The sequence below is a fragment of the Caloramator sp. ALD01 genome (genome assembly GCF_000472625.1).
GTDB lineage: Bacteria > Bacillota > Clostridia > Clostridiales > Caloramatoraceae > Thermobrachium > Thermobrachium proteoclasticum.
Map to the genome: position 1 here is coordinate 1 of NZ_AXAA01000001.1, position 115343 is coordinate 115343.

Below are 115343 nucleotides of genomic sequence, written 5' to 3' on the forward strand. Positions count from 1 at the left end.
TTTCAGAATTACAACGAGGACAAGTATGAGGCTTCTTTTTCATTTCTAAATAAATTTCATAGCAAACATTATCAAGTACTTTTGTTATAATAACATCTTTAAAACCAAGTAAATTTTTGATACAATTATTAGTGTGCACTTGTAGGATGCCTCCTTTCAGGTAATATTTTTGTAGTTAATTTAATTTTACCAGGCATCTAAAACAGGTGCATATTTTTTTGTAAAAAAATATGCTGGGGCTACGCCCCAACATTTATTATAGAACCATCTTTTTTTACATATTATGCAAAAATTTAAATTTTAACTTTTTTATTTGTATAAAAAAATCATAATATGTATTTATTTTTTATATAAATAGAATATGATATGACAAAATTTATAGTCAGAAGGTTGTATAATTATAGTAAAAAGTTGTCCACGTGGAGGTGGGCATTGATGCAGGTAATCTATTTAGATGTACTATTGGCAGAGAATGTTTTACTTAATTTTCTACTGTTATACACTGTCAACAGGTTTTGTAGGTTAAATAGAAAAATATATAATATTTTGTTATCTTCAGTTATTGGTGCACTTTATGTATTTATAGTTTTTTTCCCTTCACTAAGTATATTTTATTCTTCAATTATGAAAATATGTATGTCAATTTTAATGATTATTATAGCCTTTTGGCCAAGAAGTTTAAAGGCATTTATAAAACAGCTTTTGTTGTTTTATGGGGTTTCGTTTTTTATAGGTGGTGCAATATTATCTATATTTTATTTAAGCAATGGAGATTTTTCATCTGTAAACGGTGTAATGGTGTTGAATAAGATGTCTTCAAAGTATTTGTTATTAGGAGTTGCGGTTTCTATATTTATAGTGAAGATTGTATTTGATGTAGTGGATAGACATTATTATTTAAAGAGTAAAACAGTTGAGCTTAGCATAGTTAATGAAGATAAACAGATTAGGGTTACTGCACTACTTGATACTGGGAATTGCCTTAAGGATCCATTATCGGGTTGCCCAATAGTTATTGCGGATTTGAATTATATCTCTGGAATTTTACCAAATGAAATAATAGAAATATTGAAGGATGAAAAACAAATAACTCAGATAGAAGATTATGAAATAAACAAAAGATTAAGGGTAATACCTTATACAACAATAGGTGTGCAAAATGGAATACTTATAGGCTTTAGGGTAGATTATATTTATGTTTTCACAAAGGATAAGATAGGTATTATTAAAAATCCAATAATAGCCCTATCAAAGGAGCATCTTTCAAAAAAGGAAGATTACCAAGCTATTGCATATCCGGATATTATTAGTTGGGAGGTTAAATAATATGAAAATGCTGCGACTTGTCATCGATACTATTTTGAAAAAATTAAGGGAAATATACAGCAGCATATTAGGTTTAGATGAGGTATATTATGTTGGTGGAAATGATGTTCTTCCGCCTCCACTTTCAAATGAAGAAGAAAAGGAACTTGTGGATAAATTAAGAGCAGGTGACGAAAGCGTAAAAAACGTATTAATAGAAAGAAACCTTAGACTTGTTGTCTATATCGCAAGAAAATTTGAAAATACAGGAGTTGGTGTTGAGGATTTAGTGTCAATAGGAACAATTGGTTTAATTAAGGCTGTAAATACCTTTGATCCAGTTAAAAAGATTAAGCTTGCAACCTATGCATCAAGATGCATTGAAAATGAAATATTAATGTATTTAAGACGAAACAGTAGAATTAAAGCTGAAGTATCCTTTGATGAGCCTTTAAATGTTGATTGGGATGGCAATGAACTTTTATTGTCTGATATACTTGGAACCGATTCTGATATGATTTTTAACTATATAGAAGATGATGTTGAAAAACAGCTTTTAAGAAATGCTATGGGAAAACTTACAAAAAGAGAACAACAAATTGTTAGCCTAAGATTTGGACTTTCAGGTGGTGGGGAGAAAACACAGAAGGAGGTTGCCGATATTTTAGGCATATCTCAATCATATATATCAAGATTGGAAAAAAGAATTATAAAGAGACTAAGGAAAGAAATAACAAAAATGACATAAAATAATATGAATAAATAATAATCCCTTCGGAAATAATTTTAATACAAACTTCTGAAGGGGTTGGTTTTATGCAGACAAACAAAGTTGAAATATGTGGAGTAAATACATCAAAGTTGCCAATACTATCAAATGAAGAAATGCAGGAGCTTTTAATAAAGATGAAAAATGGTGATAAAGAGGCAAGGGAAAAGTTTATAAAGGGTAATTTAAGGCTTGTTCTTAGTGTGATTCAAAGATTTAATAATAGAGGGGAAAATGTTGACGATTTGTTTCAAGTTGGCTGTATTGGTCTTATAAAGGCTATAGATAATTTTGATTTGAGTCAAAATGTTAAGTTTTCTACATATGCAGTTCCTATGGTGATAGGTGAGATACGAAGGTACCTTAGAGACAATAATTCAATAAGGGTAAGTAGGTCCTTAAGGGATATAGCGTATAGAGCACTGCAGGTTAGAGATAGCCTTATATCAAAAAATAATAAAGAACCAACTGTATCAGAAATAGCAAAGGAACTTGATGTTCCAAGGGAAGAAGTTGTATTTGCACTGGATGCTATACAAGATCCAATCTCTTTATTTGAGCCTATTTATCATGATGGTGGAGATGCTATATATGTTATGGACCAAATAAGTGACAATAAAAATACAGATGATAGTTGGATTGAGAATATATCTATAAAACAAGCACTTCAAAAACTATCAAGTAGAGAAAAGCTTATTTTAACCTTAAGGTTTTTTGAAGGCAAGACACAAATGGAGGTAGCTGATGAAATAGGTATATCACAGGCACAAGTTTCAAGGCTTGAAAAATCAGCACTTTCCCATATGAGAAAATATATATAGTTTTTATACTATATAGATAAATTATTGACAAACCTAATTGTTAGCTAAAGTATGAAAAAGCCCCATGAAAGGAATGCTTAGGCCGTAGAACGAATGCCTAAGAAATCCTTCATGGGGCTAATCAATATATAACTTTTTCAACAGCCTGAGCTCTATATAGTTTTTTACTATATAGAGCTTTTATTTTGATTCCTAAAAAATTTAAAATGAATTATTAATCTATTAAAAGAATATAATTTTTTAGGGGGTTGATATTAATGAAAAATAAAGATGATAAGTTTATAACTTTATCACAATTGAGGCAAATGGAGGTTATTGATGTAGTAAGCGGCAAAAAACTTGGCTTTATTAGTGATATTATATTTGATGATGCCTTTAATAGAATAGAGAGCATTGTACTTCCGCCTGAAGGAGGTATTTTTTCAATATTTAAAAAAAGAGAAGAAATAATCATTCCTTGGAGCTCTATAAAGACATTAGGCATAGATGTTATACTAATAGAAAGACAGGATGAAATTTCAATAGATAAGTGATTATATGAAATGGAGAAAAAATAAGATATCATAAGCTACATGCATTTATATATATCTTATCTAACATAATAATTTTTTTACTAGTAGACAAAACTATATATAGTAAATATAATATTCAAGGTATACTAAATATTGATGTCTGGAGTGATTAGATGAGGTGTCCCTTCTGTAATCATATCGAAACAAAGGTTTTAGATTCAAGACATAATGAAGACCATTCCTCTATAAGAAGACGTAGAGAGTGTCTTAGTTGTCAAAAAAGATTCACTACATATGAAATAATTGAGGATATGCCAATCTATGTTGTAAAAAGAGATGGAACACGAGAACCCTTTGATAAGAGAAAAATATTAAATGGTATATTAAAATCATGTGAAAAAAGACCAGTTTCAATAACAAGTATTGAGGCCATTGCAGATGACATTGAGAGAATAGTATTTAATTCAATGGAACAGGAAATAGAAAGTAGCTTTATTGGGGAACTTGTTATGGAGAGATTGAAGAATTTAGATGATGTTGCCTATGTAAGGTTTGCGTCTGTCTATAGACAGTTTAAAGATATAAATACTTTTTTACAAGAGCTTCAAAAATTACTTCAGGAAAAATAGAAGGGGTGTTACAATGTTTAGCCAAATAAGAAAAAGAGACGGAAGAATAGTAAACTTCAGTAAAGAAAAGATTTCAAGGGCTATTTTTATGGCTGCAAGAGAGGTTGGTGGTTCAGATTTTGCAATGGCAGACAGCATTGCAGATAAAGTAATAAATTATATGGCTTCTGTTTTACCACAGGACGAAATTCCTACAGTTGAATTTGTACAGGACTGTGTTGAAAAGGTATTAATTGAAGATGGACATGCCAAGACCGCAAAGGCATATATTTTATATAGAGCAAAAAGAACAAGATATAGAGAAGCAAAGACTGAACTTATGGATATTGTTAGAGAAATATTAGTAGAAACAAGCAGAGAAAATGCAAATATAGGCAATTCGCCGTCAGCAAAAATGCTTCAAATAGCATCAGCAGCAAGTAAACAATATTATTTATCCAATGTAATTCCGGCCCACATTGCAAAGGCTCATGTTAATTGTGACATACATATACATGACTTAGATTTTTATGGAAAAACATTGAATTGCCTTCAAATAGATTTAACTAAGCTTTTATTAAATGGATTTAATACAGGTTACGGCTATATCAGACCTCCAAAGAGAATTTCATCTGCAACTGCACAGGCAGCAATAATTCTTCAAAGTAATCAAAATGATATGTATGGAGGTCAAAGCTTTCCACATTTTGATAAATCGATGGCGGAGGTTATAAGAAATCTCAAGGAAAAGCCATCCTATGAAGAAATATTTCAGGCTATGGAGGCTCTGATTTATAACCTAAATAGTATGCATTCAAGAGCAGGGGCTCAAGTTCCATTTAGCTCAATAAACCTTGGAACTGATACAACTGAAGAGGGAAGATTGGTTATTAGAGCAGTTTTAGAGGTGTTTGATAAAGGATTAGGAAAAGGAGAAAGCCCAATATTTCCTAATTTAGTGTTTAGAGTTAAAGAAGGAGTTAACCTAAATGAAGGTGATCCTAACTATGATTTATTTAAATTGGCAATAAAGGTTGCTTCCCACAGGATGAATCCAACCTTTAGCTTTATGGATTCAAGCTTTAATAAAAAATATGGTGATGAAATATCCTATATGGGATGTAGAACAAGAACTATTCAAAATAGAAATGGTCTTGAAATATCGGCGGGTAGAGGTAATATTGCACCTGTAACAATAAATCTTCCAAGATTAGCTCTAAAGGCAGGTTATGGTAATATAGATGGCTTCTTTGAAGAATTTGATAATATTCTTGAACTTTGCAAGGAACAGCTTCTTCATAGATTTAATATTTTAGCAAAGCTTAGAGTAAAGGATTTACCATTCTTAATGGGACAAAAGCTTTATATGGGTTCAGAAAACCTAAAAGATGATGATGAAATATTGGAAGCAATTAAAAATGGTACATTGGGAATTGGATTTATAGGTCTTGCTGAAACTCTAATAGCACTTATTGGAAAACATCATGGAGAAGATGAAGAGGCATTAGAGTTAGGATTAAGAATAATTAAACATCTAAGAGACTATTGTGACAGAACAAGTGAGGAAACAGGACTAAATTTTGTTGCATATGCAACACCAGCAGAGGGAACTTCAGGACGTTTTGTTCCTAAAGATAGAGAGAAGTATGGATTAATAAAGGGTGTTACAGATAAGGATTACTACACAAATTCCTACCATATACCTGTTTATTATGAAATAAGTATGTTTGAAAAGATAAGAATTGAAGGTAAGTTCCACAGTCTATGTAACGGGGGACACATATCATATGTAGAACTTCCATCCACATTTGAGCATAACTTAGATGCCTTTGAAAAGATAATTAAGTGGATGAAGGAATGTGACATAGGATATGCAGGAGTGAACTTCCCAATTGACGAGTGTAGGATTTGTGGATATAGGGGAGTAATAAATGAAGATGAATGTCCTGTATGCCAAGGAAGTGACATTAGAAGAATAAGAAGAATAACAGGTTATTTATCAACAACCGATAGATTTAACGATGCAAAGTTAAAGGAACTTGAGATGAGAGTTAAACATATTTGAAAATTATAGTTAGACATTATAATTAATTTTTATACAAATAAAATTTAACATAAATTTAGCATGCTTTTAATATAAGGGCATGCTAAATTTTTAGTATTATATTATAATGGAAGTGGTGATATTGTGAAATTAAGAATAGCAGGTATTAATAGAGAAAGTTTAGTAGATGGGCCTGGGATAAGATATGTAATATTTTCTCAGGGATGTATACATAACTGCAAAGGATGTCATAATAAAGATACTCACCCATTAGATGGAGGGTATGAGGTAGAATTAGAATATATATATAACGATATACTAAAAAATAAATTTATTGATGGTGTTACCTTTTCAGGCGGTGATCCTTTAATTCAGGCAGATAAGTTTTCAATTTTAGCAAAAATGTTAAAGGAGAAAAATATCCATATTATATGCTATACAGGGTATATATTTGAAGACATTATAAATGAAAAGGATAAATTAGAACTTTTAAAAAATATAGATATATTAATTGATGGACCATTTATACAGGAGCAGAGGACTTTAAAAAAATCCTTTGTAGGCTCAACTAATCAAAGAATAATAGATGTTAAGAAATCATTGGAAAATAATAAAATAGTAGAAATAAAGTGGTGATTTTATGGAATTTAAGTATTTTAATATAAATGGTAGTTTGTATTTAAAAAATAATAAAATAGATGCGTTAGGAATAAAACATTTTTTTTCAACAAGAATCGGAGGATATAGTGAAGGAGACTTTAGTCAACATAATTTAGGTATATATACTGAAGATAAGTGTGCCCAAAAAAATTTATTTAAGGCTCTAACTGACAATAATATGAATATTGATAAAGCTGTTTATTTAAGACAAGTTCACGGTGATGAAATCTACATTGTAAATAGTGAAAATTATGGAGAGGTAAAGGGTAAGTTTGGAGATGCGTTAATTACCAATGAAAAGGAAATACCAATAGGTATTTTTACTGCTGACTGCGTTCCAATAATTGTAGTTGATTATATTAAAGAAATTATTGCTGTTGTACACGCAGGATGGAAGGGTACAGATAAAAGAATATTAGGAAAAACAATAGAAAAAATGGTAAAGGAATTTAATTCTGATACAGGAAATATGTATGTTATACTTGGGCCTGCTATTGCTTCTTGTTGCTTTGAAGTAGGAGAGGATGTATTTAATAAATTTCATTATAGAGAAAAAAGAGATGAAAAATATTACGTAGATTTATTTATGGAAAATAAAAATCAGGCATTAGATTTAGGTATATTAAATAATAATATTTTCTTATCCAATATTTGCACAAAATGCAATAATGATTTATTCTATTCATATAGAGTAAACAACAATACAGGTAGAATTGGTACCTTTATTTCACTCTAAGGAGGTAAACCTATGGCATCAGAAAAGATACTAATAATTGATGATGAACTTCATATAGTAGAACTTATAAAGTACAACCTTGAAATGAATGGATATAAGGTTTATTATGCCTTAAATGGAACTGAAGGAATAAATATTGCCTATGAAAAGAAACCAGATTTGATATTGCTTGATATAATGCTTCCTGAAATGGATGGATTTGAGGTTTGTAAAAAAATTAAAAGGGATGATGAACTGTCCAACATTCCTATAATTATGTTGACTGCAAAGGGAGAGGAATTTGACAAGATATTAGGATTAGAACTTGGTGCAGATGATTATATAACTAAGCCCTTTTCTGTACGTGAACTTGTAGCGAGAATAAAGGTTGTTTTAAGAAGAAATTCAAAGGATGAAAAGCAGCAGAATGTAATCAACATAGGTAGCTTAACTATAGATTTAGAAAGACACGAAGTTATAAAGGATGGAAAGAAAATAGAGTTGACATTAAAGGAGTTTGAACTACTTAAACTTCTTGTCTTAAATAAGGGAAAGGTTATGACACGTGATTTCCTATTAGACAGAATATGGGGTTATGAATATTATGGTGAAACAAGAACAGTTGATGTCCATGTTAGGCACCTAAGACAAAAGATTGAGGATGATGATAAAAATCCAAGATATATTGAAACTGTAAGGGGAATCGGATATAAGTTTAAGGATTAATGGTGATTTTATGAGAAAAAAATTGATATTTTTTATAATGCCTATAATATTGTTCTGTGTGATTTTAAACTTTTATCTCTTCTATATAATTTTAAATAAGTACAATTTATATACCTATGTTTCAGATACTCTTCAATTTAGATTTGATTTTATTCAATATGCTATTGCAGGTATATTTTTTACATTTATTTTTACCTGTATTATGGTTATATTTAAGCTAAATTTTATAATTAATCCAATAAAAAAATTGACCAATACAGCAACAAAGATTGCATTAGGACAGTATGAAAAGAGAATAGAATTTTATGAGGCAGACGAAATAGGACAATTAAGTCATTCCTTTAATTTGATGGCAAGTAGATTAGAAGAAACAATTAAGGATTTAAATGATAAGAAAAATAAACTTTATTCTATTTTAAATAGTATGGATGATGGAGTTATATTTGTTGATACTGAAAAAAATATTGTATTAATTAATCCTGCAGCAAAGGAAATATTTAATGTTAAGGGTGAAACAAAAAATAGATATATTTTAGAGGTAATAAGAGATAGCAGGATAGATGAACTTATAAATAATCCTGATGAAACACCTGTTGAAATAATAATGCATGGGGAAAAGGAAAGGATACTTCAGGTTAAGTCTATTTCAGTATCGGATTATGGAACAGGAAATATAATTGGTGTTCTACTTGTTATTCACGATGTAACAAAAATAAAGGCTCTTGAAAATATGAGGTCGGAGTTTGTGGCAAACGTGTCCCACGAGTTAAAAACCCCACTTACATCAATTAAGGGCTTTGCTGAGACTTTAAAATATGTTGAGGATAAAGAGACAAGAGATAAATTCTTAGATATTATATATGTTGAGTCAGAGAGGCTATCAAGATTGATAAATGATATATTAACTCTATCAGAGCTTGAAAACAAGGATTATGCAATTAACTTTCAAAAGGTGTGTTTGAATGAATGTATAAATGAAGTTTATTATATTATGGAAAGAATATCTCTTGAGAAGAATATTAGGTTATCTATTGATAGCTGCGAAGAACAGTTATATATTTACGGAGATAGAGATAAATTTAAACAGATGATAATTAACTTGGTAGATAATGCTATAAAATATACTCCACCAAATGGTGAGGTAAATTTAAAACTTGAGAAATATGACAACAATGCAAGGATTGAAGTAAGAGACACTGGTATTGGAATTTCTAAAAAACATCTACCAAGACTTTTTGAAAGGTTCTATAGAGTTGATAAGGCAAGGTCAAGGTCAATGGGAGGTACTGGTCTTGGGCTTGCTATTGTGAAGCATATTGTTTTGATGTTTAAAGGAGACATATATGTTGATAGTGAAGTAAACAAAGGTACAACCTTTACTATTATACTTCCTTTATTCGAGAATAAATAATTTACAAATAAAGCCATGAATAAATTTAAACAATTTTATTCAGCAGATTGGTGATAAAGTTATATATTGATTAGCCCCATGAAGGATTTCTTGGGCCTCCGTTCTACGGCCTAAGCATTCCTTTCATGGGGCTTTTTCTTACTTTAGCTAACAATTAGGTTTGTTAATAATTTTTATGGATAAATTTAAATAATTTTATTCATGGCTTTATTTATCCTTAATATTGCATATTTTTATTATAAATGTTATCATTACATAATGAAATTACAAATGGAGTGAAGTGTATGGAATACCAAAGAAAGAATATAGTAGTTACAGACGTTGCAAGAAATAGCATAGCACAAAAATATGGTATAGAACCCTTTGATGAGATTATTTCAATTAATGGTGTTGATGTATTAGACACTATTGAATACAGATATATAACCACAGATAGTAACATTAATATAAAACTAAAGAAAAAAAATGGAGATATTAAAGAAGTATCAATTAAAAAAGACCCCTATGAAGATTTAGGTATTGAGTTTGATGACCCTTATATCAATAATCCAAGAAGATGTTCAAATAAGTGTATTTTTTGCTTTATAGACCAGCTACCTAAGGGTATGAGGGATACATTGTATTTTAAAGATGATGATTCAAGACTCTCCTTTTTACAGGGTAATTTTATAACCCTTACAAATATGAAGGATGAGGATATAGATAGAATAATTAGGTTTAAAATCAGTCCAATAAATGTTTCAGTTCATACAACGAACCCAGAACTTAGGGTTAAAATGTTGAATAACAAAAGGGCTGGAAGGGTATTAGAATATTTAAAGAAGCTGACGGATGCAGGTATAAAGGTAAACTGCCAGATAGTTTTATGCAAAGGTATAAATGACGGAGAGGAACTTGAACGCACAATAAGGGATTTATATACTATGTACCCTAATATATCAAATGTGGCAGTGGTACCTGTTGGTATAACAAAGTTTAGAGAGGGATTATATCCATTACAATCCTTCGATGAGGAGTCTTCAAAAAAAGTAATAGAACAGGTTGAAAAAATACAAAATGAGATTGAAGGAGAGATTGGTATACCCTTTGTTAGATTGGCAGATGAGTTCTATATTATGGCTAAGGAAGAATTGCCAAATTATGGACATTATGATGATTTTGAGCAGCTTGAGGATGGAATAGGTATGATTAGATTTTTTGAAGGATGTGTTGAGGATGATATTGATTATTTTGAATTTGACGGTAAGGGCAAAAAGTTCTCAATAGCAACAGGTGTGTCAAGCTATAATTTTATAAAAAACATTTCAAAAAAGATTAATAGCAAATTTAATGTTGATATAAAGGTTTATCCTATTATAAATAATTTCTTTGGAGAAAAAATAACAGTAACAGGTCTTTTAACAGGAAAGGATTTAATTGAACAGTTAAAGGGTAAAGTTGATGGCACAGTGCTGTTATTATCATCTAATATGTTTAAGGCCTATGAAGATGTATTATTAGATGATATAAGTATAGATGAACTAAGCAGAATACTAAATGCTAAAATAATAAAATGTAAGTTTACAGGAGAAGACTTAATAGAAAATATAGAGCGTGAGGTGATAGAATGTCAAAGCCGATAGTAGCAATTATAGGAAGACCTAATGTTGGTAAATCTACCTTATTTAACAGGTTGGCTGGTAGAAGAATTGCAATAGTTGAGGATACACCAGGAGTTACAAGGGATAGATTATATTGTGAAGTAGAGTGGTTAAATAATAAATTCACATTAATAGATACTGGTGGAATTGAGATGGATAGTGAAGATATCATATTAAAACAGATGAGGAAGCAGGCAGAAATTGCAATAGAAACAGCAGATGTTATTCTTTTTATTGTTGATGGCAAAACAGGAATAACAGCAGATGACTATGAAGTTGCAAATATGCTAAGAAGAACTAATAAACCTATAGTGCTTGCAGTTAACAAGATAGATAATATAGAAATGGAAAATAACAAATACGATTTTTATAACCTTGGATTAGGAGAACCTATTTCAATTTCTGCAGCCCTTGGATTAGGACTTGGGGATATGCTGGATGAAATAGTAAAGCACTTTAAAAAGACTGGGGATGATGAAGAGGAGTCTCCTGAAATTAAGGTTGCTATTATTGGACGTCCTAATGCAGGAAAATCAACCCTTTTAAATAAGATAGTTGGAGAAGAAAGATCAATTGTAAGTGATATACCAGGAACAACAAGAGATGCTATAGACAGCTATGTTGAAATTGGTGAGGATAAGTTTTTATTTATAGATACAGCAGGTATAAGAAGAAAGAGCAAGGTTAAGGAAGATGTTGAAAAATATAGTGTCTTAAGATCAATAACTGCAATAGAAAGAGCAGATGTCTGCCTTGTTATGATTGATGCCAATGATGGAGTAACAGAACAGGATGAGAGAATAGCAGGTTATGCCCACGAGGCTGGAAAAGGTGTAGTAATTGTTGTAAATAAATGGGATACTATTGAAAAGGATGATAAAACAATAAATGAATTTACTAAAAATATTAGAAGGGATTTAGCCTTCTTAGACTATGCACCAATAATATTTATATCTGCTAAAACAGGTCAAAGAATAAATAAACTTATAGAACTTATAAAATATGTTGCAGACCAGCATGCTATGAGAATAAAAACAGGTGCCTTAAATGAAGTAATTAGCGAGGCTGTGATGATGAAGCAGCCACCGATTGAAAAGGGTAAGGCATTAAAGATTTATTATGTTACACAGGTATCAACAAAACCTCCTACATTTGTTTTCTTTGTTAATGATCCAGAGATAGTTCATTTTTCCTATGCAAGATATCTTGAAAATCAGTTAAGACAACATTTTGGATTAGAGGGAACACCAATTAGATTTATATATAGATCAAAACAGGAGGATTAATATGAAGATAGGTATTTTAGGTGCGGGAAGCTGGGGAAGTGCAATAGCTATACATTTAGCTAAAAAAGGATATAGTGTTGAAGTTTGGGATAAAAATGAGGATTTGTTAAAGGAGATAAATAATAATCATACTAATACAAAATATTTAAAAAATGTAGAAATTCCAGATGGTGTAAAGGGAGTTTTAGAGCTTAGTGAATGCATTAAGGACAAAGAAATAATTGTATTTGCAGTTCCTTCGCATGCTCTTAGAATTGTATGTAAGCAGGCAAGTAGCTTTTTAACAGAGGGACAGATTATAGTAAGTTTAGTTAAGGGACTTGAAAATACCACATATAAAAGGATGTCTGAGATAATAAAGGAAGAATGTCCAAACAATGAAGTAGTTGTTTTATCCGGTCCAACCCACGCTGAAGAGGTTTCGGTTGGAATTCCAACAACTATTGTAGCAGCATCTGAAAATATAGAGTCCGCTTTATACATACAGGACGTTTTTATGGATTCAAATTTTAGAGTATATACAAACACTGATGTTGTTGGAGTTGAGATTGGTGCAGCTGTAAAGAATATAGTTGCACTTGCTGCAGGTATATCAGATGGTTTAGGCTATGGAGACAATACTAAGGCTGCTTTAATGACACGTGGTATTGCAGAAATAACAAGGCTTGGTGTAAAGCTTGGTGCAAATCCAATGACCTTTGCAGGTCTTGCCGGAATTGGGGATTTAATAGTAACTTGTACAAGTATGCATTCAAGAAATAGAAGATGTGGAATTCTGCTTGGTCAAGGTATGGATTTAAAGTCTGCTATGGATAGTATTGGTATGGTTGTTGAGGGTGTTCACGCAACAGAGGCAGTATATAATTTAGCAAAGAATGTAGGTGTAGAGATGCCAATTGTAAATGCCCTTTATGATGTATTATTTAATAACAGAAATCCACGAGAAGCAGTTAATGAGCTTATGACAAGGGATAAAAAGAGCGAATTAGAAATCATAATTTAAAAAACCTCAAGCTGTTGAAAAAGTTATATAATGATTAGCCCCATGAAGGATTTCTTAGGCATCGGTTCATTTCGCTAAGCAATTCTAAGCTTTTCTTTATTTGAAAAAGTCCTACCCTCGCGATGCCATCGTCCTGATTGCCGCTCGGCTCGGCACGTCCTGTGCCGAATTACGGACTTTTTCAAAGTCGAAAAGCAATAATTGCTAAAGCTCATGAAATATGCCCTTTTGAAATCCTTTCATGGGGCTTTTTCATACTTTAGCTAATAAATGGGTTTGTCAACAGCCTGAACCACTTGCCTTAATAGTTATATTAAGGCAAGTGGTTGTTTTTTCTGCAAACACTTCAGTTTTTATTATTTTTTTGTTCTAAAATTATTTTAAAAATAATATTATTACATAGAAGGTTTGTAGAAGGAGGTAACATTGTGGAAGGATTGGATATATACAAGGAGATAGCCGAAAGAACACAGGGGGATATTTATTTAGGTGTAGTTGGTCCTGTTAGAACAGGAAAATCAACATTCATAAGAAGAGTAATGGAGCTTTTAGTTTTACCAAACATTCCTAATCAATCTGTAAGGGATAGGGCAAAGGATACACTTCCACAAAGTGGTTCAGGAAAAACTATATCAACATTTGAACCAAAGTTTATACCAAGTGATGGAGCAGTTGAAATTGAGTTAAATGATAATGCTAAGATGCGTGTTAGAATGGTAGACTGTGTAGGATACATTATTGATGGGGTTTCTGGACATATTGAAAATGGTGAATCAAGAATGGTTAAGACTCCTTGGTTCGAAGAGGAAATTCCTTTTGTTGAAGCTGCAGAATTAGGAACAAGAAAAGTTATAAATGAACATTCAACAATAGGAATTGTTGTAACAACAGATGGTTCTATTGCCGATATACCAAGGGAAAATTATATATACGCCGAGGAGAAGGTTATAAATGAACTTAAAAAGATAAACAAACCCTTTGTTGTAGTTTTAAATACAACACATCCATATAATCCAGATACAATTAATTTAAGAAAGAATTTAGAGGATAAATATAAGGTGCCTGTTTATACAGTTGATGCACTTAATATGAAGATAGAAGACGTTAAGAATATATTAGAAAGAGTTTTATATGAATTCCCAATAAAGGAAATAGGCATTAGAATACCAGAGTGGGTTGAAAAGCTATCCTATGATCACTGGTTAAAGAGAAATTTTGTTAATGCTGTTAAGAATTCAATTGCAGGTTTGGATAAAATAAAGGATATAAAACCTACTGTTCTTGATTATAGACAATATGAATTTGTTGGGGATGTAAATCTTGATGATATTAGACTTGGAGAGGGAACAGCTGTAGTTTCAATGAAGGTTAAGGATGGTTTGTTCTTTAGAGTTCTTGGTGAAATAGCTGGATATGATATTAATGGAGAACATCATTTGCTTGAAATAATGAGGGATCTATCCTTTGCAAAGAAGGAATATGATAAAATTTCAGATGCTCTAAAGGATGCAAGGGATGTTGGATATGGTTTAGTTCCACCTCAGCTTGAAGAATTAAAGCTTGAAGAACCTGAAATAGTAAGACAGGGTAACAAATTTGGAGTTAAATTAAGAGCAAGTGCACCATCACTTCACATTATTAGGGCAAATGTTGAAACAGAAGTATCTCCAATTGTTGGAACAGAAAAGCAGAGTGAAGAACTTGTTAAGTCTATGATGGAAGAGTTTGAAAATGACCCTCAAAGAATATGGCAGTCTAATATGTTTGGGAAATCCTTGGAGGAACTTGTTAAGGAAGGATTACAAAATAAGGTTTATATGATGCCTGAGGATGTACAGGAAAAACTACAGAGAGTTCTACAGAAGATAATAAATGAAGGAAATAGTGGAGTTTTGTGTATAATAATATAAAAAATTAAAGGGACCTTAGGTCCCTTTAATTTTTTTATATTATATTAAAATGCAAAGTAATCGTTCATCTTTATGCAACCTGGTTTATTAGAAGTTGCCTTATCATTTTTAGTAGTAGTATTTTTTGTGTCTATTATAGTCTCTTTAACCATCTTAATGTTGCCGATGTCCATAATATACACTCCTTTCTTTAATATTTTGGATGAGCTATTATGGATGGCCTAGTTAAAGGACTCATCGTGTTTGTGGAAAACCTCTTTTGCAAAGGTTACCACCTTTACGGAAATCATTATAAAACCTCCCAACAAATTATTGAGTTTATTATTTGTTTGATTATATAATAACATAAGGGAAAAATAAATACAAATTTGAAATATAGGTATAAATATTCTTAAAATTTGTTTATCCAGTATTAAATTAGATAGCCTCCTTTTTCCTCAATACTCCTTCAATCTCCTCCTATGTTTTAGTGTGTCTGAATTTTATTATTATATGTTTTATATTAAATTATGTTCATCTATATAAAAATTAAAAAATCGTGAAGGATTTTGTTCTTTTTTGAAGAAATAATATAAAAAGAGGAGGTATTTTATTGTGGTTAAAAAACAATTTTTGATAAAATACACAGCAATAATATCTATTATTTTAGCAATTGTTCTTTGTATAGTAGCATTAAATACTGAATATAAAACAGTAAAAATACAACAGGAATGGTATGAAGATAAATCCTATTTTGAGGGAATATATGTAATGAATGAAGTAGTTTTAAAAAATGGAGAGTTAAATAATAAGGCTTTAAAGATTCAAAATGGAGATGTCGTAAAAAAGGATAAGGTTTTGTATGAAAATATAAAAAGTCCAATACAGGGAAGAGTATTTTTATATATAGATGGTGCTGAAAATAAATACACATTAAATAATATAAAAAATATTACCAAAGAAGATATACTATCTCTTAAGGATTCTAAAAAAAATGAAGGAATTAAAATGGTTGATAACACTCTTTGGTATATGTGTATTGTTACTAACAAGGATGAGCTTAAAACTTTAAAGAAGAATAAAGAAATGATATTAGAAGTTAATGGAGAACAATATAGTTGTACCATTAAAGATTATTTTATAAAAAACGAAAATATATTTATAGTATTGTCTACTCAGTTTGATTTAGTAGAATTCAATTTACAAAGGTATTTTGATGGGTATATAATAAAATCTAGGTATTATGGATATATTTTGCCACGTGAGTCTGTTGTTGATTATAATGGAGAAAAGGGCGTTTTCATTAAAAAGGGTGAATATGTATATTTTAAGCCAATTAAAATAAGTCATATGGATTATAAAGTATGTGTTACTTCTGATTCTACTCTAAAGGATAACGATGAAGTGGTTGTAAATCCTAAAAATTTAAAGGATAAGCAAAGAATAAAGAGGTGATTTTATGGGGATTGCCGATAATATTAGCTATATAAATGAAAAAATTAAGAGTGTCTGTGAATTATGTGGAAGGGATAGTAGCGACATAATATTGGTGGGGGTATCTAAAACACATTCTGTAGAGAAGTTAATTGAAGCTAAAAATGTAGGACTTTATGTTTTTGGTGAGAGCAAGGTTCAGGAATTTATAAAAAAATATGAAGAAGTAAAGGATGTAAGATGGCATTTTATAGGACATTTACAAAAAAACAAGGTTAAATATATAATAGATAAAGTTGAACTTATTCATTCATTAGATGACTATGAACTTGCATTAGAAGTTAACAAAAGGGCAGAGAAGATTAATAAAATAATGGATGTACTTATACAAGTAAACATAGGCAAAGAAGAAACAAAATATGGTGTGTATGAAGAGGAATTATTTGATTTTTGTAAAAGAATATCTGGGCTTAAAAACATAAGAATAAAGGGCCTTATGTGTATACCACCTAATGAAGATATAGATAAAACAAGGTATTATTTTAAAAGAATGAAGTTCTTATATGAAGAAGTAAAAAAATTAAAATATGATAACTTCGATATTCAATATCTTTCAATGGGAATGACAGATGATTTTGATATTGCAATAGAGGAAGGAGCAAATATAATACGTGTAGGAACTGGTATATTTGGAGAAAGATATTATAAAAAGGAGGATATTAACAATGAGTAATGTGTTAAATAAGATACTTGGTACAATTGGAATTGTTGATGAGGAAGAACAGGCTGAAAAGGTAGAAAAACAAGTTGAGGAGATGGAAGAAGAGCTTAATTTTGAGGATATTAGAGAAACAAAGGGTAAAATTGTTAGCATAAAAAGCAAAACAATAACTCCAAGGATTGTTGTTAAAAATCCCCAAACATTAGGTGAGGATATTCAAGATTTGATAGATGAACTTAAGGTTAAAAATATTGTTATTATGAACATAGCTGATGCAGAAAAAAATATAGCACGAAGACTTTTAGATGCAGTATCGGGGGCAGTTTATGCTTTAGAATGCTCATTGCAGAAGGTTGATAATGAGAGAGGTATATATCTCATTACACCTAAGGGCGTTGAAATAGAAAATGAACTTAAGAATATATTTAGCAAAAGTGATATATTTTCAATGGAGTAACAGGAGGTAAAAAATGACTGATGCATTAAGGTATGCCTTTTTTAAGTTTGTAAATCTTTTAGAGTTTCTAATATTTTTAGATGCTCTTTTGTCTTGGGTTGTTCCAAATAGGCACAACAATCAAGTTTTAAGAATAATAGGAATTATAATAGATCCTATAAAAGAACCCTTCTATAGGCTTCAATTTAAACTCTTGCCCAATACTCCTATTGATTTTTCACCAATGCTGGCAATATTATTTTTAGAATTTATTAAAACTATAATTTTATAATATGGTGATTAAATGAATATAGATGTTTTTTTAAGAAGAAATGAAGAAAAAAAGGAAGTATATGTTAAACTAATTGATATGGTAAATAGAGTAGAAAGAACTTGGCAGGAGGAATTTACAGATTTTTTAACACCTGATGAACAGTATTTTTTAAATTTATTATCAAATGGAAGGGATATCTATATTAAATATTTCGGTGGTAAAGGTAATTATGAAAGGGCGGTTGCTCTTATAAGTAGAGTTGATGTAGATACGGATTTTCCGGTAGATATAATTAAAGTGAGTGGTAATTTTAAGTTTGAGAAACTAAGTCACAGGGATTATCTTGGTGCGTTATTATCTTTAGGCATAAAAAGGGAGAAAATAGGAGACATTAATGTTTTTGATGATGGAGCAGAAATATATGTAGCACGAGAGTTAAGTGATTATATTATATTTAATCTAAATAAGATAAAACACACAGGTGTTAAGCTTGAAAGGATTCCTTATGAAATAGCAAGAGAAAAAGCTGAATCCTTAAAGGAAATTATGATAAATGTAGCATCCTTAAGAATGGATGCTGTAATTTCTGAAGTTTACAATCTTTCAAGAAGTGAAGCTTCTTCTTTAATAAAACAGGGAAATGTAAAGGTCAATTATATATCAAATGATGATCAAAGCTACAAATTAGATAGAGGAGATATTGTTTCGGTTAAGGGATTTGGAAGATTCGTTTTTAACTCTGTTGTTAGAAATACAAAAAGTCAAAGGTTTGTTGTATCAATAAAAAAATATGTATAGGGGAGGAATAAAGATGACAATAACACCAAACGAGATAATAAATAAAGAGTTTAAAAAAATTTTAGAGGATACGATATTGATGAAGTTGATGAGTTTTTAGAACAGCTAAGTGAGGATTATGAAAAGCTATATAAGGAGAATTTAAATTTAAAGGAAAAGATAGAAGCATTAAATGAAAAATTGAGCCACTATGTAAACTTAGAAAGTACACTTCAAAATACACTTTTACTTGCACAATCTGCAGCAGATCAAGCGAAGGAAAGCTCTAAAAAGGAGGCAGAACTAATTATAAAGAATGCACAGGAGGCTGCAAATGAGCTTGTGAAGAAGGCAGAAGAAAGGGTACTTGAAATCAATAAAGAATATGAAATATTAAAAAATGAGTACAATATGTTTAAGAGCAGATTTAGAGCACTTCTTCAATCTGAACTTGAGAATCTTGACAAGGAATACATAACAAATGAAAAATAATTACTTGACATAATTTTTAGTTTATTGTATATTTATGGGTAAATATAAAAAACGATGACAGGGACGAGTAGGCAAAGGATGTTTTACAGAGAGTGGGGGTTGGTGAGAGCCCATAAACTAACTTTGTTGAAAATCACCCTTGAGTTGCAGGCTGAATTAAGTAGGCTGAGCCGGTGAATGCCGTTATCTTAATGAGTTATAAATTTGGGTGGTACCGCGGACAGACCTTCGCCCCAGGGGCATAGGTCTGTTTTTTATTGGATAAAATTAGAAAGGGAGGTATTATAAATGGATTATAGTAAAACACTTAATTTGCCACAAACAGAGTTTGCAATGCGTGCAAATCTACCACAAAAAGAACCATTAATGCTTGAGGAATGGGATAGTAAAAATATTTATAAAAAGGCACTTGATAAAAACAAAAACAATAAGTCTTTTATTTTACACGATGGACCACCATATGCCAATGGCGACATCCATTTAGGTCATACTCTAAATAAGGTTTTAAAGGATATAATAGTTAGATATAAAACAATGAAGGGATTCTATTCACCTTATGTACCAGGATGGGATACACACGGACTACCAATTGAACTTCAAGCAATAAAAAAACTTGGAATAAAGGTGAGCGATGTTGATCCAGTTAAGTTTAGGGGAATGTGTAAGGATTATGCCCTAAGCCAAGTTGAAAGACAAAAGGAACAATTTAAGAGACTTGGTGTAATTGGTGATTTTGAAAATCCATATTTAACATTAACTCCAGAATTCGAAGCAAAGCAAATTGAAGTATTTGGAGAAATGGCTAAAAAGGGATATATATATAAGGGATTAAAACCTGTATATTGGTGTCCATCCTGTGAAACTGCATTGGCAGAGGCGGAAATTGAATATGCTGACGAAACATCAAATTCAATTTATGTAAAGTTTAGAGTTAAGGATGATAAAGGTCTATTTAAGAATTTAAATGTTGATTTAAATAACATATATTATGTAATTTGGACTACTACAACTTGGACTTTACCTGCAAACCTTGCAATATGTTTAGGACCAGAGTTTGAATATGTTCTTGCTAAGTTCAATGATGAAGTTTATGTTATTGCAAAGGAATTGCTTGAAGCAGTTAAGAAGGCTGCAAATCTTGAAAATGAAGAAATACTTGCTACATTTAAGGGAAGCGAATTAGAAGGACAAACTTGTTATCATCCATTTATAGATAGAGAGTCATTGGTTATTGTGGGTGACCACGTAACATTAGAATCTGGTACTGGATGTGTTCATACAGCACCAGGTCATGGTCAAGAAGACTTTGAAATAGGTATGAAATATAAATTAGATGTTTTAAATCCTGTAGATGAAAAGGGAAGGTTTACTGAGAAGGCTGGCAAGTATCAAGGATTAACTTATAAGGAAGGAAATAAAGCAATTCTACACGACCTTAAGGAAACAAATATGCTTCTTGCAGAAGAAAGAATAACTCACTCATATCCACACTGCTGGAGATGTAAAAATCCAATTATATTTAGAGCAACTGAACAATGGTTTGCATCAATAGATGGATTTAGAAAGGAAGCTGTTGAGGCAGTTAAGGAAGTGGAATGGATACCAGGATGGGGAGAAGACAGAATTGCAAGTATGGTTCAAGACAGAGGAGACTGGTGTATTTCAAGACAAAGAATATGGGGTGTACCTATTCCAATATTCTACTGCGAAGACTGTGGAAAGGAATTAATAACTGAAGAAACTATAGCTAAGGTAGTTGAAATATTTAAGGAGAAGGGCTCGGATGCTTGGTTTGAAATGGATGCAAAGGACCTTCTTCCAGAAAACACAAAGTGTGAATGTGGTGGACAAAAATTTAGAAAAGAAAAGGATATAATGGACGTTTGGTTTGATTCTGGTTCAAGCCACGCAGGTGTTCTTGAAACAAGAGATGATTTAAGCTGGCCTGCAGATATGTATCTTGAAGGAAACGATCAATATAGAGGGTGGTTCCAGTCATCACTTTTAACTGCGGTTGCAACAAGAGGAAGGGCACCATATAGAACAGTTATAACCCACGGTATGGTTGTTGATGGAGAAGGAAAGAAGATGTCAAAATCCCTTGGTAATGGTATTGACCCAATGGATGTTATAAAGGAATATGGTGCAGATGTTTTAAGATTATGGGTTTCATCTGCAGATTATAAGACTGATGTTAGAATATCAAAGGATATACTAAAGCAGCTCTCTGAAGTCTATAGAAAGATAAGAAATACAGCAAGATATATGATAGGTAACCTATATGACTTTGATCCTAATAAGGATATGGTTGATTACAGTGAAATGAACGAGCTTGATAAGTGGGCTCTACTAAAGCTTCAACATCTTACTAAGGAAGTTACTGAGGCATATGAAGGATATGAATTCCACATACTATATCACGCAATACACAACTTCTGTGTTGTTGATATGAGTAACTTCTATTTAGATATAATAAAGGATAGACTTTATACAGAAAAGCCAGATTCAAAGGAAAGAAGAGCAGCACAAACAGTAATGTATAGAATTTTAAATTCACTTGTTAAGATGATAGCCCCTGTTCTATCCTTTACAGCAGATGAGATATGGAAATATATGCCACATACATTTGATGAGAAGGTTGATAGTGTTCTTTTAGCAGATTGGCCAAGGGTACTTGAAGAATATGTGGATGAAGAGCTTGAAAAGAGATGGGATAATATATTAAATATAAGAGGCGAAGTTTCAAAGGCACTTGAAATTGCAAGAAATAATAAATTAATTGGACATTCATTAAATGCAAAGGTAGAAATATATGCAGAGGGAGACACATATAAGTTCTTAAATGAAGTTAGAGACTATCTTCAAACAGTATTTATAGTTTCAAAGGTTGAACTATACGAAGGTATTAAGGATGGAGTAGAATATACATTTAGAAGTGAAGAAAATAAGGAGCTTGCAGTTGTTGTATCTGTTGCATCAGGTGAAAAGTGTGAAAGATGCTGGGTATATAGTGAAACTGTTGGACAGGATAGTGAACATCCAACATTATGCTCAAGATGTGTAAGTGTTTTAAAATAATGAAGTTTATTGTATAATAAGGATAGCATGTAAATGCTATCCTTATTTTTGAGGTGTTATTATGAAGGAAATAAAAATTAATCTAAAAAATCCCTATAGCGTTATAGTTACATCTACCAATTCTCATTTGAATTTTTGGTTTGAACAGAAAAAGGTTGGTAAGTTATTTATAATAACTGACCAAAATGTTGATTCTATTTATGCAGATTATTTTAGAAGTTTTGAACAAAAAATAATAGGAAAGTATATCATTAAGCCTGGTGAAGATAGTAAAAGAATAGAAATAATTCTTGATATTTATAGAGCACTTTTAAAAAACAATGTTGATAGAAGGTGTACTTTGATTGCCTTTGGAGGAGGTGTAGTAGGAGATATTGCAGGGTTTGTAGCCTCAACCTACAAAAGGGGTACAAATTTAGTATATATTCCTACAACAATCATTTCTCAAACTGATAGCAGCGTTGGAGGTAAAAATGGATTTAATTTAGATGGAATTAAAAATATTATTGGGACCTTCTATCAGCCTAATTTGGTATATATAGATGTAAACCTTATAAAGACTTTAGACTATAGGAATTTTAAAAATGGTATGGCTGAGGTAATAAAATATGGATTATCTCTTGATGAAAATCTATTTAGATTTATAGAGGAAAATAAAAGGGCAATAAAGGAGAGAGAAATTGACAAATTAAAATATATTGTCTCTGAATGTGTTAAACTAAAGGCAGGAATAGTGGAAAGGGATGAATTGGATTTAGGAGAGAGACATATATTAAACTTTGGTCATACAATAGGGCATGCTGTAGAAACTATGTTTGATTTTAATATTCTACACGGAGAGGCAGTTGCAATTGGTATGGTTTATGAGAGTTATATAGCTCTTAAGAGAAAACTAATTTCTGAAGATATTTTTGATAGGTTAATTAAAATACTTGAGTATTTTGAGCTTCCAACAAATATAAATATTGATAATTATAAGAGGTTTAAGGATATTATATGTAAAGATAAAAAAAATGTGGATAATAATATAAAAATTGTTTTGCCACAGGGTATAGGTCGTGCTATAATAACAACTGATGTAAAAGCTGATACAATTGTACAAAATATACAAGAATATAATAGGAGGTTATTATGAGAATCGGTATCATAGGTGCAATGGATGAAGAGGTTATTAAGATAAAGGAATCAATGGAAGTCGAAAGAATAGAAAAGAAGGCAAGTATGGAATTTTATTTAGGAAAATTCTTAGGAAAAGAGATTGTTGTAGTTAGAAGTGGTATAGGTAAGGTTAATGCAGCTGTTTGTACCCAAATACTTATTGATGATTTTAATGTTGATGCAGTAATAAATACTGGTATTGCAGGTGGAGTATACAGTGAAATAAATGTTGGAGATGTTGTTGTATCAACGGACCTTGTACATCACGATTTTGATACAACTGCCTTTGGATACGAAGTAGGTCAAGTTCCAAGGATGGAGGTTTATTCCTTTAAAGCTGATGAGAAATTAGTTGATATAGCAGTAAGAAGTGCAGAGGCACTAAAGGATTTTAAAGTATATAGTGGAAGGATTATATCAGGTGATCAATTTATTAATTCAAGGGAAAAGATAAAATATTTTAGAGAAAAGTTTAATGCCTATGCAGTTGAAATGGAAGGTGCAGCAATAGCACAAGTATGTTATTTAAACTCTGTTCCATTTGTTGTTTTAAGATCTATTTCAGACAAGGCAGATGGAAGTGCCCACGTTGATTATCCAACGTTTATGAATAGAGCAATTGAAAATTCAATAGGAATTCTTTCTAATATGATAAGGGCAATGTAGGTGAAAATATGAAATTAAAAAGGGTTTTAAAGGATAAAAATGTAAATATAAAGCAGGAAAAACCTTTAATTATTGCTGGGCCTTGTAGTGTTGAAGATTACGATACAATGGACAAAATAGCGGCAGGTTTAAAGGAGTTAAATATTGAGTATTTAAGGGGGGGGGCATTTAAACCAAGAACCTCTCCCTATAGTTTTCAAGGTCTTAAGGATGAAGGTATTGAAATTTTAAAAAATATAAAAGAAAGATATGGATTTAAAATTGTTTCAGAGGTTTTGGACCTTCGTGATATTGAATATATGATAGAAGTTGTTGATGTGCTTCAGATAGGCACAAGAAATATGTATAATTATCCTCTTTTAAAAGAAGTTGGGCAGACTAAAAAGACAATATTATTAAAAAGGGCCTTTAGTGCAACAATTGAGGAGTGGCTAAATGCAGCAGAATATATAGCATTAGAGGGTAACAATGATATTATATTATGTGAAAGAGGAATAAGAACCTTTGAAACCTATACAAGAAATACGTTGGATTTAAATTCTATTCCTGTTATTAAGCAAAAAACAAAGCTAAAGGTTTTGGTTGATCCAAGCCATGGTACTGGGAGAAGGGAACTTGTGCGTCCTATGAGTAGAGCAGCTATTGCAGCAGGTGCAGATGGGCTTATTATAGAAGCACATATAGAGCCTGATAAGGCTTTTTCAGATTCGGAACAAACAATTGATTTAAAGGAATTGAAATTAATTATAGAGGAAACAAATAGAATATATATGTGTATTAATAAAAATTAAACTAAAGATAGTATTAGTTGGAATTACTAATACTCAGGCTGTTGAAAAGTTATATATTGATTAGCCCCTTGAAGGATTTCTTGGGCATTCGTTCATTTTGCTAAGCAATTCTAAGCTTTTATTTGTTTGAAAAAGTCCTACCCTCGCGATGCCATCGTCCTGATGGCCGCTCGGCTCGGCACGTCCTGTGCCGAATTTAGGACTTTTTCAAAGTCGAAAACCTAAGAATTGCTAAAGCTCATGAAAGAGCCTATTGAAATCCTTTCATGGGGCTTTTTTATACTTTAGCTAACAAATAGGTTTATCAACAATCTGAGTATTAGTTGTAATTACTAGTACTATCTTTTTTATAAAATATTATAAATGACAATATCAAAAATGATAAGAAATAATAATGAATAAATTTAACTAACTTTTAAAAAATATATGTATGGAGGGAAAGTATATGGGAGAAGATAATAAAAAAACCGAAGAGCTTTTAAATAAAGTCTGCATCCAACTTGAGAAATCAAGAATAGGAGATTATGTTGATTTGATGCAAAATCCCTATAGAATGATAGCCTTAAATTTCTTTTCAGGGGTCGCAAGAGGTTTTGGGATTGCCTTTGGTTTTGCTATTTTAGGTGCCTTTGTTATATATCTACTACAAAAATTGGTAGTTTTAAACCTTCCTATTATTGGAGGATTTGTAGCAGAAGTTGTGAAACTTGTTCAATTAAATATCAAATAAGGAGATGATATTATGCAGGAAAACAGATTTGATAAATATAAAAAGATTCTTTTAAAGCAGAAGGAAGATATTTTACATACAATTAATCAGATGGAGCAAAATGGTATAAAAGAAGGACAAAGGGAGGAATTAAGTGAGCTCTCAACAATAGATAATCATCCAGCTGATATGGCAACAGAGGTATATGACAAAGAGAGAGGATATGCATTATTTGAAAATGAGAAGAATATTTTAGCTAAGATTGATGCAGCATTGAAAAATATTGAGGACGGTTCCTATGGAATATGTGAAATTTGTGGAGGAGAAATAGAAAAGGAAAGATTAGAGGCTATTCCCTATGTTTCTACCTGTAAAAAATGTATGAATGATAAGCTTGGATATAGCACAATAAAACCCGATAGACCAGTTGAGGAGGAGGTATTAGGGTTCCCATTTGGAAGAAGTTGTAGGGATGTAAGTGATGAGAATGAATACGATGGAGAGGATGCTTGGCAGGAAGTAGGTAATTTTAATAGGATGAAACATTCGAAGCTAAATTATGATGACGAGCAAATGCCAGGTACTGTTGAGTGGGTTGAAAACATAAGTAATCAACAATATAAAAATCAGTTGCCATAATAATGTTATAAAAAATACCACAAGGTAAAAATCCTGTGGTATTTTTTATAAAGTAAAAATCACGGTATTACGATTTTATAATAAGCATTTGACAATAACCAAAATAAGGTGTATTATGATAGTTGCAAATGCTAATAATATTATATGGAGGGGTAAATATGATAAATGCAGATATTTTAGTAATAGGTGGTAGTGCAGGAGGTATTTTAACAGCAACTACATCAAGAAGAATGTATCCTGATAAAAAAGTTGTTATGGTAAGAAAAAACAAGAGTGTTATGGTTCCATGTGGAATACCTTACATATTTGGAACATTAAACGATACAGCTAAAAATAGAATTCCTGATGAAATGGTTAAAAATGCAGGTGTTGAACTTATAATAGATGAGGTAACAAATATAGATAAAGAAAATAAAGTAGCAAAATTAAATAGTGGGGAAGAAATAAAGTTTGATAAATTAGTTTTAGCAACTGGTTCACTTCCAATAGTACCTAAGTTTATAAATGGATATGATTTAGAGAATGTATTTCCAATAATCAAGGATGAAGAGTATCTTGGAGATATATTAAATAGATTAAAGGAAATGAAGGATGTTGTAGTTATTGGTGGAGGTTTTATAGGAGTTGAATTTGCTGAACAGCTAAAAGTTAATGGTAAAAATGTTACTTTAGTTGAGGTTGCAGACAAGATATTATGGCAGGCCTTTGATGATGAATATGCAGATATAGCACAACAAGAGATGATAAACAATGGAATTAATTTAAGGGTTGGAACAAAAGTTAAGGCTATTTTAGGAAATGCAAAAGTTGAAGAGGTTGAATTTGAAGGTGGAGAAAAAATAAAAGCAGATGCAGTAATTTTAGGAATGGGTGTTGTTCCAAATACAGAACTTGCAAAACAATTAGGTCTAAAATTAAATGAAAAAGGTGCAATTCTTGTTGATGAGTATATGAGAACAAGTGAAAGGGATATATTTGCAGTTGGTGACTGTGCTGAAAAAAGATGTTTCTTTACAAATAAAAATGTTCCTATATTGCTTGCTTCAACAGCTGCTATGGAAGCAAAGGTTGCTGCAACAAATCTTTTTGGCATTAAGTTTGTAAGGGAAAACAGAGGAACTATAAGTGCCTTCTCAACTAAGGTATTTAACAAAACATTAGCTGCAGCAGGATTAACAGAACGTAGAGCAAAAGAAGAAGGATTTGATTATGTTGTAGGAAAATTTGCAACAATGGATAAACATCCAGGTTCACTTCCTAATACAAGCAAAATTGAACTTAAGCTTATGTTCTCAAAAACTTCTGGAGTTTTAATTGGAGCACAAGTAGTAGGTGGAGAAAGCGTTGGGGAAATGATAAATATATTAAGCCTTGCAATTCAAAAGGGATTAACTGCTAATGAATTAAATACATTCCAAGTAGCAACACACCCGTTATTAACTTCTTCACCAATTGCTTATCCAATAAATGCGGCATCATTAGATGCTTTAACAAAAATTAATAATAAATAAAGAAGGTGGAAAAAATGAAGATAGTAATATCAGCAAAAGGGCAAGATATAAATGATTTAATGGATGTAAGATTTGGAAGATGTAGATATTTTCAAATTCATAATCTTGAAACAGGTGAATTTAAGGTATTAGAAAATGCAGGACAAAAATCCGGTGGCGGAGCAGGTATTGCAGCAGCTCAACAGATAATAGATGAAGGAGTAGATGTTGTAATAACTGGTAGCTTAGGACCTAATGCCTTTGATTTAATAAATAAGGCAGGTATTAAGGCTTATAAATGCGATGAAATAAGTATTAAAGAAGTTATTGAAAAATTAAAAAATGGTGAATTACAAGAAATAAATATTGCAGGTCCATCTCATCATGGGATGTAATTTAGGAGGTAGTTGCCTTGAATATTGCAGTATTAAGTGGAAAAGGTGGAACAGGTAAAACCACCGTTTCCACAAATCTATCACTTGCATTGAATGCAAACTATGTGGATTGTGATGTAGAAGAACCTAATGGATTTTTGTTTTTAAAACCAAATATAGATAATGTTTATGAAGTGGAAGAAGAATATCCAGTAATAAATAAAGAAAAATGTGTTGGCTGTGGTATGTGTGTTAAAGTGTGCAATTTTAATGCACTTGCAAAGGTTAAGGATGATATATTGGTTTTTGATAAGTTATGCCACAGTTGTGGGGCATGCCAATATGTTTGTAAATTTGGTGCAATAGAATATAAAAAGAGGGTAATTGGAAGGATAGAATCTGGTAGTGCCTTTGGAATAAATATAAAGCAGGGAATACTTAACATAGGAGAGCCAATGGCTGTTCCTGTTATTAAAAAAATGTTAAGTTCTATTAATAGGAATGAACTAAATGTAATTGATTGTCCACCAGGTACCTCCTGTAATGTTGTTAATTCATTGAAGTATTCTGATTTTGCTGTTTTAGTAACTGAACCTTCTAATTTTGGATTACATGATTTAAAACTTGCTATAGAACTTGTTAAGATGTTTAATATACCCTTTGGAGTAGTAATTAATAAAGATAATGGAGAGGAAAATATTATAAAAAAATATTGTATAAATAATAACATAAGAATATTAGGGACTATCCCATTTAACAAGAAAACTGCAGAACTATATTCAAAGGGTGAAATACTTTATTTTGATAGAGATCATAAAAACATTTTTGATGAATTGGTAAACAATATAAGGGAGGTGCTACCTTGGAGTTAGTAATTTTAAGTGGGAAAGGAGGTACAGGTAAAACTACAATTGCAACTGCTCTTTCAGAATTGGCAAAGGATGCAATGAGGGTAGATTGTGATGTAGATGCACCTAACTTTTATTTATATTATCAAGGGCAAGATGTAGAAAGAAAAGATTTTATAGGTAGTAAAAAGGCTTTTATAGATAAAAGTAAATGTGTTAAGTGTGGTATTTGTAAAGAAATATGTAGATTTGATGCAATAGATATAAAAAAGGATCAATATTTTGTAGATTCTTTTAGCTGTGAAGGTTGTGGTTTATGTACTATAGCCTGCAACTTTAAAGCAATATCAATGCAGGATGAGAAAACAGCAGATGTATATATTACAAAGATAGAGAAGGGTTTGCTATCAAGAGCTCAAATGGAAATTGGAGCTGATGGTTCAGGAAAGCTTATAACTGAGCTTAGGGAGAATGCAAAAAGATATAATAAGGAAAATAAATTAACAATAATAGATGGTTCACCAGGTATAGGATGCCCTGTAATATCCTCTATTACAGGGAGCAATGCTGCATTAATTGTTACAGAACCATCTAAATCGGGTTTAGAGGACTTAAAACGAGTATATTCTCTATGTAAACATTTTAAAATAATGACATTTGTTTGCATAAATAAATATGATATAAATATAGAAGTTGCAAATGATATTGAGGAGTTTGCTAATAACAATAATATAACAATTGTTGGCAAAATACCCTTTGATGAAAAGGTTATGGAATCTATTAATAATTTAAAACCTATAACTGAATACGAAGAGAGTAGAGCAAATAAAGCCATTAGAGAAATGTGGGAAATATTAAAATCAAAAATAAATTAAAGGAGGATTTAATATGAAGATAGCAGTAGCTTGTGAAGGTAAAAATATTAGTGCTCATTTTGGACATTGTGAAGGGTTTATGGTTTATAACGTAGAGGGCAATAACATAATAAATTCAGAGTTTAAAGAAAATCCAGGACATAGGCCAGGATTTTTACCAGTATTTTTAAAGGATTTAGGTGTGAATGTAATTATAGCAGGAGGAATGGGAGAAACTGCACAGATGCTCTTTAATGAAAATGGCATAGAAGTTATAGTTGGGGTATCTGGATTATGTGATGATGCGGTTTTAAGATATGTTAAAGGGGAATTAAAGTCAACAGGAAGCGTTTGTAGAGAACATCAGCACGAAGGACACTGTCATTAATATAAATATGATAGGATGTTGTTATGGAAGAATTAATTGAAAAGTATAAAAAAATTATTGAAGATGCAGGACAGAAATTTACAACACAAAAGAAAATTATATTAGATATTATCATAGAGGGAAATAGGCATATGTCTGCCAATGAAATTTATAATTTAGTTAAGGAAAAGAATATAGGCCTTGCAACTGTTTATAGAGCACTTAATTCATTTACGGAACTTGGTATATTGAAGGAGATAAAAATTGATAGTACAAGTTACTATGAATTGAAGATATATAGTGGCAAGGCTATGCATGTACATTTTAAATGTAGTAAATGTAAAAATATATTTGATATTGATGACAAAAATTTGATATTAGAATATATAAAATTAAATAATTTAGTAGAAAATAAATTTGGTGTAGAAATAAAGGATGCAGATATTATGCTTATTGGAGTATGTAGTAGATGTAGGAGTTGATAAATATCAACTCCTCAGGCTGTTAAAAAGTTATGTATTGATTAGCCCCATGAAGGATTTCTTAGGCATTCGTTCATTTCGCTAATTAATTCTAAGCTTTTCTTTGTTTGAAAAAGTCCTACCCTCGCGGTGCCATCGTCCTGATGGCCGCTCGGCTCGGCACGTCCTGTGCCGAATTACGGACTTTNTCAAAGTCGAAAAGCTAAGAATTGCTAAAGCTCATGAAAGAGCCTTTTGAAATCCTTTCATGGGGCTTTTTCAAAATTTAGATAACAAGTGAGTTAGTAAACATTTTGATGGGTTGATAATATCAACTCCTTTTTTAAAATTAATATTGACATATGCCCAAAATAGTTTTATAATAAAGGTGTAATGAACATATGCCCAAAAAGGAGGTTAAAGATATGCCAAGAAGAGATGGAACAGGTCCAAATGGAAAGGGACCAAGAACTGGTAGAGGATTAGGAAGATGTACAGATAATAATGGCAGCGTACAATGTAGAAGAGATAGACGTGGTAGAGGATGCGGCAGATTCTGTAGAAGAAACGAAAACTAAAAAGACCAATAAAAGTGCTGTGATGAGTGACTAAACTATAATTCTCTATGTCAACTATCACAGCACTTTTTATATTAGTATTTATAAAGGCATTATATAATTGGGGTTTTTATGTTAAAATAGAAAATGTAAGTTTAAAAGGGAGGGATTTAAGTGCCAAGGCCAAGAAAGTATAGAAGAGTATGTTGTTTACCTAAGGTAAATGAATTTGGACCTCTTAATAAGAAAGAGTCAAATAACTTTGTTTTTATGACAGTAGAGGAATACGAGACAATAAGATTAATGGATTTAGAGAATTTAAGCCAAGAGGAAACTGCAGAAAGAATGGGGGTTGCCCGTTCTACTATACAAAGAATCTATGAAGAGGCAAGAAAAAAGCTTGCTGATTTTATAGTAAATGGTAAAACACTAAAAATAGAAGGTGGAGATTATAGAGTTTGTGATTTCAATGTTGATAATAACAGGTGTTCCCTTTGCAGGCGTCACGGTAGGATGTTTGGACAGGAAAAGGATTGAAATATAATATATAGACATAAAATCTTTTTTATTTTAAAATATTTAAATGCGAATATAAAAAATGGGGTGGAAAAATGGAATTATTAATTGTTTTATTAGTTTTGCTGGATCAATTTTCTAAGTATATTGCTAAAAAGTACTTAATTTTAAAGCAACCTATTAATTTAATCAATGGCTATTTAAACCTTATATATGTTGAAAATAGAGGTGCAGCATTTGGATTTTTTAGGGATAAGAAAATCATATTAGTAGGTTTTACTTCAATTGTTGTTATAGGACTTATTTATTATCTATTAAAAAATAAAGGAAAAGATAGATTTATAGATTTTTGTTTAATATTAATTATAGCTGGTGCTATAGGAAATTTGATTGACAGAATTTATTTAAACTACGTTGTAGATTTTATACATTTTTATATTAAGGATGTTTTTGACTGGCCTGTATTCAATTTTGCGGATATATATGTTTCAATAGGTGCAGTTTTATTGTGTATTAAATTGATATTTTTTGATAAACAGAGGTGATTTTGTAGATGCAGACACAGTCTATGAATTTTATTGTAGATATAGATAATGTAGGAAAAAGAATAGATGTTTTTTTAGCAGAAATGATAGAAAATATGTCAAGATCACAAATTCAAAAGATGGTTAATGATGGTAATGTTACTGTTAATGAAAAGATTGTAAAAAATAATTATAAACTTAAGGAAGAGGATGAAATAGTATTAAACTTACCAGAACCTGTGATGCTAAAGGTTGAACCTGAGGATATACCAATTGATATTTTGTATGAGGATGATGACATAGTTGTAGTTAATAAACCTCAGGGAATGGTTGTGCATCCAGCCCCAGGTAACTATTCTGGTACCCTTGTCAATGCACTTTTATACCACTGCAAAAATCTGTCTTCAATAAATGGAGTTATACGTCCTGGTATAGTTCATAGAATTGATAAGGATACATCGGGAGTTTTAGTTGTAGCAAAGAATGATATATCCCATAGAAATTTAGCAGAACAGATTAAGGAACATACAGTAAACAGAATATATCTTGCTATAACAGAGGGTATTATAAAGGAAGATTATGGAACTATAAATAGGCCTATTGCAAGACATCCAGTAGAGAGAAAAAAAATGGCAATAGTAGAGGGTGGAAGAGAGGCCATTACGCATTTTAATGTACTTGAGAGGTTCAAAGAAAATACATATATACAATGTAAACTTGAGACTGGAAGAACACATCAAATTCGTGTTCATATGAGCTCAATAGGTCATCCATTAGTGGGAGATCCTGTATATGGATATAAAAAACAAAAATATAGACTGCAAGGTCAGGCACTTCATGCTACAACCTTAGGTTTTATTCATCCAACAAAAAAGGAATATATGGAGTTTACAGCAGCTCCTCCGGATTATTTTATAGAATTGATTGAAAAGTTACGAAATCAAAGTAAGTAGGTGGTGAAAATATGCAAATCAAAGCAAAATTATTAGATGAAAATTCAATAAGAAGAACACTTATAAGACTCTCCCACGAGATAATAGAAAAGAATAAGGGTGTATCTGATATAGCATTAGTTGGAATTAAAACAAGGGGAGTTCCAATAGCAAAGAGGATTGCTGAATTCATAAAGCAATTTGAGGGTGTTGAGGTTCCAGTTGGTATTCTTGACATAACTTTATACAGGGATGATTTAACAGAGAAATATGAAGAACCAAAAATAAATGATACTAAGATAGATTTTGATATAAAAAATAAGAAAATAATTTTAGTAGATGATGTTTTATATACGGGAAGAACTGTAAGGGCAGCTCTTGATGCAATAGTGGATATAGGAAGACCAAAGTCAATACAACTTGCTGTTTTAATAGATAGAGGTCATAGAGAACTACCTATAAGAGCAGACTACGTAGGTAAAAATGTTCCTACATCTCTATCGGAAATAGTGCATGTACATTTAAATGAAATAGATGGAGAGGATGTTGTACTTATAGCTGAAAAATAAAAATAGATGCCCCGTGGAAGAAGTTTTGTAGTCTGTTGAAAATTAGCCCCATTAAGGATTTATTGGGCCTTCGTTCATATTGCTAAAGCTTATGAAAGAGCCTATTGAAATCCTTTTATGGGGCTTTTTCAGATTTTATCTAACAATTAGGTTTGTCAACAATCTGTGGCATTTATTTTAAAGAGCCTTAGATTTTTTCACGAGACTAATTTTTTAAAAGCATAAAATATAAGTTATTTCCCAGCAATCTTTATTTTATCAATTTTTTCACTTGATGGAGTTACATATATTGTTTTATTTGTATAATATATAACCATACCAGGTTTTGCACCGTTAGGCTTTTTAACATTTTTTCTTTCTGTATAGTCAACTGGTACATTTGTTGAGTTTTTAGCTTTGCTATAGTAGGCAGCAAGTAGTGCTCCCTCTAAAAGTGCATTATCGGACACTTGCCCATTTTTTGATTTTATTATTACATGGGAGCCGGGTATATTTTTAGTATGCATCCATATATCATTTAGGGAAGCAAATTTTAATGTTAAAAAGTCGTTTTGTATGTTGCTTTTACCAACAAATATGTCGTAGCCATCGGAGGATATAAAGTGCATAGGTTGCGATTTAGGTGATTTATTTGTAATCTTCTTTTTAATAAATCCATTTAGAATCAGTTCATTTCGTATTTCTTCTATAGTTTCAGAATCAGTTGCATTTTCAAGGTTTATTAGTACTGTTTCTAAATATTCTTTTTCTTTAATTGAATCTTCTAAATTCTTACTAAGTATTTCAAATGTGTTTTTATTTTTGTTATATTTTTTATAATATTGCTGAGATACCTCTATAGGAGTCATCCCTTTTATATAGGGTACCTCAATTAAATTAAGGTTTTCGTCATAGTAGTTTTGAAGCATAACAGCATCACTATTAGTGTCAATGGAGTATTGATTTGCTAATATTAGTTCAGCATATATTTTGTATTTTTCATAATCCCTACATTCTTCTATTTTATTTACATAGGATTCAATCTTTTTGTTAGTTTTTTCAAATATCGATTCAATTAGCTTATATAAATCCTTATATTTTTGCTTCATTGTAATTTCTGAACTTCTATTGAAATAGAATGCATCTATCATTTGGCTTGCTGTGTTATATAGGTTTTCATCGGGTGTATTTGCTAATTTAAAAACATAAAAGTCTTTAGAACCCTTTGTATTTATAAATATATTGCATTCTATTAAATTAGACTTTAGTTTTGCTATGTAGTAGAAGAAATTATTTGCAATGATATCAAGTTCATCGGAGGATAGGGTATGTATTTCTCTATCGGCTTTATCTTTACAAACAATTTGGCAAAATGTATTACTTATACCATAGAAATTATCAATTAAAGTCTTAGATAATTTTTTATATTTGTTTTCTTCAAGTATTTTTAATAAGCTATCCTTTGTTGATTCAAGTGGATTAATTTTTTCCTTTGTTGGTGGAAGTTCATATTTAAGCTTAGGTAAAATTTGTCTTGCAGAACTTATAGTAAAATCTATATGCTTTAAAGAATCAACTATTATATACTCTGAATTTGTTAGTATTATATTGCTGTGTTTTCCCATTATTTCAGATATTAGATAATATGTATTTGCGTATCCAAGTTCGTCCTTTACTTCTATAGTTATTTTTAAAATTCTGTCTAAGGATATCTGCTCAATGTTTAAAATTCTTCCATTTTGTATATACTTTCTTAATACCATACAAAATGAAGGTGGCTTCATTGGGTTTTCTATATTTTGTTCTGTAAAATTAAATCTTGATGATGTTGGGTTTGTAGAAATTAAAAGCTTTTTTGTATTTTTTTCTCTTCTTAAAATCAATACTATATCTTCAGTATTGGGTTGATATATTTTATCTATTTTACCATTTATAAATTCTTTAAGTTCGTTTATTATGCTATAGGTTACTAATCCGTCAAATGGCATATTTAAAACCTCCAGTAGACTTTTTTAAATAAGTATAACATAATATATTATAAAATGTAATAGTTATAATGGGGGAGATAAAATGAATTTTGTAAAAATGCATGGACTTGGAAATGATTTTATTGTATTTGAAAAAAAGGAATTAGGCAACAAAGATTGGAGTGATATTGCAAAAAAAGTGTGTGATAGGCACATAGGTATAGGGGCAGATGGCATACTAATAGTTGAAGAATCAAGCTGTGCTGATATAAAAATGACTATAATTAATTCCGATGGAAGTTTAGCTGAAATGTGTGGAAATGGATTGAGATGTTTCAGTAAATACGTATATGAAAAGGGAATAGTTAAAAAGCAAAATTTCAAAGTTGAGACAGGGGCAGGTGTTCTTGAGGTAATTTTTACTCTTGAAAATGATAATGTAAAGACTGTAAAGGTTAATATGGGACTACCAATAATAGAAGAGGACAAAAAATATTATAGGATTAACGTTTTAGGTAGGGAGTTTGAAGCAACTACAATGACTATGGGAGTTCCTCATACAATAATATACGTTGAAGATACTGTTGATGAAGATGTAATAAAGTATGGACCTATAATTGAAAAGATGGATATTTTCAAAAAAGGAACAAATGTAAACTTTGTTAGTGTGATTGATAAAGATAATATTAAGATTAGAACTTGGGAAAGAGGAGCAGGTTATACCCTTGCCTGTGGTACAGGAACCTGTGCCAGTGTTGTTGCAACCTTTATAAATGGCCATACAAACAATGAAGTAAATGCCCATTTAAAATTAGGTACACTAAAAATAACATATAATTATTATGTGTTTATGGAGGGACCTGCAGAATTTATATGTGAAGGGAAACTACTTTTGTGACATAAAATATTATTTTGAATATTATATTATTAAAGTAATTTTAGGAGAGAGACGGTTTGAAATTGTCTAACAGATTAAATAGGGTTCCAAAGTATATTTTTTCAAGACTCGATGAATTAAAAACAAGCTATAATGCAAAGGGAATAAAAGTGATAGATTTAAGCATAGGTGATCCTGATATAGAAACCCCAGAATTTATAGTAGATTATTTAACTGAAGCATTAAAATATCCTAACTATCACAAATACCCACCATATGATGGTATAGAGGAACTTAAAATGTCTATAGCTAATTATTACAAAAGAAGGTTTAATGTGGATTTAGATTATAAGGATGAAGTTGCTGTGCTTATAGGCTCTAAAGAAGGAATAGCACATATGTTTCTTGCACTTACAGATATAGATGATTATGTTATTATACCTGATCCTGCATATCCTGTTTATAGAGCAAGTGCATATATTGCAGGATGTAATGTATATACAATGCCTTTAACGTATGAAGATAAATATTTGCCAAGATTAGAAAATATATATGAAGAAGTAAAAAGGAAGGCAAAGCTTCTTGTTACCAATTATCCTAACAATCCAACAGGTGCAGTTTCAAACATTGATTTTTTTACAAAATTAATTAAATTTGGAAAAGAAAATGATATATTAATAGCAAATGATGCTGCCTATGTTGAAATTCTATCAAATGCACAAAAGCCTCTAAGTATATTACAGGTTGCTGGAGCAAAGGACATAGCTATAGAATTTGGTAGTCTTTCTAAGTTGTTTAGTATGACTGGTTGGAGAATTGGATATGTTGTTGGTAATAAAGAGGCAATAAGCAAAATTGTTTCAGTTAAATCCAATTTTGATTCTGGTCAGTTTATTCCAATACAGAGGGCAGCTGCCTTTGCACTTGATTTTTCTGATGTATATGTAGATTTTATTAACGATATATATAGAGAAAGAAGAAAAATAGTAGTAGATACTCTAAGATCTAAGAATTTAACAGTGTTTGATTCGGAGGGAACCTTCTATGTTTGGTTTAAAATACCAGACAATTATAAATCAGAAGAATTTTGTACAATGCTATTGGAAAAGGCCCACGTTTTAATTACACCTGGAAATGCATTTGGTGATAGAGGAGAAGGATTTGTTAGAATATCATTAACCTGTAATAGTTTAGACTTAAGGGAAGCTATGGACAATATAAAAGCGATAGATTTTTAATAAATCTCCTCCATAATTTATGGAGGAGATTTATAAAATAATCTTGAAAAATTATGTATACATTAGATATAATAAGAAAGAATGAAAAAAATAAAGATTAAAGGTTAGAAGGTGAAATTGTGGTAAAGAGTATGACAGGATACGGGAGAGGGTATTCTGAAATAAACAACAGAGCGTTTACTGTAGAATTAAAATCTGTAAATAACAGATATTTAGATATTAATATTAGATATCCTAAACATTTGATGTCTCTTGAAGATAAAATTAGAAAATTTATATCCTCATATATATCAAGAGGTAAAATTGATGTTTACATATCACAGGATAGATTCAGCAAGGATGACATAGAGGTAAAGCTTGATGAAAATATAGCAAAGGCCTATTGTGATGCCTTCCATATTATGAGCGAAAAATTAAATTTAGAGAATGATATAACAGTTTCAAGGCTGTCAAAATTTCAAGATGTGTTGAGTATTGAAAAGAAGGAAGAGGTTACTGAAGAAATTTGGCAGGTTCTAAGCAATGCTTTAGAAAATGCATTAAATATGTTTATTGACATGAGACAAAAAGAAGGTATAAAATTAAGCGAGGATTTAATAACAAGATGTGATAAAATAGCTGAATTAGTAAATAAAATTGATGAAAGATCAGACTTGGTGGTTGAAGAATATAGGGAAAAAATATATCAAAGAATTTCTGATTTTTTAAAGGATATTGAGGTTGATGAGGCAAGGCTTTTGAATGAAGTTGCATTTTTTGCAGACAAGTGTAATATAACAGAGGAAATAGTTAGATTAAGAAGTCACATAAAGCAATTTAAGGAAAGCTTAAATTCCGATGAACCTATAGGTAAAAAGCTTGATTTCTTAGTTCAGGAGATGAATAGAGAGACAAATACAATAGGTTCAAAATCAAATGATCTTACTATTACAAACATTGTAGTTGAAATTAAAAGTGAAATAGAAAAAATTAGAGAACAAATACAAAATATTGAATAGGAGGAACAATAATGGCAATAAAATTAATAAACATTGGTTTTGGTAATATTGTATCAGCAAATAGAATCATTGCAATTGTAAGTCCAGAGTCAGCACCTATTAAAAGAATAATTCAAGAGGCAAGAGATAGAGGAATGCTAATTGATGCTACATATGGAAGAAGAACCAGAGCAGTTATCATCACAGATAGTGACCACGTTATATTATCAGCAGTACAGCCAGAAACTGTTGCACATAGATTATCAACAAAAGAAGAAGTAGATGTAATAGAAGAATCAGAAGAATAAAGGAAGGGTAATGCTATGAAAAATAAAGGACTTTTAATTGTTATTTCTGGGCCATCAGGTGCAGGTAAGGGAACAATCTGCAGAGCACTTTTGGAAAAGCATCCAGAAATAAAATTATCAGTGTCTTGTACTACAAGAAGTCCAAGACAAAATGAAGTAGAGGGAATAAATTATTACTTTATCTCAAAGGATAAATTTAAACAGATGATTGATAAGGATGAGTTCTTAGAATATGCAGAAGTTTATGATAATTATTATGGAACTCCAAGAGAAAATGTTGAACGTATATTAAATGAAGGAAATGATATAATATTAGAAATAGATATACAAGGTGCACTTAAGGTTAAAGAAAAATATCCAGAAGGTGTATTTGTGTTTATCATGCCACCTTCAATGGAGGAATTAAAAAATAGAATAAAAAAGAGGGGTTCAGAAACAGAAGAATCTCTTTTAAAGCGTTTTAAATCAGCTTTTCAAGAGATTAATTATGTTGCAAATTATAATTATGTAATTGTAAATGATGTAGTAGAAGATGCAGTTGAAAGACTTGAAGCGATAATTATAGCAGAAAAGTGTAGAGTTGATAGGTTAAAGGGAAACTATATATTTTTGCAGGAGGGATTCTTAAATGACTAATAATACTAATATGATTAATCCATCAATTGTTTCACTATTACAAAAGGTTAGCGATAGATATTCACTTGTAGTAGTTACAGCAAGACGTGCAAGACAGCTAATTGATAAAGCGGAACCTCTTGTTAAAGTAAATTCAAACAAGCCTGTTACCATTGCAATAAATGAAATTAATGAAGGAAAAATTAAGTATGAGAGCTTAAAATCAGGTATAAAATAATTGAGGTGTTTATATGTCAAAAAATGTTGTAATAGGGGTATCTGGTGGAATAGCCTGCTATAAGGCTTTAGATATTGTAAGCAGGCTGAAAAAAAAGGGTATAAACGTATATGTAATTATGACAGAATCAGCAACCGAATTTGTTGCACCCCTTAGTTTTCAATCGTTAAGTCAAAATTATGTTGTGGTTGATATGTTCGAAGATCCGAAAACTTGGGAGGTAGAACATATTTCACTTGCTGAAAAGGCAGATGTTTTTGTAATAGCACCAGCAACAGCAAATGTTATAGGTAAGATAGCAAATGGAATTGCAGATGATATGCTGACAACAACTGTTATGGCAACAAAAGCTCCAGTTTTAATAGCACCAGCAATGAATACCAATATGTATGAAAATAAAATAGTTCAAAGAAACATAGAATGCTTAAAGTCAATGGGCTATTATTTTATAGAACCTGAGTCAGGTAGACTTGCTTGTGGAGCAGTTGGAAAGGGCAAGCTTGCAGAACCAGAAAAAATAGTAGAATATATTGAAATGCTCCTTTATAAAGAGAAAGATTTAGTAGGTAAAAATATTTTGATAACAGCAGGGCCTACAAGGGAGGATATTGATCCTGTTAGGTTTATTACAAATAGGTCCACAGGGAAGATGGGCTATGCTATAGCAAAGGCGGCAAGGGATAGAGGAGCAAATGTAACACTTATTACAGGTCCAACAGATTTAACCCCACCATCCTTTATAGATGTTGTAAACGTATATAGTGCTGAGGATATGTATAGAGCTGTTAGTGATAGATTTGATAAATGTGATGTTTTGATTATGTCGGCAGCTGTTGCAGATTATAGACCTAAAGAAAAAAGTAATATAAAAATAAAAAAATCAGATGATGATCTAAAAATAGAACTTACCAGAAATAAGGATATATTATATGAAATTAAAGAAAAAAAATCAAGACAAGTTGTAATAGGCTTTGCAGCTGAAACAAATGATGTTTTAGAAAATGCAACAAAGAAAATTAAAAAGAAAAATTTAGATTATATTATAGCAAATGATGTAAGTCAAAAGGATAGTGGTTTTGGAACAGATACAAATACTATAAAAATTATAGACAAGTTTGGGAATGTAAAGGACTACCCAAATATGTCAAAATTAGATGTAGCACACACCATTCTTAATTTATTAGTTAAATAAGCAGAAAAAAAAGAGCACTTCTGCTCTTTTTTTGTACTTATAACTAATGATGAAGATATAAATTATTTATAGCTATATAATCTTCTTTTATAAAAGAGGAGCTTTTTATGATGTGGAGGATAATATATGATAATAGCATCTGTATGTATTGATAATCCTTCTAAAGAAATTGATAGGCTTTTTGACTATTCTGTGCCAGATAGTTTGAAGGAGAGTATAAAAATAGGTATGAGGGTAATCGTACCCTTTGGAGCATCAAATAAGCTTATCCAGGGTGTTGTCCTAGAGATAAATGAAAAAAGTGAAGAAGAAATTAAATATAAAGAGATTTATGATATTATCGATGAGGAATTTATTTTACCTCAGGATTTGATTAAACTTGCGTATTTTATGAAGAAAAAATATGTGTGTACATTAAGTGAAGCAATCTATTCTATTCTTCCACCTAAAATGGGAATTTCAGAGTGTTTTGAAGCAAAAATAGTTATAGAAGATTGTAGTATATGTTCTAAAAAAGAAAAGCAGTTTTTATCAATGTTAAATAAAGACAATTATGTTAAGATTGATTTAAAATCAATTAACATAAAAAGAGCAGATTTAATAAGTATGAGAAACAGAGGAATTATAGATTTAAAAATAGAAACAAAACAGAATTTAAGTAAAAAAACAGTCCAACTAGTAAGACTTAAAGACAACAAAATGGCATTAGAATTATTAAATAATAAAAGATTAAAGCAACAAAAAAAAATTATAGAGTATTTTTTAAATAATAATATAAATGAAATTCTGTTATCTCAACTTATCGATATATTAGGTTGCTCAAGAGTTACAATTAAATCATTAGAAGAAAAAGGTGTAATTGAAATATTTGAAAGGGAAGTATATAGAGAGGTTGCAACAGAATATGCCAATTATCCTAAACACATCTTATCTCATATTCAAAGGAAGGCATTTGAGTCCATATTAAATGAATATAGAGAAGGTAGAAGGGTTTCTTTAATAAGAGGTGTTACAGGTTGTGGTAAGACAGAAATCTATCTAAACTTAGTTGAACACTTCATTAATTTAAATTATGGGGCAATAGTTTTAGTACCTGAAATATCATTAACACCTCAAACCGTTGAGCGATTTAAAGGTAGATTTAAGGATAAGGTGGCAATTCTTCATAGTAGGCTATCAGATGGAGAAAGATATGATGAATGGAGAAGAATAAGCCGAGGAGAGGCAAAAATTGTAGTTGGTGCAAGATCTGCTGTGTTTGCACCAGTTGAAAATTTAAAGCTGATAATAATTGATGAAGAGCATGAGTATTCCTATAAGTCAGAACAAAACCCAAAATATTTAACACGCGAGGTTGCAGAACAAAGAGTCAATTTAATTGATGGTCTTTTAGTTTTAGGTTCTGCTACTCCTTCAATTGAGAGCTATTATAATGTTAGTAGGGGAATTTATAATCTGATAGAAATAGATGAAAGAGTAAGCGGTTCAACTTTACCTGATGTACATATAGTAGATATGCGTCAGGAATTAATTACGGGAAATAGGTCAATATTTAGCAGAGAATTATATAGCTCTATTGAAGAAAATTTAAAAAATAATAAACAGACCATTTTATTTTTAAACAGAAGAGGTTATTCAACCTTTGTTTCCTGTAGAGAGTGTGGCTATGTGTGTAAGTGTTCAAATTGTGATGTGGCAATGACATACCATATCTCTACAAATACACTTGAGTGTCATTATTGTGGCCAGACGATGCATATACCAAAACTTTGTCCTAAATGTAAAAGTAAGTACATTAAGCATTTTGGTGCAGGTACAGAAAAAATTGAACAGGAAGTTAAGAGATTATTTCCTTCAGCACGTGTAATTAGAATGGATATGGATACAACAAGAAAAAAGGGAGAACACGAAAGGTTATATAGACTTTTTAAGGAACATAAGGCAGATATATTGATAGGAACTCAGATGATAAGCAAGGGTATGGATTTTAAAAATGTAACTTTAGTTGGAGTTGTTGCAGCAGATACAATGCTTAATCTTCCTGATTTTAGAGCAGCAGAAAAAACATTTCAACTTCTTGTTCAAGTAGCAGGAAGGGCAGGTAGAGGATATGATAAGGGAAAAGTTGTTATTCAAACCTATGAGCCTGAACATTACAGTATACAACTTGCAGCAACACAAAATTATAATGAATTCTATAAAAAGGAGATTGAAATTAGAAGATTTCTAAATAATCCTCCCTTTACAGATTTAACATACTTTCTTTTTACTTCTATTAATGAAGAAGAGCTAATAAGAATATGCAAAGGAATAGAACAAGAGGTAAAAAGGGTTATACCAAGTGATTTTACAATACTTGGTCCAACTCCTAATTTTATTTCAAAAATTAAAAATACGTTCAGATGGAATATGATGATTAAGGGATGTATAGTTGATTATATAGATATTATTGATAAAATAATATATGATAAAACAAGAGCAACATCCGTTAAATATTCGATTGATTTAAATCCATATAGCTTAATTTAAAGGAGTGATATTAAATGGCATTAAGACAAATTAGAAAAGTAGGAGATGACGTTTTAAGAAAGATAAGCAAACCTGTAGTTAAGTTTGATGAAAGGTTAAAGATTTTAGTAGAGGATATGATAGATACTATGTATGAAGCAGATGGTGTTGGATTGGCAGCACCACAGGTTGGTATATTAAAAAGGGTTATAGTAATTGATGTAGGTGATGGACCAAAGGCTTATATTAATCCAGAGATAATCTATGAAGAGGGAGAACAAATAGATGATGAGGGGTGTTTAAGTGTGCCAAATAGAAGAGGTCCAGTAAAAAGACCTTATAAAGTTAAAGTTAGAGCTCAGGATATAAATGGAAATGAGTTTATAGAAGAAGGTGAAGAACTTTTAGCACGTGCATTTTGCCACGAGATTGACCATTTAAATGGAGTATTGTTTATTGACAAAATAATTGAGCAGGGAGAGTGATTAAATGAAGGTTGTATTTATGGGAACTCCAGATTTTGCAGTTCCTACTTTAAAAAAGTTAATAGAAAAACACGAAGTTATAGCTGTATTTACTCAACCAGATAAACCAAAGGGAAGAGGACAAAAGGTTCAATATTCACCTGTAAAGGAGGTTGCATTAGAACATAATATACCTGTTTATCAACCAAGTAAAATAAGAAAAGAAGTAGAATATATTGAAGAACTTAAAAACTTGAATCCAGATGTTTGTGTGGTTGTAGCTTATGGTCAAATACTTCCAAAAGAAGTTCTTGATATACCAAAGTATGGATGTATAAATGTACATGCATCACTTTTACCGGAACTTAGGGGTGCAGCACCTATAAATTGGTCTATAATCAATGGAAATAGAATTACAGGTGTTACAACGATGATGATGGATGTTGGACTTGATACAGGGGATATGCTTCTTAAAAGAGAGGTTGAAATTTTAGATACAGATACTGCAGGTTCTCTACATGATAAGCTTATGATTGTAGGTGCTGAACTTTTAATCGAAACTTTGGAAAAAATAGAAAAGGGTGAAGTAACACCAGAAAAACAGGATGATTCTAAGGCTACATATGCTCCAATGATGGATAAGGAGCTTGGGCACATTAATTGGGATAAAAATGCAAGAGATGTATTTAACTTAATTAGAGGGGTTACTCCTTGGCCAAGTGCATATTTTTATTATGATGATATAATGATTAAGGTTTGGAGATGCGAATTAATAGAAGGTGGAAAAAATGATGTGGCTGGTAAAATAGTAGATGTAAGTAAAGATGGGGTTAAAATAACCTGCAGAGAGGGTATAATAGTATTGAAGGAAATACAGAAGCAGGGAAGTAAGAGAATGGATATTGCAACATTTTTAAATGGTAATAGTCTTGAGGTTGGAAAGTTATTAAAATAGGGGTGATTTTATGTTTTATTATGATAGTACTTTTGTCATTTTAATACCTGCCATATTGCTTTCGCTTTATGCACAAGCAAAAATACAGTCTACTTATTCGAGGTATTCAAGAGAGTATTCTTTATCAGGTTTAACAGGTGCAGAGGCAGCAAGAAGGATACTTGATTACAATGGGTTATATGATGTTGCAATAGAGATGATACCTGGAAATTTAACGGATCACTATAATCCCAGGGATAGAGTGCTAAGATTATCCCAAGGCGTATTTCATAGTTCTTCAATTGCAGCAATAGGAGTTGCAGCCCACGAAGCAGGCCACGCACTACAGCATAATAGAGGTTATGCACCACTTATATTTAGGAATGCTTTAGTTCCAGTTGCAAATATTGGTTCCAACCTATCTTGGGTTTTAATTCTTTTAGGAATTTTTTTAAGTAGTGCAGGTCTAATAAACCTTGGAATTTTGCTCTTTACAGCCGTTGTTTTGTTTCAAGTTATAACATTGCCAGTAGAATTTAATGCAAGTTCAAGAGCTTTAAATCAGCTTGATAATTATAATATTTTATATAAAGAAGAGCTTTATAAAGCAAAAAAGGTACTTAGTGCAGCAGCACTAACTTATGTTGCAGCAACTCTTATGGCTATTTCTCAACTTTTAAGACTAATTGTATTGACTCGTGATTCCCGTGACTAATTATGAAGGAGGTTAAACTTCCTTCATAATTTTATATTACAGATTTGGAGGTTAATTATGAAGGATTTGGCACGATACGTTGCAGTAAAAACACTGTGTGATATTGAAGAGGGAGCATTTTCTAATATAAAGCTAAATTATTATTTTAAAAAATATGATATGAAACCTATAGATAGAGCATTTACTTCTGAAATTGTGTATGGTACTTTAAGAAACTTAATAAAAATAGACTATTTTATAAATAAATTTTCTAATATAAAAACAAGTAAAATGACAAAATGGGTACTCAATTCTATAAGGATTGCTGTATATCAGATATTTTTTATGGATAAGGTTCCAGAATATGCAGCAATAAATGAATCTGTTGAGATAGTAAAACAAAAAGAAAAGAAGGCTTCAGGCTTTGTTAATGGTGTTTTAAGAAGTATATTAAGAAACAGGGAGCAATTTAATCAAATTAATGTTAAGGACAAGATAAAAAAATTATCAATACAATACTCACATCCTGAGTGGATGGTAAAAATGTTTATTGATGAATTTAAAGAACAATTTACGGAAGAGCTTCTAAAGGCTAACAATACTACGCCAAACTTAACAATTAGAGTTAATACTTTAAAAATTTCAAAGGAAGATTTAAAGAATATATTAGAGCAAAAGGGAATAAAGGTATATGATGGTGTGGTTGAAGAGGCATTGATATTAGAAGATTTTTCTAATATAGAAAAATCAGAGGAGTTTAATAAGGGGCTTTTTATAATACAAGATGAAAGTTCTATGTTACCAAGTAGGGTGTTAGATGTAAAAGAAGGTATGAAGGTTTTAGATTTATGCAGTGCACCAGGTGGCAAAACAACGCATATTGCACAGCTAATGAATAATAGGGGAGAGATAACAGCCTTTGATATTCATGAACATAAATTGAAATTGATTAAAGATAATTCAAGAAGATTAGGTATAGATATTATAGATGCTAAATTAAAGGATGCACAGATTTTTATGGAGGAGTATACTGACTATGCAGATAGAGTTTTGGTTGATGCACCTTGCTCTGGACTTGGACTTTTAAGAAAAAAACCAGAAATAAAGTATAATGTAAAAAGGGAGGATATAAATAAGTTAACCCTAATACAAAAAAGTATTTTAAACAATGCAGCAAAATATGTGAAAAAGGATGGATTTATTGTATATAGTACTTGTACAATAACATTACAGGAGAATGAGTGGGTAATTGAGGAGTTTTTAAAGGAGAATGATAATTTTGTTTTAGAGGATATAAATGAATTTTTACCACAAGAGCTAAAAACACAAAAGAAATATGTAAAGATATTTCCAAACGTACATAAGATGGATGGATTTTTTATAGCAAAACTAAAAAGAATAAGGTGATATTATGATAGAGTTAAGGAGTTTGAGTCTAAAGGAGATGCAGAATTTCATAGAAGAGATAGGCGAACCTAAGTTTAGAGCTAAACAGGTATTTAAATGGATACATAAGGGTGTTGAAGATTTTGAAAGTATGACAGATTTATCTAAGAATTTAAGGATAAAGCTGTCAGAAAAAGCATACATAAAAAATATGGAAATAGTTAAAAAACAAGTATCTAAAGTAGATGGAACTGTAAAATATTTATTAAAATTATTGGATGGTAATTTGATTGAATGTGTTTTAATGAGGTATAATTATGGTAATTCAATATGTATTTCAACTCAGGTTGGATGTAGTATGGGGTGTAAATTCTGTGCTTCAACAATTGGAGGTAAGATTAGGAATTTAACATCAGGGGAGATGATAGGTCAAATTATAATGGTTCAAAATGATATAAATGAAAGGATATCAAATATTGTATTAATGGGAGTTGGTGAACCCCTTGATAATTTTGATAATACTATAAAATTTTTAGAGCTTCTAAAGGAACCAGAGGGGCTACATATAGGTATGAGGCATATAACTATATCAACTTGTGGGTTGGTTCCAGAAATTAAAAGATTAGCAGATTTAAATTATCAAATAACACTTGCGATATCACTTCACGCACCCAATGATGAAATAAGAAAAAAAACTATGCCTATTGCAAATAGATACTCTATAGAGCAAATATTAGATGCTTGCAGATATTATATTGAAAAGACAGATAGGAGAATTACCTTTGAATATACGATGATAGATGGGGTAAATGATGAAAGGGAACATGCTGAAGAGTTAGCGGGAAAATTAAAGGGGCTTTTGTGTCATGTAAATTTGATACCTATAAATGCCGTAACTGAAAGAGATTTAAAGAGGTCTAATCAAGATAAAATAGTTAAATTTAAGAATATTTTAGAGAGTAGAGGAATAGAAACTACAATAAGGAGAGAATTGGGGGCTGATATTGATGCGGCTTGTGGCCAGCTGAGAAGAAGGTATCAAGAAATTTAAAGAGGTGGTTTTGTGTATATATTTTGCAAGACAGATATTGGTAAAAAAAGAGAGTTAAATGAGGATTATGTACTTGTTTTTAAATCCCCCAATTATAGTCTTATGATTGTAGCAGATGGAATGGGGGGACACAATGGAGGAGAAGTTGCGAGTGAAATTGCTTCAACTACAATAAAAGAATATATTTTTAATAATTTTAGTAAAACAGAAGATAAATTAGAACTTGTTAGAGATGCAATTGTATATGCTAACAGTGTTGTATATAAGATTTCAAAGGAAAATGATAATTTAAGGGGTATGGGAACAACGATTACTTGTTGTTTACTTCTTGATAAAAGGGCCATAATAGGTCATGTTGGTGATTCAAGAGCCTATAGAATAACAGATGACTATATTATAAAGGTTACAGAGGACCATTCCTTTGTACAGCAGTTAATAAATAAAGGCACTATTACAAAGGAGGAGGCTGTAAATCATCCTCAGAAGAATTTAATTACAAGAGCAATAGGCGTTGATGAGTACGTTATGGTTGATATAGTTGATTTTGAATTAAAGGATAATGAAATAATACTTCTATGTACTGATGGATTAACAAATTACATAAGTGAAGAGGAGATAAAGGAGATTGTTTTGAAGGAAAAGGATCCTATAAAAACATTAATAGATACTGCAAATGAACGTGGTGGAGCAGATAACATTTCAGTTATTGTTGCACAAAAGGAGGTGGGGAAATGAATTTAATAGGTACAACCTTAGGTGGACGTTATATAATTGTGGAACAGATTGGTGAAGGTGGAATGGCAATTGTTTATAAAGCTAAAGATCAGCTCCTAAATAGATATGTTGCAGTTAAGATTTTAAAGCAGGAATTTACACAGGATGAAGATTTTGTAAAGAAGTTTAAGAGGGAATCTATAGCAGCAGCAAGCTTAACTCATCCTAATATTGTATCAATTTTTGATGTAGGTGAACAGGATAACATTTATTATATTGTAATGGAGTATATAAAAGGTCAGACTCTTAAGGAATATATAAAAAGCAATGGGAAAATAGGTTATAAAAGAGTTTTAGATATAACACTACAGATAGCTATGGCGTTAGATAATGCCCATAAAAATGGGGTTGTTCATAGGGATATAAAACCACACAATATAGTAGTTACAGAAGAGGGAACAATTAAAGTGACGGATTTTGGAATAGCAAGGGCTTCAACTGTAGCAACAGTTACTAATACTAATAAGGTTTTAGGTTCTGTGCATTATCTGTCACCAGAACAGGCAAAGGGTGGTTTTAGCGATCATAGAACAGATATATATTCACTTGGTGTTGTTATGTATGAGATGTTAACTGGAAGACTGCCATTTGATGCAGAAAGTCCCATATCAGTTGCTATAAAACACATTCAGGAGGATATTACAGAACCTATCGCAATTGATACTTCTATTCCAAAGACTGTAAATGATATAGTTAAAAAAGCTCTACAGAAGGATATGTTTAAAAGATATCAAAGTGCAAAAGAGTTAGTGGACGATATTATTAAAGTTAAAGAAAATCCTAATGCAGTAATAAATAATTTTGATGAAACACAGTCCACCCGAATTATTGATGTAAAAGAGGTGGATAAGGTATTAAAGAATAAAAAGAAAAAGAGCATAATTAAACCTCTATTTATTACATTATCAGTTTTAGTTGTGTTATTTACAGCAGGATATATAATACTAAGTAAAAATTTTGTTGTAAAGGATGTTGAAGTTCCAAACATAATTGGATTGAATGAGGAAGAAGCAAAATTAAAACTTGAACCTTTAAAATTAAAGCTTGAAGTGGAAGGTAAGGAATACAGTGATAAACCTGAAGGCACTATTATAAAGATGTATCCTGAAGATGGAATAAAGGTAAAGGAAGGTTCGACAATAAGAGTTAAACTAAGTGCTGGACAGAAAAAAGTAATTGTACCAGATTTAAAGGGACTTGATCTTCTTGAGGCAGAAATATTGTTAAAAAATAATGGTTTAAAAAGAGGAAGCATAGAAAGAAAATATAGCGATGAAGTTGAAAAGAATAGAATAATGGATCAGGACCCAAAGCCTAATACTGAAATAATAGAGGGTGCAGAAGTAAATATAGTAATAAGCGATGGTAAGGAAGAAAAGTTTACAAAGGTTCCAATCTTATTGGGCAGAAGTATTGAAGAGGCAAAGGCACAGCTTCAAGCAGCAAACTTAGTTTTAGGGAATATAACCTATGGATATGATTCAAAATATATTGAGGATGTTATAATCTCTCAAGATGTGGCAGCAGGCGTTACTGTCAAAGAAGGAACTATGATAAATGTTGTTATTAATAAAAAAGAACTTGAACAAACTCAAGAAGGACAAAATAACACAGGAAACAATCAATAGGGAGGTTGTACGATGCAGCAAGGCCGTATAGTAAGGGGCATTGCAGGATTCTATTATGTAAAATTAGATGATGGCAGTATAGTTGAGTGCAAAGCAAGAGGAAAATTTAGAAGGGATAAGTTGTCTCCAATAGTTGGAGACAACGTTATTGTTGAGAAAATAGATGATGAAAAAGGCGTAATTGATAGCATTCTGCCAAGAAAGAATGAATTAATTAGGCCACAAGTAAGTAATATAGACCAAGCAATTTTAGTTTTTGCACTAAAGGATCCAGATATCAGCCTTGAGGTTCTTGATAGAGTTTTAGTGCTTACAGAGTATAACAATATAGATGCTATAATTTGTTTTAATAAATGCGATCTAGATGTAGATAATAAATTTGATTATTTAAGTAAAATATACAGCAGTATAGGGTATAAAGTTATTAAAACAAATGGTAAAACAGGAGAAGGAATTGAAGAAATAAAAAAGATTTTAAAAAATAAAACAACAGTGTTTGCAGGTCCTTCAGGTGTTGGTAAATCTACAATATTTAATAAAGTTCAAAACAAGGTAGTTATGCAGACAGGAGAAATAAGTAAAAAGGTAAGTAGAGGCAAACATACTACAAGGCATGCAGAATTAATTGACATAGATGACAACACATATTTAGTAGACACTCCAGGTTTTTCATTAATAGATTTATCCTTTATTGAAATTGAAGAGCTTCAAAACTATTTTAGAGAATTTAATGAATATAGTTCAGAATGTAGATTTACATCTTGCCTTCATTTTAAAGAACGAGATTGTATGATTAAAAATAAGGTTGAAGAAGGTGTAATATCAAAGGATAGATACGATAACTATATAAAGTTCTTAACTGAGTTACAACAAAATAGGAGGTACTAATGATGATAAAGATTGCACCATCAATTCTGTCAGCAGATTTTAGTAGGCTTTATGAAGAGATAAAAAAGGTAGAGGAGGCAGGAGCAGATTACCTTCATATTGATGTAATGGATGGTCATTTTGTTCCTAATATTACAATAGGTGCACCGGTTGTTAAGGCAATTAGAAAGAATAGTAATTTAGTATTTGATGTTCATTTGATGATAGAAAACCCTGATTATTATATTGAAGATTTTGCAAAGGCTGGTGCAGATATAATAACTGTTCACGCTGAGGCTTGTAGACATCTAAATAGAACAATACAAAATATAAAAAGCTTTGGCAAAAAAGTTGGGGTAGCTTTAAATCCCGCAACTCCCCTTAATGTTTTAGATTATTCATTAGAGTATATTGATATGGTATTGATTATGACTGTTAATCCAGGATTTGGAGGACAAAAATTTATTCCTAATATGGTGGAAAAGATTAAAAAGCTAAAAACCACTATACACTCAAGAGGACTTAATATAGATATTGAGGTAGATGGAGGAATTAAACTTGATAATTTTAGAGAGGTTGTTGAGGCTGGAGCTAATGTATTAGTAGCTGGATCTGCAATATTTGAATCAGATGACATTAAAAAAACAACAAGTGAATTTAAAAAGTGGTGAAAAAATGAAGGCTCTTGTTATAGCACACGGTTACAATTCTAAAGAGGTATTAAAAAGAGAATTTAAGGATGCAGATTTAATTATATGCTCAGATGGTGGGGCAATTTATGCTATGGAGATAGGTATTAAGCCAGATATAATAATTGGTGATTTAGACTCTATTGATAAGAATGTATATGAATATTTTTTAGAAAATGGAATTAAAATAGTTTCCTATCCAAGGGAAAAGGATTTTAGTGATACTGAGCTTTGTGTTGATTATGCAATAGACTCTGGTGCAGACAGTATATGCATAATTAGCGGGATTGGTTCAAGAATAGACCATAGTCTAATAAACATAAGCTTATTATACAAAATAAAAAGTAAAGGTGTAGATGCGTATATAGCAACAGATTCAGCATATATTTATATTTGTAATGATTATTTACAGATAGAAGGAGAAATAGGTGATACATTATCGTTAATACCTTTAACTTTAGAGGTTAAGGGTATAACCACAAAGGGTTTAAAATATAAATTGGTTGATGGCAATATTCGACTGGGACAATCAATAGGAGTTTCAAATGAATTTATTGAAAAAAGTTGCTCCATCAAGGTAAAGGAAGGCATACTTATAGTTGTAAAACAAAAGTTAATATAATTATTTTATAAAAATAGTCTCAATTTAAATATAAAAATCCCATAGTAGATGCATATAATAATATAAAGCAGCTATTATGGGGTTTTTTATATGAATTATAAATTTAAAAGATTGATTTCATATTTTTTAATTGGAATAGGTATAGTATTAATATTGATTTTTCTGCCACTTTGGATTTGGATGACGGCAATAGGTTTTATATTCATTTATTTTGGAATAAAATATTACAATAATAATTTTTAGGAGGATCTGAATGAGTACAATTAAAAAAATAAAAAAGTTGTGGTGTGATAGATATTATATTGGCCTGTTACTTATATTTTTTGGTTTAGGGTTAATTTTAGCAATAATTGCACCCTGGTGGGTTTGGGTTTTAGTAGTAGGTGTTTGTATTATAATATATGGTATAAATAAAATTTGTTAAAATAAAAAATGTGCTTAAATAAGCACATTTTTTATAGAGCACGTTGTACTTTTCCTGAACGTAGGCATCTTGTACAAACATATATACGCTTAGTTTGACCATCTACAACAGCTTTAACTCTCTTTATGTTTGGAGCCCAAGTTCTGTTTGATTTACGGTGTGAGTGGCTGTATTGTACACCAAATACTAGTCCTTTATTGCATATTTCGCATCTTCTTGACATTGTATTACACCTCCTTTATGAAGTCGCTTGCTTTGACTGTAAATATTTTATCAGATATAAAAAATAATTGCAACCGGAGTAATCATCCTATTACATTATATATTTATTTTTTTGATTTGTAAAGTGTTTTTACTTTACAGTTGATTATTTTTTATATTATATATCTTGAATAAAAAATGTATTTAATATACAATTAATAAATAGAATAAGAAGTTTTGGGAGGTTTAAAAATGGCTGTTAAAGTAAATAATGAATTTGGTTTTATAGAATACTCTGATGAAGTTTTAGCAAACATAGCTGGCGCAGCTACAATGGAGTGTTATGGAGTTGTTGGAATGGCATCAAAGAGAGCAAGTGATGGATTTTGGGAATTACTAAAAAGAGAAAATCTAAGTAAAGGTGTTAAAATAATATCTGAAGACGATGGAATTATAGTTAATCTTTACATCATAGTTGAATATGGAACAAAGATATCAGTAATTGCTGATAACATAATGCAAAAGGTTAAGTATACAATTGAAGCTTTAACAGGAATAGATGTAAAAAAGATCACTGTAAATATTCAAGGAATAAGAGTGTAATGTTAGGAGGTACTGACTTTGAAGATTAATGTTATTGATGGACATAGCTTAAAAAATATGATTATAAATGGTGCATATGAGCTTGAAAGAAACAAAGAAATGGTTAATGCACTTAACGTTTTCCCTGTTCCAGATGGTGATACTGGAACTAATATGTCAGCTACTATGATGTCAGCAGTAACAGAACTTAATAAGGTTACAAATGAGAATATAAAGGCAGTTGTTGATGCAGCTTCTATGGGAACATTAATGGGGGCAAGAGGTAACTCCGGTGTTATTTTGTCACAGCTTATAAGGGGATTTGCTAAATTTTTAAAGGATAAAGAAAAAGTATCTACTAAGGATTTTGCACTTGCTTTAAAGGAGGGAGTAGCAACTGCCTATAAGGCAGTTATGAAACCAACTGAAGGTACCATATTAACAGTATCAAGAGAATCAGCAGATAAAGCAATTGAAATTGCAAAGCATACGTCAGACTTTGAAGAATTTTTAACTCAAGTTTGTAAGGCAGCAGAGCAATCTTTAAATAAAACTCCAGAAATACTACCTGTATTAAAACAGGCAAATGTTGTTGATGCAGGTGGTATGGGACTTTTAGTAATTTATAAAGGAATGTTAAAATACATAATAGAGGGTAAAGTTGAAGAGATTAAAAAGGACTTTGAAACAAAGAAAGAAGAAAAAGTTATTGTTCAAGATGTATTTAATACAGAGGATATTAAGTTTGCCTATTGTACAGAATTCTTTATAAAAACTAAAGGAGCAGACCCTGATAAATTTAAGAATAAGATAGAGCATCTTGGAGATTCAATGGTTGTAGTTGGTACAGAAGAATTAATAAAGGTACACATCCATACTAATAATCCTGGAATTGTTCTTGAAGAGGCATTAAAAGTTGGAGAACTTATGAAGATAAAAATAGATAATATGAAGGAACAACATAGACATATTGTGGATGAAGAAGAAAAGATAGAAGTAAAAAGTGAAGCTAAGCAGGAAGAGAAGGAATATGGAATTGTAACTGTTGCAATGGGGGATGGGATAACAAACATATTTAAGGATTTAGGAGCTGATTTTGTAATTGAAGGCGGCCAAACAATGAATCCAAGTACACAGGATATTTTATCAGCAATTAATAGTATTAATGCTAAAAACATTTTTGTTTTACCTAACAATAGTAATATAATATTAGCTGCTGAGCAGGCAAGAGATCTATCAAACAAAAATGTTTATGTTGTACCAACTAAGAGCATACCTCAAGGAGTTACTGCACTTGTATCCTTTGACTATGATGCAAGTCCAGATGAAAACTTTGAAGCATTGTGTGAAGTTATAAAAACTGTAAAAACAGGTCAAGTAACATTTGCTGTTAGAGATACCGTATTTAATGATGTAGAAGTTAAAGAGGGTAATAAGATTGCAATTGCCAATGGCAAATTAATAGAAGCTTCTGAAGACCTTGAAGAAATTACATTAAAGTTAATAGATACATTGGTAGATGAGAATAGCCAATTGATAACAGTGTTCTACGGTAATGGAATAACTGAAGAAGAGGCAGAGGTTTTACAAGGTAAATTAGAAGAAAAGTATAAGAATTTAGATGTTACTATATATTATGGTGGACAACCACTTTATTATTATTTAATATCTGTAGAATAGTTATTATAAACGCCATGGATTAAAAGTTCATGGCGTTTAAAAATAAAAAGGACGTGACAATATGGATATAAGATACTTAAAGGGTGTTGGAGAAAAAAATGCACATTATTTAAATTTGCTTGGAATTAAAACAGTTGAAGAGGCTATTTATTATTTTCCAAGAGATTATGAGGACAGACAAAGTATAAAAAAAATTAAGGATTTAAAGGATGGGGAAATAGCAACATTGATTGTTGAAGTTGCTTTAATTAATGGTACTAAAAAAACACAGTCTGGGAAAAGACTTACTTCTGTTGTTTTTAAAGATGATACAGGATATATTACAGGTATATGGTTTAATCAACCTTATATGAAGAAAACATTTAAAGTTGGCGAAAAAGTATTACTTTATGGAAAAATAAATAGAAGATATGCAGAACTACAGATAGTTGACCCTAAGTATGAAAAAAACTATCAGGAAAGTTTAGAAGTTGGTGAAAATATTTTACCTCTATATCCATTAAATAAATATATGACTCAAAAGAATTTAAGAAAAATTATAAAAAATGCTTTAGATAAAAAAGAAGATGTAGTTCAGGAGATATTGCCTGAAAAGCTTTTAAGAGACTATAAACTTTTAGATATATATACTGCTATAGAAAATATACATTTTCCAAAGAATAAAAGTATGTTAGATAAAAGTATTTATAGGCTAAAGTTTGAAGAACTTTTTATATTACAACTTGGATTACAATATTTTAAAAAAAGTATAAGCTCAGACTTAACTGCATATCCTATACAATTATCGGATAAATTAAAAGATTTAAAACAGGCTCTGCCCTTTGAACTTACTAATGCACAATCAAGAACAGTTAGAGAAATTTTACTTGATATGAAGAAGAACAAACCTATGAATAGATTAGTTCAGGGTGACGTAGGTTCAGGTAAAACTGTTATTGCAGCAATTGCAATGTTTAATTGTGCAATGGCAGGATATCAAGCGGCTATGCTGGCACCTACTGAAATTTTAGCAGAACAGCACTATCATTCTGTTAAATCTCTTTTAGATAGATTTGGATTAAATATAGAACTGATAACAGGAAGTACCTCTAAAAAACAAAAGGAAAAAATATTAGGAGCCCTTTTAAATGGGGAAATTGATATAATTATAGGCACACATGCACTACTACAGGAAAATGTTGAATTTAAAAACTTGGCATTGGTTGTTACAGATGAACAGCATAGATTTGGTGTTAGACAAAGGTCAGCTCTTATTTCAAAGGGACATAATCCCCACGTTTTGGTTATGACTGCAACACCTATACCAAGAACTCTTGCTCTCTTTTTATATGGTGATATGGATATATCTATAATAAATGAACTTCCAAAGGGAAGGCAGAAGATAGATACTTACTTTGTTAGAAGCACAATGAGGGAGAGAGTATATAATTTTATAAAAAAAGAGGTAGAGGAAGGTAAGCAAGCATATATTGTGTGTCCATTGGTTGAGGAATCTGAAAAAATAGAAGCAATTTCTGCAGAGGAGGCATACGAATATCTTGTAAATAATATATTTAATGGAAACACAAATATGGCGGCAATATTGCACGGAAAAATGTCAAATGAAGAAAAAGATTTCATAATGCAAAATTATAAAGAAGGTAAAGTAAAGGTTTTGGTATCTACTACTGTTGTAGAAGTAGGAGTTAATGTTCCTAATGCAACTGTTATGGTAGTAGAAAATGCCGAGAGATTTGGACTTGCTCAGTTACACCAATTAAGAGGAAGAGTTGGAAGAGGCAATTTAAAGTCCTATTGCATATTAATATCCGATGCGACTAATAAAGAATCGATTGAGAGATTGAACATTATGACTAAAACAAATGATGGATTTGTTATATCAGAAAAGGATTTAGAATTAAGAGGAACAGGGGAGCTTTTTGGTTTAAGACAACATGGTTTGCCGGATTTAAAGATAGCAGATATTTTAAAAGATATTGAGATTTTAAAAACTACAAAGGATTTAGCTAAAAAAATAATCGAAGAAAATATAATTGATAATGAAGAATTTATACCTTTAAAAAATAAAATAAATTTGTTATTTAAAGAAAAAATTGATACAGCTACGTTTAATTAACAAAAATAGCACCTCCATTAATAGTCATCTCTAATTACCAGAGTAAAAAACTCAAAATGGGTTAAATTAATAATAGAAAAACAAACAGGAGGTGCATTAAAATGAAAAACAGAACAATAGTACCTGAAGCTAAGGCAGCATTACAACAGTTTAAGTATGAGGTTGCAAATGAAATAGGAGTTCAAGTTCCAACATCAGGATATTGGGGAAATATGACATCAAGAGATTGTGGTTCAGTAGGTGGCTACATGGTTAAGAAGATGGTAGAAGCTTACGAAAGAAACTTAGCAGGTAAATAACAATACAAAAGAAAAGGGGCCTTTTAATAAGGTCCCTTTTCTTTTGTATGTAACAACGAAATTATTAACAAAAATTAAAATAATTCAAAAAATAAAGAAAAACGTAATTAAAAGAATATGAATTTAAAAAATAATGAAAAATTCATTTTTTTTGACTTGATAAAATGAAGGAAATAATGCATAATATTATTAGAAGATTGCGAAAGCAAGAGGGGGTATTTAAATGGTTAAAGTAAAAATGTCACCTGCTGACTATGTAGCACATGTAATTGAAAATGTAAAGAAGAGAAATCCTCATGAGCCTGAATTTTTACAAGCAGTTGAAGAAGTTCTTCCTTCACTAATACCTGTTTTGGAAAAACACCCAGAATATATTGAAGAAAACCTATTAGAAAGATTTTGTGAACCAGAAAGACAAATAATGTTTAAAGTGCCATGGGTGGATGACCAAGGAAATCTACATGTAAATAGAGGATTTAGAGTTCAATTTAATGGTGCAATTGGACCATACAAGGGAGGATTAAGATTCCATCCATCAGTAACATTAAGTGTAATTAAATTCTTAGGATTTGAGCAAATATTAAAGAATTCATTAACAGGTCTACCAATAGGCGGTGGAAAAGGTGGTTCAGATTTTGACCCAAGAGGAAAATCTGATGCTGAAATAATGAGATTCTGTCAAAGCTTTATGACAGAGCTATACAGACATATAGGACCAGATGTTGACGTTCCTGCAGGAGATATTGGAGTTGGTGCAAGAGAAATAGGTTATTTATATGGCCATTATAGAAGAATTAGAGGTGCCTTTGAAAATGGTGTATTAACAGGAAAAGGACTATCATATGGCGGTAGCTTAATAAGACCAGAAGCAACAGGATATGGAGTTACATATTTCTGTCAAGAAATGTTAAAACACGATGGAGAAACATTTGAAGGTAAGACAGTTGCTGTTTCAGGATTTGGTAATGTTGCATGGGGTGCTTGTAAGAAGGTTGCTGATTTAGGTGGTAAGGTTGTTACTCTATCAGGACCAGACGGATACATCTACGATCCAGACGGAGTTGTAGGAGAAAAGATTGATTATCTATTAGAAATGAGAAATTCAGGAAGAGATAGAGTGCAAGATTATGCTGATAAGTTTGGAGTTCAATTCTTCCCAGGAGAAAAACCATGGGGTGTAAAGGTTGATATAGTAATGCCTTGTGCAACTCAAAACGATATACATTTAGAACATGCTAAGCAAATTGTTGCTAATGGTGTTAAGTATGTTTGTGAAGGTGCTAATATGCCTTGTACAAATGAAGCTATACAATATTTCTTAGAAAATGGAGTAGTTGTAGGGCCAGCAAAGGCTGCTAATGCAGGTGGTGTTGCAACATCAGCACTTGAAATGTCACAAAACAGCATGAGAATGTCTTGGACAGCTGAAGAAGTAGACCAAAAATTACATCAAATTATGGTAAATATATATAACAATGTTGTTAAGGCATCAGAAGACTATGGATTTGGATATAATCTTGTAGCAGGTGCAAATATTGCTGGATTTATAAAGGTTGCAGATGCAATGCATTCACAAGGAAACTATTAATAAAAAAGAACCCTTCGGGGTTCTTTTTTATTGCCTCAATGGTTCTTATTTTACTTTTTTGCAATATGTGTTAAAATATTTAAAGGCTTATATAAGGAGGGCATTATATGAGGATAATAACAGGCACTGCAAGAGGAAGGATTATTAAAGCACCAGAGGGATTAAATACAAGGCCTACATCAGATAGAGTAAAGGAATCAATGTTTAATATATTAGATTATCATTATAGCTATGAAAATGTACTTGATTTGTTTGCAGGTAGTGGAAATTTAGGCTTAGAGGCAATAAGTAGAGGGGCTAAAAAGTGCATTTTTATTGAACAAAACAAAGAAGCCTATAATTACTTAGTTGATAATATAAAAAATCTTAAGTTTGAGGACTATTGTGAATATTATAAACAGGATGCTTTTTCGGCAGTAGAGATATTAGCAAAACGTGGGGAGAAATTTGATTTGATATTCTTAGATCCCCCATATGGTAAGGGATTAGTAGAAAAGTCTATTAAGTCCATTTACGAAAAGGGTTTATTAGATGATAATGGTGTTATTGTATCTGAACAGGATGTAAATGATGTCCTACCAGATATAATTGGCAATATTAAAAAAGTAAGGGTAGAAAAATACGGACGAACTGCGATAGCCTTTTGGAGTAAGGAGGAATAAAATGTCAAAGGTAGTTGTATATCCAGGCAGCTTTGATCCTATCACAAATGGTCATCTTGATATAATACAAAGGGCATCTAAAATTTTTGATAGGGTAATAGTTGCGGTATTAGAAAATCCAGAGAAAAAAAACCCTCTGTTTAATGTAAATGAGAGGGTTGAATTAATAAAGAGAGTTACAAAAGATTTAGAAAATGTGGAAGTCGAAAGTTTCAAAGGTCTACTAATAGATTTTATGAGAAAAAAGGAATCAAAAATAATAATAAAAGGTCTTCGTGCTGTTTCTGATTTTGAATACGAGTTTCAAATGGCTCTTATGAATAATAAATTAGATGAAAACATTGAAACATTGTTTATGATGACAAGCAGCCAATATTCCTATTTAAGCTCATCCTCAGTTAAACAGGTAGCAATGTATGGTGGATGCTTAAAGGGATTAGTTCCAGATGAAATTATAGATGATATAAAGGAAAAATTTACAGTCAGTCGGTAGTTTTTTTATTACATAAATAGTAAAAAGTATTTAAAATTAAAATGAGAATTAATAATGAAATAGCTGAATATACAAACAAATGATTTATATTAATTTGGTAATTAAATTTAATTGTATTAATATTTGTTATTTTACATATAAAATAGCAAACTATTGAAGATAATATGCCGTGATTAATTTTTGACAGTATATATTTTTTAAAACTAACATTACAACCATAAAGAACGCCCTTTACTTGATAAAGTATTGAAATTCCACTAAAGGATAAAATAAAGCTGATTACCAACAGTTTATTAGAAATACTTGATGAAACTATAAGTTTACAGCCGTTAGATATTTCAAAAAGTGATTTAATGAAAATCGAAAGGCTAAAACTATTAACATTAAATAATTTTGATAATATAACAGATATTATATTAAAAAAACTAATTGTATCCAACAGGTTAATTATTACTGAAAAAAATATAATATATCCAGATATAAATCCCATAGTTATTAGGGAGTTTTTGATTGAATTGTTTAAATTTAAAATAGTATTTTTATGTTCATATATATAATCCTTTTTTTCTCTTTTAGAGAACAGATTACATATAATGCCGTTCAATACAGAAGCTATTATATGAGATGCATATAAAATATATCCTAATAGATTACTCTTTAACATACCAGCACCTACGGCACCTATTATAAACAAAGGGCCTGATGTGCTGCTAAAGGTAAGTATTCTTTCCCTTTCTTTAGGGGATATTTTTTTTGCCTCAATAAGCTCTTTAACTACCTTTGCGCCTGCAGGATAGCCTGAAAAAATGCTAATTATAAAGGCATATGCACCATATCCTGATGTTTTAAATATTCTATTTATAGGCTTATTGAAAATAATAGCAATATTTTCTGCAATTCCAACTGACATAAGTAAATCATTAATAATGAAAAATGGAAAAAGAGAAGGGAAGACTGTATACAAAAATAAATTTAATCCATCCTTTGCAGAATTTAAAGATACATTTGGGTTTAAGATTATTAAAATTAAAATTACAAAAATCATTAATTTTAATCCTGCATTATTATATTTTTTTATAAATAATAATATAAATGATAGTGCAATTAGTATAAAAAATATTTTTTCCATAGCCACCTCAGAACTCTTTTTTATTTAATATTTATGATTGGCGGGGATGGTATATGTATAAAAATCTAAAAATAGGATTAGCATTAGGTTCTGGAGCATCAAGGGGACTTGCACATATTGGAGTAATAGAAGTATTAGAAAAATACGGAATAATAGCAGACGCGGTATCAGGAAGCAGTATAGGTTCAGTGATTGGTGCATTATATTGTAGTGGTTTTGATTTTAAATATGCAGCATCTCTTTGTAAAAACCTTAATAAAAAGACCTATATTGATGTATCAGTACCAAGATTAGGTTTTATAAAAGGTGAAAGAATATGCGAAATAATGAAATTATTAACTAAGGATAAGGAATTTAAGGACTTAAATAAAAAATTTTTTGTTGTTGCTACTGATTTAAAAAGTAAAAGACTTGTTGTATTCGAAGAGGGGAAAATTTATGAAGCAATTAGAGCAAGTATATCTATACCCGGTGTTTTTATTCCGGTTTATAAGGATAATATGGTTTTGGTGGATGGAGGTGTATTAGAAAGAGTCCCGGCTAAAATATTGAAAAATTATGGTGTTGACTATGTAATAGGTGTAGATGTTGGATTTAATCTAAAGACATCAAATTGCAAAAGTATATTTCACGTTCTTTATGAATCCATAGATTTAATGGAGAAGGAATTATTTGAACTTAAAAAGCAGGAGGCAGATAAGCTTATAAGGGTTGATATTGACGATGTAGATCCTATTGGTTTTGAACATGCAGAGGAGACTATAGAAAAGGGAAGACAGGCAGCTATAAAGGAAATAGATGGGTTAATAAAGGAATTAGATTTTATAGCTGCCAGTAGATAGGGCTTGTTTTTAAATCACCTTTAGATAGTTTTTTATTGCCCTTTAGTGCAAGTGCATAGATGTCAGATGCGTCTATATCTAACTTTAATTTTTCATAATCATCCCTTTTGGGATTTGTTATTATTGGAATAGAAGATTGCTTTTTCATCATTTTGATAAGTTCACGACCTTTATTATTAAAACCTAAAATTCTTATGTATTCAGGTTTTCTATTTACTTTATAAAGTATATCATTCGTATGATTTAATAGTATATTTATGAGTATACGTTGAATTCTTGTTTGTGTATATCTCTTAGATTTCACATATTCTATAAGTTTAAATATATCATAGGTATCTTCAGCAGCCTGTTTTAATTTAAATTCTAATCCCTCTGATACATCTATTATATTTTTAAGTTCATTTGGCGATTTTGTTCTTATTAAATAATAAATTATGTCCTCGAAGCTTTTTAAGCTTATGGGGGCATTATTATTTTGTATTTCTTCTTTAATTATTTTATAGCAGAATTCAGGCATAGAATTTAAAACTTCTTGATTGTTTATATTTTTTCTTATGGAGGTTGCACTGGATATATTTCCTGTTAAGTTCTCTTGATTATATTTATTTACGATTCTTTTTATTGTAAAGGGCTTTAAATTTGAGTTTAATTTCAAGATTGACTTTATATATTCGATTCCTAGTATGTTATTTGAGTTTTTTAGTATATTTTCTACATTAATATCATTTACATTTAACAAATTGTGATATATTATATAATTGTTGAGACTTTTTAACCTGGCAGAAGGAAATGATATCCCTAATTTAAGGTAATCTTTTAAATATTGTTTATATTCATAGGGTTCATAGACTAAAACTTCTGCAATTTTATAGAGTAGAGATATATCTCCACATTCACTACCAAAACATATGTTATTAACAATTTTAGTTGAGTCTAAGGTTGCTATAGCACCAAAGGCAAAGCCTTCTGCACTTGATTTTGAGTATATTACAGGAAGTTCTATTACTAAATCTACACCAGCATATAGGGCCATCTTTGTTCTTGACCATTTATCAACAAAGGCAGGCTCGCCTCGCTGTACAAAAGAACCACTCATAACAGCAATTAGTGCATCGCACTTTGTTATTTTCTTTGTTTTATTTATATGATAAATATGACCATTATGTAGTGGATTGTATTCTACAATTATTCCTGTAACATTCATTAATAATACCTCCTAATAATATGATAACTATATTATATTTATAAAAAGATTATTTGTCACGCATTGATAAATAGTTTTACAATGCGTAATAATATAAAAAGAAAGGGGTATGATTATGTCAATAATGCAAACTATATGGGAAAAAGCAAGACAAGACAAGAAAAGAATAGTTTTACCAGAAGGAAATGAAAAAAGAACTGTAAAGGCTGCTGAAATAATTAAAAGAGAAGGTCTAGCTGAGGTAGTTTTAATAGGTAAAAGAGAAGAAATTGAAGCAACAGCAAAGGAAGTTGGAGCAAACATAGAGGGTGTAGAAATAATTGACCCAGTTCTATCAGAAAAATTCGATACATACGCTGAACAATTTTATGAATTAAGAAAGAGTAAGGGAGTAACAATAGAACAAGCAAGAGAGATAATTAAGGATGAAATATACTTTGGTACAATGATGGTAAAGATGAAGGATGCAGATGGTCTTGTTTCAGGTGCTATTCACTCAACAGGGGACCTTTTAAGACCAGCTCTTCAAATAATAAAGACAGCACCAGGTATGTCAATAGTTTCAAGCTGCTTTGTTATGGAAATACCAAACAAGCAATATGGTGAAGATGGATTAATGTTATTTGCAGACTGTGCTGTTAATCCAAATCCAACAGCAGAGGAACTTGCTTCAATTGCAATAGCTACAGCAAATACAGGAAAGGTTCTATGTGGAATTGAACCAAGAATTGCTATGTTATCCTTCTCAACTAAGGGAAGTGCAAAGCATGAACTTGTAGATAAGGTTGTTAAGGCTACTGAAATAGCAAAGGAAAAGGCACCACACTTAATGATAGATGGAGAATTACAATTAGATGCTGCAATAGTACCAAAGGTTGCTGAATTAAAGGCTCCAAATAGTACAGTTGCAGGTAAAGCTAATGTTTTAGTATTCCCTGATTTACAAGCTGGTAATATAGGATATAAGCTTGTTCAAAGATTAGCTAATGCTGAAGCAATAGGACCAATATGCCAAGGATTTGCTGCACCTGTAAATGACTTATCAAGAGGATGCAGCATTGAAGATATAATAAATGTTGTTGCTATAACAGCAGTTCAAGCACAAGGAATCAATCTATAAAATAAGGAAAGGGGATAAACTAATGAAGGTATTAGTAATCAACTGTGGAAGTTCATCTTTAAAGTATCAATTAATTAATATGGAAAATGAAAAGGTAATGGCAAAGGGCCTTGTTGAAAGAATAGGTATAGAAGGCTCACAACTTAAGCATCAACCAGAAGGAATGGATAAAATTGTTGTTGAAAAGCCAATGAAGGATCATAAGGATGCTATTAAGGTAGTTCTTGATGCTCTTTTAGATGAAAACTATGGTGTAATTAAAGATATGAATGAAATTTCAGCTGTAGGTCATAGAGTAGTTCATGGTGGTGAAAAATATTCAGGATCAGTTCTAATTACAGAGGATGTTATGAAGGTTCTTGAAGAATGTACACACCTTGCACCATTACATAACCCACCAAACATTATAGGAATTAATGCATGTAAGGATTTAATGCCACAAACTCCAATGGTTGCTGTTTTTGATACTGCATTCCATCAAACAATGCCAAAGCATGCATATATGTATGCACTACCATATGAATTATATGAAAAGCATGGAATAAGAAGATATGGATTCCATGGAACATCCCACAAGTATGTATCAAAGGTTGCAGCAGAACAAGTAGGTAAGGATATTAAGGACTTAAAGATAATTACTTGTCACTTAGGAAATGGTGCAAGCGTTGCGGCAATAGATGGTGGAAAATCAGTTGATACAAGTATGGGATTCACTCCACTTGAAGGTCTTGCTATGGGAACAAGATGTGGAGATATTGACCCAGCTATAGTAACTTTCCTACAAAAGGAAGAAAATTTAAGCTATGAAGAAGTAAATAATATAATGAATAAAAAATCAGGTGTACTTGGAATTTCAGGTGTAAGCAGTGACTTTAGAGATATTGAAAACGCAGCTTTTGATGGAAATGAAAGAGCTCAATTAGCACTTGATGTATTCCACTATAAAGTAAAAAAATATATAGGTGCTTATACTGCTGCTATGGGTGGACTTGATGTATTAGTATTTACAGCTGGACTTGGTGAAAATTCACCAGAAACAAGATTTGAAGTATGCAAGAATATGGAATATCTTGGAATTAAAGTTGATGCAGAAAAGAATAAGGTAAGAGGAAAGATACAAGAAATTTCAACAGAAGATTCAAGGGTTAAGGTGTTTGTAATACCAACTAACGAAGAATTAATGATAGCTCGTGATACTGTTGAAATAGTAAGAGGATTATAATAAAATTATGGGAAGAAAAATAAACATATTTTTCTTCCCATATCATAATTTAAGCCTTGACTTTTCAAAATACAGCTTATATAATTAATTGTGGCACTTTGATTGAGGTGAGTTTATGAAGATTGATGTACAGGATTTACTTACAGGTAAATCTGAAAGTAAAATAGTTAGTGAAGATTTCAATCTAAAAACATTGGATTTTAATAACAATGAGTATTCATTTGAAGGGCCTATACATATAGAAGGTACTTTAAATAAAAATGAGGATGGTATTGTTTTTAAAGGTAACATTTTTGCTAAGGTTAAAACTGTTTGCTCAAGGTGCCTTGATGAAGTGGTTAAGGATTTAAATATTGATTTTGAAGAAGAGTTTAACAAGTCACAGGATGAATTAGGTTATACAATCAATGACAACAAAATTGATATAACAAAATTAATAGAGGATAATATATTTCTAAATGTACCTTTAAAAACTCTTTGTAGTGAATCCTGTAAAGGATTGTGCCCAGTTTGTGGCACAAATTTAAATAAATCAACTTGTAGTTGTGATACACAAATTATTGATCCACGACTAGAAAAATTAAAAAATTTTTTTAACCGAGATTAAGGAGGTGTAACTATGGGTAATCCAGCCAGAAGACATTCAAAGTCAAGAAGAGATATGAGAAGAGCACAAACTTGGAAATTAGCTATGCCAGGAATGGTTGAGTGCCCACAATGCCATGAAATGAAACTTGCACATAGAGTGTGTGGAAATTGTGGTTACTACAAAAATAGAGTAGTTGTTGAGAAATAAGAAAGTCTCTTGTAGACTTTCTTTTTTTATATAAAAAATTTGTTCCAAATAAAATTATTTCATTGCTTTATTATTAGACTATGTTAAAATAAAAATTTTAGTAATTTTTACAACTATCTTGAATTAATTTGAAAAAATAGTATACTAAAAATTAACAAAGTAAGGAGGGATACAATGAGAGTTGTAATAGATGCAATGGGTGGAGATAATGCTCCACAGGAGATAGTAAAGGGTGCAGTTGAAGCTGCAAAGGAATTTAATTTAGATATTATTTTAGTAGGTAGAGAAGAGGAAGTAAAAAATGAAATAAAAAAGTATGATACTACTGGATTAAATATTGAAATTGTTAATGCTACAGATATTATTGAGAATAACGAATCACCAACTATGGCTATAAGAAGGAAAAAAGATTCATCATTAGTTATTGCCTTTAAATTATTAAAGGAAGGAAAAGCTGACGCACTTATATCTGCTGGAAGTACAGGTGCTATTTTAGCAGGAGGTATATTCCTATTAGGAAGGATAAAAGGAATCGATAGAGCTGCTTTGACTCCGGTATTGCCAGGTAAAAATGGCCCATTTGTAATTGTTGATGCTGGAGCAAACGCAGATTGTAAACCTAACAATTTACTACAATTTGCTATGATGGGAGAAGTGTATGTAAATAAGGTTTTGGGAATTAATACTCCAAAGATAGCACTTGCAAATATAGGTTCAGAGGAAGAAAAGGGTAATGAATTGACAAAACAAAGCTTTGAACTTATAAAAAATAGAATAAATGGATTTGTAGGTAATATAGAAGGAAGAGATATACCAAATGGCGATGTTCAAGTTGTTGTGTGCGATGGATTTACAGGAAATATGATTTTAAAGGTATATGAAGGAGTAGCAGGTACCATATTTGAAATTTTGAAAAAGGAAATAATGTCAACTTTAAGAAGTAAGATAGGAGGACTTCTTTTAAAACCTGTATTTAAAAATTTTAAAAGGAAATTTGACTATACAGAATATGGAGGGGCGATACTGCTTGGTGTTGATGGTCTGGTTATAAAGGCCCATGGAAGCTCAAATGCAAAGGCCTTTAAAAACGCAATAAGACAGGCAAAAGCAGCCTATGATGGCGGAATACTTGATGATATAAAGGAAGAGTTACTTAAGATAAATATTGAATAAGAAATATAATCTATTCATAATATAAATAAGAAATAATAATTTATGTTGACTCTTTACATTATATGTAATATTATATAGTTGAGTTTGAAGGGAGGTGAACTTATGATATTTGAAAGAGTTAAGGAAAGAATTTCAGAAGTTTTAGGAATAGATCCTGACGATATAACAATGGAATCATCATTTATGGATGATTTAGGTGCTGATTCATTAGATGTTGTTGAATTAATAATGGCTCTTGAAGATGAGTTTGACTTAGAAATTCCAGATGAAGAGGCAGAAAAAATTCAAACTGTTGGAGATGTTGTTGAGTACATAAAGGAAAATACAGATTTTTAACATAGTCCCGATTTATTCGGGGCTTTTAACATATTTCATAAGTTAATTTTATTAATATAAAGTTAACTTATGAAATGTGACAAAAAACCATTAGGGGGCTTTATATGGATAAAATAAGAAAGAAACAGTTAAAGCATTTGGAAGAAATAATTGATGTGGATTTTGAAAATATAGGTTTATTAGATATTGCACTAACGCATAGTTCATATGCAAATCAGTTTAATTTAGGATATAATTCCCATAACGAGAGATTGGAATTTTTAGGTGATTCAGTTTTAAGTTTAATAGTAAGTGAATATCTATTTAAAAAGTTTAAAAATAAGCACGAAGGTAAATTAACAAGGATTAGAGCAGCAGTTGTTTGTGAGTCCTCTTTGGCAGAGATAGCAAGAAGATTAAAGTTTAATGAATATTTAAGGATAGGAAAAGGTGAAGAACTTACTGGAGGGAGAGAAAAGGATTCTCTCCTTGCGGATTGCTGTGAAGCAGTAATAGCTGCAATATATCTTGATAGGGGATATGAAAAGGCTAAGAAGTTTGTTATTAAGAATTTAGAGGAAAAAATTGAACTATTCAGCAATGATATAAACTACAATGATTATAAATCTAAACTACAGGAGTATGTTCAAAGAGATATAAATAAAAAAATTGTGTATAGGGTAGCAAATGAATATGGACCTGATCATAATAAAACATTTGAAATTAATGTTTATCTTGATGATACTTTATATGGCAAGGGAATAGGAAAGAGTAAAAAAGAGGCAGAACAAAATGCAGCAAGGGAAGCATTGAGAACATTAGGAGTTGATTAGTAATATGAAGCATTTTATAATACCAATTTTTGTTCCACATAAGGGGTGTCCTCACGATTGTATTTTCTGTAACCAAAAAAGAATTACAGGTCAATACAATGATGTAGAGGCTGAAGATGTTTATAAGATAATTGAAGAACATCTAAAAACTATAGATAGAAATAATTCACATATTGAGATTTCTTTTTTTGGAGGAAGTTTTACAGGGATAGAAATAGAAAAACAGAAGGAATTTTTAAGTATAGCCAAGGAGTATGTAGATAAAGGATTAGTTGATGAGATTAGATTATCTACAAGACCAGATTATATAGATAGGGAAATACTTGACTATCTTAAAAAATATGGTGTGAAGAATATAGAGCTTGGTGCACAATCAATGGATGATGATGTATTAATGAAACAGTGTAGAGGGCATAGTAGTGAAGATGTTGTTAATGCCTCAAAATTAATAAAAGAATATGGCTTTAAATTAGGTCTCCAAATGATGGTGGGGCTTTATGGAGATTCCTTTGAAAAGGATATATATACTGCAAAAAAATTTATTGAATTAAAACCTGATTTTGTTAGAATTTATCCAACGCTTGTAGTTAAGGATACCTATTTAGAGGTATTATATAAAAAAGGTATATACAAACCTTTAGAATTAATGGATGCCGTATATATATGTAAGGAACTTTACAAACTATTTTATAAAAACAATATTTATATAATGAAAATAGGTCTACAGGTTTCAGAGGATTTTACTCTTGGTAAAAATGTAGTGGCTGGTCCTTTTCATCCAGCCTTTAGAGAGCTTGTTGAATCAAGTTTATTAAATGATATGATTTTATATTATATTAATATGTATTTCAAAGAATCAAAATCAATAGACTTGATTGTTAATCAGAAAACGCTATCAAAAATATATTCAGATAAGAAAAGATTTTTTAACGACATTCTACAACAAATTTCCGACAAAAAGGTCAAGGTACACCAATCTACTGATTTAGATCTATTTGAAATATGCTTAAGAAACGAAGAAAAATGTTATAAAATGTCGTTATTTGATTATATTAACTCGATTATATAAAGAAGGAAAAAACTCCTTTATATAGAATATATAATAGGAGAGTGATAATTATAGTCTATATGAAGGAGGAGTTATATATGGAAGTATTAAAGGTATCAGCTCAATCACAACCAAAAGCTGTAGCAGGAGCTTTAGCTGCAACTTTAAGAGAAAGAGCATCAGCAGAAATACAAGCTATAGGTGCAGGTGCAGTAAATCAAGCAATAAAGGCTATTGCAATAACAAGAGGTTTTGTAGCACCAAATGGCATTGACTTGGTTGTTATCCCAGCATTTTCAGAAGTTGAAATAGATGGGGAAGAAAGAACAGCAATCAAATTTATTGTGGAACCAAGATAATTAAAATTAATATAATGATTATAAGCAAGTGCCATAAATAGTAGAAGTGTTTAATTCTTTTACTTATTTATGGCACTTTGTTTTCAACTTAGCTTGACACCTGTTTAATTATATAATTAAAATAAATATGTTAGATTTTTTATGGGACACCAGAACATAAATGCATTTTTATTTTTTTACAATTAGAGAGGGTGTTTAGATTGTATTTAAAACGAATTGAAGTTAAGGGTTTTAAGTCATTTGCAGATAAAATTGAACTTGATTTTAATGGAGGAATTACTGCAATAGTAGGTCCAAATGGTAGTGGTAAAAGTAATATATCTGATGCTATAAGATGGGTTTTAGGGGAACAGAGTGCTAAAACTTTAAGAGGAGCAAAGATGGAGGATGTTATTTTTGCAGGAACAGAGACAAGAAAACCATTGGGCTGTGCAGAGGTTTCTTTAACAATCGATAATTCTGATGGAATTGTTCCAATTGAATATACAGAAATAACTGTTACAAGAAGACTTTACCGTTCTGGGGAAAGTGAATATTTAATTAATAATACACCCTGTAGATTAAGGGATATTCAAGAGATTTTTATGGATACAGGGATAGGTAAGGATGGATATTCTTTAATCGGACAAGGAAGAGTAGATGAAATTTTAAGTACGCGTTCAGAAGATAGAAGAAATTTATTTGAAGAAGCTGCAGGTATAGTAAAATACAAGACAAGAAAGTTAGAGGCAGAAAGAAAGCTTGAAAATACAAGACAAAATCTATTAAGAATTGATGATATCATTTCGGAATTAGAATCACAGATTGAACCATTAAGGGAACAATCCGAGGTTGCTAAAAAATATTTATCATTTAAAGAAGAATTGAAGGAATTAGAAATAAACTTAATATTAAACAATTATAATGAGGCAAGAGAAAAATATAAAAAACTTACAGTAGATTCGGATGAAATAAACCAAACCAAGGAACAGGAAGAAAAAAGAAAGCAAATTTTAAAGGAAGAAGTAGTTTCTTTAAAGCAAAACCTTATTGAAATAGAAAAGGAATTAGAAAGAGTTTCAACAGAAAGATTGGAGCTTGAAAAGAATCAAGAAAATAAGCAGGGTGAAATTAAGGTATTAAATGAGAGATATGCAAACTTTATAAATGAAATAGATAGATTAAAGAATGAAATTGAGAATAACAAAGAATATATTTTAGAGGTAGAATCAAGTATACAAAACTTAGGATTAGATAATAATGAGGTATTAGATGAGATACAATTAATTAAGAATGAGATAGATAAAATTGAAAAGGAATATAATAGTTTAAACCAAAAATATATCACAATAGAGTCTGATATAGATGAGAAGAAATCAAATTTGCTTCAGCTTCTTAATGATATATCTCAAGAAAAAAATAAAATTAGTTCCTATGAAATAACATTACAAAATTTTGATAGACGTAAAGAACAAATAAATTATATAAGAAGTCAAAAGGAAGAAGAGTTAGAAAAAGTTAAAAAGGAAAAAGAAGAAAATGATAATAATTATAATAATTTAAGTGAAAAAAGGAAAAATAAAACCGACTTATTTAATTCAGTTCTTCAACAGATTAGCTTTTTAGAACAGGAAGGAAAGAGATTACAATCAGAAAAAAATAATCTTATTTCAGATATAAGGTCAAAAGAGGCAAGATGTAATGCTTTAGTTTCTATGGAAAATGAATTAGAGGGATTTAATAAAGCTACAAAATACATTTTGACTAATTATAAAGAAAATTTTGGTGTTTTAGGGGCAGTATCAGATATTATAAAAGTTCCAAAAGGGTATGAAGTTGCAGTTGAAATTGCACTTGGTGCTGCTATTCAAAATATTGTTGTTAAAAATGAGAGTGTAGCAATACAGCTTATAGATGTTCTTAAAAAAAATAATATAGGAAGGGTTACCTTCTATCCATTAAATACTGTTAAATATAAACCATATATCATAGACCAAAAGATAAAACAAATGTCTGGATATTTAGGACTTGCTAATGAGATTGTAAGTTTTGATGAAGTGTATAAAAATGTAGTTGGAAATATTTTAGGCAGGGTACTTATTTGTGATAATTTAGAAAATGCTAAAAATATAGCAAAGGAAATAGATTATGCTCTAAGGATAGTTACATTAGAGGGAGATGTTATAAATGCTGGTGGAAGCTTTACTGGTGGTAGTGTAGCTAAAAGCCACGGTATTTTTTCAAGAAAAAATGAGATTGAAGAATTAAATGCAGATATAAAGATACTAAAGGAAACAGCTCTAAAATATGATAAAAATATCGCTTTAAATAGTGAAAAGATCAACGATTATTTTATTAAAAAGAATGAGATAGAGCAGGAAATAAAATCAATTGAAAAGGAAATACAGATATTAGTTGGAAAACAGCTATTTTATGAAAAACAAATTGAAGATATAAATAAAAATATAAAGGATATTGAAGTAGAATTAGAACATATTGAAATAGAAACACAAAATGTCAAGAAAAAGCTTGAGGAAAGAGAACAGCAATTGAAGGTTTTAGAGGAAAAACAAGCTTCAATTCAAGAATATGTTGAGAATACTCAAAGAGATATAAAGGATTTACAGGTTAAAAAGGATGTTCTTTATAAGGAACTAACAGATAAAAGAATATTATATGCAGAAAAAAATAAAATTTTAGAGGGAATAAGTGAAAGAAGAAAGCAGTTAGAAAAGGAAAAAAATAATTATGAAAATAGGATTAAAAATTATGAATTAGAAATAGAAAATTTAAATATAAAGATAGAACAGACTAAAGAAAATATAAGAAAAAATTTAATAGAATTACAAAAGTATGCAGAAGATATTATAAAAGTTAAGGAAGAATATTATTTATTTGAGGGAAAGAAGAGAGAATTTACAGATATAATACAGAGCAAAGAAAAGGATATTGTAGAAATAGAAGAGAGTATTGCATCAATTATAAATTCTATTCATAAACTTGATATTATGAAAAATAAGCTTGAAAATGAGATTGAGGTTTTAACAAATAAACTTTGGGAAGAGTATGAATTATCAATTCCTCAGGCAGTAAAGTATAAAAAGGAAATTAAAAATGTAGGGGAAATATCAAAAAGAGTAAATGAGCTTAAAGCGAATATAAGATCTCTTGGAGATGTAAATGTAAATTCAATTGAAGAATATAAAAGAGTTGTTGAAAGATATTCTTTCTTAAAACAACAAAGGGAAGATTTGATTAATGCTGAAAAATCCTTGGTTGGAGTAATAAATGAAATGGTTCAAAAGATGACAGAACAATTTAAATATAATTTTAGAATTATAAGGGAAAACTTTAACTTAACCTTCAAGGAATTGTTTGGTGGAGGTTATGCAGATTTAAGGCTTGATGGAGAGGACGTGCTAAATTCAGGAATAGAAATTATAGTTCAACCTCCAGGTAAAAAACTTCAAACATTATCACTACTATCTGGTGGAGAAAGGGGTCTTGCTGCGATAGCACTTATTTTTGCAATATTAAAGATGAAGCCGACGCCATTTTGTGTTCTTGACGAAATAGAAGCGGCATTAGATGATGCCAATGTAAATAGATTTGCTGATTTCTTAAAGGACTATTCAACAAGGACACAATTTATTATAATAACTCATAGAAAGGGTTCAATGGCAGCGGCAGATACTCTTTATGGTGTTACAATGGAGGAAAAGGGAGTATCAAAGGTTGTCTCATTAAAGTTAGAGGGAGGAAAATAATATGTCTTGGTTTGAAAAACTAAAACAAGGACTTACAAAAACGAGAAATGTAATAAACGATAAGGTAGATGCACTATTGTCCTTTACAAAGACAATAGATGAGGAATTATATGAAGAATTAGAGGAGATATTAATAACATCAGATGTTGGTGTTAGCACTACAACAAAGATAATAGAGATGATGAGAAAAAAGGTTAAGGAAAATCGTATAGATGATCCTTCGAAGGTAAAAGAACTTTTAAAGGAAATAATTGCAGATATTTTAGACAATGAAAAACATTCAGTTATTCCAAAATCAACTCCTGCTGTGTATATAGTTGTTGGTGTAAATGGAGTTGGAAAAACAACTTCAATTGGTAAAATGTCACACTACTTAAAACAAAAAGGGTATAAAGTTATGCTTGCAGCAGCAGATACATTTAGAGCAGCTGCTATAGATCAACTTGAAGTGTGGGCTAAAAGAAGTGGAGTTGATATTATAAAGCATCAAGAGGGTGCTGATCCAGCAGCAGTTGTCTTTGATGCCATTCAAGCAGCAAAGGCGAGAGGAGTAGATATATTAATTTGTGATACTGCTGGTAGACTTCATAATAAGAAGAATTTAATGGAGGAGCTTAGAAAAATAAATAGGATAGTAGAAAGAGAATACGAAAATGCCTACAAAAAAACCTTCCTTGTGCTTGATGCTACAACAGGCCAAAATGCATTAAATCAAGCAAAGGAGTTTATGAATGTGGCAAATGTTAATGGACTAATTTTAACCAAATTAGATGGAACAGCAAAGGGTGGAGTTGTAATATCAATTGCCAATGAGCTAAATATTCCTGTTTCAATGATAGGTGTAGGAGAGGGAATTGAGGATCTACAGGAGTTTGATCCAAAAGAATTTGCAGATGCTTTGTTTTGATGTTAAGTAAAAATACTTGACACATTCAATATATTTTGTTATTATCATTTAGGGATGTGCTGATATGGATAGATTAAGTTATATTATTCTTTTGTTAGATTTTTATAGAAATCTGTTAACTGAAAAACAACGAGATATAATGTCAAGGCATTTTGAAGAGGATATGTCCCTTGCTGAGATTGCTGAGGAATATGGCATTTCAAGGCAGGCAGTACATGATATAATAAAAAGAAGTGAAAAGGCACTGTTAGATTACGAAGAAGAATTAGGTTTGGTTGACAGGTTTTTGAAACAAAAACAGGAGCTTATTAAAATAAAAAATCTTTTGAGTAAATATCAAGAATATGATGACATAAAAAAATCACTGGATATATTAAACAAGCTTTTAGATATTTGATTAGGAGGTCATCTTATGGCTTTTGAAGGGCTTACGTCTAAGCTTCAAGAAACATTTAAAAAATTAAGGGGTAAGGGTAAATTAACTGAAAAGGACGTAAAGGATGCAATGCGTGAAGTTAAATTAGCCCTTCTTGAAGCTGATGTTAACTATAAAGTTGTTAAGGATTTTATTAATAGTGTTTCTGAAAGGGCTGTTGGAGAAGAGGTAATGGAGAGTTTAACTCCAGCACAGCAGGTTATAAAAATAGTTAATGAAGAATTAATTAAATTAATGGGAAGCACAGAAAGCAAATTAAAACCAGCTAATAATCCACCTACAGTAATTATGTTGGTTGGTCTTCAAGGGGCTGGTAAGACTACAATGGCCGCAAAACTTGCACTACATTTAAAAAAGCACAATAAGAAGCCACTTCTTGTGGCAGCAGACGTATATAGACCAGCTGCTATAAAACAGCTACAAATATTAGGTAACCAAATTGATATTCCAGTCTTCAGTTTGGGTGATAAGGTAAATCCGGTGGATATAGCTAAAGCTGGTATAGAAAATGCAAAAAAGTTAGAAAGAGACTATGTTATCATAGATACTGCAGGACGTCTTCATATAGATGAAGAGCTTATGCAGGAACTTAAGAATATAAAATCTGAAGTAAAACCAAATGAAATTTTGTTGGTAGTCGATGCTATGACAGGACAGGATGCTGTAAATGTAGCAGAACACTTTAATAGTAATCTTGATCTAACTGGTGTTATACTAACAAAGTTAGATGGGGATACAAGAGGTGGAGCTGCTATATCAGTAAAGGCAGTTACAAATACACCAATAAAGTTTGTAGGAACTGGAGAAAAACTAAATGATTTTGAAGTATTTCATCCAGACAGAATGGCCTCAAGAATCCTTGGAATGGGAGATATATTGAGCCTAATTGAAAAAGCTCAAGAGGCTATTGATGAAAAGAAGGCTGCAGAACTTGAAAAGAAGATATTAAGTCAAGAATTTACACTTGAAGATTTCCTTGATCAAATGCAGCAAATGAAAAAGATGGGTCCATTGAAGGATTTAGTTAAAATGATTCCTGGTGTAGATGTATCAAAGTTAGGTGATATGGAAGTAAATGAAAAGGAATTATTACATGCAGAAGCAATTATTAAATCAATGACCAAGGAAGAGAGAAGGAATCCTTCAATTATAAATGCAAGTAGAAAGAAGAGAATAGCAAAGGGATCAGGAACAACAATTCAAGAAGTAAATAAGTTACTAAATGGATTTGAACAGGCAAGAAAGATGATGAAACAATTTGGAGATATGCAAAAAAATATGAAAAAAGGGAAATTTAAATTTCCTTTCTTTAAATAAATTATGACAACGTGCTTTGTAAGGAGGTGAAAATAATGGCAGTAAAGATAAGATTAAGAAGAATGGGTGCTAAGAAGGCTCCTTTCTACAGAATAGTTGTTGCTGATTCAAGATCACCAAGAGATGGTAGATTCATTGAAGAAATAGGATACTACAATCCAATTGCTGAGCCAGCTGATATAAAGATTGATGTAGAAAATGCAAAGAAGTGGTTAGCAAATGGAGCTCAACCATCAGATACTGTTAAGCGTCTATTTAAAAAAGCTGGTGTTATAGAATAATGGAGGTGGATTACCATGAAGGAATTGGTTGAGGTAATCGCCAAGTCACTTGTTGACAATCCTGATGAAGTTCAGGTAAAAGAAATATCTGGTGAGCAATCAGTTATTATAGAATTAAAGGTTGCTCCAGAGGATATGGGTAAAGTTATAGGTAAGCAAGGAAGAATTGCAAAGGCTATAAGAACTGTAGTTAAGGCCGCTGCAATTAAGGAAAATAAAAGAGTTATAGTTGAAATAATATAATAAAAAGAGTTAGGATTACCTAACTCTTTTTAACATAAAAGGGTGGTAATATTATGAAAAATTATTTAAAGGTTGGTCAGATAATAAATACGCACGGAGTGAAGGGAGAAGTTAAGGTTTATCCTTTAACAGATGATGTTAAAAGGTTTAATAAGTTAAAGTTCGTGTTTATAAAGGATAAGGATGCATATACAAAGGTTAATGTTGAGGGAGTAAAATATTTTAAAAATCTTGTGATTTTGAAATTAGAAGGTATAAATAATATGACAGAGGCTGAAAAATATAAGAAGGTATATTTATATGTAGATAGGGAAAATGCAGTTAAGCTTGAAGAGGATGCTTATTTTATTGCAGACTTAATAGGTCTTGATGTTTATACTTTAGAAGGAGAGTATTTAGGAAAAATAACAGATGTTTTTAGTACAGGTAGCAATGATGTGTATGAAATAAAAAACGATGATAATAGCCTACTTATACCAGCAATTAAGGATGTTATTAAGCAAGTTGATTTAAATAATTCTATTATGAAAATTAATTTATTAGAGGGATTAAGATGAAATTTGATGTATTAACTTTATTTCCTGAGATGTTTGAAGCATTAAACCACAGTATATTAAAAAAAGCACAGGAAAATGGTATTATTGAAATTAACCCTATAAATATAAGGGATTTTTCTAATAACAAGCACAAAAAAGTTGATGATTACCCATATGGTGGCGGTGCAGGTATGGTTATGCAGGCAGAGCCTATATTTAATGCAGTTGACTATATAATAAATAGGTATGGAAAAAAACCATATACAATAATGATGTCACCAAGGGGTAAAAGGTTTGAACAAAGTGATGCTAAAAGATTTTTACAAAAGGAACATATTGTAATTTTATGTGGTCATTATGAGGGAATTGATGAAAGAGTTTTAAGTATTGTAGACGAAGAAATTTCAATAGGAGATTTTGTGTTAACTGGTGGAGAAATAGCAAGTATGGCAATAATCGATTGTATAAGTAGGTTAGTTCCAGGAGTTTTACCTAAGGAAGAAAGTTATCAGGATGAGTCCTTTTATGATGGTCTATTAGAATATCCTCAGTATACAAGACCGGAAGTTTTTAGAGGTATGAAGGTACCAGATGTACTGTTGTCTGGTCATCACGAAAAAATTAGAAGGTGGAGAAAATATCAATCATTAAAAATAACATATGAGAGAAGACCCGATTTGTTAAATAAAAAGAAATTAACCAAAGAAGAACAGGATATGTTAGATGAAATAATAAAGTCAAAAGAAGAGTAAAGAGTCAAAAATATGAAAAATGTTGTTGATATATTTTGATTTGTATGCTATAATTATCGTTGTGTAAAAAACGGGCGTTCCTCTGCAACGTCATGAACGTCTAGGATAAAAGGGAGGTAAAGGACATGGATATCATTAGAGCTATTGAAGCAGAACAATTAAGAAGTGATATTCCAAACTTTGGACCTGGAGATACTGTAAAGGTTCACGTAAAGGTAAAGGAAGGAAACAGAGAAAGAATCCAAGTTTTCGAAGGAATCGTTTTAAAGAGACAAAATGGTGGTCTTAGAGAAACATTCACAGTAAGAAAGATTGCTTACGGCGTAGGTGTTGAAAGAACATTCCCAGTTCACTCACCAATGATTGACAAGATTGAAGTTGTAAGAAGAGGTAAGGTAAGAAGAGCTAAGCTTTACTACCTAAGAAAGAGAGTAGGTAAGGCTGCTACAAAGGTTAAGGAAATTATGGACTAATGGGGCTGAATATCAGTCCCATTTTACTTTTATAGAATGTTTTTATATAATTACAAAAGGAGGGGATAAAATGAATATTCAATGGTACCCAGGGCATATGGTGAAAACTAAGAGACAAATAGAAGAGAGTTTAAAAATAATTGATGTTGTTATAGAACTTTTAGATGCAAGGATACCTGTAAGTAGTAAAAACCCTGATATAGATGAATTAATTAAAAATAAACCTAAGGTAGTATTGTTGAATAAGTGTACTTTAGCTGATGAAAAGATAACAAGAGAATGGATAAAATATTTTAAAGATAAGGGAATATACGCTTTAGACATTGACTCGGTTTCTGGTAAAAATATATCAAGGGTATATCCCGTTTTGAAGGAGGCAGTAAAGGATAAATTTGAAAGGAAGGCTGCTAAAGGAATTGTAGGAAGACCTATACGTGCACTTGTTGTTGGTATACCAAATGTAGGTAAATCCTCCTTTATAAATAAAATTTCAAATAAGTCAAGTGCCAAAACAGGTGATTTACCAGGGGTTACAAGATCAAAACAATGGATTAAGGTAAATAAGGAGTTTGAACTATTAGATACTCCAGGGATATTATGGCCTAAGTTTGAGGATGAGAAGGTTGCACTACATTTAGCCTATACCAAATCTATTAAGGAAGAAATCATCGATATAGAAGAATTGTCATTGAAATTTATTGATGAGATGAAGGATAAGTTTCCAAAGTGTATACAAGAGAGATACAAAGTTGATATGGATAAAACAGCTATAGAGATATTAAAGGAAATAGGTAAAAAGAGGGGTTGTATTGTATCGGGTGGTGAAATAGATACATTACGTGCTGCAACTATTCTTTTTGAGGATTATAGGTCTGGTAAATTAGGAAAAATTACATTGGAATCTCCAACATATGAAGAAGAGGTGCAAAATGAAGATTAAGGAGTTAGAGGATTTAATAAAAAATTCATCCTATGAAGAGTTTTTAAATTTAAAGGCATCCTACTTTGATGAAGAGAAAAAGTCTATAGTTAATCTTTTTAAAAAATATGAGAATAAATTTAAAAAACATCAAAAATTAATAGATGAGTATCAGAAAAGATTGACCTATGAAAAGGATTTATTGAATAGAGGTTATAGGTTTATTGCGGGTGTTGATGAAGTAGGTAGAGGTCCTCTTGCTGGTCCTGTATATGCAGCAGCTGTTATTTTAGATTTGAATAGTCCAATATATGAGATAAGGGATTCGAAAAAATTATCAGATATAAAAAGAAAAGAAATATCTGAAAAAATAAAGGAGAGTTCTATATCATATTCGATAGCCTTTGCAACAGAAAAGGAGATAGATGAACTAAATATATTGAATGCCACTAAGCTTGCAATGAAAAGAGCAATAGAGGGACTTAGTGTTAAGCCAGACTTTATATTAATAGATGCTGTAAAGATTGATTTGGGAATTGATTCAGATTCTTTAATAAAGGGAGATGATTTATCAGTATCTATAGGTGCTGCATCTATTATTGCAAAGGTGGAAAGAGATGAATTTATGGATGAAATTGCTTTAAAATATCCCGTTTATTCCTTTGAAAAAAACAAAGGATATGGTACAAAGGAACATATTGAGGCAATTAAGAAGTATGGGCCATGTGAAATACACAGAAGAAGTTTTATAAAGAATATGGTTTAGGGTGATTATATGAACAATAGGGTATTGGGTAATTTAGGGGAAGAGGCTGCTAAGTATTTTTTAATTAAAAATGGCTATAGGGTAGTTGAAACAAACTATAAAAATAAGTTTGGAGAAATAGATATAGTTGCTATTGAAAAGGATTGCATTTCTTTTATAGAGGTTAAAACTCGAAGCTCTGTAAAATATGGACTACCTTGTGAAGCAGTTAATTATAAAAAAATTGACAAGATAAAAAAGGTTGCATTGGGATATCTAAATGAAAATAGACATAGGGGTTATAATATAAGATTTGATGTTGTTGAGGTTTATTTAGATAAGGATAGGAGAACAATAAAACAAATTAATATAATAAAAGATGCTTTTTAGTAACCGTGAATTATATTATTCACGGTTTTTTTGTTGTCGTTAATATGATTAAACTATTTAAAAGGAGGATATAATTTACAATAAATTGTATTGTATAAGGGGAGGATTTTAATGATAAGTAGAGTTAATTCTATTTTTTTAATGGGTTTAGATGGATATATCTTAGATATAGAGGTTGATATTCAAAATGGACTTCCAGCCTTCAATATGGTGGGGCTACCAGATGCAGTCATAAAAGAGTCCAAAGAAAGAGTTAGGAGTGCAATTAAAAATTCAAATCTTGAATTTCCAAAGGGTAAAGTTTTGGTTAATTTTGCACCAGCTTCAATAAAAAAGGAAGGTAATCATCTCGATTTACCTATTGCAATTTCAATTTTAAAGGCCTGTGGATATATACGCGGTAATATAGAAAAGGATATTTTTGTAGGTGAACTTGCATTAAATGGGGATATTCGTAGAGTAAGGGGACTTCTTCCTATGATAATAGAAGCAAGGTCAAAGGGATTTAAAAGGGTATTTATTCCAATAGATAATATAAATGAAGTTAAAATGATAGATGGAATAGACATATATCCTGTAAATAGTCTACGTGAAGTTATTGATTATTTAAATGGAGAAATACAATTAGATAAGGTATTGACAATAAAGTATGATATTACAAATGTAAAGTATGGAATTGATTTTAATGAAGTAAAGGGACACAGTTTTGCTAAAAGAGCTGTTGAAATAGCAGCATCAGGTTTTCACAATATATTAATGTACGGTCCGCCTGGATCAGGAAAAACAATGATAGCTCAAAGGATACCAACTGTTTTACCATATCTTACATATGAAGAAAGTTTAGAAGTATCAAAGGTATATAGTATTGTTGGAGCTTTAAAGGATGAAAGTATGATATTTTATCCACCTTTTAGAAATCCTCATGTAAATGTGTCTACCAATTCTTTAATAGGAGGAGGTACAGTTCCTATTCCAGGTGAAGTTTCTTTAGCCCACAATGGAGTTCTATTTTTAGATGAATTTACTGAGTTTAAGAGAGATGCTCTCGAGGCTTTAAGACAACCTCTTGAGGATGGAATTGTTACAGTTTCAAGAGTAAAAGCAAAATATACTTTTCCAGCAAAATTTATGCTTGTTGCAGCTATGAATCCTTGCCCTTGTGGTTATTATGGTTCGGAAATTAAAGAGTGTAAATGTACTGAATTACAGATAAAAAATTATTTATCAAAGATATCTGGCCCTATTTTAGATAGAATAGATATACATATTGAGCTTTCACCTGTAAAATTTGAAGAATTGCAGGATAGTAAGGATGAGATAAGTTCACTTGAGATATTAAAAAAGGTTATAAAGGCAAGAGAAATACAGGCAAAAAGATTTAAAAATGATGGGATTTTATACAATTCAAATATGAAATCAAAGCATATTAAGAAATATTGTAGGTTAGATAGTGATGCAGAAAAATTATTAGAAAATGCATATAAAAGATTTAATATGACAACAAGATCCTATGCAAAAATATTAAAGATATCACGAACAATAGCAGATTTAGATGAGAGTGAAAACATAAAATCAAATCATATTGCAGAGGCATTACAATATAGAAAATTAGATGGTACTTTGTTGAAGTAGGTGAAATTTATGAGTTTAGAATATAATTTATGGTTTTATTTGTTAAAAATAAATAGAAGGATAAAGAGAGAGATAATGAATTTAAATATTACGCCAAAAGAAATATTTAATAAAAATTTAGATGAATTAGTTTATATGGGTATAGATATTATCACTGCTGAATATATAGTTAAAAATAAAGACTTAAAACCTGTTGAAGAGATAATTAAACAGATGAATAAGAAAAATTTTAAATTTGTATTTATGACAGATGAAGTATATCCTTATCTTTTGAAATCAATTGAAGATGCCCCAATAGGTCTATTTTACATAGGAAATATTATGTTACCAAAACAGCTTTTAGCTATTGTAGGTTCAAGAAGGGCAACTAACTATGGAAAAACAGTTGCATATAAAATTAGTTTAGAACTATCAAAATATAATATAGGCATAGTAAGTGGAATGGCAAGGGGAATTGATACAGAAGCACATAATGGTGCAATAGACTCTAATGGATTTACAATTGCTGTTTTAGGTTCCGGGTTTAATAATATTTATCCAAAGGAAAATATAAAATTAATGAATAAAATAATTGATAATGGTTGTGTATTTACAGAATATTTGCCTGATGTTAAACCATTTAGTTTTAATTTTCCAGAAAGAAATAGGATTATAAGTGGTTTATCTAATGCTGTTTTAGTAGTTGAAGCTGGAATAAGCAGCGGTTCAATGATAACAGTAAATTATGCATTAGAACAAGGTAGAGACGTTTTTGCAGTTCCAGGTGATATATATAAAGAACAGAGTAAGGGGTGCAATAAGCTTATAAAGGAAGGTGCAAAATTAGTTGATACGACTGATGATATACTCGAAGAATTTGGTATAAGAAATAACGCCAAGAAATATAATATAGAATTAGATGAGTATGAAAAAAATATCATAAATTATATTAATGAAGGAAATTTAACCTTTGAACAAATAAAATTAAAATGTAAATATGAGACAAGTTTTTTGTTGTCAAAATTAACTATTCTTGAATGTAAAGGAATAATTAAAAGGGTTTATGGTGGAAATTATGTTATCATAAAATCTTGATTTTATAAAATTTTCTGTTATAATACAGTTATTGCTAAATAGTTACTGGAGGTGTTAGAATGGCTCAATCTCTTGTAATAGTTGAGTCACCTGCTAAGGCAAAAACAATAGGAAAATTTTTGGGAAAAGGATATAAGATTGCTGCTTCAATGGGACATGTAAGAGATTTACCTAAGAGTCAATTAGGTGTTGATATAGATAATAACTATGAACCTAAGTATATAACAATTAGAGGTAAGGGCAAACTTATTGACGAGTTAAAAAAGGAAGCAAAAAAATGTCAAAAGGTTTATCTTGCAACAGACCCAGATAGGGAAGGAGAGGCTATATCCTGGCACCTTGCTACCATTCTGGGCCTTAATTTTAACGATGAGTGTAGAATAGAATTTCATGAAATAACTAAGAAGGCATTAAATGAGGCTATTAAAAATCCCCGCAAAATAAATATGAATTTAGTTAATGCACAACAGGCAAGAAGAGTTTTAGATAGATTAGTAGGTTACGAAATAAGCCCTATTTTGTGGAAAAAGGTCAAGTGGGGTCTTTCTGCAGGTAGAGTACAATCAGTAGCGGTAAAGTTAATCTGTGAACGTGAACAGGAAATCAATAATTTTATACCTGAAGAATACTGGTCTATTACTGCAAAATTAAAGAATAAAAACAAGCAGTTTGAAGCTAAATTTTATGGAAAAGCAAATGAAAAGATAGAACTTAAAAATAAAGAGCAGGTTGATGAAATTTTAAATAATTTAAAAGATACAGAATTTAAAGTTGTGAATGTTAAGAAACAAGAAAAGAAAAAGAGTCCAATGCCACCTTTTACAACAAGTTCATTGCAACAGGAGGCCTTTAAAAAATTGAATTTTACAACTAAAAAGACTATGTCTATAGCTCAACAGCTATATGAAGGTATAGATATAAAAGGTGAAGGAACTGTAGGTTTAATAACTTATATGAGAACAGATTCAGTAAGAGTATCAGAAGAAGCACAAAGGGAGGCAAAGGAGTATATACTTAATAATTTCGGTAAGGAATATACATCAAATACAACTAAAAATTATAAAACAAAAGGAAATGTTCAAGATGCCCATGAAGCAATAAGACCTACTTCAGTTAATAGACATCCTGATAACATAAAGGATTCTTTAACAAATGATCAATACAAATTATATAATCTAATTTGGAATAGATTTATAGCAAGCCAAATGTCTGAAGCTGTTTATGATACTACATCTGTTGATATTACAGCAGGTGATTATCAATTTAAAGCTACAGGAAGTATTTTAAAATTTAATGGATACCTGTCCGTATACCAACAGGATGAAGATGAAAAAGAAGCAAAGTTACCAGAAATAAATATTAATGACGTATTATCGTTAATTAATTTAGATAGCAAACAACACTTTACTCAACCACCAGCAAGATATACTGAAGCTACATTAGTAAAGGTTCTTGAGGAAAAAGGAATTGGAAGACCAAGTACATATGCACCTATTATTAGTACTATATTAGAGCGTGGATATGTTGAAAAGGAAAAGAAATATTTTATACCTACAGAATTAGGTGTAATAGTAACAGAACTTTTAAACGAAAATTTTAAGGATATAGTTGATGTTGAATTTACTGCGGAAATGGAGAAGAAACTTGATGAGATAGAGGAAGGACAGGAGAATTGGGTTGAAGTTGTGGATTCCTTCTTTAAACCATTAAAAAAACAAATTGAGTTAGCTGAGAATACAATTGAAAAGGTTTCAATAGAAGAAAAGGTTGAAGTTACAGATATTAAATGTGATAAATGTGGAAGAAATATGGTAATAAAAAAGAGTAAGTATGGTAAATTTCTTGCCTGTCCAGGTTATCCTGAATGTAAAAATACTAAACCTATTTTAGATGAGCTTGATGTTAATTGTCCATTATGTGGAGCTAAGGTTGTTGTAAGAAGGAGCAAAAAAGGAAAGACATTTTATGGATGTAGCAATTATCCAAAATGTAACTTCGTAAGTTGGGATAAACCTACAAACGAAAAATGTCCAAAATGCGGAGAAACACTTTATGAAAAGAATGTTAAGGGAGAAAAAAAGCTTGTATGTATAAATAAAAACTGCAAATAATAAAATCAGAAAAATTGCACAAATCTTATTGTAAAAATTAAAAAATTTGTCGAAAATAATAAAAAATATGTTGCATAATCGTTTGCATTATGTTATAGTTATATTGCTGATGGGAAATAAACAATTCTAAAAATTTTAAAAAATGATTTTATAAATGGTACTGGGGGTTATTAGTATGTTTAAGGCAACGACAATAGTTGCTGTAAAGAATAATAATATGGTAGCAATTGCAGGTGATGGACAAGTAACTTTTGGAGAAAATACTATTATAAAATCATCTGCAAATAAAATACGTAAAATATATAATAACAAAGTTTTGATTGGTTTTGCAGGCTCAGTGGCGGATGCCTTTACACTTGCTGAAAAATTTGAAGATAAACTAACAGAATATAATGGAAATTTAAGAAAGGCCGCTGTAGAACTAGCAGGTTTTTGGAGAAGTGATAAGGCACTTAGAAAGCTTGAAGCACTTATGATTGCAGCAGATAGGGAAACTCTACTAATTATATCTGGTGGTGGAGAGGTTATAGAACCTGATGATGGTATTGCTGCAATAGGTTCAGGAGGTATGTATGCATTAGCAGCAGCAAGAGCCTTAAAGCAAAATACAACACTCACCCCAAAGGAAATAGCATTTAAATCATTAGAAATTGCATCTGAGATATGCGTTTATACAAACAGAAACATTAATGTATTGGAGCTTTAAATTGGGGGGATATAAATGGAACAACTAACTCCGAAAAAGATAGTTCAAGAACTTGATAAATATATAATAGGTCAAAATGAAGCAAAAAAGATGGTGGCAGTTGCTTTAAGAAATAGATATAGGAGAAGATTGGCATCCGATGATATAAAAGAAGATATAATTCCAAAAAATATTTTGATGATTGGGCCAACTGGAGTAGGTAAAACAGAAATAGCAAGAAGGTTAGCAAAATTAGTTAATGCACCATTTGTAAAGGTAGAAGCAACTAAATTTACTGAAGTTGGCTATGTTGGAAGAGATGTTGATTCCATAATTAGAGATTTGGTAGAAAATTCTATTAGACTTGTAAAGGAAGAAAAAATTAAAGAGGTAGAAGAAAAGGCACTTGAAATGGCAAAAATGAGGGTAGTTGATGTAATAGCACCTCTACCAAATAAGAAAATAAATAAAAATCCCTTCGATTATATTTTTGGATTTCAAAATGAAAATAAAAATGTAAGCCTTAATGAAAGTGAAGAAGATATTAATTTAAAACGTCAGCAGATATTACACCAGCTTGAACAGGGGTTGCTTGACAATGTGGAAATAGAAATAGAAATAGAGGATAGTTCAACACTTCCATTTGAGGTTATAGCTGGTGGCAATATAAGTGATTTAAACATAAATTTTGAAGATTTATTAGGTGGGATTCTTCCAAAAAAGAAAAAATCTAAAAAAGTAAAGGTAAAGGATGCACTTAATATTTTTAAAAATGAAGAAGCAAATAAATTACTGGATTTAGATGAAATAAATAAAATAGCAGTAAAAAGAGCAGAAGAAGATGGAATTGTGTTTATTGATGAAATAGATAAAATAGCTGGCAAAAATAATAAGAGTGGTCCTGATGTTTCGAGGGAAGGTGTTCAAAGAGATATATTACCTATTGTAGAGGGAAGTACTGTTAATACAAAGTATGGTCCAGTAAAAACCGATCATATATTATTTATTGCTGCAGGAGCCTTCCATGTTTCAAAGGTGTCAGATTTAATACCTGAACTACAAGGGCGTTTTCCAGTTAGAGTTAAGTTAAATGATTTAACTAAAGAGGATTTTGTTAAGATATTGATGGAACCAAAAAATGCTTTAATTAAACAGTATAAAGAGTTACTTAAGGTTGAAGGAATAGAGTTGATATTTACTGAAGATGGTATAGAGGAAATTGCTGAAGTTTCATATAAAATGAATATGACAAGTGAAAATATAGGTGCAAGAAGACTTCATACTATTATAGAAAAAGTTCTTTTAGATGTTTCTTTCGAAGCACCAGATTTAGAAGAAAAAGTTATAACTGTTAATAGAGAATATGTAAAGCAGAGAACCACAGAATTGGTTAAAGATACTTCAGAAAAAAATTATATAATTTAGAAAGGAGAATGATTATGTACAGCTTACTAGAGAAGACAAGAATGTTAAATAAAATTTTACAAAAATCAGCAACTGAGCCAGTAGTATTTGGGGATATTTGCAAAACTTTAAGTGAGGTTATGAACTGCAATGTTTATGTTGTAAGTAGAAAGGGAAAAATACTTGGATATCAATTAAGGGATGAATTTGAATGCGATATAGTTAAAAACACAGTTATTAGAGAACAAAAATTCCCAGAAGATTACAACAATAGTATAATGCAAATATCAGAAACAAAGCCTAATGTAAAATCAAAGGGTGTTTGTGTTTTTGAAAATGATGTTAATTGCCTTTTTGCAGATAAAATAACAACTATAGTTCCTATTATAGGAAATAGAGAAAGATTAGGAACACTTTTAATAGCAAGATTTGGAGAAGAATTTACAGATGAAGACTTAGTTCTTGCTGAATACAGTGCAGCTATTGTTGGTATGGAAATAATAAGATCAAAGCAGGATGAAATAGAAGAAGAAGCAAGAAAGAAGGCAGTTGTTCAACTTGCAATTGGAACACTTTCATATTCTGAATTAGAAGCAGTTGAACATATCTTCAATGAACTTGATGGAAATGAAGGATTACTTGTAGCAAGTAAAATTGCAGATAAAGTAGGTATAACAAGATCAGTAATAGTAAATGCACTTAGAAAATTTGAAAGTGCTGGTGTAATTGAATCAAGATCACTTGGTATGAAGGGTACTCATATAAAGATACTTAACGATAAGTTACTTGATGAATTAAAGAAGCTAAGAAGCTAATTTTTAGCTTCTTTCTTTTGTAAAAAATATGAATAAATTTTTCTTTATTTGTTAAAATAATTATTGATTATATGACAAATCTATGTTATACTATCAATCGTGAAAAAAACACACACTCTACAATTTTTAAAAGGGTGCCTGTAATAAGGCCTTTTAAAAAAATGAGTAGAGTGGAGGAATAAAACCAGGAGGTGCCTATATGTCAGTTATTCAAATGAAGCAATTATTAGAAGCTGGTGTTCATTTTGGACATCAAACAAGAAGATGGAATCCTAAAATGTCACAGTACATCTTCACTGAAAGAAATGGTATTTACATCATTGACCTTCAAAAGACTGCAAAGAAATTAGAAGAAGCATATGAATTCGTTAAGAATGCAGCAGCAGAAGGAAAAGAAATTCTATTTGTAGGAACAAAAAAGCAAGCTCAAGATTCAGTTAAGGAAGAAGCCATCAGATGTAATATGCATTATGTAAATGAAAGATGGCTTGGTGGAATGCTTACAAACTTCAGAACTATCAAGACAAGAATAGCAAGACTAAATGAACTTCAAAAGATGGCTGAAGATGGTACATTCGATCTTCTTCCAAAGAAGGAAGTTATAAAGTTAAAGAATGAAATGGAAAAGCTTGAAAAGAACCTTGGAGGAATCAAGGAATTAGCTAAGCTTAATAAAATCGATAAGGACAACATAGTTCTTTTCGTTGTTGACCCAAGAAAGGAAAAGAATGCTGTTGCAGAAGCAAGAATACTTGGTATACCAGTAGTTGGTATAGTAGATACTAACTGCGATCCAGATGATGTTGATTATGTAATACCAGGTAATGATGATGCAATAAGAGCAGTTAAGCTAATTGCATCAAAGATAGCTGATGCTGTACTTGAAGGAAGACAAGGTGAACAATTAGCAGAATAATATTAAAAGGTAAGGGTAAAGGGTATCTTAACCCTTACCTTTAATAACATTAAGGAGGAATCGGTTATGCAAATTACAGCTAAGATGGTAAGTGAACTAAGAGAAAGAACTGGTGCTGGAATGATGGATTGTAAAAAGGCACTTGTTCAAGCAGAGGGAGATATGGAAAAGGCTATTGAAATCCTTAGAGAAAAGGGATTAGCAGCTGCTGCTAAGAAGGCAGGAAGAGTTGCTGCTGAAGGTGTTGTAGAAACATACATAACAGAAGATGGTAAGACAGGTGCAGTTGTTGAAGTTAACTGTGAAACAGACTTCGTTGGTAAGAATGATGACTTTGTAAATCTTGCTAAGAATCTTGCTAAGCAAGCAGCTTATTCAAAGGCTAATACAGTTGAAGAAATATTAGAAGAAAAGTACATAGCAGATGAAAATATGACTGTTAAAGAAGCTATAACAGCTTTAATAGCAAAGCTTGGAGAAAATATGACTTTTAGAAGATTTGAAAGATTCAATGTTGAAAATGGTGTTATAATGGACTACATCCACGGTGGTGGAAGAATAGCTGTTATGGTTCAAGTTGAAGGAGCAACAAATGAAGTTGCAAAGGAAGTTGCAAAGGAACTTGCATTACAAATAGCTGCAGCAAATCCTTTATACCTTGTTAAGGAAGAAGTACCACAAGAAGTAATTGAAAAGGAAAGAGAAATATATAGACAACAAGCTCTAAACGAAGGAAAACCAGAAAAAGTTGTTGAAAAGATGGTTGAAGGTAGATTACAAAAGTACTTTAAGGAAGTATGCCTAATAGAACAATTATGGATAAGAGATCAAGACAAGACTATAAGAAAGTTTGTTGAAGAAAAGTCAAAAGAAGCAAATGCAGAACTTACAGTTAAGAAGTTCGTAAGATTTGAAAAGGGTGAAGGTATAGAAAAGAAAGAAGAAAACTTTGCTGAAGAAGTTATGAAGCAAACTAGGGCGTAATTTAAAAAGAGAACACACCTGTGTTCTCTTTTTTTAAGAAGGATATTTTAATTTTTGGTAGAATATATTAAGTTGGAGGTAATAAGATGACAGCTCCAAAATATAAAAGAGTTATGATAAAATTAAGTGGTGAAGCTCTTGCAGGTGAAAAGGGCTATGGCTTTGATTTTGATGTTATTAAAAGAATATCTGAAGAAATTAAAGATATTGTAGATATGGGTGTTGAAGTTGGTTGTGTTGTCGGCGGAGGGAATATATGGAGAGGTAGAAACGGAATAGATATGGATAGAACAACAGCCGACTATATGGGGATGCTTGCAACTTGTATAAATGCTATGGCTCTGCAAGATTCATTGGAATCAATAGGTGTCAAAACGCGAGTTCAAACAGCAATAGAAATGAGGGAAATTGCAGAACCATTTGTAAGAAGAAGGGCTGTAAGACATCTTGAAAAGGGTAGAGTTGTTATTTTTGCAGCTGGGACTGGAAATCCATATTTTTCAACAGATACTGCAGCAGCACTTAGAGCTGCAGAGATAGAGGCAGAAGCTATACTGCTTGCTAAAAAAGTAGATGGTGTATATGACTCAGATCCAAATAAAAATAAAGATGCCAAGAAGTTTGATAAATTGACTTTTATGCAGGTATTAGAAAGAGATCTAAAGGTAATGGATTCTACTGCAACATCATTATGCAAAGATAACAATATTCCAATCATAGTTTTTGCACTTGATGAACCTGGAAATATTAAAAGAGCAGTACTTGGAGAAAACATAGGTACTGTTGTTGAAAATTAATAAAGGAGGTTTTTTTAATGATTAAAGAAGTAATTGTTGCTTCTGAAGAAAAAATGAAAAAATCAATTGAGCTTCTTAAGAAGGAATTACAAGGACTAAAGGCCGGAAGAGCAAATGCTGCAATGCTTGACAAAATAACTGTTGATTATTATGGAACACCAACTCATATTGCACAGCTTGCTTCAATTTCAATTCCTGAACCAAGAGTTTTAGTAATACAACCTTGGGATAAAAATGCAATCAAGGATATTGAAAAGGCTATTCAAAAGTCAGATTTAGGTATTAATCCAACTAATGATGGTCAAGTAATAAGATTAGTTATTCCAGAACTTACAGAGGAAACAAGAAAAAATCTTGTTAAAGTTGTTAAAAAGCACGGAGAAGACACTAAAGTTGCAGTTAGGTCAGTAAGAAGAGATGCTAATGATAGATTAAAGGCACTTAAAAAGGAAGGTAATTTCTCAGAGGACGAAATAAAGAGAACTGAGGAAGAAGTACAAAAGATAACTGATAATTTTATAAAAGAGATTGATAAATTAGTAGAAGCAAAGGAAAAGGAGATATTAACTGTATAATATGGAAGTGAAGAGTTTTTTAGCTCATAAATTAGAGGATGTAGAAGAATATTTAAAGAAAAGTGGAATAAATTATGAGTTAATAGAAGTAGATAATCCTAAGGGAGTTAAAATTGGTGATGAAAAAAGGGTTATCAAGATAGTAGAAGAGGCCTCCATAAAAATATACTATTCATATTTTTAATCAAATATAAAAAATAAATAAAGTCTATAATGCCAAAGCTTTAAGCTTTGGCATAAAAAATTTATTTTTATGAGGGAGGTAACGATGTTATTTTTTAATAAGAAAAAAAAGAATGAATCCAAAAATTTTTTAGAAATGATTGATAAAAATAAAATTCCAAAGCACATTGCTATAATTATGGATGGTAATGGTAGATGGGCAAAACAAAGAAATTTACCAAGAACTTTTGGGCACAAAGCAGGTGTAGAAACTATAAGAGAAATTGTTAAGGCATGTTCAGAACTTGGTGTAAAATATTTGACTCTATATGCCTTTTCAACAGAAAATTGGAAAAGACCAAGTGAAGAAGTAAATGCTCTTATGAATTTATTAGTTGAATATTTAAGATCTGAAGTTCAAGAACTACATAAAAATAATGTTGTGGTTAATTCGATTGGTGATATAAGTAAATTACCATTGATATGTCAGGAAGAGTTGAAAAATGCTTATGAAAAAACCAAAGATAATACGGGTTTAGTATTAAATCTTGCATTAAATTATGGTGGACGCGATGAAATAAAAAATGCAGTAATTAAAATTGCACAGCTTATAAAGGAAAATAAAATAGATATTGAAGATATTAATGAAGAATTGATAAGTAGTAATTTATATACTGCAAATATGCCAGATCCAGATTTATTAATTAGACCAAGTGGTGAATATAGATTGAGTAATTTTCTATTATGGCAAGTAGCATATACAGAATTCTGGTATTCAAATATATATTGGCCAGAATTTAATAGAGAACATCTATATAGAGCTATATATGATTACCAAAATAGAGATAGAAGATTTGGTGGTATAAAATAGAGAAGGTGAAAATATGAAAACAAGAATTATAAGTGCATTAGTAGCTATTCCAATATTACTTTTTTTTGTAATATCAGGGGGATTGATTTTAAAGATAGGTGTATCAATAATAACTGCTATAGCAGTATATGAGTATATAAATGCTTTTAGTAATAAATACAAAATTATTGCACCTTTATTAATTATTTTTTACTTGGTAAATCAATTTATATTTTATACATCAGATTTATCAAAGTATAATATTATTTTGATCTATGCGTTACTTTTGCTATCAATGGCTTATCCAATCTTTAACAAGAAATATTCTATTATATCTTCAGCATTTACTGTTGTTGGATATATATATATAATTAGCTTTTTTAATCTTCTTGTTAAAATAAATGAGCTTGAAAATGGTAATAAATTGATATGGATGGTTTTTTTAATTGCTTGGTGCTGTGATACTTTTGCCTATTTTACTGGTATGCTTTTGGGAAAAAGAAAGTTGTGTCCGGAAGTTAGTCCTAAAAAAACAGTAGAAGGTTCGATTGGAGGAATATTGGGAAGTATTATAGGTCTTGTTATTTGGAAGATTTTTAATGGTAATATTGAGATTACATATATACAATTAATTATTTTAGGAATAATCGGTGCAGTTGTATCTCAAATAGGGGACCTTTCAGCTTCATTAATAAAAAGGCATGTAGGTATAAAGGATTATGGGAATATAATGCCTGGACACGGAGGAATTTTAGATAGGTTTGATAGCATACTATTTGTTATTCCTGTCGTATATTATTATATAGCAATTGTTTTAGGATGATATATATGAATATTAATGTAAAGGCATTACTTAAGATAATAGTGGTAGATTTAATAGTTATCATTATTCTTAAGTTATGCCTTGTTTTTTTGTGGCCATTTCTTATTGCTATTTTAATTGCACTACTTATGGAACCTTTTATAAAAAAGATAGTAAGTTTAAAAATAAATAGAAATATAGCCGTTAGTTTATCTTATATTTTTATATTTGCTGTATTAGCCTTTTTGACATATATTTTTATAAAATATATAATTAACGAAGTGAATAAAATATACCTAATGATATCAAATAAAGTATATAGTGATCAAATAAATTATATAATTGAAAAAATAATGTCATTAAGAAATAGTGACCTTAATTTTTTAGATAAAACAGTAGGGACAATAAATGAATTACTAAAAATATTTATAGTTTTTATAATTAGTATAATTTTAAGTTTAGATTTTAATAAAATATCTGAACATATTATTCTAAGTATTGACAATAAATATATAGCTGCCTTTATAAATTCATTTATAAAATTAACATCTATTGCATTAATTGAATTTAAATTAGTATTTATTTCCACATTACTTACAATAGCTGGATTTTATGTGTTAGGTGTTGAAAATGCATTAACTATAGGAATAATTTGTGGTATACTAGATTTGTTACCTGTTTTAGGTCCTGCACTAATTTTTGTGCCTTGGAGTGTATTGGCATTTATAGACAAAAAATACTTTTTGTCTATAGGTCTTATATCATTATATGCATTATTGCAGATAATAAGGGAAATATTGCAGGTTAAGATGGTAGGAAATTCTTTAAAGATTCATCCTGTTATTTCACTTTTTGCGTTGTATGTAGGGGTTATAATATTTAAGTTATGGGGAGTTATATTTGGACCATTTATGATTATTTTTACGAAAGAACTTATTGACATAGAAAGGAGAATTATATGAAACAATTAGTTATATTAGGTTCTACAGGTTCCATTGGAACTCAAGCACTTGATGTTGTACGTCATAAAAGGGATGAATTTAAGATTGTTGCTTTGTCTGCAAATTCTAATATAAATAAATTAGTTGAGCAGGTTAATGAATTCAAACCTGAATATGTTGTAATAATGAATGAAAATTTAGTAAGTGAATTAAAGGATAGAGTTTATAATATTGGAACAAAGGTACTTTCAGGTATTGAAGGTTTAGAATTTATAAGTACATTACATAATGTAGATATAGTTTTAACTTCTGTTGTTGGTATGATTGGTTTAAGACCAACAATTGCGGCAATTAGGGAAGGGAAAGATATCGCACTTGCTAATAAAGAAACTTTAGTAGTTGGTGGAAGCATAATAAAGGATGAACTTTCAAAATCTAAATCAAGAATTATTCCAGTGGATAGTGAGCATAGTGCTCTTTTTCAGTGTTTAAATGGAGAAAGCAGGAGTGCAGTTAATAATTTAATTTTAACAGCTTCAGGAGGACCTTTTAGAGGTAAGAAGAAGGAAGATTTAACTGAAGTTACTCCAGAGATGGCTCTAAAACATCCAAGATGGAATATGGGTAAAAAAATATCTATAGATTCTGCAACATTGATGAATAAAGGATTAGAAGTCATAGAAGCGCACTATTTGTTCGATGTTGATTATGATAATATAAAGGTTGTCATACATCCTCAAAGTATTATACATTCTATGGTAGAGTATAAAGATGGTTCAATAATTGCACAGCTATCTAATACCGATATGAGACACCCAATTCAATATGCCCTTGAATATCCAAATAGAACAGAGTCATTAATTGGGTATCTTGATTTAATAAAATACAATACTTTAACATTTGAGGAGCCAGATATTGAAACATTTGAGTGTTTAAAATTAGCCTATGATGCTGGAAAAGTTGGAGGAACTATGCCAGCAGTATGTAATATTGCCAATGAAGAAGCAGTAGATTTATTTCTTAACAATAAGATAAAATTTTTAGATATTCCAATTATAATAAAAGAGGCTATGAATAACTTTAAGGTGAACTATGAATTTGATTTAGATTTTATTATTAATTTAGAGAAGGAAGTAAGAGAATATGTTAGAAATATAATAAAATAGGGTGGTGTTTTTATATGCAAACGTTATTGGCAACGATTTTTGTTTTTGGGTTATTGATAACAAGTCACGAACTTGGTCATTTTGTTACTGCAAAGTTATCTGGAATAAAAGTTCTTGAATTTGCAATAGGAATGGGACCAAAGATACTTGGCTTTAAAAAGGGGGAAACAAGTTATTCTTTAAGGCTTTTCCCTATCGGGGGATATGTAAAAATGTTAGGTGAAGAGGGAGATTCTAATGATCCGAGAGCATTTTGTAATCAGAGCCCTTGGAAAAGGCTTATAGTTATTATAGCAGGTGCTTTTATGAATTTCGTTATAGCTATAATATTATTTGCTATTATTGCTTATAATGCAGGGGTTGTAAGACCAATTATAAGTGAAGTAGAAGTTGGTCTTCCTGCATATAATGCTGGTGTTAAGGTAAATGATAAAATAATTGAAGTTAATAATAAAAAGGTTAAAACTTGGGAGGATTTCATTATAGAAATATCAGAAAATAAGGGAAAACCTATAGACTTAACAATAAAAAGAGATGATGTTATAAAAAAAATTACAGTTACGCCTGTTTATAGTAAAGAAAGGGGTAAATATATTATAGGAATTGTCCCAACTGTACAAAAGTCCGGTGTAATAACATCAATAGCTGAGGGATTTAACAAAACAGTTTTTACAGTAAAACAAATGGGTATATTTTTAGGAAGAGCTCTAAGAGGAAATATTTCATCTGAGGATGTTGGAGGACCAGTTGCGATTGTAAAAATGTCTGGAGAAGCTGCAAAATATGGTATATTGAGTCTTTTATCCTTTGCAGCTTTACTTAGTATTAATTTGGGAGTTTTAAATTTAATTCCTTTCCCTGCATTAGATGGCGGATGGGTTATAATATTATTGTTTGAAGGAATAACAAGAAAAAAAATAGATGAAAATAAGATTGGTATTGTTAATTTAATTGGGTTTACCATTCTAATATTGTTTGCAATATTTATAACCTATAAAGATATACTAAGGTTTAAATTATTATAGGTATAGGGTGATAATTTATGAATAGAAGAAGAACGAAAAAAATAAAAGTTGGAAACATATTTGTTGGAGGGGATAGTCCTATATCTGTCCAATCTATGACTAATACAGATACAAGAGATGTTAATAAAACTGTTGAACAGATAAAAAGACTTGAAAGTGAAGGGTGTGAAATAATTAGGGTTGCGGTACCAGATTTTGAAGCAGCTGATGCAATAAAGGAAATTGTAAAGCAGATTAATATACCGTTAGTTGCAGACATACATTTTGACTATAGGTTAGCAATAAAGTCAGTGGAAAATGGAGCGAATGCCTTAAGAATAAATCCGGGGAATATAGGAAATGAGATAAGAATAAAGGAAGTTGTAGATGCAGCAAAATTTTATTCTGTACCTATAAGAGTTGGAGTTAATTCTGGTTCGCTTGAAAAGGAAATATTAGAAAAATATAAGAGACCTTGCCCAGAGGCACTTGTGGAAAGTGCTTTAAGAAATGTTGAGATATTAGAAAAATATAATTTTAATGATATAGTAATTTCTGTGAAATCCTCAAATGTTAAGGAAATGGTAGATAGCTATAGATTATTATCAAAAAATACTGAGTATCCTCTCCACTTAGGTGTAACTGAGGCAGGAACTATCTACAGTGGTACAGTAAAGTCTGCAATAGGAATAGGAGCTCTTTTGTTAGACGGTATTGGGGATACAATAAGAGTGTCATTAACAGATGATCCTATTGAAGAAATAAAATTAGGTAAAGAGATATTACAGGCTTGTGGGGTTAGAAGATTTGGAGTGGAAATTATTTCTTGCCCAACGTGTGGCAGAACATCAATTGATTTAATAGGACTTGCAAAAAAAGTAGAAGAAGAGCTTAAGAACATTAATAAACCTTTAAAAGTTGCTGTAATGGGTTGTGTTGTTAATGGACCGGGAGAGGCAAAAGAGGCAGATATAGGTATAGCAGGAGGAATAAAAGAGGCCTTGATATTTAAAAAAGGTAAAATAATTAAGAAGGTAAGTGAAGAAAATATTATTAGTGAATTAATAGAAGAAATAAATAAATTATAAAAGCTACTAAGGGGGAATTTGTGTGTTTATTGACTGTATTATTCCTGCTTATAATGAGGAAAAAACCGTTGGGGATGTAATTGATGTTGTTAAGAAGGTGGATTGTATTAGAGATATTATAGTAGTAAATGATGGTTCTAATGATAATACTTCACTAATTGCAAAGAGCAAAGGAGTAAAGGTTGTCGATAATAAAAAAAATATGGGAAAGGGAGCAGCTATTAAGATTGGGCTTGAAAATTCAGATGCTGATGTAATTTTATTATTAGATGCTGATTTAATTGGTCTTAAACCAAATCATATACTTGATTTGTTAAATCCTGTTTTAAGTAATGAAGCTGATATGTCTGTTGGTATATTTTCAAGTGGAAGGCTTGCAACTGATTTAGCACAATTTGTTGCTCCAAATCTTTCAGGTCAAAGGGCCTTAAAGAGATTTGTTTTAGATACAATGGATAATATGGATATTACTAAATATGGAGTTGAAGTTGCATTAACTAAGCATGTACAAAGAATGCAATTTAAAGTTAAAAATGTTGAAATGAAGGATATGACACATATAATGAAGGAAGAAAAATTAGGATTCGTTAGAGGATTTAAAGCAAGATTAAAGATGTACTATGATATACTAAAGTGTCTAAGGACATAAATAGGAGGTTTAATAATGTCCAAAGCATTAAGTGAAGTGCTAATTGATGTTGCAGAATTGAATAATAATGAAATACTGGAGAAATTGTTTGTAGAGAAGGTAATAGTAGATAAAAAAACAAAAAAATATGAGGTGTTTATAAAGTCTTATGTTGAGACTAATCAGGAATTAAAAACAAAACTTATTGAAGCCTTTAAAAGTAAACTAAAACTAGATAATAATTTAGAACTATATATAGATTATATTAATAAAAATATGGACTATAAGAACATAAATGAGGAAAGTTTTAGAATAATATTGAGGGATATTTTAAAACAATATCCCTCAATATGTTCTGTTTTAACATCAAGTAAGTTTAAAATTAATAATGAAAATATTGAATTTAACATAGATAATGAGTTTACTGTAAATATGTTAAAAAGTAGACAAATTAATAAAATATTAAAGAAGGAATTATATAATATTTTTAATAAAAATATCAATATAAACTTCCAATATGATGAATTGATAATTGATGATTATAATAAATTAAAATATGATGAAGATAGTAGACTCATAAACCAATATATACAAGAAGTTAGAGAAAAAAGTGTACCAATTAAGATTGAATCTGGTGATAAAAATATAAATAGCAATATTAGTAATAATGATAATCCTTATATTTATGGAAAACCTATAAAGGCTGATTCTGCTAAAATAGTTTCTATAACTGAAACTTCTGGAATAGTAGAAATTGAGGGAGAGGTATTTAAAGTAGATATAAAAGAAACTAAAAACGGAAAATATATTATGTCATTTTATATTACAGATTATACAAGCTCAATTACAGTTAAATTATTTCCAAAGCCAGAAAAAATAGATGAAATTAAATCACAAATCTCAGAAGGAAGTTATTTAAAGGTAATTGGTGAAGCATCATATGATAAGTTTGTAAATGAAATAGTAATAATGGCTAAGTTTATAGATAAAAAAGAAAAAACAAAGAGAATTGATACTTGTGAAGAAAAAAGAGTTGAGTTACATCTTCATACACAAATGAGTGGAATGGATGGAGTAAGTTCAGCCACAAAACTAATCCAAAGAGCTAAAGAATGGGGGCATAAGGCAATAGCAATAACAGACCATGGAGTTGTGCAGGCATTCCCAGAGGCTATGGATGCAGCAAAAAAATATGGTGTAAAGGTTATATATGGTGTTGAAGGATATTTGGTAGATGATGGTGAACCAATAGTCTACAATCCAAGGGATTGTTCTTTAGATGGGGAATTTATTGTATTTGATATAGAGACTACAGGTTTTAATCCACAGACAGATGAAATAATAGAAATTGGTGCTGTAAAAATTAAAAATTATCAGATTGTAGATAGATTTTCTGTATTGATTAATCCGGAAAGACATATATCTGAAGAAATACAAAAATTAACAGGTATAACGAATGAAATGGTAATGGATAAAGAAACTATTATAGATATACTTCCAAAATTTATAGAATTTATTGGAGACGGTGTTTTAGTAGCACATAATGCAAAATTCGATACAGGATTTTTAAGAGAAAAGTTTAAAAAGTTTAATTTACAGTTTAACTATTCTATTTTAGATACACTTCCTTTAGCAAGATGGCTATTACCTGATTTAAAGAGACATAAACTTAATGTAATAGCTGAACATTTAGGCATAAGTTTAGAAAATCATCATAGAGCTGTTGATGATGCTGAAGCAACAGCACATATATTTTTAAAATTTGTTGATATGCTTAAGGAAAAGGAAATTTCTAAGCTTTCTGATATAAACCTACAATATAGCGGTAATTTTGATATTAAAAAGGCAGATACCTATCATATTGTTATATTAGTTAAAAACTATCAAGGTTTGTATAATCTATACAAATTGATTTCTATGGCCCATTGTAATTATTTTTTTAAGAGACCAAGAATCCCTAAAAGCTTACTTGAGCAGATGAGGGATGGACTAATAATAGGTACTGCCTGTGAAGCAGGACAGCTATATAGGGCCATTTTAAATAATTTATCTGAAGGGGAATTAGAAGAAATAATAAAATTTTATGATTATTTAGAGATACAACCTATAGGAAATAATATGTTTTTATATGAAAATGGAAAGGTTGATAGTGTAGATAAGTTATATGAATATAATAAAAGGATAGTGGAATTAGGTGAGAAGTATAAAAAACCTGTTATTGCAACAGGGGATGTTCATTTCCTTGATCCACATGATGAGTATTTTAGAAGAATTCTAATGGCAGGACAAGGATTTGATGATGCAGATAATCAAGCACCATTATATTTTAAAACAACAGATGAAATGTTAGAGGAATTCAAATATTTAGGTGAAGAAAAGGCTTATGAAGTTGTTGTTAAAAATCCAAATATGATTGCTGACTTAGTTGAAGAGATTAAGCCGATTCCAGAAGAAACATTCCCACCTAAGATTGATGGAGCAGATGAAGAAATTAGAAAAATGACAATGGATAATGCACATAGCATTTATGGAGAAAAGCTTCCTGAAGTTGTTGAAAAACGCCTTGATAAGGAGTTAAATTCAATTATTAATAATGGTTATGCTGTCTTGTATTTAATTGCACATAAGCTGGTTGCAAAATCATTAAATGATGGTTACCTGGTAGGATCCAGAGGGTCTGTAGGTTCTTCCTTTGTTGCTACAATGTGTGGAATTACAGAAGTTAATCCTTTGCCACCACATTATGTTTGTCCAAATTGCAAAAATTCCGAGTTTTTCCTTGATGGAAGTGTTGGAGCAGGGGTTGACTTACCAGATAAAAATTGTCCTGTATGTAATACAAAATATAAGAAGGATGGTTTTGATATACCCTTTGAAGTCTTTTTAGGCTTTGAAGGTGATAAGGAGCCAGATATAGACTTAAATTTCTCTGGAGAATATCAGCCGGTTGCACATAAATATACAGAAGAGTTATTTGGTGAAGGTCATGTATTTAGAGCAGGTACTATTGGTACTATAGCAGAAAAAACAGCCTATGGTTTTGTTAAAAACTATTTAGAGGAGAGAGGAATTAAAGCAACATCTGCTGAAATGGAAAGGTTAGTAAAGGGGTGTACAGGTGTAAAAAGAACTACAGGACAACACCCTGGTGGTATAATGGTAGTTCCGAGAGATAAGGAAATATATGAATTTACACCGATACAAAAACCTGCAGATGATGTTAATTCTGAGGTTACTACAACACATTTTGATTACCATTCTATAAGTGGTAGATTATTAAAGCTTGATATTCTTGGTCACGACGATCCTACTGTTTTAAGAATGCTTCAGGATTTAACAGGAATAGATCCTAAGGATATTCCTTTAGATGATAAAAATGTTATAAAATTATTTACATCAACAGAACCTTTAGGAATAACCAAGGAAGATATAAACTGTGAAGTTGGAACATTGGGATTGCCGGAATTTGGAACAAAATTTGTTAGACAAATGCTTATTGATACACAACCACAAAATTTTTCAGATTTAGTTAGAATATCTGGATTATCCCACGGTACAGATGTTTGGTTAAATAATGCACAGGATATAATAAGACAGGGGCTTGCTACATTAAAAGAAGTTATATGTACCAGAGACGATATTATGTTATATTTAATTTATAGTGGGGTACCACCAAAAACAGCCTTCAATATTATGGAGAGGGTTAGAAAAGGAAAAGGTTTAAGGGATGAAGATATTGAAGTAATGAAACAAAACAATGTACCAGATTGGTATATACAATCTTGTAATAAAATAAAATATATGTTCCCAAAGGGACACGCAGTTGCGTATGTTATGATGGCTGTTAGAATAGCATATTTTAAGGTTTACTATCCTGAAGCATACTATGCTACTTACTTTACTGTAAGAGCAGATGATTTTGATGCAGACTTGATAGTAAAGGGTGAAAAAGCAATAATCAGCAAAATTAAAGAAATAGAATCTTTAGGAAATTCGGCTTCACAAAAGGAAAAAGGTCTTATGACTATATTAGAAATAGCACTTGAAATGTATAAGAGAGGTTTAAAATTTATACCTGTAGATCTTTATAAATCAGATTCAGTAAAGTTTTTAATAACTGAAGAAGGAATATTACCTCCATTTAGAGCTCTTCAAGGTGTTGGAGAAAATGCAGCAAGAAATATTGTTGCAGCAAGAGAACAAGGTCCTTTTGTATCAAAGGAGGATTTAAGAATTAGAGCGAAGGCAACAAAAACAGTCATTGAGATATTAGATTCCCATGGATGTTTAAAGGGATTACCAGAAACTAACCAACTTTCTCTGTTTTAACTTGAAATAAATTTATTATGGTGTTATAATAATATTGTGCTAAATATATTTGACACAGAGTGGGCAAAACCCACTCTATATTTATGTTTTTTGTATATAATGAATTATTTTTTGATGTATACAAAAAATAGAAATAATAAAGGAGGGATAAGATGTTCAATAAAATTGAGAATGAAGTGGAAAAAATAGCAAGACCTATAGTTGAAGAGTTTGGTTGTGATTTTGTTGATGTAGAGTTTTTAAAGGAATCAGGTGAATGGTATTTAAGAGTTTACATAGACAAAGAAGAAGGTGTTACATTAGACGACTGTACTAAAATTAGTAGAAGAGTAAGTGATGAGTTAGATAAAATTGATCCAATTGAGTTTAGCTATTATTTTGAGGTGTCATCACCAGGCGAATTAAAACTTATTGAAGAAGAAAAGGCTTTAAAGCGAGCCCTTAACAAAAATGTTAAGGTAAGGCTTAACGATGAAAATTATACAGCCTTATTTGGAAAATTAGTAAATTATAGTGAAAATAATATAGTTTTAAATGTTGATGGTGAAGACAAAAATATAAAATTTGATGATATTTATTTCATTAGGTTGAGTGGAAAGGGGAGATAATAATGAATTCAGTTGAGTTAATTGAAGCTATAAAATTACTTGTTCAGGAAAAGGGGATTGATGAGGAGACTATATTTAATGCACTTGAATCTGCGTTAGTGGCTGCCTATAGAAAAAATTATGGAACATCACAAAATGTAAAGGTAACCATAAATAGAGAAACTGGTGAAATACATGTTTATGCACAAAAGAAAGTTGTAGAGGATGTTTATGATAACTTATTGGAAATAAGTTTGGAAGATGCAAGAAATATAGATGTTAGGTATAATTTAGATGATGTAGTTGATATTGAAATTACTCCAAAGGATTTCTTAAGGGCAGCAGCTCAAGTAGCAAAACAACGTGTAATTCAAGAAATAAGAGAACAAGAGAGAAGGATAATATATGAAGAATTTGTTGAAAAGGAAAATGATATAATAACAGGTATAGTACAAAAGAAAGAGAAGGATAAGGTTCTTGTTGATATTGGCAAGGTAGAAACATTATTAAATCCAAGTGAACAAATGCCAAATGATACATACAATCATGGAGATATGTTAAAGTTTTATGTTGTTGAAGTCAAAAAGACTACTAAGGGACCAAATATAATAATTTCAAGAACTCATCCAGGGCTTGTTAAAAGATTGTTTGAATTAGAAGTTCCAGAAATATATGAAGGAATAGTGGAAATAAAGAGCATTGCAAGAGAAGCAGGTTCAAGAACTAAAATTGCTGTTTACTCAAGGGATGAAAATGTTGATCCAACGGGAGCATGTGTTGGACCAAAGGGAGTTAGAGTACAGAATGTTGTAAATGAACTAAAGGGAGAAAAAATAGACATAGTAAAATGGAGTAAAGATCCTGCAGAATTTATTGAAAATGCTTTAAGCCCAGCAAAGGTATTAAGTGTAGAAATATTAGATGAAAAAGAGAGAATAGCAAGAGTTGTAGTACCAGATTATCAGTTATCATTAGCGATAGGTAAAGAAGGACAAAACGCAAGACTTGCTGCAAAACTTACAGGATGGAAAATAGATATCAAAAGTGAATCTCAAGTCAACATTTAGTAAGGAGGAATAAAAAATGAAGGTTAAAAAGATTCCTCAAAGAATGTGTCTTGGGTGCATGCAAATGAAACCTAAAAAGGAATTAATAAGGGTTGTTAGAAATAAAGAAGGTGAAGTAAACCTTGATTTAACAGGAAAGGCACCAGGTAGAGGGGCTTATATTTGTAGAAATGTTGAATGTTTTGAGAAGGCATATAAGGCAAAAAAGTTTGAAAGAGCATTAGAAGTAACAATATCTCCTGAGGTTTATGAAAAGCTAAAGGAGGAATTAGAGAGTGGACAATAAATTATATAATTTTCTTGGTCTTATTCAAAGGTCAGGCAATCTAACTTCTGGCGATGATGGTGTTGAAATAGATATAAAAAAAGGTAAGTGCAAGCTTTTAATTATATCTGAGGATGCAAGTGAAAATACAAAAAAGAAATTTATTAGTATGGCAAAAAATTTTGGCGTGCCTTATCTAATTTTTGGAGAAAAAGAGAACATTGGTTACTATATAGGTAAGTCAATGAGATCGGTTCTATCGATTAAAGATAATAATTTTGCAGAAGCTTTTATAAAAAAGATAAAAGAAAATAACAGTGGGGGTGACAGTATTGTCAAAGATTAGAGTTTATGAATTAGCAAAGCAAATAAATAAATCAAGTAAGGAAGTAATAGAACTACTATATAATGAGTTCGGCATAGAGGTTAAAAATCATATGAGCGTGATTGAAGGAGAAGATGCTAATATAATAAAAGAGTATATTGAAGAGTTAAATGGTAAAAAACAAAAAGAATCAAGTGAAGAAAAGAATGAAACAATAAAAACAGAAGAACACAATGAAGTAAATGAATTTGATGATTTAGGATTAATGGATGATAATTATACAAAGAACGAAAAAATAAGAAAAAAACCAAGAAGTGAAAAAATTAAACAAACTCAAGTTAAGGAAAAAAATAAAAATGATGAAGAGGAAGTGGGAATTGTTGTTATTCCTCCAACAATAAAAGTTGGTGATTTTGCTCAAAAGATTAAGAAGCCAGCTGCGGAAATAATAAAGAAATTAATTTTAAAGGGTGTTATGGCTTCAATTAATCACGAAATAGACTTTGAAGTGGCTGAGAAAATAGCAGAAGAATACAATATATTACTTGAGATGGAGCAGGTTAAAGAAAAGGAAGAGGTATTAATAAATGATTTTGAGGACAGTGCTGAAGATATGCTTCCAAGACCTCCTGTTGTAACAGTAATGGGACACGTTGACCATGGAAAAACTTCATTACTTGATGCGATAAGGAATTCAAGGGTTGCTGCTCATGAAGCAGGAGGAATAACACAACACATAGGTGCCTACAGTGTTGATGTAAACGGACAAAAGATAGTATTTTTAGATACACCAGGTCACGAAGCTTTTACTGCAATGAGAGCAAGAGGTGCAAAGGTTACCGATATTGCTATATTAGTTGTAGCAGCTGATGATGGTGTTATGCCACAAACTATTGAGGCAATAAACCACGCAAAGGCAGCAAACGTTCCAATAATTGTTGCTATTAATAAAATTGATAAATCAGGTGCTAACCCAGATAGAGTAAAACAGGAATTAACAGAATACGGATTGATTGCTGAGGACTGGGGTGGAGATACTATATGTGTACCTGTCTCAGCTCATACACATCAAGGAATTGATACATTACTTGAAATGATTTTACTTGTTGCCGAAATGCAAGAGTTAAAGGCAAATCCAAACAGAGCAGCAAAGGGTACAATTATTGAATCAAAGCTTGATAAAGGAAGAGGACCAGTTGCAACTGCTCTTATACAAGCAGGAACATTGAAGGTTGGAGATGCAGTTGTTGCAGGAACAGCATACGGTAAAGTTAGAGCGATGATTGATGATAAGGGTAGAAAGGTTACTAAAGTGGGCCCATCAATGCCTGTTGAAATTTTAGGACTTTCTGAAGTACCAAATGCTGGTGAAAAATTCTATGTTGTTGCCGATGAAAAAACTGCACGTGAGATTGCAGAAATAAGAAAAGAAAAACAACGTGAAGAGATGTTTGCTGCAAATGCAAAAGTTTCACTACAGGATCTTTTCTCACAAATTAAAGAAGGAAAAGTTAAAGTTCTTAACATTATTGTAAAGGCAGATGTACAGGGTTCAGTAGAAGCTATTAGACAATCATTAGAGAAGTTATCAAATGATGAAGTTAAGGTTAAAGTTATACATGGAGCTGTAGGTGCTATTACTGAAACTGACGTATCACTTGCTTCAGCATCTAATGCAATAATAATTGGGTTTAATGTAAGACCAGATGGAATGGCAAGACAACTGGCAGAAAAGGAAAGTGTTGAAATAAAAACATATAGAATAATTTATGAAGCAATCGATGATATAACAGCAGCAATGAAGGGTATGTTAGATCCTGAGTTTACAGAAGTTGTTACTGCAAGATTACAGGTTAGACAAACATTTAAGGTTTCATCAGTTGGAACAATTGCAGGATGTTATGTTGAAGATGGTAAAGTTAATAGAAATGATAACATAAGAGTTATAAGAAATGGAATAGTGATTTATGAAGGAAAGATATCATCATTAAAGAGATTTAAAGATGACGTTAGGGAAGTTGCTGCTGGATATGAATGTGGATTAACTATAGAAAGATTTAATGATATTAAAGAGGGAGACGTTTTTGAAACTTATACAATGAAAGAAGTTGAAAGAAAGTAAAGAGGTGCATTTATATGGCATTTGAAAGGAATACAAGACTTTCAGAGGAAGTAAGAAAGGTTTTGAGTAATATAGTTCAAAATGAGTTAAAGGATCCAAGAATTCCACCTTTAACATCAATTACACACGTAGATGTAACTAAGGACTTAAGATATGCAAAGGTTTATGTTAGCGTATTTGCTGATAATGAATCTAAAAAAAGCTGCATTGAAGGCTTAAAAAGTGCATCAGGTTTTTTAAGAAAGGAACTTGGCAATAGGATTAAAATTAGATATACTCCAGAATTGATTTTTGAGCTTGATGAGTCAATTGAATACAGTATGAAAATAAATGACATATTAAGGGAGATAAACAAAAATGAATAAGCTTGAAGAACTAAAAAAAATTATTGACTCCCTAAATAACTTTGCAATAGTATCCCATACTTCACCAGATGGTGATAGTATGGGGTCTATTCTTAGTCTTTATAATTTATTAATAGATTTGAATAAAAATGTTGATGTTTTTGTTGAAGGCCAAGCTCCTTATAAATTTTCATATTTAAGCGGCTTTTATAATATAAAAAATATTAGTCAGTCAAACAGCAGGTATGATTGTTTGTTTGTTTTAGATTGTGGTGATGAGGATAGATTAGGTGAATGCAAAGATTTGTTAAATAGAACGGATATAATAATTAATATTGACCATCATATAACAAATAATAGCTTTGGTAATATAAATATAATTGATGCAAAGGCATCGAGTGTTGGAGAAATTTTATTTGAATTGTATAAAAATCTTAATTATAAAATTACAAAAGAAATTGCTGAATGCCTTTACACATCTATTGTTTCTGATACAGGAGGCTTTAAATTTTCTAATACATCATCAAAGACAATGAGGATAGTAGCCGATCTTATAGATACAGGAATAAATTTTACAAATATCTATTACAGGATAATGGATTTAAAAACTTTAAACGGTATAAAATTAATTTCTAAGGTTACATCTACATTAAAGATTTATTTAGATGGTAAGGTAGCAACAATGAAGCTTACAAAACAAATGTTAGAAGAATGTCAAACAAAGGAAGATGAAGCTGGTGAACTTGTTAATATAGTTAGGGATATAGAAAGTGTTGAGGTAGGAATTTTAATAAAAGAAGTTGATATAGATACCTATAAAATTAGTTTTAGATCTAAGGATTATTTCGATGTAAAAGATATTGCATTAAAATATGGAGGAGGAGGACATATAAAGGCAGCAGGCTGTACAATCAAAAATAAATCAATAGATGAAATTGAAAAGGAATTAATTGATGAAATAAAAAAGGCTTGGGTGAAATATAATGAATGGAATAATTAATATTCTAAAGCCACCAGGAATGACTTCACACGATGTAGTATCCTTCTTAAGAAAAAGATTAAATATAAAAAAAATAGGACATACTGGAACATTAGATCCAGGTGCTGCAGGGGTGCTGCCTATATGTATTGGAAAGGCTACAAAAATTGTTGAGTATATAACTTCACAAGATAAAACCTATATATGTGAAGTAACGTTTGGGAAAGTTACTGATACATTTGATAAATATGGAAAAATTATAGAAGAGTACAATAATGATTTTGTATTAGAGTATAATGAATTAAAAAAGGTTACAGATGAGTTTGTAGGTGAAATAGAACAAACTCCTCCAACATATTCAGCAATAAAAATAAATGGACAAAGGGCCTATGAATTGGCAAGGAGAGGGGAATCCTTTGCAATTCCCAGTAGAAAAGTATATATATATAGTATAGATATATTAAAAGTATACCAAAAAAGTGCTTTATTAAAGATACACTGTTCAAAGGGAACATATATTAGAAGCCTATGCAACGATTTGGGTAAAAAAGTTGGATATGGTGCATATATGAGTTTCCTTTTAAGAACACAATCTGGAAAATTTACAATTGATAATTCAGTCTTATTAGATGATATAACAATAGAAAACATAAAAAATATTATGTTAACTATCGACGATGTTCTTGAATATCCCATAATTAAATTAAATGAAAATCAAACTAAAAAGTTTTTAAATGGGGCCTTTTTAGAAATGAATTTAGAGGATAAATACTATAGGATATATAGTAATAATGAAACTTTTTTAGGTATAGGTATAATTCAAAAAAATAGACTTAAACCTGATAAAATATTAATATAAGGTGTTTTGTATGAAGATAATTAATGAAGATTTTAGAAATATTTTATTAGATTATAATACTACAGTTGCATTGGGGATGTTTGATGGGGTGCATATTGCACATAGGGAAATAATAAAAAGAGCAGTATTGGATGCAAAAATTAATAAAACTAAAAGTGTAGTATTGACTTTTGAACAAGATCCTGATGAATTTTTATATCCAGATAAAAAGCATAAAATAATAACTGAAAACAAGACAAAAATAAAATTAATTGAAGAACTTTCACCAGATTATCTTATTTTATTAAAAACGAATAAGGAATTGCTTAATCTTAATCCTGAGGATTTTATAAATTTTTTAATAAATAATATTGGTATAAAAAAGGTTGTATGTGGTTTTGATTATAAATTTGGTAAAAAGGCAAAAGGTAATATTGATTTATTAAGAATGTATGCAAATAATTATGGGTATTCTTTAGAAGTTGTTGATGAAATAAAAATAAATGGATTTAAAGTCTCCAGCTCAGCAATTAGAGAAAAGTTAGAAAAAGGGTTAATAATAGAAGCTAATGAACTTTTAGGATATGAATTTAGTATTTATGGAGCTGTTGAAAAAGGAAACCAAATAGCAAGAGAAATGGGGTATCCAACAGCCAATATCTATGTTGATGACAGAATTGCACTTAGAAATGGTGTTTATGCAACTAAAACAGTAATAAATGGTAAGGAGTATTCTTCTATATCAAATATAGGTATTAAACCAACATTTAATGGAAAACAAAAAGTATTAGAGACTCACCTATTTAATACAAACATAAATTTATATGGTAAGGAAATAATGGTTAAATTTTTAAAATTTATTAGAGATGAACAGAAGTTTGATAGCATAATTAATCTCAAGAAGAGGATACAAGAAGATATTATTATAGCAAGGAACATATAAAAATATGTATTTACAATTAACAATCCTTTTGATATAATTTGTCTGTAACCTGTGCAAAGTTATCGTAGCACCGGCGTTAACCTTGCACAAGGGGTTAATAATTTAGGAGGTGTAACAATGGATAAGACAATTAAGCAAGAAATCATTAACAAGTACAAGAGACATGAAGGAGATACTGGTTCTCCAGAAGTACAAATTGCACTTTTAACAGAAAGAATTAATCATTTAACTGAACACTTAAAGGTTCATAAGCAAGACCACCATTCAAGAAGAGGTCTTTTAAAGATGGTTGGTAAGAGAAGAGGTCTATTAAACTATCTAATGAAGACTGACCTTGAAAAGTATCGTCAACTAATTCAAGATTTAGGAATTAGAAAATAATAACTTAAAAAATAGAGCGGAAAATCCGCTCTATTTTTTAAACCTGTTTCTAAATGTGCAATATATGGTATAATATTATTGTAAGAAATGTTTAAATTATAATTTTTATGAAATAATAATAAAAGAGGAATAAGAAGGGAGGCTATTAGATGCATAATATTTTTACAACAAACATCGCTGGTAGAGAAGTAAAAGCAGATATCGGAAAATATGCATTACTATCAAATGGAGCAGTTTTATTTAGCTATGGTGAAACTGTTGTTTTAGTTACAGCAAATGCATCAGAAGAACCAAAGGAAGGGGTAGACTTTTTCCCATTAAGTGTTGATTATGAAGAAAGATTATATGCAGTGGGTAAGATACCTGGAGGTTTTATAAAGAGAGAGGGAAAGCCAACAGAAAAGGCAATATTGTCAGCAAGAGCTATAGATAGACCAATAAGACCACTATTTCCAAAGGGTTATAGAAATGATGTTCAAGTTATTTGTACTGTTCTATCAGTAGACCCTGACAATCCACCAGAAATTGTTGCAATGAATGGGGCATCTCTTGCTTTATGTATTTCAGACATACCTTTTGAAGGTCCTTGTGCAGCAGTTTTAGTAGGAAGGATTAATGGAAATTTTGTCGTTAATCCAACAGCAAAGGAAAGAGAAGAAAGTGATCTTCATTTAATAGTATCAGCAACAAAGGAAAGAGTAATGATGATAGAAGCTGGTGGGCAAGAAATACCAGAAGAAGATATGTTTAATGCTATAATGTTTGGTTTTAATGCTTGTCAGGAAATGATAAAATTCCAAGAAGAAGTTACACAAAAATGTGGTAAGGAAAAAAGAATACCTCAACTTTATAAAGTTCCAGATGAAATTGAAACTGCTGTTAGGGAATATGCTACTGATAAATTATGGGAAGCAATGCAATATACAGATAGGCAAGAGAGACAAGAAAAGGTTGATTTAGTTAAAGAAGAAGTATTTGCTCATTTTGCTGAAGTTTTTGAAGATGCTGAAAAAGATATAGACGATGTTATGTATAGAATAATGAAGGAACACGTAAGAAAGATGATTTTAGAAGAGAAGAGAAGACCAGATGGAAGGATGTTTAATGAAATAAGGCCTTTATACTGTGAAGTAGGTATATTACCAAGAACACACGGTTCAGGATTATTCCAACGTGGACAAACACAAGTATTGACAGCAGCAACTTTAGGAGCACTTGGTGATGTACAAATACTTGATGGACTTGGTGATGAGGAATTTAAGCGTTATATGCACCATTATAATTTTCCACCATATTCAACAGGTGAAGTTAAATTCTTGAGAGGTCCTGGAAGAAGAGAGATTGGTCATGGTGCTTTAGCAGAAAGAGCATTAGAACCAGTAATACCACCAGAAGAGGAGTTCCCATATACTATAAGATTAGTATCTGAAGTTTTAAGCTCAAATGGTTCAACATCGCAAGCCAGTGTTTGTGCAAGTACACTTGCTCTAATGGATGCGGGAGTTCCAATTAAAAGGCCTGTTGCTGGAATAGCTATGGGACTTGTTACAGACGAAGAATTAACAAAAGCAGAGATATTAACTGATATACAAGGAATTGAAGATTTCTTTGGTGATATGGACTTTAAAGTAGCAGGTACAGAAAAAGGAATTACAGCTATCCAAGTTGATACAAAAATAAAGGGATTACCAGAGGATGTTATTAAAAGGGCTATTATGCAAGCAAGAGAAGCAAGATTAAAAATATTAGATACAATGCTATCAACTATAGCTGAACCAAGAAAAGAGCTTTCAAAATATGCACCAAGAATAATACATATGCTAATAGATCCAGATAAAATAAGAGATGTTATAGGACCAGGTGGAAAGACAATTAAAAAGATAATAGCAGATACAGGTGTAAAAATAGATACAGAAGATGATGGTAGATTATATATTTGTGCACCAAACATTGAATCAGGTGAAAGGGCTAAGAAAATAATTGAAGGAATAACAAAGGATGTACAGGTTGGAGAGATTTACTTAGGTAGAGTTAATAGAATAACTCAATTTGGTGCATTTGTTGAAATTCTTCCAGGTAAAGAGGGATTAGTACATATTTCAAAGTTAGCTCACGAGAGAGTAAATAAGGTAGAAGATGTTGTAAATGTTGGAGATGAAATATTAGTTAAGGTAACAGAAATTGATAATCAAGGAAGAATAAACCTATCAAGAAAAGATGCAATTAAAAAAGAAGAAACCAAAGATAAGGACAAAGAATAAGGCTTATTATAAGCCTTTTTTTATAACGTATAGTTAATTAATCCTTTTAAAGTTTGGAAAGTTAGATATTTATTAAAATTAAGCCGCATAATATATGTAGAAGAGCTAAAACCTAATTTTTAGTTATATACAGGAGGTTAATATGTATCAAGTTTTAAATTTAAATAATGGAATACGCGTAGTTTTAGAACATATACCTTATGTTAATTCTGTTAGCGTTGGTGTGTGGGTAAAAAGTGGTTCAAGATATGAAAGTGAAGAAATTAATGGCATATCTCATTTTATAGAACATATGATGTTTAAGGGAACTCAAAATAGAACAGCTAAACAAATTGCAGAGGATATAGAGGGGCTTGGAGGACAAATAAACGCTTTTACAAGTAAAGAAGCAACCTGCTATTATGTAAAGATGATAGACCAACATATAGACATAGCAATCGATGTTTTAATGGATATGTTGTTAAATGCAAATATGAATAAAGATGATATAGAGAAGGAAAAAGGTGTAATTAAAGAAGAAATAAATATGTATGAAGACTCTCCAGAGGATTTAGTTGGTGATTTATTATCTAAGGCTACTTGGGATGGAGATAGCTTATCATATACAATTTTAGGAACACATTATACAATTGATAATATGTCTAAAGAAAAAATAGTAAGTTATATGAGAAGAACCTACAATTATAAAAACATTGTCATTGCAATTGCAGGTAACTTTGAAAAAGATAAAGTTATAGAAAAATTAGAAAGTTATTTTAACAAAAATGATTTAGATGAACTACAAGACTTAAGTATTTCTTCTCCAAAGGTTAATAATAGTATATTGGTAAAACAAAAGGATATTGAACAGGTACATATTGGATTGTCTTTAGATGGAATTGAGCTTGGAAATGAAGAGATATATACATTGTCGGCAATAAATAATTATTTTGGAGGAGGAACAAGTTCGCGTTTATTCCAAAGATTAAGGGAGGAAAATGGTTTAGTATACACTATATATTCTTTCCCTTCATCATATATAAATTGTGGTTCCTTCAACATATATTTTGCATTAAATGAGAATCATGTAGAAAGAGCAATTTCATATATTAAAGAGGAAATAAACAATTTATGTAAATTAGGTATAGATAAAGAACAAATACTTAAAGCAAAAGAACAACTCAAGGGCAATTATATTTTAGGTTTAGAAAGTGTTGCAAATAGAATGTTTAGTATGGGTAAGTCACTTTTATTACAAAATAAGGTATACGAACCTTCTGAAGTTCTAAGCAAAATAGATAAAATAACAGAAGAAGATATTAGAAGAATAATTGATAAAATATTCTCTAATGGAATTAAGTCAGCTGCAATAGTTGGCAAAAATGTTGAAGAAG

Annotated in this window: 121 protein-coding genes and 1 other annotated feature (1 of these 122 running past the window's edge); of the genes, 116 read left to right on the forward strand and 5 right to left on the reverse strand. The window is 30.7% G+C overall.

The window, feature by feature from the left end:
• Window positions 1-435 precede the first annotated feature (435 nt).
• The 14 genes from spoIIGA to spoIVA all read left to right on the forward strand — a co-directional run bounded on the left by spoIIGA (window position 436) and on the right by spoIVA (window position 15410).
• Window positions 436-1326, forward strand: coding sequence for a sigma-E processing peptidase SpoIIGA (spoIIGA, locus tag A3M9_RS0100010; protein ID WP_027307372.1), 891 nt, complete (start codon window positions 436-438; stop codon window positions 1324-1326).
• 7 nt (window positions 1327-1333) lie between these two features.
• Entirely contained in the window at window positions 1334-2053 is a 720-nt protein-coding gene (gene sigE, locus A3M9_RS0100015) for an RNA polymerase sporulation sigma factor SigE (RefSeq protein ID WP_370882839.1), read from the forward strand.
• Between the two features lie 68 nt (window positions 2054-2121).
• Window positions 2122-2895: an RNA polymerase sporulation sigma factor SigG gene (gene sigG / locus A3M9_RS0100020; RefSeq protein ID WP_027307374.1), complete on the forward strand. Its 774-nt coding sequence runs from the start codon at window positions 2122-2124 to the stop codon at window positions 2893-2895.
• Between the two features lie 257 nt (window positions 2896-3152).
• A complete protein-coding gene (locus tag A3M9_RS0100025) occupies window positions 3153-3428 on the forward strand; it encodes a YlmC/YmxH family sporulation protein (RefSeq protein ID WP_027307375.1) in 276 nt (91 codons plus the stop codon).
• Between the two features lie 152 nt (window positions 3429-3580).
• Window positions 3581-4036: a transcriptional regulator NrdR gene (nrdR, locus tag A3M9_RS0100030; RefSeq protein WP_027307376.1), complete on the forward strand. Its 456-nt coding sequence runs from the start codon at window positions 3581-3583 to the stop codon at window positions 4034-4036.
• A 13-nt stretch (window positions 4037-4049) separates the two neighbouring features.
• The gene (gene nrdD, locus A3M9_RS0100035; protein WP_027307377.1) at window positions 4050-6080 is read left to right on the forward strand and encodes an anaerobic ribonucleoside-triphosphate reductase; all 2031 of its coding nucleotides are present in this window, start codon (window positions 4050-4052) and stop codon (window positions 6078-6080) included.
• Window positions 6081-6203: 123 nt separating this feature from the next.
• Complete coding sequence (gene nrdG, locus A3M9_RS0100040) at window positions 6204-6695, forward strand: anaerobic ribonucleoside-triphosphate reductase activating protein (RefSeq protein WP_370882838.1); 492 nt, start codon at window positions 6204-6206, stop codon at window positions 6693-6695.
• A gap of 4 nt (window positions 6696-6699) precedes the next feature.
• Window positions 6700-7455, forward strand: a complete 756-nt coding sequence (gene pgeF / locus A3M9_RS12845; RefSeq protein ID WP_051350524.1) for a peptidoglycan editing factor PgeF — start codon at window positions 6700-6702, stop codon at window positions 7453-7455.
• Between the two features lie 12 nt (window positions 7456-7467).
• Entirely contained in the window at window positions 7468-8160 is a 693-nt protein-coding gene (locus A3M9_RS0100050) for a response regulator (RefSeq protein ID WP_027307379.1), read from the forward strand.
• Between the two features lie 10 nt (window positions 8161-8170).
• A complete protein-coding gene (gene pnpS, locus A3M9_RS0100055) occupies window positions 8171-9571 on the forward strand; it encodes a two-component system histidine kinase PnpS (RefSeq protein ID WP_035165583.1) in 1401 nt (466 codons plus the stop codon).
• 284 nt (window positions 9572-9855) lie between these two features.
• Entirely contained in the window at window positions 9856-11193 is a 1338-nt protein-coding gene (locus A3M9_RS0100060) for a radical SAM protein (RefSeq protein ID WP_027307381.1), read from the forward strand.
• Window positions 11178-12497 carry a ribosome biogenesis GTPase Der gene (gene der / locus A3M9_RS0100065; protein ID WP_027307382.1) on the forward strand — a complete coding sequence of 440 codons (1320 nt, stop codon included), beginning with the start codon at window positions 11178-11180 and terminating at the stop codon, window positions 12495-12497. The genes A3M9_RS0100060 and der overlap by 16 nt, the downstream gene beginning before the upstream one ends.
• A 1-nt stretch (window position 12498) precedes the next feature.
• The gene (locus A3M9_RS0100070) at window positions 12499-13500 is read left to right on the forward strand and encodes an NAD(P)H-dependent glycerol-3-phosphate dehydrogenase (protein WP_084424537.1); all 1002 of its coding nucleotides are present in this window, start codon (window positions 12499-12501) and stop codon (window positions 13498-13500) included.
• A 428-nt stretch (window positions 13501-13928) separates the two neighbouring features.
• A complete protein-coding gene (gene spoIVA, locus A3M9_RS0100075; RefSeq protein WP_027307384.1) occupies window positions 13929-15410 on the forward strand; it encodes a stage IV sporulation protein A in 1482 nt (493 codons plus the stop codon).
• Window positions 15411-15454: 44 nt separating this feature from the next.
• Here the strand turns inward: spoIVA and A3M9_RS14955 are convergent, their stop codons facing one another.
• Window positions 15455-15583, reverse strand: a complete 129-nt coding sequence (locus tag A3M9_RS14955) for a hypothetical protein (RefSeq protein WP_256379670.1) — start codon at window positions 15581-15583, stop codon at window positions 15455-15457.
• A 421-nt stretch (window positions 15584-16004) separates the two neighbouring features.
• Between A3M9_RS14955 and A3M9_RS0100085 the strand changes: the two genes are divergently transcribed.
• The 23 genes from A3M9_RS0100085 to pyrR all read left to right on the forward strand — a co-directional run bounded on the left by A3M9_RS0100085 (window position 16005) and on the right by pyrR (window position 34056).
• Window positions 16005-16844, forward strand: a complete 840-nt coding sequence (locus A3M9_RS0100085; protein ID WP_027307385.1) for an HlyD family efflux transporter periplasmic adaptor subunit — start codon at window positions 16005-16007, stop codon at window positions 16842-16844.
• A 4-nt stretch (window positions 16845-16848) separates the two neighbouring features.
• Window positions 16849-17556 carry a YggS family pyridoxal phosphate-dependent enzyme gene (locus A3M9_RS0100090; protein WP_027307386.1) on the forward strand — a complete coding sequence of 236 codons (708 nt, stop codon included), beginning with the start codon at window positions 16849-16851 and terminating at the stop codon, window positions 17554-17556.
• Complete coding sequence (locus tag A3M9_RS0100095; RefSeq protein WP_027307387.1) at window positions 17549-18001, forward strand: cell division protein SepF; 453 nt, start codon at window positions 17549-17551, stop codon at window positions 17999-18001. The genes A3M9_RS0100090 and A3M9_RS0100095 overlap by 8 nt, the downstream gene beginning before the upstream one ends.
• A gap of 13 nt (window positions 18002-18014) precedes the next feature.
• Entirely contained in the window at window positions 18015-18272 is a 258-nt protein-coding gene (locus A3M9_RS0100100; protein ID WP_027307388.1) for a YggT family protein, read from the forward strand.
• Between the two features lie 12 nt (window positions 18273-18284).
• A complete protein-coding gene (locus A3M9_RS0100105; RefSeq protein ID WP_027307389.1) occupies window positions 18285-19052 on the forward strand; it encodes an RNA-binding protein in 768 nt (255 codons plus the stop codon).
• Between the two features lie 75 nt (window positions 19053-19127).
• Window positions 19128-19523, forward strand: a complete 396-nt coding sequence (locus tag A3M9_RS14035) for a DivIVA domain-containing protein (protein ID WP_084424539.1) — start codon at window positions 19128-19130, stop codon at window positions 19521-19523.
• 45 nt (window positions 19524-19568) lie between these two features.
• Window positions 19569-19762: a binding site (T-box leader), on the forward strand.
• Between the two features lie 49 nt (window positions 19763-19811).
• Window positions 19812-22601 (forward strand): isoleucine--tRNA ligase, encoded by a 2790-nt coding sequence (ileS, locus tag A3M9_RS0100115; protein WP_027307390.1) that lies wholly within the window; start codon window positions 19812-19814, stop codon window positions 22599-22601.
• Between the two features lie 61 nt (window positions 22602-22662).
• Window positions 22663-23736, forward strand: coding sequence for a 3-dehydroquinate synthase (gene aroB, locus A3M9_RS0100120; protein ID WP_027307391.1), 1074 nt, complete (start codon window positions 22663-22665; stop codon window positions 23734-23736).
• Complete coding sequence (locus A3M9_RS0100125; RefSeq protein WP_027307392.1) at window positions 23733-24425, forward strand: 5'-methylthioadenosine/adenosylhomocysteine nucleosidase; 693 nt, start codon at window positions 23733-23735, stop codon at window positions 24423-24425. Before aroB ends, A3M9_RS0100125 begins: the two co-directional genes overlap by 4 nt.
• An 8-nt stretch (window positions 24426-24433) precedes the next feature.
• Window positions 24434-25216 (forward strand): 3-deoxy-7-phosphoheptulonate synthase, encoded by a 783-nt coding sequence (gene aroF, locus A3M9_RS12855; RefSeq protein ID WP_051350526.1) that lies wholly within the window; start codon window positions 24434-24436, stop codon window positions 25214-25216.
• A gap of 445 nt (window positions 25217-25661) precedes the next feature.
• Window positions 25662-25946: a DUF5665 domain-containing protein gene (locus tag A3M9_RS0100135; protein WP_027307393.1), complete on the forward strand. Its 285-nt coding sequence runs from the start codon at window positions 25662-25664 to the stop codon at window positions 25944-25946.
• A 12-nt stretch (window positions 25947-25958) separates the two neighbouring features.
• Window positions 25959-26564 carry a TraR/DksA C4-type zinc finger protein gene (locus A3M9_RS0100140; RefSeq protein WP_027307394.1) on the forward strand — a complete coding sequence of 202 codons (606 nt, stop codon included), beginning with the start codon at window positions 25959-25961 and terminating at the stop codon, window positions 26562-26564.
• A 158-nt stretch (window positions 26565-26722) separates the two neighbouring features.
• Window positions 26723-28075: an FAD-dependent oxidoreductase gene (locus A3M9_RS0100145; protein WP_027307395.1), complete on the forward strand. Its 1353-nt coding sequence runs from the start codon at window positions 26723-26725 to the stop codon at window positions 28073-28075.
• Between the two features lie 14 nt (window positions 28076-28089).
• Entirely contained in the window at window positions 28090-28449 is a 360-nt protein-coding gene (locus tag A3M9_RS0100150; protein ID WP_027307396.1) for a NifB/NifX family molybdenum-iron cluster-binding protein, read from the forward strand.
• A 17-nt stretch (window positions 28450-28466) separates the two neighbouring features.
• A complete protein-coding gene (locus tag A3M9_RS0100155) occupies window positions 28467-29300 on the forward strand; it encodes an ATP-binding protein (protein ID WP_027307397.1) in 834 nt (277 codons plus the stop codon).
• Complete coding sequence (locus tag A3M9_RS0100160) at window positions 29291-30151, forward strand: ATP-binding protein (RefSeq protein WP_027307398.1); 861 nt, start codon at window positions 29291-29293, stop codon at window positions 30149-30151. The genes A3M9_RS0100155 and A3M9_RS0100160 overlap by 10 nt, the downstream gene beginning before the upstream one ends.
• A 13-nt stretch (window positions 30152-30164) precedes the next feature.
• A complete protein-coding gene (locus tag A3M9_RS0100165) occupies window positions 30165-30518 on the forward strand; it encodes a NifB/NifX family molybdenum-iron cluster-binding protein (protein ID WP_027307399.1) in 354 nt (117 codons plus the stop codon).
• Between the two features lie 23 nt (window positions 30519-30541).
• A complete protein-coding gene (locus A3M9_RS0100170) occupies window positions 30542-30979 on the forward strand; it encodes a Fur family transcriptional regulator (protein WP_027307400.1) in 438 nt (145 codons plus the stop codon).
• Window positions 30980-31383: 404 nt separating this feature from the next.
• The gene (locus A3M9_RS14540) at window positions 31384-31536 is read left to right on the forward strand and encodes a DUF5320 domain-containing protein (protein WP_156897849.1); all 153 of its coding nucleotides are present in this window, start codon (window positions 31384-31386) and stop codon (window positions 31534-31536) included.
• Window positions 31537-31689: 153 nt separating this feature from the next.
• On the forward strand, window positions 31690-32052 hold the full coding sequence (locus A3M9_RS0100180; protein ID WP_027307401.1) for a DUF134 domain-containing protein: 363 nt from the start codon (window positions 31690-31692) through the stop codon (window positions 32050-32052).
• A gap of 74 nt (window positions 32053-32126) precedes the next feature.
• Entirely contained in the window at window positions 32127-32576 is a 450-nt protein-coding gene (gene lspA, locus A3M9_RS0100185) for a signal peptidase II (RefSeq protein ID WP_027307402.1), read from the forward strand.
• Window positions 32577-32584: 8 nt separating this feature from the next.
• Window positions 32585-33508, forward strand: coding sequence for an RluA family pseudouridine synthase (locus A3M9_RS0100190; protein WP_027307403.1), 924 nt, complete (start codon window positions 32585-32587; stop codon window positions 33506-33508).
• Between the two features lie 11 nt (window positions 33509-33519).
• Window positions 33520-34056: a bifunctional pyr operon transcriptional regulator/uracil phosphoribosyltransferase PyrR gene (gene pyrR / locus A3M9_RS0100195; RefSeq protein ID WP_027307404.1), complete on the forward strand. Its 537-nt coding sequence runs from the start codon at window positions 33520-33522 to the stop codon at window positions 34054-34056.
• A 233-nt stretch (window positions 34057-34289) separates the two neighbouring features.
• Here pyrR and A3M9_RS0100200 read toward each other — a convergent pair whose 3' ends face one another.
• Window positions 34290-36023 carry an NFACT family protein gene (locus A3M9_RS0100200; RefSeq protein ID WP_027307405.1) on the reverse strand — a complete coding sequence of 578 codons (1734 nt, stop codon included), beginning with the start codon at window positions 36021-36023 and terminating at the stop codon, window positions 34290-34292.
• An 82-nt stretch (window positions 36024-36105) separates the two neighbouring features.
• Here A3M9_RS0100200 and dapF point away from each other — a divergent pair, with 82 nt between their 5' ends.
• From dapF to A3M9_RS14745, 19 genes are all read left to right on the forward strand, one after another.
• Window positions 36106-36900, forward strand: a complete 795-nt coding sequence (gene dapF / locus A3M9_RS0100205; protein WP_027307406.1) for a diaminopimelate epimerase — start codon at window positions 36106-36108, stop codon at window positions 36898-36900.
• 56 nt (window positions 36901-36956) lie between these two features.
• Window positions 36957-38117 (forward strand): aminotransferase class I/II-fold pyridoxal phosphate-dependent enzyme, encoded by a 1161-nt coding sequence (locus A3M9_RS0100210; RefSeq protein ID WP_027307407.1) that lies wholly within the window; start codon window positions 36957-36959, stop codon window positions 38115-38117.
• Between the two features lie 119 nt (window positions 38118-38236).
• On the forward strand, window positions 38237-39115 hold the full coding sequence (locus tag A3M9_RS0100215; protein ID WP_027307408.1) for a YicC/YloC family endoribonuclease: 879 nt from the start codon (window positions 38237-38239) through the stop codon (window positions 39113-39115).
• Window positions 39116-39126: 11 nt separating this feature from the next.
• Entirely contained in the window at window positions 39127-39402 is a 276-nt protein-coding gene (gene remA / locus A3M9_RS0100220) for an extracellular matrix/biofilm regulator RemA (RefSeq protein ID WP_027307409.1), read from the forward strand.
• Between the two features lie 15 nt (window positions 39403-39417).
• The gene (gene gmk / locus A3M9_RS0100225) at window positions 39418-40038 is read left to right on the forward strand and encodes a guanylate kinase (protein WP_027307410.1); all 621 of its coding nucleotides are present in this window, start codon (window positions 39418-39420) and stop codon (window positions 40036-40038) included.
• On the forward strand, window positions 40031-40255 hold the full coding sequence (gene rpoZ / locus A3M9_RS0100230; RefSeq protein WP_027307411.1) for a DNA-directed RNA polymerase subunit omega: 225 nt from the start codon (window positions 40031-40033) through the stop codon (window positions 40253-40255). Before gmk ends, rpoZ begins: the two co-directional genes overlap by 8 nt.
• 13 nt (window positions 40256-40268) lie before the next feature.
• Window positions 40269-41447 carry a bifunctional phosphopantothenoylcysteine decarboxylase/phosphopantothenate--cysteine ligase CoaBC gene (gene coaBC, locus A3M9_RS0100235; RefSeq protein WP_027307412.1) on the forward strand — a complete coding sequence of 393 codons (1179 nt, stop codon included), beginning with the start codon at window positions 40269-40271 and terminating at the stop codon, window positions 41445-41447.
• 126 nt (window positions 41448-41573) lie between these two features.
• Complete coding sequence (priA, locus tag A3M9_RS0100240) at window positions 41574-43976, forward strand: primosomal protein N' (protein ID WP_027307413.1); 2403 nt, start codon at window positions 41574-41576, stop codon at window positions 43974-43976.
• A 14-nt stretch (window positions 43977-43990) separates the two neighbouring features.
• A complete protein-coding gene (gene def / locus A3M9_RS0100245) occupies window positions 43991-44440 on the forward strand; it encodes a peptide deformylase (protein WP_027307414.1) in 450 nt (149 codons plus the stop codon).
• 4 nt (window positions 44441-44444) lie between these two features.
• On the forward strand, window positions 44445-45374 hold the full coding sequence (gene fmt / locus A3M9_RS0100250; protein ID WP_027307415.1) for a methionyl-tRNA formyltransferase: 930 nt from the start codon (window positions 44445-44447) through the stop codon (window positions 45372-45374).
• Window positions 45375-45384: 10 nt separating this feature from the next.
• Entirely contained in the window at window positions 45385-46068 is a 684-nt protein-coding gene (locus A3M9_RS0100255) for a zinc metallopeptidase (protein ID WP_027307416.1), read from the forward strand.
• 57 nt (window positions 46069-46125) lie between these two features.
• Window positions 46126-47454 carry a 16S rRNA (cytosine(967)-C(5))-methyltransferase RsmB gene (rsmB, locus tag A3M9_RS0100260; RefSeq protein ID WP_027307417.1) on the forward strand — a complete coding sequence of 443 codons (1329 nt, stop codon included), beginning with the start codon at window positions 46126-46128 and terminating at the stop codon, window positions 47452-47454.
• 4 nt (window positions 47455-47458) lie between these two features.
• Entirely contained in the window at window positions 47459-48484 is a 1026-nt protein-coding gene (gene rlmN / locus A3M9_RS0100265) for a 23S rRNA (adenine(2503)-C(2))-methyltransferase RlmN (protein WP_027307418.1), read from the forward strand.
• Window positions 48485-48496: 12 nt separating this feature from the next.
• Complete coding sequence (locus tag A3M9_RS0100270) at window positions 48497-49219, forward strand: Stp1/IreP family PP2C-type Ser/Thr phosphatase (RefSeq protein ID WP_027307419.1); 723 nt, start codon at window positions 48497-48499, stop codon at window positions 49217-49219.
• Window positions 49216-50886, forward strand: a complete 1671-nt coding sequence (locus A3M9_RS12860) for a PASTA domain-containing protein (RefSeq protein ID WP_051350528.1) — start codon at window positions 49216-49218, stop codon at window positions 50884-50886. The genes A3M9_RS0100270 and A3M9_RS12860 overlap by 4 nt, the downstream gene beginning before the upstream one ends.
• Window positions 50887-50898: 12 nt before the next feature.
• Entirely contained in the window at window positions 50899-51774 is an 876-nt protein-coding gene (gene rsgA / locus A3M9_RS0100280; protein ID WP_027307420.1) for a ribosome small subunit-dependent GTPase A, read from the forward strand.
• A 2-nt stretch (window positions 51775-51776) separates the two neighbouring features.
• Entirely contained in the window at window positions 51777-52424 is a 648-nt protein-coding gene (rpe, locus tag A3M9_RS0100285; RefSeq protein ID WP_027307421.1) for a ribulose-phosphate 3-epimerase, read from the forward strand.
• Between the two features lie 4 nt (window positions 52425-52428).
• Complete coding sequence (locus tag A3M9_RS0100290; protein WP_027307422.1) at window positions 52429-53064, forward strand: thiamine diphosphokinase; 636 nt, start codon at window positions 52429-52431, stop codon at window positions 53062-53064.
• A gap of 90 nt (window positions 53065-53154) precedes the next feature.
• Window positions 53155-53307, forward strand: coding sequence for a hypothetical protein (locus A3M9_RS14745; RefSeq protein WP_198011920.1), 153 nt, complete (start codon window positions 53155-53157; stop codon window positions 53305-53307).
• Between the two features lie 212 nt (window positions 53308-53519).
• Here A3M9_RS14745 and rpmB read toward each other — a convergent pair whose 3' ends face one another.
• On the reverse strand, window positions 53520-53711 hold the full coding sequence (rpmB, locus tag A3M9_RS0100305; RefSeq protein ID WP_027307423.1) for a 50S ribosomal protein L28: 192 nt from the start codon (window positions 53709-53711) through the stop codon (window positions 53520-53522).
• Window positions 53712-53941: 230 nt separating this feature from the next.
• On the opposite strand from rpmB, the gene A3M9_RS0100310 reads away from it, so the two are divergent.
• The 7 genes from A3M9_RS0100310 to coaD all read left to right on the forward strand — a co-directional run bounded on the left by A3M9_RS0100310 (window position 53942) and on the right by coaD (window position 61109).
• Complete coding sequence (locus A3M9_RS0100310; RefSeq protein WP_027307424.1) at window positions 53942-54292, forward strand: Asp23/Gls24 family envelope stress response protein; 351 nt, start codon at window positions 53942-53944, stop codon at window positions 54290-54292.
• Window positions 54293-54349: 57 nt separating this feature from the next.
• Window positions 54350-55951: a DAK2 domain-containing protein gene (locus A3M9_RS0100315; protein WP_156897852.1), complete on the forward strand. Its 1602-nt coding sequence runs from the start codon at window positions 54350-54352 to the stop codon at window positions 55949-55951.
• Window positions 55952-56012: 61 nt separating this feature from the next.
• A complete protein-coding gene (gene recG, locus A3M9_RS0100320) occupies window positions 56013-58067 on the forward strand; it encodes an ATP-dependent DNA helicase RecG (RefSeq protein ID WP_027307426.1) in 2055 nt (684 codons plus the stop codon).
• 101 nt (window positions 58068-58168) lie between these two features.
• Window positions 58169-58366 (forward strand): alpha/beta-type small acid-soluble spore protein, encoded by a 198-nt coding sequence (locus A3M9_RS0100325; RefSeq protein ID WP_035165585.1) that lies wholly within the window; start codon window positions 58169-58171, stop codon window positions 58364-58366.
• Window positions 58367-58589: 223 nt separating this feature from the next.
• A complete protein-coding gene (gene gdhA / locus A3M9_RS0100330; RefSeq protein ID WP_035165586.1) occupies window positions 58590-59954 on the forward strand; it encodes an NADP-specific glutamate dehydrogenase in 1365 nt (454 codons plus the stop codon).
• Between the two features lie 107 nt (window positions 59955-60061).
• The gene (gene rsmD / locus A3M9_RS0100335) at window positions 60062-60616 is read left to right on the forward strand and encodes a 16S rRNA (guanine(966)-N(2))-methyltransferase RsmD (RefSeq protein WP_027307429.1); all 555 of its coding nucleotides are present in this window, start codon (window positions 60062-60064) and stop codon (window positions 60614-60616) included.
• A 1-nt stretch (window position 60617) separates the two neighbouring features.
• Window positions 60618-61109: a pantetheine-phosphate adenylyltransferase gene (gene coaD, locus A3M9_RS0100340; protein WP_027307430.1), complete on the forward strand. Its 492-nt coding sequence runs from the start codon at window positions 60618-60620 to the stop codon at window positions 61107-61109.
• Here the strand turns inward: coaD and A3M9_RS0100345 are convergent.
• Window positions 61099-62238 carry a hypothetical protein gene (locus A3M9_RS0100345; protein WP_027307431.1) on the reverse strand — a complete coding sequence of 380 codons (1140 nt, stop codon included), beginning with the start codon at window positions 62236-62238 and terminating at the stop codon, window positions 61099-61101. The genes coaD and A3M9_RS0100345 overlap by 11 nt on opposite strands.
• 53 nt (window positions 62239-62291) lie before the next feature.
• Here A3M9_RS0100345 and A3M9_RS0100350 point away from each other — a divergent pair, with 53 nt between their 5' ends.
• Window positions 62292-63080, forward strand: coding sequence for a patatin-like phospholipase family protein (locus A3M9_RS0100350; protein ID WP_027307432.1), 789 nt, complete (start codon window positions 62292-62294; stop codon window positions 63078-63080).
• Here the strand turns inward: A3M9_RS0100350 and A3M9_RS0100355 are convergent.
• Complete coding sequence (locus tag A3M9_RS0100355; protein ID WP_027307433.1) at window positions 63061-64284, reverse strand: nucleotidyltransferase; 1224 nt, start codon at window positions 64282-64284, stop codon at window positions 63061-63063. The genes A3M9_RS0100350 and A3M9_RS0100355 overlap by 20 nt on opposite strands.
• A 115-nt stretch (window positions 64285-64399) precedes the next feature.
• On the opposite strand from A3M9_RS0100355, the gene pta reads away from it, so the two are divergent.
• The 52 genes from pta to A3M9_RS0100615 all read left to right on the forward strand — a co-directional run.
• On the forward strand, window positions 64400-65404 hold the full coding sequence (gene pta / locus A3M9_RS0100360; protein WP_027307434.1) for a phosphate acetyltransferase: 1005 nt from the start codon (window positions 64400-64402) through the stop codon (window positions 65402-65404).
• Window positions 65405-65426: 22 nt separating this feature from the next.
• Window positions 65427-66626, forward strand: a complete 1200-nt coding sequence (locus A3M9_RS0100365; RefSeq protein ID WP_027307435.1) for an acetate/propionate family kinase — start codon at window positions 65427-65429, stop codon at window positions 66624-66626.
• A 115-nt stretch (window positions 66627-66741) separates the two neighbouring features.
• The gene (locus tag A3M9_RS0100370) at window positions 66742-67233 is read left to right on the forward strand and encodes a DUF177 domain-containing protein (protein ID WP_027307436.1); all 492 of its coding nucleotides are present in this window, start codon (window positions 66742-66744) and stop codon (window positions 67231-67233) included.
• A 12-nt stretch (window positions 67234-67245) separates the two neighbouring features.
• Window positions 67246-67422 (forward strand): 50S ribosomal protein L32, encoded by a 177-nt coding sequence (gene rpmF, locus A3M9_RS0100375; protein ID WP_027307437.1) that lies wholly within the window; start codon window positions 67246-67248, stop codon window positions 67420-67422.
• A gap of 174 nt (window positions 67423-67596) precedes the next feature.
• Complete coding sequence (gene plsX, locus A3M9_RS0100380) at window positions 67597-68595, forward strand: phosphate acyltransferase PlsX (RefSeq protein ID WP_027307438.1); 999 nt, start codon at window positions 67597-67599, stop codon at window positions 68593-68595.
• Between the two features lie 102 nt (window positions 68596-68697).
• Window positions 68698-68931, forward strand: a complete 234-nt coding sequence (gene acpP / locus A3M9_RS0100385) for an acyl carrier protein (RefSeq protein ID WP_027307439.1) — start codon at window positions 68698-68700, stop codon at window positions 68929-68931.
• A gap of 104 nt (window positions 68932-69035) precedes the next feature.
• Window positions 69036-69743 (forward strand): ribonuclease III, encoded by a 708-nt coding sequence (gene rnc / locus A3M9_RS0100390; protein WP_035165588.1) that lies wholly within the window; start codon window positions 69036-69038, stop codon window positions 69741-69743.
• A 4-nt stretch (window positions 69744-69747) separates the two neighbouring features.
• Window positions 69748-70812: an elongator complex protein 3 gene (locus tag A3M9_RS0100395; protein ID WP_035165589.1), complete on the forward strand. Its 1065-nt coding sequence runs from the start codon at window positions 69748-69750 to the stop codon at window positions 70810-70812.
• A gap of 77 nt (window positions 70813-70889) precedes the next feature.
• Complete coding sequence (locus A3M9_RS0100400; protein WP_027307442.1) at window positions 70890-71150, forward strand: stage V sporulation protein S; 261 nt, start codon at window positions 70890-70892, stop codon at window positions 71148-71150.
• 200 nt (window positions 71151-71350) lie between these two features.
• Window positions 71351-74896, forward strand: a complete 3546-nt coding sequence (gene smc, locus A3M9_RS0100405; protein ID WP_027307443.1) for a chromosome segregation protein SMC — start codon at window positions 71351-71353, stop codon at window positions 74894-74896.
• 1 nt (window position 74897) lies between these two features.
• Window positions 74898-75803 (forward strand): signal recognition particle-docking protein FtsY, encoded by a 906-nt coding sequence (ftsY, locus tag A3M9_RS0100410; protein ID WP_027307444.1) that lies wholly within the window; start codon window positions 74898-74900, stop codon window positions 75801-75803.
• Window positions 75804-75867: 64 nt separating this feature from the next.
• The gene (ylxM, locus tag A3M9_RS0100415; protein WP_027307445.1) at window positions 75868-76200 is read left to right on the forward strand and encodes a YlxM family DNA-binding protein; all 333 of its coding nucleotides are present in this window, start codon (window positions 75868-75870) and stop codon (window positions 76198-76200) included.
• Between the two features lie 15 nt (window positions 76201-76215).
• Entirely contained in the window at window positions 76216-77556 is a 1341-nt protein-coding gene (ffh, locus tag A3M9_RS0100420) for a signal recognition particle protein (RefSeq protein WP_027307446.1), read from the forward strand.
• A gap of 35 nt (window positions 77557-77591) precedes the next feature.
• Window positions 77592-77837 carry a 30S ribosomal protein S16 gene (gene rpsP, locus A3M9_RS0100425; protein WP_027307447.1) on the forward strand — a complete coding sequence of 82 codons (246 nt, stop codon included), beginning with the start codon at window positions 77592-77594 and terminating at the stop codon, window positions 77835-77837.
• A gap of 15 nt (window positions 77838-77852) precedes the next feature.
• Complete coding sequence (locus tag A3M9_RS0100430) at window positions 77853-78080, forward strand: KH domain-containing protein (protein ID WP_027307448.1); 228 nt, start codon at window positions 77853-77855, stop codon at window positions 78078-78080.
• 53 nt (window positions 78081-78133) lie between these two features.
• Window positions 78134-78637: a ribosome maturation factor RimM gene (gene rimM / locus A3M9_RS0100435; protein WP_027307449.1), complete on the forward strand. Its 504-nt coding sequence runs from the start codon at window positions 78134-78136 to the stop codon at window positions 78635-78637.
• Window positions 78634-79368 (forward strand): tRNA (guanosine(37)-N1)-methyltransferase TrmD, encoded by a 735-nt coding sequence (gene trmD / locus A3M9_RS0100440; RefSeq protein ID WP_027307450.1) that lies wholly within the window; start codon window positions 78634-78636, stop codon window positions 79366-79368. Before rimM ends, trmD begins: the two co-directional genes overlap by 4 nt.
• A gap of 125 nt (window positions 79369-79493) precedes the next feature.
• The gene (rplS, locus tag A3M9_RS0100445) at window positions 79494-79841 is read left to right on the forward strand and encodes a 50S ribosomal protein L19 (protein WP_027307451.1); all 348 of its coding nucleotides are present in this window, start codon (window positions 79494-79496) and stop codon (window positions 79839-79841) included.
• A gap of 70 nt (window positions 79842-79911) precedes the next feature.
• Window positions 79912-80781 carry a ribosome biogenesis GTPase YlqF gene (gene ylqF / locus A3M9_RS0100450; protein ID WP_027307452.1) on the forward strand — a complete coding sequence of 290 codons (870 nt, stop codon included), beginning with the start codon at window positions 79912-79914 and terminating at the stop codon, window positions 80779-80781.
• Window positions 80771-81526 (forward strand): ribonuclease HII, encoded by a 756-nt coding sequence (locus A3M9_RS0100455; RefSeq protein WP_084106383.1) that lies wholly within the window; start codon window positions 80771-80773, stop codon window positions 81524-81526. Before ylqF ends, A3M9_RS0100455 begins: the two co-directional genes overlap by 11 nt.
• A gap of 9 nt (window positions 81527-81535) precedes the next feature.
• Entirely contained in the window at window positions 81536-81895 is a 360-nt protein-coding gene (locus A3M9_RS0100460; RefSeq protein ID WP_027307454.1) for a YraN family protein, read from the forward strand.
• 111 nt (window positions 81896-82006) lie between these two features.
• On the forward strand, window positions 82007-83527 hold the full coding sequence (locus A3M9_RS0100465) for a YifB family Mg chelatase-like AAA ATPase (protein ID WP_027307455.1): 1521 nt from the start codon (window positions 82007-82009) through the stop codon (window positions 83525-83527).
• A 9-nt stretch (window positions 83528-83536) separates the two neighbouring features.
• Window positions 83537-84601 carry a DNA-processing protein DprA gene (gene dprA, locus A3M9_RS0100470; protein WP_027307456.1) on the forward strand — a complete coding sequence of 355 codons (1065 nt, stop codon included), beginning with the start codon at window positions 83537-83539 and terminating at the stop codon, window positions 84599-84601.
• Between the two features lie 59 nt (window positions 84602-84660).
• The gene (gene topA, locus A3M9_RS0100475) at window positions 84661-86712 is read left to right on the forward strand and encodes a type I DNA topoisomerase (RefSeq protein WP_027307457.1); all 2052 of its coding nucleotides are present in this window, start codon (window positions 84661-84663) and stop codon (window positions 86710-86712) included.
• Window positions 86713-86887: 175 nt separating this feature from the next.
• Window positions 86888-87418, forward strand: coding sequence for an ATP-dependent protease subunit HslV (gene hslV, locus A3M9_RS0100480; protein WP_027307458.1), 531 nt, complete (start codon window positions 86888-86890; stop codon window positions 87416-87418).
• Between the two features lie 15 nt (window positions 87419-87433).
• The gene (gene hslU / locus A3M9_RS0100485; RefSeq protein ID WP_027307459.1) at window positions 87434-88822 is read left to right on the forward strand and encodes an ATP-dependent protease ATPase subunit HslU; all 1389 of its coding nucleotides are present in this window, start codon (window positions 87434-87436) and stop codon (window positions 88820-88822) included.
• A gap of 14 nt (window positions 88823-88836) precedes the next feature.
• Entirely contained in the window at window positions 88837-89616 is a 780-nt protein-coding gene (gene codY / locus A3M9_RS0100490) for a GTP-sensing pleiotropic transcriptional regulator CodY (protein WP_027307460.1), read from the forward strand.
• Between the two features lie 199 nt (window positions 89617-89815).
• Window positions 89816-90532, forward strand: coding sequence for a 30S ribosomal protein S2 (gene rpsB, locus A3M9_RS0100495; protein WP_027307461.1), 717 nt, complete (start codon window positions 89816-89818; stop codon window positions 90530-90532).
• Between the two features lie 66 nt (window positions 90533-90598).
• On the forward strand, window positions 90599-91516 hold the full coding sequence (gene tsf, locus A3M9_RS0100500; protein WP_027307462.1) for a translation elongation factor Ts: 918 nt from the start codon (window positions 90599-90601) through the stop codon (window positions 91514-91516).
• A gap of 86 nt (window positions 91517-91602) precedes the next feature.
• Window positions 91603-92313 carry a UMP kinase gene (pyrH, locus tag A3M9_RS0100505; protein ID WP_027307463.1) on the forward strand — a complete coding sequence of 237 codons (711 nt, stop codon included), beginning with the start codon at window positions 91603-91605 and terminating at the stop codon, window positions 92311-92313.
• Window positions 92314-92330: 17 nt separating this feature from the next.
• On the forward strand, window positions 92331-92888 hold the full coding sequence (gene frr / locus A3M9_RS0100510) for a ribosome recycling factor (protein WP_027307464.1): 558 nt from the start codon (window positions 92331-92333) through the stop codon (window positions 92886-92888).
• A 1-nt stretch (window position 92889) separates the two neighbouring features.
• Window positions 92890-93072: a hypothetical protein gene (locus A3M9_RS0100515; protein ID WP_027307465.1), complete on the forward strand. Its 183-nt coding sequence runs from the start codon at window positions 92890-92892 to the stop codon at window positions 93070-93072.
• Window positions 93073-93156: 84 nt separating this feature from the next.
• A complete protein-coding gene (locus A3M9_RS0100520; protein WP_027307466.1) occupies window positions 93157-93921 on the forward strand; it encodes an isoprenyl transferase in 765 nt (254 codons plus the stop codon).
• Between the two features lie 13 nt (window positions 93922-93934).
• Window positions 93935-94723 carry a phosphatidate cytidylyltransferase gene (locus tag A3M9_RS0100525; protein WP_027307467.1) on the forward strand — a complete coding sequence of 263 codons (789 nt, stop codon included), beginning with the start codon at window positions 93935-93937 and terminating at the stop codon, window positions 94721-94723.
• Between the two features lie 5 nt (window positions 94724-94728).
• Window positions 94729-95664 carry an AI-2E family transporter gene (locus A3M9_RS14040; RefSeq protein WP_027307468.1) on the forward strand — a complete coding sequence of 312 codons (936 nt, stop codon included), beginning with the start codon at window positions 94729-94731 and terminating at the stop codon, window positions 95662-95664.
• Window positions 95661-96809: a 1-deoxy-D-xylulose-5-phosphate reductoisomerase gene (locus A3M9_RS0100535; protein WP_027307469.1), complete on the forward strand. Its 1149-nt coding sequence runs from the start codon at window positions 95661-95663 to the stop codon at window positions 96807-96809. The genes A3M9_RS14040 and A3M9_RS0100535 overlap by 4 nt, the downstream gene beginning before the upstream one ends.
• A gap of 14 nt (window positions 96810-96823) precedes the next feature.
• Window positions 96824-97834 carry an RIP metalloprotease RseP gene (rseP, locus tag A3M9_RS0100540; protein WP_027307470.1) on the forward strand — a complete coding sequence of 337 codons (1011 nt, stop codon included), beginning with the start codon at window positions 96824-96826 and terminating at the stop codon, window positions 97832-97834.
• Window positions 97835-97851: 17 nt separating this feature from the next.
• Window positions 97852-98901: a flavodoxin-dependent (E)-4-hydroxy-3-methylbut-2-enyl-diphosphate synthase gene (gene ispG, locus A3M9_RS0100545; protein ID WP_027307471.1), complete on the forward strand. Its 1050-nt coding sequence runs from the start codon at window positions 97852-97854 to the stop codon at window positions 98899-98901.
• A 22-nt stretch (window positions 98902-98923) separates the two neighbouring features.
• Window positions 98924-99550: a glycosyltransferase family 2 protein gene (locus A3M9_RS0100550; RefSeq protein ID WP_027307472.1), complete on the forward strand. Its 627-nt coding sequence runs from the start codon at window positions 98924-98926 to the stop codon at window positions 99548-99550.
• 15 nt (window positions 99551-99565) lie between these two features.
• Window positions 99566-103858, forward strand: coding sequence for a PolC-type DNA polymerase III (locus A3M9_RS0100555; RefSeq protein ID WP_035165590.1), 4293 nt, complete (start codon window positions 99566-99568; stop codon window positions 103856-103858).
• A gap of 152 nt (window positions 103859-104010) precedes the next feature.
• A complete protein-coding gene (gene rimP, locus A3M9_RS0100560; RefSeq protein WP_027307474.1) occupies window positions 104011-104466 on the forward strand; it encodes a ribosome maturation factor RimP in 456 nt (151 codons plus the stop codon).
• Window positions 104467-104468: 2 nt separating this feature from the next.
• The gene (gene nusA, locus A3M9_RS0100565) at window positions 104469-105512 is read left to right on the forward strand and encodes a transcription termination factor NusA (RefSeq protein ID WP_027307475.1); all 1044 of its coding nucleotides are present in this window, start codon (window positions 104469-104471) and stop codon (window positions 105510-105512) included.
• A gap of 16 nt (window positions 105513-105528) precedes the next feature.
• On the forward strand, window positions 105529-105798 hold the full coding sequence (gene rnpM / locus A3M9_RS0100570; protein WP_027307476.1) for an RNase P modulator RnpM: 270 nt from the start codon (window positions 105529-105531) through the stop codon (window positions 105796-105798).
• A complete protein-coding gene (locus tag A3M9_RS0100575; RefSeq protein WP_027307477.1) occupies window positions 105788-106123 on the forward strand; it encodes a ribosomal L7Ae/L30e/S12e/Gadd45 family protein in 336 nt (111 codons plus the stop codon). Before rnpM ends, A3M9_RS0100575 begins: the two co-directional genes overlap by 11 nt.
• Window positions 106110-108224, forward strand: coding sequence for a translation initiation factor IF-2 (infB, locus tag A3M9_RS0100580; protein WP_027307478.1), 2115 nt, complete (start codon window positions 106110-106112; stop codon window positions 108222-108224). The genes A3M9_RS0100575 and infB overlap by 14 nt, the downstream gene beginning before the upstream one ends.
• 14 nt (window positions 108225-108238) lie before the next feature.
• Window positions 108239-108589 (forward strand): 30S ribosome-binding factor RbfA, encoded by a 351-nt coding sequence (gene rbfA / locus A3M9_RS0100585; RefSeq protein ID WP_027307479.1) that lies wholly within the window; start codon window positions 108239-108241, stop codon window positions 108587-108589.
• Window positions 108582-109568 (forward strand): bifunctional oligoribonuclease/PAP phosphatase NrnA, encoded by a 987-nt coding sequence (locus A3M9_RS12870; protein ID WP_035165592.1) that lies wholly within the window; start codon window positions 108582-108584, stop codon window positions 109566-109568. Before rbfA ends, A3M9_RS12870 begins: the two co-directional genes overlap by 8 nt.
• A complete protein-coding gene (gene truB / locus A3M9_RS0100595; protein WP_027307480.1) occupies window positions 109552-110406 on the forward strand; it encodes a tRNA pseudouridine(55) synthase TruB in 855 nt (284 codons plus the stop codon). The genes A3M9_RS12870 and truB overlap by 17 nt, the downstream gene beginning before the upstream one ends.
• 10 nt (window positions 110407-110416) lie before the next feature.
• Window positions 110417-111328, forward strand: a complete 912-nt coding sequence (locus A3M9_RS0100600; RefSeq protein ID WP_027307481.1) for a bifunctional riboflavin kinase/FAD synthetase — start codon at window positions 110417-110419, stop codon at window positions 111326-111328.
• A 117-nt stretch (window positions 111329-111445) separates the two neighbouring features.
• Entirely contained in the window at window positions 111446-111709 is a 264-nt protein-coding gene (rpsO, locus tag A3M9_RS0100605; protein ID WP_027307482.1) for a 30S ribosomal protein S15, read from the forward strand.
• 149 nt (window positions 111710-111858) lie between these two features.
• Window positions 111859-113970, forward strand: a complete 2112-nt coding sequence (locus tag A3M9_RS0100610; protein ID WP_027307483.1) for a polyribonucleotide nucleotidyltransferase — start codon at window positions 111859-111861, stop codon at window positions 113968-113970.
• Between the two features lie 142 nt (window positions 113971-114112).
• On the forward strand, window positions 114113-115343 hold the 5' portion of the coding sequence (locus tag A3M9_RS0100615; RefSeq protein WP_027307484.1) for a pitrilysin family protein. Its footprint extends 29 nt past the window's final position; 1231 of the gene's 1260 nt are visible here — the first part of the coding sequence; its start codon is at window positions 114113-114115; the stop codon falls past the right edge of the window.

Excerpts from the sequence above, each read along its gene's own strand:
- A3M9_RS0100135 (WP_027307393.1), top strand. The coding sequence starts at position 25,662 with ATGGGAGAAGATAATAAAAAAACCGAAGAGCTTTTAAATAAAGTCTGC.
- A3M9_RS0100610 (WP_027307483.1), top strand. The coding sequence starts at position 111,859 with ATGCATAATATTTTTACAACAAACATCGCTGGTAGAGAAGTAAAAGCA.
- der (WP_027307382.1), top strand. The coding sequence starts at position 11,178 with ATGTCAAAGCCGATAGTAGCAATTATAGGAAGACCTAATGTTGGTAAA.
- A3M9_RS0100190 (WP_027307403.1), top strand. The coding sequence starts at position 32,585 with ATGCAGACACAGTCTATGAATTTTATTGTAGATATAGATAATGTAGGA.
- A3M9_RS0100150 (WP_027307396.1), top strand. The coding sequence starts at position 28,090 with ATGAAGATAGTAATATCAGCAAAAGGGCAAGATATAAATGATTTAATG.
- acpP (WP_027307439.1), top strand. The coding sequence starts at position 68,698 with ATGATATTTGAAAGAGTTAAGGAAAGAATTTCAGAAGTTTTAGGAATA.
- A3M9_RS0100125 (WP_027307392.1), top strand. The coding sequence starts at position 23,733 with ATGAGAATCGGTATCATAGGTGCAATGGATGAAGAGGTTATTAAGATA.
- pta (WP_027307434.1), top strand. The coding sequence starts at position 64,400 with ATGTCAATAATGCAAACTATATGGGAAAAAGCAAGACAAGACAAGAAA.
- A3M9_RS0100025 (WP_027307375.1), top strand. The coding sequence starts at position 3,153 with ATGAAAAATAAAGATGATAAGTTTATAACTTTATCACAATTGAGGCAA.
- dprA (WP_027307456.1), top strand. The coding sequence starts at position 83,537 with ATGAGTTTAGAATATAATTTATGGTTTTATTTGTTAAAAATAAATAGA.
- A3M9_RS0100515 (WP_027307465.1), top strand. The coding sequence starts at position 92,890 with ATGGAAGTGAAGAGTTTTTTAGCTCATAAATTAGAGGATGTAGAAGAA.
- rpe (WP_027307421.1), top strand. The coding sequence starts at position 51,777 with ATGATAAAGATTGCACCATCAATTCTGTCAGCAGATTTTAGTAGGCTT.
- aroF (WP_051350526.1), top strand. The coding sequence starts at position 24,434 with ATGAAATTAAAAAGGGTTTTAAAGGATAAAAATGTAAATATAAAGCAG.
- A3M9_RS0100140 (WP_027307394.1), top strand. The coding sequence starts at position 25,959 with ATGCAGGAAAACAGATTTGATAAATATAAAAAGATTCTTTTAAAGCAG.
- tsf (WP_027307462.1), top strand. The coding sequence starts at position 90,599 with ATGCAAATTACAGCTAAGATGGTAAGTGAACTAAGAGAAAGAACTGGT.
- rsmD (WP_027307429.1), top strand. The coding sequence starts at position 60,062 with ATGAGGATAATAACAGGCACTGCAAGAGGAAGGATTATTAAAGCACCA.
- rpsO (WP_027307482.1), top strand. The coding sequence starts at position 111,446 with ATGGATAAGACAATTAAGCAAGAAATCATTAACAAGTACAAGAGACAT.
- A3M9_RS0100310 (WP_027307424.1), top strand. The coding sequence starts at position 53,942 with ATGGCTGTTAAAGTAAATAATGAATTTGGTTTTATAGAATACTCTGAT.
- A3M9_RS0100465 (WP_027307455.1), top strand. The coding sequence starts at position 82,007 with ATGATAAGTAGAGTTAATTCTATTTTTTTAATGGGTTTAGATGGATAT.
- rlmN (WP_027307418.1), top strand. The coding sequence starts at position 47,459 with ATGATAGAGTTAAGGAGTTTGAGTCTAAAGGAGATGCAGAATTTCATA.
- recG (WP_027307426.1), top strand. The coding sequence starts at position 56,013 with ATGGATATAAGATACTTAAAGGGTGTTGGAGAAAAAAATGCACATTAT.
- pyrH (WP_027307463.1), top strand. The coding sequence starts at position 91,603 with ATGACAGCTCCAAAATATAAAAGAGTTATGATAAAATTAAGTGGTGAA.
- trmD (WP_027307450.1), top strand. The coding sequence starts at position 78,634 with ATGAAATTTGATGTATTAACTTTATTTCCTGAGATGTTTGAAGCATTA.
- coaD (WP_027307430.1), top strand. The coding sequence starts at position 60,618 with ATGTCAAAGGTAGTTGTATATCCAGGCAGCTTTGATCCTATCACAAAT.
- lspA (WP_027307402.1), top strand. The coding sequence starts at position 32,127 with ATGGAATTATTAATTGTTTTATTAGTTTTGCTGGATCAATTTTCTAAG.
- A3M9_RS0100170 (WP_027307400.1), top strand. The coding sequence starts at position 30,542 with ATGGAAGAATTAATTGAAAAGTATAAAAAAATTATTGAAGATGCAGGA.
- A3M9_RS0100430 (WP_027307448.1), top strand. The coding sequence starts at position 77,853 with ATGAAGGAATTGGTTGAGGTAATCGCCAAGTCACTTGTTGACAATCCT.
- spoIIGA (WP_027307372.1), top strand. The coding sequence starts at position 436 with ATGCAGGTAATCTATTTAGATGTACTATTGGCAGAGAATGTTTTACTT.
- aroB (WP_027307391.1), top strand. The coding sequence starts at position 22,663 with ATGAAGGAAATAAAAATTAATCTAAAAAATCCCTATAGCGTTATAGTT.
- rnc (WP_035165588.1), top strand. The coding sequence starts at position 69,036 with ATGGATAAAATAAGAAAGAAACAGTTAAAGCATTTGGAAGAAATAATT.
- pnpS (WP_035165583.1), top strand. The coding sequence starts at position 8,171 with ATGAGAAAAAAATTGATATTTTTTATAATGCCTATAATATTGTTCTGT.
- A3M9_RS0100325 (WP_035165585.1), top strand. The coding sequence starts at position 58,169 with ATGAAAAACAGAACAATAGTACCTGAAGCTAAGGCAGCATTACAACAG.
- pgeF (WP_051350524.1), top strand. The coding sequence starts at position 6,700 with ATGGAATTTAAGTATTTTAATATAAATGGTAGTTTGTATTTAAAAAAT.
- ffh (WP_027307446.1), top strand. The coding sequence starts at position 76,216 with ATGGCTTTTGAAGGGCTTACGTCTAAGCTTCAAGAAACATTTAAAAAA.
- rpmF (WP_027307437.1), top strand. The coding sequence starts at position 67,246 with ATGGGTAATCCAGCCAGAAGACATTCAAAGTCAAGAAGAGATATGAGA.
- A3M9_RS0100370 (WP_027307436.1), top strand. The coding sequence starts at position 66,742 with ATGAAGATTGATGTACAGGATTTACTTACAGGTAAATCTGAAAGTAAA.
- hslV (WP_027307458.1), top strand. The coding sequence starts at position 86,888 with ATGTTTAAGGCAACGACAATAGTTGCTGTAAAGAATAATAATATGGTA.
- sigE (WP_370882839.1), top strand. The coding sequence starts at position 1,334 with ATGCTGCGACTTGTCATCGATACTATTTTGAAAAAATTAAGGGAAATA.
- A3M9_RS0100600 (WP_027307481.1), top strand. The coding sequence starts at position 110,417 with ATGAAGATAATTAATGAAGATTTTAGAAATATTTTATTAGATTATAAT.
- ileS (WP_027307390.1), top strand. The coding sequence starts at position 19,812 with ATGGATTATAGTAAAACACTTAATTTGCCACAAACAGAGTTTGCAATG.
- gmk (WP_027307410.1), top strand. The coding sequence starts at position 39,418 with ATGAAAAATAAAGGACTTTTAATTGTTATTTCTGGGCCATCAGGTGCA.
- codY (WP_027307460.1), top strand. The coding sequence starts at position 88,837 with ATGTACAGCTTACTAGAGAAGACAAGAATGTTAAATAAAATTTTACAA.
- A3M9_RS14745 (WP_198011920.1), top strand. The coding sequence starts at position 53,155 with ATGAATTATAAATTTAAAAGATTGATTTCATATTTTTTAATTGGAATA.
- rplS (WP_027307451.1), top strand. The coding sequence starts at position 79,494 with ATGGATATCATTAGAGCTATTGAAGCAGAACAATTAAGAAGTGATATT.
- rimM (WP_027307449.1), top strand. The coding sequence starts at position 78,134 with ATGAAAAATTATTTAAAGGTTGGTCAGATAATAAATACGCACGGAGTG.
- A3M9_RS0100355 (WP_027307433.1), bottom strand. The coding sequence starts at position 64,284 with ATGAATGTTACAGGAATAATTGTAGAATACAATCCACTACATAATGGT.
- pyrR (WP_027307404.1), top strand. The coding sequence starts at position 33,520 with ATGCAAATCAAAGCAAAATTATTAGATGAAAATTCAATAAGAAGAACA.
- A3M9_RS0100050 (WP_027307379.1), top strand. The coding sequence starts at position 7,468 with ATGGCATCAGAAAAGATACTAATAATTGATGATGAACTTCATATAGTA.
- ylxM (WP_027307445.1), top strand. The coding sequence starts at position 75,868 with ATGGATAGATTAAGTTATATTATTCTTTTGTTAGATTTTTATAGAAAT.
- A3M9_RS0100345 (WP_027307431.1), bottom strand. The coding sequence starts at position 62,238 with ATGGAAAAAATATTTTTTATACTAATTGCACTATCATTTATATTATTA.
- A3M9_RS0100105 (WP_027307389.1), top strand. The coding sequence starts at position 18,285 with ATGAATATAGATGTTTTTTTAAGAAGAAATGAAGAAAAAAAGGAAGTA.
- hslU (WP_027307459.1), top strand. The coding sequence starts at position 87,434 with ATGGAACAACTAACTCCGAAAAAGATAGTTCAAGAACTTGATAAATAT.
- remA (WP_027307409.1), top strand. The coding sequence starts at position 39,127 with ATGGCAATAAAATTAATAAACATTGGTTTTGGTAATATTGTATCAGCA.
- rpsP (WP_027307447.1), top strand. The coding sequence starts at position 77,592 with ATGGCAGTAAAGATAAGATTAAGAAGAATGGGTGCTAAGAAGGCTCCT.
- A3M9_RS14040 (WP_027307468.1), top strand. The coding sequence starts at position 94,729 with ATGAATATTAATGTAAAGGCATTACTTAAGATAATAGTGGTAGATTTA.
- A3M9_RS0100255 (WP_027307416.1), top strand. The coding sequence starts at position 45,385 with ATGTTTTATTATGATAGTACTTTTGTCATTTTAATACCTGCCATATTG.
- rimP (WP_027307474.1), top strand. The coding sequence starts at position 104,011 with ATGTTCAATAAAATTGAGAATGAAGTGGAAAAAATAGCAAGACCTATA.
- rsmB (WP_027307417.1), top strand. The coding sequence starts at position 46,126 with ATGAAGGATTTGGCACGATACGTTGCAGTAAAAACACTGTGTGATATT.
- A3M9_RS0100525 (WP_027307467.1), top strand. The coding sequence starts at position 93,935 with ATGAAAACAAGAATTATAAGTGCATTAGTAGCTATTCCAATATTACTT.
- A3M9_RS0100200 (WP_027307405.1), bottom strand. The coding sequence starts at position 36,023 with ATGCCATTTGACGGATTAGTAACCTATAGCATAATAAACGAACTTAAA.
- rsgA (WP_027307420.1), top strand. The coding sequence starts at position 50,899 with ATGCAGCAAGGCCGTATAGTAAGGGGCATTGCAGGATTCTATTATGTA.
- A3M9_RS0100145 (WP_027307395.1), top strand. The coding sequence starts at position 26,723 with ATGATAAATGCAGATATTTTAGTAATAGGTGGTAGTGCAGGAGGTATT.
- ispG (WP_027307471.1), top strand. The coding sequence starts at position 97,852 with ATGAATAGAAGAAGAACGAAAAAAATAAAAGTTGGAAACATATTTGTT.
- A3M9_RS0100165 (WP_027307399.1), top strand. The coding sequence starts at position 30,165 with ATGAAGATAGCAGTAGCTTGTGAAGGTAAAAATATTAGTGCTCATTTT.
- A3M9_RS0100290 (WP_027307422.1), top strand. The coding sequence starts at position 52,429 with ATGAAGGCTCTTGTTATAGCACACGGTTACAATTCTAAAGAGGTATTA.
- A3M9_RS14540 (WP_156897849.1), top strand. The coding sequence starts at position 31,384 with ATGCCAAGAAGAGATGGAACAGGTCCAAATGGAAAGGGACCAAGAACT.
- A3M9_RS0100555 (WP_035165590.1), top strand. The coding sequence starts at position 99,566 with ATGTCCAAAGCATTAAGTGAAGTGCTAATTGATGTTGCAGAATTGAAT.
- rpsB (WP_027307461.1), top strand. The coding sequence starts at position 89,816 with ATGTCAGTTATTCAAATGAAGCAATTATTAGAAGCTGGTGTTCATTTT.
- A3M9_RS0100520 (WP_027307466.1), top strand. The coding sequence starts at position 93,157 with ATGTTATTTTTTAATAAGAAAAAAAAGAATGAATCCAAAAATTTTTTA.
- A3M9_RS0100070 (WP_084424537.1), top strand. The coding sequence starts at position 12,499 with ATGAAGATAGGTATTTTAGGTGCGGGAAGCTGGGGAAGTGCAATAGCT.
- gdhA (WP_035165586.1), top strand. The coding sequence starts at position 58,590 with ATGGTTAAAGTAAAAATGTCACCTGCTGACTATGTAGCACATGTAATT.
- A3M9_RS0100535 (WP_027307469.1), top strand. The coding sequence starts at position 95,661 with ATGAAACAATTAGTTATATTAGGTTCTACAGGTTCCATTGGAACTCAA.
- nusA (WP_027307475.1), top strand. The coding sequence starts at position 104,469 with ATGAATTCAGTTGAGTTAATTGAAGCTATAAAATTACTTGTTCAGGAA.
- priA (WP_027307413.1), top strand. The coding sequence starts at position 41,574 with ATGATAATAGCATCTGTATGTATTGATAATCCTTCTAAAGAAATTGAT.
- def (WP_027307414.1), top strand. The coding sequence starts at position 43,991 with ATGGCATTAAGACAAATTAGAAAAGTAGGAGATGACGTTTTAAGAAAG.
- A3M9_RS0100090 (WP_027307386.1), top strand. The coding sequence starts at position 16,849 with ATGGGGATTGCCGATAATATTAGCTATATAAATGAAAAAATTAAGAGT.
- rpmB (WP_027307423.1), bottom strand. The coding sequence starts at position 53,711 with ATGTCAAGAAGATGCGAAATATGCAATAAAGGACTAGTATTTGGTGTA.
- rpoZ (WP_027307411.1), top strand. The coding sequence starts at position 40,031 with ATGACTAATAATACTAATATGATTAATCCATCAATTGTTTCACTATTA.
- A3M9_RS12860 (WP_051350528.1), top strand. The coding sequence starts at position 49,216 with ATGAATTTAATAGGTACAACCTTAGGTGGACGTTATATAATTGTGGAA.
- truB (WP_027307480.1), top strand. The coding sequence starts at position 109,552 with ATGAATGGAATAATTAATATTCTAAAGCCACCAGGAATGACTTCACAC.
- plsX (WP_027307438.1), top strand. The coding sequence starts at position 67,597 with ATGAGAGTTGTAATAGATGCAATGGGTGGAGATAATGCTCCACAGGAG.
- A3M9_RS0100460 (WP_027307454.1), top strand. The coding sequence starts at position 81,536 with ATGAACAATAGGGTATTGGGTAATTTAGGGGAAGAGGCTGCTAAGTAT.
- rseP (WP_027307470.1), top strand. The coding sequence starts at position 96,824 with ATGCAAACGTTATTGGCAACGATTTTTGTTTTTGGGTTATTGATAACA.
- A3M9_RS0100060 (WP_027307381.1), top strand. The coding sequence starts at position 9,856 with ATGGAATACCAAAGAAAGAATATAGTAGTTACAGACGTTGCAAGAAAT.
- dapF (WP_027307406.1), top strand. The coding sequence starts at position 36,106 with ATGAATTTTGTAAAAATGCATGGACTTGGAAATGATTTTATTGTATTT.
- ylqF (WP_027307452.1), top strand. The coding sequence starts at position 79,912 with ATGAATATTCAATGGTACCCAGGGCATATGGTGAAAACTAAGAGACAA.
- A3M9_RS0100100 (WP_027307388.1), top strand. The coding sequence starts at position 18,015 with ATGACTGATGCATTAAGGTATGCCTTTTTTAAGTTTGTAAATCTTTTA.
- A3M9_RS0100365 (WP_027307435.1), top strand. The coding sequence starts at position 65,427 with ATGAAGGTATTAGTAATCAACTGTGGAAGTTCATCTTTAAAGTATCAA.
- A3M9_RS0100315 (WP_156897852.1), top strand. The coding sequence starts at position 54,350 with ATGATTATAAATGGTGCATATGAGCTTGAAAGAAACAAAGAAATGGTT.
- rnpM (WP_027307476.1), top strand. The coding sequence starts at position 105,529 with ATGAAGGTTAAAAAGATTCCTCAAAGAATGTGTCTTGGGTGCATGCAA.
- sigG (WP_027307374.1), top strand. The coding sequence starts at position 2,122 with ATGCAGACAAACAAAGTTGAAATATGTGGAGTAAATACATCAAAGTTG.
- nrdR (WP_027307376.1), top strand. The coding sequence starts at position 3,581 with ATGAGGTGTCCCTTCTGTAATCATATCGAAACAAAGGTTTTAGATTCA.
- rbfA (WP_027307479.1), top strand. The coding sequence starts at position 108,239 with ATGGCATTTGAAAGGAATACAAGACTTTCAGAGGAAGTAAGAAAGGTT.
- coaBC (WP_027307412.1), top strand. The coding sequence starts at position 40,269 with ATGTCAAAAAATGTTGTAATAGGGGTATCTGGTGGAATAGCCTGCTAT.
- A3M9_RS0100095 (WP_027307387.1), top strand. The coding sequence starts at position 17,549 with ATGAGTAATGTGTTAAATAAGATACTTGGTACAATTGGAATTGTTGAT.
- A3M9_RS0100400 (WP_027307442.1), top strand. The coding sequence starts at position 70,890 with ATGGAAGTATTAAAGGTATCAGCTCAATCACAACCAAAAGCTGTAGCA.
- A3M9_RS12870 (WP_035165592.1), top strand. The coding sequence starts at position 108,582 with ATGAATAAGCTTGAAGAACTAAAAAAAATTATTGACTCCCTAAATAAC.
- fmt (WP_027307415.1), top strand. The coding sequence starts at position 44,445 with ATGAAGGTTGTATTTATGGGAACTCCAGATTTTGCAGTTCCTACTTTA.
- nrdD (WP_027307377.1), top strand. The coding sequence starts at position 4,050 with ATGTTTAGCCAAATAAGAAAAAGAGACGGAAGAATAGTAAACTTCAGT.
- ftsY (WP_027307444.1), top strand. The coding sequence starts at position 74,898 with ATGTCTTGGTTTGAAAAACTAAAACAAGGACTTACAAAAACGAGAAAT.
- A3M9_RS0100395 (WP_035165589.1), top strand. The coding sequence starts at position 69,748 with ATGAAGCATTTTATAATACCAATTTTTGTTCCACATAAGGGGTGTCCT.
- A3M9_RS14955 (WP_256379670.1), bottom strand. The coding sequence starts at position 15,583 with ATGGACATCGGCAACATTAAGATGGTTAAAGAGACTATAATAGACACA.
- topA (WP_027307457.1), top strand. The coding sequence starts at position 84,661 with ATGGCTCAATCTCTTGTAATAGTTGAGTCACCTGCTAAGGCAAAAACA.
- A3M9_RS0100455 (WP_084106383.1), top strand. The coding sequence starts at position 80,771 with ATGAAGATTAAGGAGTTAGAGGATTTAATAAAAAATTCATCCTATGAA.
- A3M9_RS0100350 (WP_027307432.1), top strand. The coding sequence starts at position 62,292 with ATGTATAAAAATCTAAAAATAGGATTAGCATTAGGTTCTGGAGCATCA.
- frr (WP_027307464.1), top strand. The coding sequence starts at position 92,331 with ATGATTAAAGAAGTAATTGTTGCTTCTGAAGAAAAAATGAAAAAATCA.